Source organism: Planococcus sp. YIM B11945, from assembly GCF_050864155.1.
In the GTDB taxonomy this organism is placed as follows: domain Bacteria; phylum Bacillota; class Bacilli; order Bacillales_A; family Planococcaceae; genus Planococcus.
In genome coordinates, this window is record NZ_JBOZWR010000002.1 from 56,281 (window position 1) to 170,496 (window position 114,216).

Below are 114,216 nucleotides of genomic sequence, written 5' to 3' on the forward strand. Positions count from 1 at the left end.
TCGAAAAAGCCCCTTCAATCCAATATGTCCGCAAGCACCCCGTAACAGGAGAACGAAGTGAAATGGATATTTTTTATTGGTCCCCAAATACCGAATCCGACGAGTGGGTAATGGAAAAAATGAAAGAAGCATACAAAGAAGTACATGCGTTTAGAGGGCAGGACTTGTACGGCAATCCACCTCAAACTGCAGACGAAGTACTGCAGCTGGTGCAAGAGCAGCAGGCAAGCCGAGCAGAATAGCAAAAGCCCGTAAGAAACCTGCTGGTCTCTTTCGGGCTTTTCATACGTTTTAGAATTAGCGAATTAAAATTCCTCTGTGGTCCAGACTCTGGCGGCTTGCCCCTCGAGTCGCTTCGGTCTCAGCTTCCATGGAAAAAGCGCCATGGCTGCCGAGTCCTCCAGCGCTTGTCGGGGCTGAACAGCCGCCTACGCTTTTCTATACTATTTTTCAATCGTTCCCATTTTTGTTTAATTCCTGGCCTAAAAATTGCAGTTGGGAGCCGACAGTACATTGGCTGATGCAAAAACGATGAGCTGCTGTTTTCCCTTGTTCTTTGCGTATGGTCTGTTTCACAAAACAACCATCGCAATAAGTCGTCAACATTTCATCAATTTCATTAATAATGGATGTTTTATTCACGCGGTCACTCCTTAAAAAATGCCATTCTTGTATTTTACTACGCATTTGTGTTTTATTCCAACAATAGATATACTATCAGAGGACATTTTAAAGAATGCCAGCGGTTCGTGAACTCCCGCTTTATCAAAACTAAGGAGGAATTTTTTTGTTTAACGAGTTTTTTGGCCTGGGCTTTGTTCTGGCTAATTTTTTGATGCTTTTGGTGATGTACAAGTTTTTCGGCAAAGCGGGTTTGTTCGCATGGGTGGCCATTTCGACCATTTTGGCGAATATTCAAGTAACGAAAACAATTGAAATCATTGGGTTGACTGCCACTTTGGGCAATAGTTTGTATGCCTCTACTTTCCTGGCAACGGATATTCTCAATGAGAAATACGGCAAAAAAGATGCGCAAAAGGCGGTCTGGCTTGGATTTTTCTCATTGCTGATCATGATCATTGCTATGCAATTCGGCATGAACTTTATTCCAGCGGAAAGCGACTTTGCCGACCCATCGCTTCATACCATTTTCGGCTTGGTACCGCAAATTGCGATTGCAAGCATGGTGGCCTATTTAACGAGCCAGCATTTAGACGTGTTTATTTTTACGGCGCTGCGCAAAGTTTTTCCGACAGACGGCCAATTTTGGATCCGCAATAACGGATCCACATTGATTAGCCAATTACTGGATACGCTCATTTTTACGAGCATTGCGTTTTACGGCGTTTATCCATTTGATGTCTGGATTCAAATCTTCCTTTCCACGTATATTTTGAAATTTATCGTTTCGGTTCTCGATACTCCGTTTGGCTATATGGCAAAAGCCATTACGCCAGCAGACGAAAAGTAGGTGGATGCATGCTTGAAGTTTTTATAGATGCGGCTACGGCCGGTACGCCTAAAGTTAGTGCGGTTGGCGTATTTATTAGAGGCGAAGGGCATCAAGTCAGGTGGAGTGAGTACGTCGGGGAAATGGACAATCATATGGCAGAGTTCACAGCTCTCGTCAAAGGTTTGCAATTGGCGAAAGATTTATCATCCGGCATGGTTTCCATTAAATCCGATTCACAAGTTACGGTTGACGCTTTCGACCGGGGCTTTACGAAAAACCCGAATTTCAAGCCACTTTTGGAAGAAGCACTCAGCCTCGCAAAAGAATTCGATTTTTGTTTTATCAAATGGATTCCGGATTCCCAAAACAAAGCTGCAGACGATTTGGCGCGCAAAGAACTGCGCGCCCATAAATGAACAATCAAACGGCCGCTCTCCTTCTTGGATGGCGGCCGTTTTGCTATTTGCGAAAGACGCCGCTGCCGAAGTCTGGTAAGATGGAGGAAGATGAACGTATTGGAGGATTTTTATGAGAACTAAATTTGGAACGGCATTGGATATTTTTATTTTAATTATTGGTCCGTGGATCATTTACACGCGCGTGCTGGAAGTTTTGAATAATGGCATGTCAGTCTATCCCGCGATTTCCATCGTCATTGTTACGTTAGCAGTTGTTTTATCCATTTATAATTTGTATACGCTTGTCGCATCACGAAAATCCAATAAATAAAATAATGCGCATGAAAAGGTGATGTAGATGAAATTTGTTTTGTTTTATTTTATACCGCTCGTTGTATACATAGTTTTAAATAATGCCATCGACCAAATGTCTTGGCCCTATTTCATTCTTGTGATGGCTTCGTTTTTACTGTTTCAAATGACCCGCCTTCGTTTTCCGAAAGACGCGCCGCTTCCGTTTACCACGAAATTGGCCAATTGGGGGTTCTACGCCTTGACCGTCGCTTTCGTGTTCCGCGACCAATTTTTAAACCCTTTGATTGTCAATGTGGGGATCGGCATCACTGTTGGACTTGTCATCATCGATTTGTTTCAAACGAAAAAAGAGCTTTCTTCGTGAAAGCTCTTTTTCATTTGGTGAAATACCACACCGCGAACAAAATAAGGGCGGCCACAATCCAAGTGATTAGACGAATGCGGTTGCGTTTTTTGCGGACTTCTTCCTTTTCTTTTGCTTCTTTCATGAAAGCCATCGTAACACCTCCCAAAAAACAGTTTGCATTCTTTCCTCCTTCCCTTATCATGAAAAAAAGGAGGTTTTAGCGTTGAAAAAATTTCTTGTAATGCCGCTTTCATTGCTGCTGCTTGCCGCTTGCGCATCTCAAGAAACAACAGAAGAACCGAACGAATCAGATGCGCCAACCCAAGAGACGCCGGCTCCAGATGAACCGGAAGAAAATGCCGAGGAACCGGGTGATGCGAAAGAAGATCCTCCAGAAAACGCGTTTGAACCTGTCGACTCGCCGGCAGAAATCGCTTCCGGTCTCAACGTTCCGTGGTCCATCAACAAAGTCGGGAACGAATTTTACATTTCGGAACGGTCGGGAACGGTCGCCTACGTTGATGCGGACGGCAAAGTGACGCGCCAAGAAGTCGAATTTTCGGATCCTCTTGCCAATGTGCCGGAAGCCGGTTTTCTCGGATTTGTCTTAAAAGAAGATTTTGCAGAGTCGAAGGAAGCTTACGGCTATTACGTCTATGAACAAAATGGCGAACCGCTTAACAAAATTGCAGAATTTGCGCTCGAAGGCAATGTGTGGCAGGAAACAAATGTCCTGCTTGATGATATCCAAACAGGCAGCGTCCATCACGGCGGCCGCTTGGAACTGGATAGCGACGGCACACTGTTTGCAACAGTAGGCGATGCTTCTCAGCCTGAACTGGCTCAAGACTCGGACTCCAATAACGGCAAAATTTTAAGGCTCGGCGATAACAATGAATTCTCCGTCTACTCCTACGGCCACCGAAATCCGCAAGGCATTGCTTGGCGGGATAGCGAGATGTATGCTGCCGAACACGGCCAATCGGCCAATGACGAAATCAATCGAATTGAAGAAGGACATAATTATGGATGGCCGATCATCGAAGGAAACCAAACCGGCGAAGGCATGGAAACGCCTTTTGTGACAACCGGTTCGAATGAAACATGGGCGCCGAGCGGCATTGCCATCAAAGGCAATTCACTGTATGTTGCCGCCCTTCGCGGAACCGCATTGAAAGTAATCGATTTGAACACCGGCGAACTCCAAGACTCATTTGACGACTTTGGCCGAGTCCGCGATGTACTGGTTGACGGAGACAACGTATTTTTCATCTCAAACAACACAGATGGGCGCGGCAACCCTTCTGATGATGACGACAAATTGTATTATATGACCGCTCCTTAACCACTAGCTAGAAAACAAATACCCTAAACGATAACCTTCATTTTTCATGAAGTTTTCAATTAGGGTGTTTTTACTGCTTGAAGAAAGTCAAAAAAAGCGTTCTTCTTCCAATCCCAAAGCAGCTTGATTAAAAGTTTGCTCCCGCAACAGTTATTAAAGAAATTTTACCATCAAATCTTCGTCAATGTAGTTTTCAGGCGTTTTCATCGCTTTTACATCAACGCCGTAAGTTTCGAAACCGAATCGCCGATACAGATTTTTAGCGTTTTCATTGTGCGACGAAACCGTCAAATGCAGCTGCTCAAGTCCGTTCCACTTTTTGGCATGTTCAATGAGGGCAGACAATAATAAACCCGCAATCCCTTTACCCCGCTCAGTCGGTGTGACGTAGACCGCAACAATCATGGCCCGGTGGTTCATGCGAGGCGTAAGTTCACGCGACAGCGACATGTTTCCGACTAACTTGCCGGAAATAAACGCGCCAAAGGTAACAGCGGATTCAGAAGACAGCCTTTCTTTAGTGGCTTCTACCGGTTTTTTCAACGCATCTTCTAATCGGGTGGCAAAGGCATCGGGATTGTTTTTCAATGCTTCAATCCGCAATTTGTAAACTGTTTCCGCATCAGCCGGCTTCAGCTGTCTGATTTCCATGGCGATTTCCTCCTTTTATATGAACGTTTGCACAACCTTCCCTTTCCCTTCATGGACAGTAATGTCTGCGAATGTCCCATTAACGAACGTAAGTTGTGGCGGCATATGCCCGCAATCAATGTCGTAGGCGATCGGAAGGGACAACTCTTGAGCCAACTCTTTATAGGCCAATTCTGCCGTATAGCCATCGACCGCTTGATTGGCCGCACTTCTTCCGAATAAAATACCGCTGCAATTTTCAAACCAGCCCGCGTATTTCATTTGCACCAAGGACCGCCTTAAGTCGGTTATGTTCAATTCGCAGTTCTCCAAGTACCAAACAAGCGGCTCTCCCGGAATGTGCTGTTCCCGAAACTGCCGGACATTACCGAAAGGAGTTCCGATTAAGTGGCGGATGATGTCGATGCACCCGCCGAGCAAACGGCCGGAAAATTGTTCTCGGTGACCTGAAACCGTCTTCCAAACAGTCGGTTCGGTTAAATGAAATACCACCGGTGTTGTATGGTCATGGTCCCACTTTTTTTGATAGAGCAAAGAGGAAATTTGAGTTGCCGACTCGCCTTCTTTGGTTGTCAACACATCCATCCAACGCGCCGTCGTTGCATCCATCTCTTCCCCTCTAAGATCGATGAAATTGGTGCCATGGGCAGTTGCGATCCCCGTTTGCAGCGTAATGGCCAGCAGCAACCCGCTGATGTCCGAGTAGCCCAACAGCCATTTCGGCTCGATGCGGGCGAAATCCAGGTGCTCCAAAACCTCAACCATCAATTCCCCGCCCCACGGCGGCACGATGAAATCGATGGATGCGTTTTCGAACATAGCCATCAATTCCGCTGCCCGCTTATCCGCCGGAGCTGATTTGGCAAATTGCTGCGTCCAGACGGTATCTCCCAGTTTCACTTTAAAGCCTCTTCGTTTCAGTCGGTTTTCGGCTTCCAAGAGCAATCCGTGCAGTTCTTTCGATAGACCGGACGAAGGGGCCGTAATCCCTATTGTTTCGAGCGGCCGCGAAGGATAAAGAATCACCCAAAAGTCCCCTTTCGATTCGTTTTAATTTTATTTTTGCTTATGTATAAGACACGACGGCGTAAAGAATGCCACAAAGAATGACGCCTCCAAGGATAAAAAGAAAACTTTGCATTAAAAAATCCGTGAATTTATTAGGCTGTGAATCGTAATTTTTGCTGGATTCGTGCATGACGCCGTAAGATAAGCCTGAATGGTTTGCCGCATTTCCGAAATTTCCTTGTTTCCTATTTTTTCTAGGTTCCATATTCCTCTTCCTCCTCAACAGTTCAAATATATGCTTCTGGTAATCCTTATTATACTGAATTTAGTTTGTTATTAAAGTCCTATTTCAAACTATTTCGATTTGTTGTCAAAGGGATTTTCCAGTTTTCGCTTAAAGACAGAAGCGAAGGGTATAGAAAAAGTAGGATATCCTGACAAAAGAAAGGTGATGACCATGAAAGTATTAGTCGTCGGAGCAAATGGCCAAGTCGGACGGGAGTTTGTCAAATTGTTAAGCGAAGATCCGAAACACCAGGCAATCGCCATGATTCGCAGCGAAGAACAAATCAGTTATTTCAACAGCTTAAACGTTGAGACAGTGCTGCTCAGTTTGGAAGAAAGCGTCCAAGAAATTGCCGCTGCGATGGAAGGCTGCGACGCAGTGGTGTTTACTGCGGGAAGCGGCGGATCCACAGGCGCAGACAAAACCTTGCTCATTGATTTGGACGGTGCCGCAAAAACAATTGAAGCGGCCCAGCAAACAGGAACCGACCGTTTTCTTATGGTCAGCGCCATTTACGCAGACCGAAGAGAAAATTGGAGCGAAGACATGGCACCTTACTATGTAGCGAAGCACCATGCGGACAATATTTTGCGGTCAAGCGGCCTGGCTTATACAATTGTACGGCCTGGCGGTTTGACCAATGACCAAGCAACCGGAAAAATTCGCCTCGGTGAAAATTTGGATACCGGCACCATTCCGCGGGAAGATGTGGCGCGCGTCCTCTTTGAAGCTCTGTCCCGAGAAAATTTAGTCGGGAAAACGTTCGAAATTACTTCAGGAGATGAAGATATTTCCGATGCGCTGAACCAAGTGTAATAAAAAAAGATGGCTCCTATGAGGAAGCCATCTTTTTTCCGTTATTCAAAAGAAATTCAAACAATTAGGATTGGTTTTTAAAATAGTTCAAAGCTATATAAGGTGAACTACAGAAGCATCCTTTTAAACACCGCTTCGGTCGCTCTGGAAAGAGCGGCGGACTTTATCGCAAAGTATCGGCCAAATGCCGTCCGGCCACTATTTGCCTGTATGATTCGAAGCGGTTTTGCAAAATATCAGTTTCCAATTAATATTTAGTTCATCTTATATAGACCGTTTATGCCCCTACTTGTTCTTTCGTTATAAAATTTTTGATACCGATCACCAATTGGAACAAAAACGCTAGCGAACAAAAGGCAATCGCTATATAGCCCATTGTGCTAATCGGTTGCATGATCATTGTTTGAATGACGATCAGCAGCATCAAAGCAGCGAGGGCAAAATTGACGATATACGGTTTGTCGTAAAACTTTTTCGAAGCGACGCCGACAAAAATTGCTGTCGCGATTATCAGAAGCGGTAAAATAAGTGCCATGGGGATTCCTCATCCTTTAAAGAGTTTTTTTAAGTTTATCATATTTTCAAAACATTCGATACAGGATTTCGGATTATGTCAGTTTTTTGTAAGCCAAACGGCTGATAACTTCTTCGTGCTGCGGAAAATCAGCGAGCAAGTCATTTTGGCTGAACAATTTAAAGTCCGCAAACTCAAAACCCGGCGACACCATGCAGCCGACAAGCGAATAAGCCTCTTTTTCGTCAACAGTCGAACCGAATATACTTCCTTTTTTTACACAGACTTGCGGCTTTTCTCCGTTTTGAATGTTTAATCCCAGTTTTTCTTGCCGATAGTTTCCAGACTCGTCAATAATGTGGATGGTCAATGAACTGCCGGCATGAAAATACCAGACTTCATCCGACAATAGTTGATGGAAATGGGATACATCCTCTGACTGCAGCAAAAAATAAATGCTGGTGTAGAGGCTTCTTTCATCTGGATGGGTTGCTGGCGAAAAGATATGATCCGACTTCAGCGATTGCTTGAAATAACCTCCTTCCGGATGAGCTTCCATTTCGAGTTGTTTGATCCAATGTTTGGCGTTCATTCGGTTTCCTTCTTTCTTCTTTAATCGACAAATTTGATTTCATTTTTCAAAGGCTTTCCACTGGTCCCATTTTTAGAACCGATTAATTTAGTTGATTGCGAAACTTTCACGCCCTATCACCCGTATTCATTATAGAATAAGCAATTAAATCTGAGGAGGACAACAAAATGAATAACCATGAAATTGATTTTAAACTGCATGGCGATGATTTGCAGTTTGTTGAAGTGGAGCTCGATCCAAACGAAACCGTCATCGCAGAAGCGGGTGCACTCATGATGATGGAAGACGGGATTAAAATGGAAACAATTTTTGGTGACGGATCCGGTCCATCTGGCGGCAGCGGCTTGATGGGAAAACTGATGGGTGCCGGAAAACGGCTGATCACAGGTGAAAGCCTCTTTATGACAACGTTCACCAATACCGGTTCAGGCAAACGCCATGTTTCCTTCGCTTCGCCTTATCCTGGGAAAATCATTCCGCTGGATTTGAGTACGCTTGGCGGGAAAGTCATCTGCCAAAAAGACGCATTTCTGGCTGCAGCAAAAGGTGTTTCCATCGGCATTGAATTCCAGCGGAAACTCGGAACCGGCTTTTTCGGCGGCGAAGGGTTTATTATGCAAAAACTCGAAGGCGACGGCCTCGCTTTTGTCCATGCAGGCGGGACGCTTTACCGCAAAAATCTCCAAAAAGGCGAAGTGCTCCGGGTCGATACCGGCTGTTTGGTCGCCATGACGGCTGATGTCGACTACAACATCGAGATGGTGCCGGGAATTAAAACGGCTTTGTTCGGCGGCGAAGGCTTGTTTTTTGCAACGTTAAAAGGCCCGGGAAGTGTGTGGGTGCAGTCGTTGCCATTCAGTCGATTGGCTAGCCGTGTCTTTGCAGCTGCTCCTCAAAATCCGGCCGGCCGGTCTCAAGGCGAGGGCAGCATTGCCGGCGGCTTGTTCGACATACTTGGCGGCGGAAAATAAAAGACGAAAAAAAGACTGTTCTTTTACGAATCGCCTTTTTGGCTACGGGCAAATTTCGCTGTGCCAACTGCTTATAATAAAGTTGTACGTTTTATTTAAAAGACAGAGAAGTTGCTAATTTAAAGCAACTCCCTGTCTTTTCATTTTCTTTTATTTGCGATTCAATATTCCGCAAATCAATTGCGTAAGTTTTTTGTCATGCCCGGATCCATTTCCAGATTTCACCCGGAGTCGCGTTCTTGCCGTACATCAGAATGCCGATTTTGAAGATTTTTCCGGCAAGTTTCATAAAGACTAAAACGCTGACAGCAAGAATGGCGATGGCGGCTATGATCTCCCCCCATGGCCATGCTTCAAGGAGCGACAGTCTCAAGATTAAAACACCGGGCGATGTAAACGGAATATAGCTTCCTAGCTGAGACCAGAATCCACTCGGGTTGCTGAAGACAGGCCCAATGAATAGGAACGGGCTAAAGGGAAGCATCATGACCAGGCCCTGGAAGTTCCCGGCTGTCGAAATATCGGCCATCGTCGCGCCGATTCCAACGAACAGTGCCGCATACAGCAAGTAGCCGAGAATCGAAATAAGCAACAGCACGAGCAGTTCCGGCACCAAGAGATACTCAATGACCGGAAAATCGATTTTCCAAAGAAGCACTGGCAGCGCGATCACAATAAAAACGACGACCTGAATGAGGCCGAGAACAAAATAGCCGATGATTTTGCCTTGCATCAGTTCCGCTGGTGTCAGGGACGAAAGGATGATCTCCGCAATCTTGTCTTTCTTCTCCTGAGAAGCGCTTTGGAAAATCGCCATTCCGGTGAAAACGATCGACAGCATCACAACAGCAGCGAATGCGCCTGGGATTATACGTTGCAACAGCTTTTCACTGAATAGTCCGCTTTCTTCTGTTTCCACGGAAGCGTCTTTAAAGACGACGCCTTGCGAGACTACTTCCGCCTCCTCCAGCGTTAACCCGAGCTGTTCGAACTGCACCACCTGCAGCGGCCCGCCTAGAACTTGGACTTCATCCATAAAAGAGGAGCTGGTGTTTTCGTTTGTGTAAACAGCAACGGTGCCGGTTTCGACCGACCGTTCGTCGATGAAGACATACGCTGCATCTTCTGCACCTTCAATCACTGAAGCGGCTTCCTCTTTTGCAGCGTCCGTTTGTTCCATGTGCCATTCCGTATTCGATGCGGCCGCTTCCAATTGTTCGTATACGCCGAGCTGGTCATTTACATAGACCGTGGTTGTAGCCGCTTCATCATCCGATCCGAAAAGGTCCGGCAGCAGGAAAAATGCCAGGAAAATGACCGGCGTCAGAATCAGGCCAATGATGAACGACTTGCTTTTCATATTGCGCTTGATCTCCCACTTGGCGACTTTCATGGTGTTACGCATGCACTTCACCCGCTTCCTTCAATAAATTCTTGTCGGTGGCGATATCAATGAAAATCTCATGAAGTGAGATCCGATCAATAGAAAGCTCCTGGATATCGAGTTCCTCCGGAAGGCCTTTCAGCCATACAGCAGGCTGGACATGTTTCGATAAATACAGCACAGCTATTTCGCCGCTCTGCTCCACCCGTTCAACTTCCGGAAGGTTTTCCAGCAACATGCGGCTGTTGCCTCCGTGGATGGTGCATTTGAAATTGGCGTATTCTTTTTTCACGTCTTTCAATGTTCCGTAAATCACTTTTCTCCCGCGATGGATCAAAAACAGGCGGTCCGCCATTTCCTCAACAAGATTCATCTGATGCGAAGACAGCAGAATCGCTGTTCCTTTCTCGGCCAGAGAACGGATTTCATCTTTGAACAGTTCCTGGCTGACAGGATCGAGCCCTGAAAAAGGTTCGTCCAGAATCAACAGTTCCGGTTCATGAAGTACAGAAGCGATAAACTGAACTTTCTGGCCCATTCCTTTTGACAGCTCCTCGACCGAAACTTTTTCTTTGCCTTCCAAACCGAATTTTTTCAAGTACTCAAGCGCGCGTTCTTTGGCGCGGTTCAGCGGGTAATCTTTCAGCTCCGCAAGATACAGCAGGATATCCATCACTTTGACGTTTTTATAAAGGCCGCGTTCTTCCGGCAAATAACCAATTTTATTGCGTGGGATTTCTTTGGTGGTGCTGTTTCGGAAAGTGATGGTTCCTTCATCGGGATACATGATGCCCATAATGTTGCGAATCGTCGTCGATTTTCCTGCCCCGTTCGGCCCCAGCAGTGCCATGATCTCCCCTTTTTTTACTTCAAATGAAATATTCGATACGATTTTCTTGCCTTTGAATGATTTTCCCAAATCTTCTACAGCGAGCATCGTTTCCATTTCACTCATCCTTTCTAGTTTTTTATTTCAGCAGCAGACTGAGGATTTCTTCCATTTCCAGCGCCTTTTCGTCAATGATGCTGCTATCTTGTTCAATAAAGTACAGTTCCGTTGCTTCAGGATTTTCGGATATCAGCTGTTTTTCCGACCGGAAAAGTTCTCCCGGCACGGGTCCAGCTGGCATTTCCTCTAGCCAGTAGCGACGGAAACCTGCAGCAAGCATGTCCTTCTCGTAATAGCCGGCAGCCTTGCCATCCCTCATCAGGAAGAGGTAATCGGCTAATTTGCGAAGGTCTTCCGGCTGATGGGTCGTCAAAAGGATTGAACGTTCTGCTTTCTCCATCCAGTCGACAATCAGATCCATGAATTGTTTTTTTGACGGTATATCCAGCGACGCCGTCGGTTCATCCAGGATAAGAAGAGCAGTATTCCTCGGCAATGCAAGCGACAAGCTCATCTTTTTCTGCATGCCCGGCGACATTTTGCCGAAACGTTTATCGAGCGGAATGTTGAATAATTCTACCATGTGTTCAAAAAGCGCTTCATCCCAGTTTCCATATAAAGGAGCAATCAGCCTTTTCAAATCCCTTCCTGTATAGGCGTTCCAACCGACTGCGTTTTGCGGCTGAAATGTGATATGCCTTTTCCAACTTTCATCTTTTCCATCAACTGGTTTGCCAAAGACCTGAATTCCGCCTCCATCCAAGTTTGCCAGATTCATGATAAGTTTCAGCAAGGTGCTTTTGCCCGAACCGTTGTTGCCGACAAGTGCCGTTATGGTTCCCGGTTCAATTGCCAGAGTGATTGGACCTAGTTGGAAGTCATCCATTTTTTTACTCGCATCTTTTATTTCAATCCATGCAGGCATCGGTCATTCCCCTTTCTCCAATTTGCTCAAAGTTTCCGTAAAAACCGATTTGATTTCCTCGGAAGTATAGTCATAATCCATCGCATTCCGAATAGCCCGTTCGAATTCCTCTTTAACCGAAGCAGTCATCACTTTTTGCTTCATCGAGTTTTGTATTTTCGCCACAAAAGTTCCTTTGCCATGCACCGTTTCGATGAAGTCTTGTGATTCCAGATCCTGATAGGCTCGGCGTATCGTAATGATGCTGATCTCCAGGTCTTTCGATAGCGCCCGGATCGAAGGAAGCGGTGTCCCTGCCGGCAAATGCCCTCCTGCGATCAATGCTTTCAGCTGCTTTTCAACTTGGTGGTAAATGGGTTCACGAGAATCTTTGGATATACGTATCGGCAGCACAAGCAGGACCTCCTCTCACAAGTAATCTGTTTTCTTTATCGTTTTTCTCATATCTGCCTGCCAATAGTTCCATCCGGCCACGCATAAGACGATAGCCGCAATGACTGACAGCAGCGTCCAATCTGCAGCAATGAACATAGTCCAATGGACGAAGCCCTTATCCGACAGCAGCGGGAACAAGATGTAAAATGCGGCGACGCCGATCAAGAGGCACACAAGTGACAGTATGATGGTTTTCGTTTTGAAATTCCCGCCTGCCTCACTCGCTGCCATGATAAAGCCAATGGAAACCGATAGACTCAGCCAAATCAGCACAAAGGCAATATAAGCGGCTGGCGTCATCATATTCCGGAAATTTTCCGACAGCAGCGGCATCGCGATGAACAAGATTAACTGGAACGGAAATGAGCAAAACGCATGGATGATGAAGCGGCTTTTGACGATGATATCTTTCAAAATCGGCAGCTGTTGCAACATGATAATCGATGGAGATGTCCATAAATCCCCATCCATCTTCTGCATCTGAAACTCCTTGCTTTTCATCCAAGCTGGGAAAATGAAGAAAATCAGCAAAAACAATAAATCAAAAAATGCAAATTCGCCTTCCAGGTATACATCGAACGACAACATGAAAATCAGGCTCATGGCAGTATAGAAGGCCAATATCAGCAAAAAGTTTTTCACCGAAGCTTTCATTTCATAAGCTGCCAGCCGGTAAGCTTGTTTCCATTTATTCATACCCAACACTCCTTTTTAACTGTTATACTGTTTATACTCATATACACAGTAACAAACCACTTGCAGAGTTGTCAAACAATTTTATGAATTTGAAGAAAATATGGATCCGATAATTTTATCAATTAACCCTGTGCAAAATTTCATCTTTCCGAACGCCTCAAAAAGAGTTGAAAACGACAAAAAAACGTTCTTAAAGTGCTTTGGCACATTTACGAACGTTCTCTTATTCCGACTATTTTTTTAATGAACAAGTTTATAACTTTATCTAAAACACAAGATTTTCAATGACTGATACGACTTATTAGTTCCTTCATGATTTCTTATTCTGCATTTCTTCGACAAGGCTTCGGTATTTATCAAAATCAAATTCCACGCTGTTTGGCTTATAGAAAAACAAAATCGCTTCTTTTTCGCCTTGTGCGAGCATGTGGGACACTACCGCTTTCGGACTCGCCAAATCGACGCCTGCTTGATCGGCTTGCGCCAATTTCTCCTTGATTTCTTCCCTTGTAACGTTCATTCGGTTATGTTCCTTTCTTGTGGCATACTCGGCAAATTTCGCAAATCCAAAATGGTTGGTAGCGTCCGGAAATCTCGCCGTTCCATCATTTCGATTAAATGGAAAGCTGTGGCTTTTGCAGAACTAAGCTTGCCGGAGTCTTTATAGTCCTGGAACCGCTCAAGCAGCGGAAAATCACTTTCACTGCTTGAGCGGATCCGGCTTTGCATGTCGGTGTCGATGATACCGGGTGCGACGGAAACGACTTTTACTTGGTCATTTTCCTCGTCCAAACAGGCGCTGAAATGGTCCAGCCCTGCTTTTCCCGCACAATAGGCGCTCCAGCCTTTATAGGTATGGCGCCCGGCTCCAGAGGAGATATTGACAATCGATTTCACTGCATCGTTTCCCTTGAATGCTTGCAAAAAAGCCGAACAGAGCAACATCGGAGCCGTTAAGTTCAAGGAAATGCTCGCTGCAATCGCCTCAAGCTCATTATTTTCAGCAAATCCGATCGGCTCGATTGTTCCTGCGTTGTTGATCAATGTAAGGGCGCTGATTTCTGCTGGCAGCGCTTGGGAAACGGCAGCCATTAATTCTGCAATGTTGTCCGTTTTTGTTAAGTCAAACGGAAAAAAAACAGTTCCTGGCCAGTTTTCTTCTGCAGTCCGGGCGATTCCGATGACGAATGCCCCTTTACCGGCCAACTGGCGACAGAGTTCCAAGCCAATGCCTTTTGAAGCGCCTGTGATGATAAATGCTTCCATCATACCGTTTCACTTACTTTCTGGTACATGATTTCGCCCGCAACCACCGTCATTTCCACTTGCGCTTCAAGAATTTGTTCTTCTTTTCCTTCAAACAAATCACGGTCAAAAATGGTGAAATCAGCATCAAAACCGGCTAGAATTTTGCCGCGTTCATGCTCTCGGCAAATCGCCGCAGCACTGCCGCTGGTATACAATTGAATCGCTTCAAAACGCGTGAATTTTTCTTCCGGCAAAAAGCCTTCTGACTGTGTATAAGGATTTTTTCTAGCAACCGCCGCGTAAATGCCGAGGCGTGGATCCACTTCTTCAATCGGCGCATCGGAACCGCCTGCCAAAATCAAACCGCTTTCCAATAATTTTTTCCAGGCATACGACCATTCCATGCGTTCTTCACCGAGTCGTTCGACAACCCATGGAAAGTCTGAAGTAACAAAGCTAGGCTGCAAATCCAGAATGCAGTCGATTTTTTGCATGCGTTCGACTAAGTCTTGGCGTACGACAACAGTGTGGATCAAACGGTCACGTTTGCCTGATGGAACTGGGTGCTTTTCAATCGCATCCAGTGCTTTTTCCAATCCGAGGTCGCCAATTACGTGAATCGCAATCGCTTCTCCGTGCTTCCGGGCAGTGGCCACAAGCTCTGCCAGTTCTTCATCACTGTGGATAGCCACTCCGCTCGTAGACGGATCGTCGTTGTAAGGCTTGCTGAGTAAAGCGGTTCTGCCGCCAAGTGCGCCATCCGCAAATATTTTCATGGCGCCCGGTTCCACAAACGGTTCTGCGTATTCGGCACTTTCCATCATTTTTTCAAACTGGCTGTGCGCCCGCAGCAGATTCGCGCGGAATTTCACTTTTCCGTTGATGACATTCTTAAACGCCTGCAACGGGCGGGAATAATCGCCGTAATAGCCCATGTCTTCAGTATGGCCGCCCGTCAAACCGAGCGCCAGCAAATTTTCGACGGACAAATGCAACGCACGGGTCAAGTAATCGACGCTTACTTCCGGCACTTGTGCAGTGACGATATCTTGCGCCGCATCCAGCAAATAGCCTGTCGGTTCGCCGTCCGCATCGCGGACAATCACACCGCCTTCTGGGTCCGGTGTGTTTTTAGTAATTCCTGCTAAAGCTAGCGCGCTGGAGTTAGCTAATACCGCATGCCGGCAAATCCGCTTTAAGATCATTGGCGACTCTGTAATTTCATCCAATTCGTTGCGGTGGAAAATTTTCCGATCCGGAAAATTGTTTTCATTCCAGCCTTCTCCAATAAACCAATCGTTTTTCACAATGCCCGCTGTTGCTGCCACCAAGCGTTCTTTCATTTCTTCGGCCGATGTGATTTTCGATAAGTCGACGCGAAGCAATCTTTCACCGTGGCCAATCATGTGCAAATGGCTGTCAACCAATCCCGGATAAACCACTTTTCCTTGCAAATCGATTTCTTGATCTGCTTCGTTTTTTAGTTCTTCATATGTACCAAGCTTGGCTATCTTATCGCCGGCAACTAAAACCGCTTCCACTGTTTCGCCTTCTGCCGCCATCGTATAAATTTTGCCCCCGTGCCATAACACGTTCATGTGACCACTCCTTTTCTCTTTCATTATCATAATTCCATTTTCGGTTGCAGACAATATAATTGATTTGAAAAAGTCAAAAAAGTTCTTTATGATATGCAGTAATTCCAAACTTATCAAAAGAAAAAGGCGAATTAATATGGTATACTAATTTTTATCTATAGAAAGCAGAGGTGAACCCTTCAAGCCGAAGGGACGAATTGGACAGTATACTTATTTTGAATTTGTTTTTAGTCGTTTTGCTTATTGCGCTTACTGCGCTATTTGTCGGTTCGGAATTCTCCATCATCAAAGTGAGAATGTCCCGTATTGAACAATTGATATCAGAAGGCAATAAAGGAGCGCAGCGAACAAAAAAAATCATCGATAATTTGGATTACTATCTTTCTGCTTGCCAGCTCGGCATTACCGTTACAGCGCTTGGACTCGGCTGGCTTGGTGAACCGACAGTGGAAAGAATTTTGCATCCGGTTTTTGATAATTTTGCGATAGGGGAAACGACATCGTCCATTCTTTCAATCGCGATTGCTTTTACAGTTATTACGTACGTGCACGTGGTCATCGGTGAATTGGCGCCGAAAACGCTAGCCATTCAATACGCAGAAAGTATGGCGTTGTTTTTCTCTCGGCCTTTGATTCTTTTTGGGACCATCATGGGACCGTTCATCTGGCTGATGAACGGCTCTGCCCGATTGTTTTTGCGCATGTTCGGCATTGAACCTGCTGGGCACGAACAAGCACATTCAGAGGAAGAACTGAAAATCATCATGACGCAAAGCTATCAAAGCGGGGAAATCAATCAAACTGAACTATCGTACATGCAAAATATTTTTTCGTTTGATGAACGGATGGCCAAGGACATTATGCTGCCGAGAACTCAAATGGAAACGATTTCCCTCGAAATGAATCATAATGATTTGATGGATATTGTTCGGGACAATCAGTACACCCGATATCCGGTCACTGAAAATGGGGATAAAGACGACATCATCGGCTTTATCAACATGAAAGAAATGCTGACAAATTACACGTTTAAACAGGACTTGAAAGAAAGTGCCGTTGTGCACGATATTCCGTTTGTCCATGAAATGGCGCCGATTCAAGATGTCTTGCGAAAAATGCAGAAAGAACGCGTCCACATGGCCATCGTGATCGACGAATACGGCGGTACGGCCGGCGTTATTACAATGGAAGATATTTTAGAAGAAATTGTCGGAGAAATCCGAGATGAGTTTGATGAAGATGAACAAGAAGACATTAAAGCAATTGATGCCAATAACTATTTATTGAATGGCCGTGTGCTGCTGTCTGACTTGGAAGACCGATTCGCCCTTGTCTTTGACGACAGCGAAGACGTCGACACCATCGGCGGCTGGATTCAATTGAAGAACACCGATATTCATGAAGGCGGCTCAGTCACTATGCCGAATTTTTCGGTGACGGTGAAAGAAATGGAAAACCACCAAATCATCAGCGTCTTATTGACCATCCATACCGATACAAACGATTCAGCGAAAGAATTAGCCGATTTAAACATAGAATGAAAAAATCCCCACCGCCTTTTCAGGCGGTGGGGATTTTTTTGTTAGCGGGTTATTTCTTTTCAATCTGAGATTTTTCGTATTCGAATTTTTTCATGAGCATTTCACCCGAATAGCCTTCTTTGATGAGTCTCGCTAAAATGACTTTCGTTTCACTATCTGCTGCTTCGGGGTAGTCCTCGCGGTCAAATTCAACAACGTTTTCTTCATCTATAATCCAATCAGAAAAACTGCCCGTGTATAAGCGAATGTGGCCATGGCCTTTTTCGGCGAGCATGGCATAAAGGGCAGCCGCAGTGACTCCGCTGCCGCAATAAACGATTGCTGGCTCGTGCTGTTGGACAACATCTGAAAAATCGACATCCACTTGGAATTCGTTTCGGCTAACCAGCTGCTCCCAATCAAAATTGCGTGCTCCTGGAATTCGCCCCGCCACCTTGTCAATTGGTTCTTCCAAGCCCATATAACGTTCTGGTGAACGGGCATCCACGAGAACACCGAGCTCTTTGCCGTCAATGACGTTTTTCACATAAGAGCGGTCCGCATACAGCTGATCTTGGAATTTCGGTTCAACAGAAGTGGGTGTAAATTCCGGCACTTCGCTGCTGGTGGTGATTCCTTGTGCTTTCAACGCCTCAAAACCTTTTTTGCTGATGAGCACTTGTTCAAATCCCGCGTATTTTAACAGCCACCACGCACGCGCTGCATATGGCGAACCGCCTTGGTCATAAACGACAACCGCATCGTTCGTCGACAATCCACTGGTGCGGATCAAGCGAACCAAATGGTCTTTTGATGGCATTGGATGGCGTCCAGCGCCGGACGCCATATCCGATAGATCCGTCTCAAGGTCCCAAAAAATCGCTCCTGCTACATGCTCCTCGTTATACCAGCTTCTGCCCGTTTCTGAATTCCCTAAATCAAATCTTGTGTCGATCCATCGGTAATTGGTAGTATCAGTCGTTTCGATAAATACGTTCATCGTTACACCCTTTCTTCCGTCAAATTTGAAAACCGCTGTTTCCATTGCGCCAACTGTTCTTGTTCTTGCAACAATGTGCGTTCGGAATCGAGCTGATCGACCGCTTGGCGCAATATATGCTGCCGTAAGCCTTCCGCTTCTTGTTCGATCCAAAACTCCGCCCATTCAGCAAGCTTGCCTTTTTCAGCAGTTAAATACGATTGGGCATCCGGTTCCATTAACCCCTGCAACGCATCACGCAGTTTTTCTTTTTCATTTTTCTCGAAAAAGTTTTTATTGTTTTTATAGTACGATTTGACAGACGAATAATCCGCTGTTTCAAACGGCTTGTCTATCGTCAACATGGCGGCGTCTTCTGTTTCATACGGCGTAAATGAAAATGCCGAATTCAGCTCTTTTAGCTTTTGGGCATCGTCTTTAAAACGAGCGGCCAACTTTTTCTCGATAAATTGCGCCAAACGGAAATTCGTGACACGCAATTCTTGTTCAAAATCAAAGCCTATCATATTGGCGATTTCTTTCAATGCCGAATCAAGCGCTTGCTGCGGTGGTTTATTATTAAAAACTGCTGGGTTGAACGCTTCTTTGAAAAAATCGTTAAAGCGGTAAAAAACCCGCTGATTGACGTAATACAGAAGTTCCCCCAATTCCTGGTTGGCTTCTTTTGTTAACAATTTTGCGATTGATGCGCTGAACATGATGCGCAGTTGTTGCTCCAAGCGCTTCAGTTCTTCCAAACGCTCGTCTTTGCGCAAGAGATTCTGTTCCGTATGTTCGATCAAATCATGCAGCCGTTCGACTGTTTTTTGAATTTCTTCCCCCAGTGCTTGGACAGCCATGCCTTTCAATTCTTCATCCAAGAACGTCTGGAACGCCGCTTCGAACTCGTTCATGCCAGACGTTTCTTTATCGGACAACGCCAGCAAGCTGGAGACGCCATAAAGCCGAGGGAATCGGATCCCAAAACGCTGCAGCTCATTTTGGACATAGCTGACAACTGCGTCTTTTTCTTCTTTGTTATTGGCCAAGTCGATGGCGTTGACAATAAAGAACATTTTATCCATTTCAAATGCATCTTTGACCCGTCCAAGCTGAATCAAAAACTCCCGGTCGGCACGTGCAAACGCGTGATTGTAGTACGTGATGAACAAAATGGCGTCGGCATTGCGGATGTATTCGAATGCCACGTTTGTGTGGCGGGCATTGATCGAATCGGCTCCCGGCGTGTCCACGATGGTCACTCCATTCCGCGTCAATTCGCAATCAAAATAAAAATCGATTTCGTCGACGAAACAGCTTTTTTCTTCTTGTGCCACATACTGTCCAAATTCTTCCCGGTTTGCACGCAGCGTTTCACCTAAACGGTTTTTAAAAAGCGGGTAGCCTTTTTGGAAAGCTGAAACAAAGGATTTGTGGACTTGCTGTTCGGTTGCGGCATTTTCCGGAACCGATGAAGCTTTTGCATACGCATCGTCCAATGTAGTAATTTTAATGCCTAGAGCTTGGAATGAAATGCGGACATCATCGGTCAATTGCGCCGCGGTTTTCAAGCGGACATCTGCCGTTTCATGCGGATGGTTTTCTGTTACTGGGCGGATTCGATTGATGGTGGCCGTTGTCGGGTTTGGCGATACCGGCAAAACCTTTTCGCCGAGCAGCGCATTGGAAAATGACGATTTGCCGGCGCTGAATGCACCAAATAATGCAATCGTGAATTCTTGCCCTTCCAGCCTTGCCGCCTTCCGCTTTAAGTAGTTGGCGGTTTCGGCAAATCCTTTGATCGGCGCTACCGCTTCCGCCGTTTTCAAAGCCCGGGCAATCACATTTTGTTCATCAAACGCAGCAGCGCCCGTTCCTTGTTCTATTTGTTCACGTTCGTCAACGAGATCCGTTTCTGCTTTTAGCATCGAAGGGTCAAACTGCAGCATGTCTTCGATGGAAACTTGGAAATCCTGTTGCCATTTGCGTATGGTTGTTTCAGCTGCAGCTTGTTGAGATGGCAGCATGGCAGAAAACGCGCGTTTGACTTTGCCGATTTGTTCATCCATTTCTTCTAAAGTCTGGATAGCCAGCATTTTTCGGTTTAATTGGCCGGCCTTCATGTCGATTTCCGTGCTAGCGTCATCTGACAAACCTTCAAATTTTTCTTTTTGTGCTTTTTTCCAGCTATCGGTTTCTTTAATAAACCATTTCTGGACGGCAGCCGAGATATTGTTGGCAAAATTCAGCACCGCATCTCCTGATAAAGTGGCGCCTTTCGGGATTTGATCTTCCACAACTGAAAACGGCACAGGGAACGCCATTTCATCAATTGTCAGCGATTCTTCATCGGTCAGCAAGTTCGCGTCTTTCAAAGACCATTTCATCAATTTTTTTAAATGAGTCGAGATTTGGGATTCGGCTATTGTCGCCAACCGCTCTTCCACTTCGTTTTTGCGGAAGTCGCGCTCTTCTTGCGTCTTTTTGCCGCTGAACAACATGCCAACTTTAAAATTCGGCTGCACGGATTCCAAATACGCAGTCAACGCGTTGCGCAATTCGTATGGCATAATGTTCGCATTTTCTACAAGTGCTTTCCGGTCTTTTTCAAAGTTTGATTGCCAATCGCCAAAATCTAGAACGGATATCCGGCGTGATACTTGCGCCATTTCTTGTTTTACATCGTCCCGCATTTGCCATTCTTCTTCGGACAAAAACGAAGAAAACGCCTGAAGCCGCTCCATCTTTTCTTCTTCTAAAAACTGCAGGTGTTCGTCTTTTAGCTGCTGCAGCGCTTGCTGCGCCGCAGCGTCTGCGTTGCCTTTCCAGCCTTCCATGGCAGAAGACACCAGGCTTTTCACATTGTCGAAATCGTTGCCAGGAAACGCATGGTCTTTCAAAGAAGTGAAAAAGATGCCTTTTGGAGCAACGCCCCAAGCTGCAAACGAATCGTATACCGATTTCTGGAAGTCGGAAAAACTCAATTCTTTCGCTTGGTGTTTATCAATTTGGTTGACGATCAAGTAGACGTCCGTGTATTTTTGCAATTCTCTCGTGAAATTGAAATTGAGTTCCGACTGGACATGGTTATAGTCCATGACGTAAAACACCATATCGGCTACGTGAAGCGCCGATTCGGTCGACATTCGGTGCGCATCGTCCGTGGAGTCGACGCCTGGCGTGTCCATAACGGTGATGCCTTCCGGCAAGACTGATTCTTTATGGCCGATTTCAATTTGTGTCACGTCGCCGCTTTTGCAGAACGCTTTAACCGCTTCAAAATCATAGTTTTCAGGAAAATAAACCGGTGTTTCGTTTTTCCGGTTGACGATGGCGAAATCCGCTTCCGCTTTTTGCACATTGACGATATTCGCACTCGTCGGAATCGGGCTTGATGGCAATAAGGTTTCCCCTGTCAACGCGTTAATCATCGACGATTTCCCTGAAGAAAAATGCCCGGCAAAGCCAATGATAAAATTGTTTTTCAGCACTTTTTTGGCAAATAGCTCTGCTTTTGCCGCTCGTTCACTGTCTTCGTTTTCTTCAAAAATATGATAAAGCCGAGCTGTTTCGATTAATTCTTTTTGGTGGTCTAAAGCTGTCATTTGGTATCTCCTTCTACACATACTGTTCCTATCATAGCATTTTTTCCCGGCGAACGAAAAAAATCCCTTCCAAAAAGGAAGGGATTTCTCTTTGGTCAAGAAAAACCGTGAATGCTCATTCCGCCGTCAACGAATAATGTTTGGCCAGTTATGTAGCTTGCCGCATCCGATGCCAAAAATACGACGGGCGATGCCACTTCAGGAAGTTCCCCAACACGTTTCATCGGCGTAACAGCCAAGATTGAATTCAAGTAGTCTTCATCATTCAATAATTTCTCGGTCAGTGGAGTTCTGAAATACCACGGGCCGATTGCGTTGACCCGGATGTTCGCCGGCCCCCATTCCATCGCCATCACTTTGGTCATTTGAATAATCGCCGCTTTGGAAGCCGCATAGACAATACCTGTTTTCAGCGCGCGTTCCCCGCCGACTGAACTAATGTTGACGATGGATCCGCCGGCTGCCATTTTTTTCGCTGCTTCCTGTGAAAACATAAAAACGCTTTGTGCGTTCGTATCCATGATTTTATGCCATTCTTCATCTGTGGCGTTCGCCAAACTGGATCTGATGTTCATGCCGGCATTGTTAACAAGCACATCCACCGCCCCAAACTGTTCAATGGTTTTGTCAACTGCTTGCCTGATTTGTTCCCGGCTTGTAATATCGGCTACGCAATAGCTGGTCCGCTCATTGTCGATTTCCGCTTGCACTTCTTTTAAATCCGACTCGGTCCGAGCAACTAGCATGACGTTTGCGCCCGCTTCCGCGACGGCTTGCGCAATAGCTTTTCCAATTCCTTTTCCTGCCCCTGTGACAATAGCGGTTTTTCCTTCTAAACTAATCGATTTCAACATAAAATCCCCTCCTTTTTTCATTATAATCAAAAACCAAAAATTTTGTTTCATTGACTCTTCGAACTCGGCTAAGGAAAAAAGCCTTGAAGCAATTAGCTTCAAGGCTTTTCCGTCAAATTATGTCAGCTGGTAAATTTTCGAGTATTTGTCTTCCAAGTACGCAGCCAAATGCCCGGCGTTCAAGCCTTCGCCTGTGGCGTCCTGCAAAATTTCCAGCGGTTTTTTCATCGCGCCGTGCTGGTGGATATGGGTCGTCAGCCATTCGCGGATTGGCGTAACGTTGCCGTCTGCCAACAGTTCATCATAATTCGGCAAATCTTTCAGCAAGGCGTTTTTAAACTGGGCGGCATAAATATAGCCGAGGGCATAAGACGGGAAATAGCCGAAGCTTGCGCCTGCCCAGTGGACATCTTGCAAAACGCCTTCTGCGTCGTTTGACGGGCGGACGCCCAAATATTCTTCGTATTTATCGTTCCATAGCTGCGGCAGATCCGCGACTTTCAAATCGCCGTTGAACAAGCCTTTTTCCAGTTCATAGCGAATCATGATATGCAGGGCATACGTCAGTTCATCGGCTTCGATCCGGATCAGCGATGGTTTTGATTCATTGATGGCGCGGTAGTAATCTTTTTGATCAATGCCCTCGAATTGCTTCGGCGCATACGATTTCAGCAAATCAAAGTTTTTGGTCCAAAAATTTTCGCTGCGTCCGATAAAGTTTTCAAAAAACAACGACTGCGATTCATGGATGCCCATCGAAGCGCCGTCTTCAACCGGCATACCGGTCAGTTGTTCGCTGAAGTTCTGCTCATACAAGGCATGTCCGCACTCGTGCATCGTCCCGAATACAGCTGTCCGGAAATCATTTTCATCGTATGCTGTAGTGATGCGGATATCGTAGCGGTTGATGTTGATCATAAACGGATGCACCGTTTCATCCAAGCGGCCTGCTTCAAAATCATAGCCAAGCTGGCGAAGGATGTTGTTGCTCAACTCGCGCTGTGCTTGTTCAGAAAAATAGTCGTACAAAAACTTCGTTTCCGGTTTGTTCGGCGACTCCTGAATTTTTTTGACGAGCGGCACAATGCGGTCACGCAATTGGCCAAACACTTGATCAAGCACTTCAGTCGTCATGCCGGGCTCGTATTGGTCGAGCAGCGTGTTGTAAGGACTGCCGTTTTTCTCGCCCCAATAGCCGATCATTTTTTTCGTGCCAGCAACCAATTGTTCCAAATAAGGCTCAAAAAGCGAAAAATCCGCTTGTTCTTTCGCATCTTCCCAGACGGATTCCGCTTTTGCTTGCAGCACAACGAATTTTCTGTATTCTTCAGGCGGGACTTTTTTGCTCAAATTATAATCTTTGCGGGCTTCTTCAACCGAGCGGCGCATGACCGGCTCGAGCTCTTCTTTTTTCGCTTCTAGACTGGCGATTAGGTCGCCAAATTCATCGGATGTGGACAAATTGAACACTTCCGACGATAAAATGCCAATCGTTTCCGAACGCAGATCGGCGCCTTTTTTTGGCGCCCCCGTACGGAAATCCCAATAGAGAAGCGAAACGGCTTCATTGAATCCATTCATTTTCTTAAGATGTTCGATAAATTGATTTTCCAGCGACAAAGCAATCCCTCCAATAAGTTCTCAAACTAATTGTAGCATAAGAAGAGAGACTATTTAGAAATTTTCGGCAGGCACCGGTAAAATTGTTTGCCACAAATGTTCAAGTGCCAGCTCTTCTTCATTCACCAATAAATGAATTTCTCCGTAATCTTTAGACGTGCGGATCAAGCGGCCAATTCCTTGCTGGATGCGCAATTGCATAAACGGCAAATCGATATCTTCGAGCGGGTTTTCACTGAACTTGCGTTTGGCGTCAAATACCGGATCATGAGGCGGGAATGGCAAGTCGACGATGATCACTTTCGTCAGCGCTGCTCCTGGAAGATCGAGGCCTTCCCATAAGTGATACGAACAAAGCACTTGGAATTTGCCTTCTTGGAATTCTTTGACGACAGTCGACAGTTCACGGTCTCCTTCAAATTCGATTTTGTAGGCATGATCAAGCGGCAACGACTGCTTGAAACGTTCCATATCCAGTTTCGATTTGAACAAGACTAAGGTCTGATCGCCGGTGCTGAACAAATCGTAAATGCGCTGAAGTTTGTCGGTTTGTTCTAACGGGTGCTTGAAAATTTTCATGACGTCTCCATAATCGAACGGGGACGGCACCGAAAACTTCTGGTAATCCATGATGCCGAGGCTGTCTGACAAATAGCTGAAATCTTTTTGAATAGACAGTGTGGCAGAAGAAAAGACAATCGGCACTTTGCCGTCAAACAGCTTCTCGTCCAGGATATCGGTCACTAGGCGCGGCATGATAACGAGCGTTTCCACTTCGTCTTTTACTTCGAGCCAGTTGATCGCGTCCCCTTCTTCAACAAACAAACGCATGGAGAACGTGTAGGCATCAAAATACTCTTCAGCCATTTTCAATTCGTATTCCGGAATGGTATACAATTCCCCTTCAAAGACAAATTCTTCCATCATTAAATCGATGTGTTGCACCAATTCGTTGCCAAGTGCGATCAATTCCGGTTTTTTGTGAATGCCTTTTCGGTCTTCTTCGCTTGGAATGAGACAGCTGCGAAGCGTTTTGAAAAATTCATTGTGCAAATCGATGCTTTTTTCGATCATGTTTAAGGTTTTCTCGCGAACGCCGTCGACCATGATGCTTTCGGTGATTTCCAGCAAGGTCCGTTCCTGGACTTCATAAGTCAAAGCCCGTTGTGCTGAAAATTCCAGTAAATGCCCTTCATCCAAAACGATCAACGAAGTTTCCGGCAAAAGCGGCGTTTGCCCTTCACGCGTACGTGTTTCTTTTGTCCAAATATGCTCCATTAAAAAGTCATGTGAACAAATGACCAAATCGGTCGCTTCCCGGTAGTGGTTGCGGTGAATGGTTTGGCCGCATTTATTGCGCATTTCGCAAGCTGCACAATTTTGGATGGGGTGGTAGTTGACTTGCTGCCATTCTTCATCGGTTACCTCCGGGAAACTCGAACGTTCGCCGTAAGGATACATGTTCTGCATGGAATAAGTTTTATTGACAAATTCAGGCAGGCTTTCTTGGATTTCGTCCAAAAAATCGGCACCGCTGCGTTTTTGCGCGCCTTCAAGACGCTGCAGGCATAAATACTGGTCGCGCGATTTCGCTAACCGGACATCGAGATTCAAGTCAAACAAGTCGTTTAAGCGGTCGATATCGCCGCCTTTTTTCACAAGCTGTTCGATCAAGGTTTCGTCTGCACAGGAAATCAAAGCAGGGCGCCCTTTGTAGCGGGCATAAGCGATGGCAGGAAGCAAATAAGCCAAAGTTTTACCCGTGCCGACGCCGGCTTCTGCAAACAGGACCGCTTTGTCTTTTAAAGCTTGCTCGATTTGAAACGCCATGAAGATTTGTTCGTCGCGTTCGTCATAGCCTTTTTCCGGAAGCACATCGTAAAATATATCGCCGATCCATTCGCTGAGCGATTCAAAAAAAGTTTTGTCTTTCGTTAACGGAAATGGTATAGGTTGTCTCATAGAAGCTCCTCACAGAGAAACGGAAGGGCCAGTGCCCTTCCGTTCTCTACTCTTTTATTTTTTTGGGCTTTCTCCCCAGAACTGAAACAAGTCCGTCCGGATGAAACCGTTAAATAATTTTCGTTTTTTTGTAGCTGGCTGGCCATACAATGTTTCAAATCTGCCCATCGAAGACAGCATGTACACCGACCACGTCGGGTGTTTCGAAAACACATGCCCCATGTCGCTGATCATTTCTTCAATCACTTCGATTTCGCCGATCCGCTCACCGTAAGGCGGGTTACCAATGACGACGCCGTTTTCTTCTTGAGTTGTGAAATCTTTTACTTGTCGCTGGTCGAATTTAATCAAATCCGCAAAGCCCGCTTCACGTGCGTTTTCTTCTGCGATTTTAACCATGCGGTGGTCAATGTCGGTCCCTAAAATATTCAGCGGCTGGTCGTAATTGGCCAGTTCTTCAGCTTCATTTCGGGCATCTTCCCACCATTGCGGTTTGATCCATGGCCACGACTCGCTGTCAAAATCGCGGTTAAATCCAGGAGCGATATTTTGTCCGATCATCGCCGCTTCAATAGCGATCGTACCAGAACCGCAGAACGGATCCACAAATGGACGGTCCGGAGTCCAACGCGATAATTTCACAAGAGCTGCAGCCAGTGTTTCTTTCAATGGCGCTTCGCCTTGGTCCAAACGGTAACCGCGTTTATGCAGCCCTGCTCCGCTTGTGTCAATCGACAACTGAACTTTGTCTTTTAAAATGGAGACTTCGATTTTAAAGCGCGGACCCGATTCATCAAGGAATGAGTTGCGCGCATACGCTTTTTTCATCCGTTCAACAATCGCTTTTTTGACAATCGACTGGCAATTTGGCACGCTATACAGTGTCGATTTGACGGATTTCCCGGAAACCGGGAATTCTGCATCGACGGGGAGAAATTTTTCCCATTCAATGGCTTTGGTCTTTTCAAACAATTCATCAAATGTATACGCGTTAAATTCACCGGCAATGACTTTTACCCGGTCAGCTGTCCGGAGCCACAAATTCGCTTTGATGATGGCTTTTTCGTCTCCTTCAAAAAAGACTTTGCCGTTTTCGGTTTGGGTTTCAAAGCCCAGTGCTTTCACTTCATCGGCAACGATGGATTCCAGGCCCATGGCCGCAGTCGCTAGTAATTTATAAGTCGTCATAACAACGCCCTTTCTTGGTGCAAGATATTAACTATATATAAGTTGAACTTAATTATTAATATATAAGTTGAACTAATGATTCTCACTTGTAGATATTCCGCAAAACAACTGTGCTTTCCGCGGGCTCGCGCCGAACTAACTCGGGCTTTTTGCCCGAGTGTCGTGCACTTCATCGCTACGCTGCTCCCTTAGGAGTCTCCGCTGTTTTGCTCCATATCTTTTAGCTAACTAGCAGTAATAGAAGAACCATCCATATGATTTCTTGGGTAGCTAGAAATTTTTAGCTTCGGCGAGTCCAAGGGCTAGGCGAAGCAATAAGACGAGTGGTCTTCTAGGCTTATTGCTGGAGCCATGCCCAAAGCGACCGAAGCGGGGTGTAAAAGAATACTTCTTTGGTTCAACTTATATAGGTTGTACTAAAAATATTTTTAAAAAGCAGAAGGTTTCTGCTTTAGCAATAATTCCATCAAACTGCACATCTATGCGCATTTATTTAAATAAGTAGAAAAGCTCCCCATCCGGAGAGCCTTTGATAAGCATTTTAAAGCCACAAGAAATTCTATAAGCCATGTTTTGTTTCCACGTACTCAAACAGCTTTCGCCTCGTACTAGTGGACGGCAACCATCTATCTGCAAGACTAAACTTGCCTCTTCCTCAGTTCAGTTCCTTCAGAAAAGTGCCCCTACCATAATTTGGGTTTCTCACTCGCGGGGTTTACCTCGTTCCACCTGCATAATTTCTTATGCAGCTCCGTCACTGTGGCACCTTCAGGGTATTTCGGCCATATCCGAAGACTTAGGCGTTCTACCCGCCGTCAACTGCAAAGCAGCTGCCCCAGCTTATTGTTTCGCTGGGCGCGATCACTACGGCCATCGCAGGTCCGTGTGAGCATGGACTTTCCTCTCCAAGTCAAAAACTTGGAGCGATTGCCAGAATTTCAAATGGCTTTACTAGTATAAGCTATTTCACGAAAGAAAACAACGAATTTACTCGTTGTTCAACTTGTTGCCGAATACGTGATTTTCCAAATGAGACAAACGGCGCAAAATATCGAAGTTTGTCGTTCCTGGAACCGGTGTCGCTTGCTTTCTCGGCATATCTTCTATTTCTGAGCGCAGCCGGCGGTTTTCATTTTGCAATTGCTCAATTTTCTTTGCAAACACTTCATAGTCTTGAATGATTTCATCCAAAAAATGATCGACTTCATCTTGGTTATAGCCGCGCATGCCGGTCTTGAAATCTTTTTCTAAAATATCTTTAGCTGTGAATTTAGTGTCCATTTTTATCGTCCTTCCATTAAGGTGAAACTTCACTAAGCAGGAATTCTTCACCTGCTGATTGTAAGTTGAACCATTCAAAATTAGTAAATTTTGAGCCCTAGCTCAGAATAAAACCTGTCTTACGCTAAGTATAGCATAAGGCAGGTTTTACATGTCTATAACTTCTCAGGTTCGGGACGTTTTTTTCTCTTCTTTTCTTCTAACCGCAACAAGCGTTTCTGGATATCTTGAACTAATGAGGGGCGGACCTTCGTGTGTTCGCTTGCTTCTTTCGCAAAACCGGCCATTATAATTGCTTGGTCTAAATTGCCCAGTTGGTGTTCATACAGTTTTGCTGCATGGACCCATGCCTCTACTTCAACAGTACCGCGCAAATGTGGCGCGGCTTCTTTAAAGAGCTTTACTGCTTCCTCAAAGTGGCCGCTCCGCTTTTTCTGGATTGCCAGAAAATACCTGGCGAGCGCCGATTGTGCCCCCCGCTCTTCCGTCACCAGTTCCAAGTAAACTGCGCTTTGGTCAAACTGCTTTAAATCCGCGTACCATTTTCCGATATTCGTATACGCTCCGCTCGTTTCCGACACAAAGTCTTCCATTAATAAATCCGAAGACAGCACATAAAGCGAAACGAGCGACAAAATATCGAGCTCATTATGATACAGTACTTTTTCCAGCGCTTCTGGAAAGCCGCTTTTGACAGCATCCAAATAAATGGCGGGAATCAAATAGCCCGGAACATCGCCTTCCCGCACAAACCCCAATTTTTCTTCTTCAATGGTGCTCAGCTTCATGCGCTCGAGCTCATTTTTCCAAATGCGCTTCGTTCCATGGAACAAATCGATTTGACGGGGAACCGGAAGCTTTGGCAATAAATGGCGGTGCATCGTCCATCGAGACGTGAGCTGCGGCCAGTCAAAACTTTTGCCGTTATACGAAAAAATGATTGGGTCTTCTTCCCGCCATAACCCTGTCTCATATAAAAAAGCCGCTTCGTTCGAAGGATCCGGCATGATGTATTGAATCATTTCAAAGTGATCCTCTTTTCGCGTTAGCAAACCGGCTAAAAAGATATACGCTCCTGTGCCGCTAAGTCCCGTCGTCTCAGTATCAAAAAAGACAATCGGATCAGCGGGGCTTAATTTAAACGGATGGTCGAACGCCACATTGCCCCAGGATTTTAGCACACGGTCCATTTCTTCAAGCTTCACTTTGCCATGCTGCGTATCTAGTGGATAGCGGATTTTTTTTTGGAAGACAAAGCCATATTTATTTTCGATGAGCTCAAGCCCGATTTTCTTCCATTCGGCTTCATGAACCGGCCGTTCAATGGCTTTCGGTTTTTGCTTTTTGCCCGGTTCTTTTTTTAATAAGCCTTTCATCTGGAGAAGCTTGCTCTCAAACGACATATGCGTTCACCTCTCTTTGCGCAGCTCGTCGAGCAAATGGATAACTTGGTCTTTCATGCTGATGGCTGCGTCTTGTGCACCGATGCACGACGGACAGCCGTCCATGCATGGACATTCCGAAACGTGCTGATGCGCTTTATCAAGCAGCGGCTGCCACAAATCGTATATCCGTTCAGAAATCCCAATGCCTCCCGGGTAAGAGTCGTGGATGAAAAACGATGGCATGTCATTGTGCGGCGATTTCACTTGCGGCACGACGTGGACGTCCCGGCGGTCGCTTTGCACAAAAATCGGTATAAATGATTCCAGTGCATACGCTGCCCCGGTCATCGTGTCCGAAAGCTCGGACTCGCTAAAGCCGTTGGGGCGTTCAAAACTGAGCCAAGTCGACGATGTGTGAAGTTCTTCTGCCGGCAACGAGATTGGCCCCGAACCGATGTTGTCATGGGAATCAAAACGAATTTTCTTGAAAATGGTCGGCATCGCCAATACCGCGATGTCGCCAAATTGAACATTGGAATCGTGCAATTTTTTCGTTTTGTCTTCGCTCATCACTTTCAGCTCGATTGCCAAATTGGCATCGGTGAAATAATCGACATCCACTTCTGTGACGTACGCCTTCTTTTCTTCCCAGTCGAGGATTTCCACTTGGAATTGCGTCCCTTGATGAAGATAGATCGCTTCTTCATGAAGCAGCGTCATGGCGCTAAAGCGGTCCATTTCCCCAATCACTTTCGTATCTGCTGGAACCGATTGGTCGATGATGACGACGTTTTCTTGCGACGCAGAACGCAGTGAAATGTCGTGCGCCGGAAAACGGTCGCTCATCCAATGCCACCGGTCCGAAGTCCGGACAAGAACCCCTTCATCCGCCAAGTACTCAAGAAGTTCCTGCACGTCAAATTCGCCGTACTGGTCATCAATTGCGAAAGGAAGTTCAAACGAAGCACATTTCAAATGATCCATTAAGATAATGATGTTTTCCGGATGGATGCGCGCTTCTTCCGGCGATTGGTCAAGCAAATATTCCGGGTGGTTGATGATATACTGATCTAATGCCGTCGATTGGGCAACATAGACGACGAGCGATTCGTCCTGCCGTCTGCCGGCTCGACCCGCCTGCTGCCATGCACTGGCAATATTGCCGGGATAGCCGGTCATGATGCAAGCCTGAAGCTGGCCAATATCGACGCCAAGCTCCAATGCATTGGTCGAAACGACACACTGGATCGTGCCATCTCTCAAGCCTTTTTCAATCGCCCGGCGTTCCGTCGGCAAATAGCCGCCGCGGTAGCCCTTGATCGATTCGTCCTGCAGTTTCATTTTCGTGATCGCCTGCAAATAGGTCACTAGCATTTCGACTCGGACACGGCTTTTTGCAAAGACGATCGTTTGAATTCCTTGTTTGATCAAATGGGTCGCAAGGTCGCGCACCTCGAGTATGGCGCTTCTTCGTACGCCAAATGTTGGATGGATGATTGGCGGGTTGTAAAAGACGATGTGTTTTTTGCCGCTCGGCGCTCCGTTCTGATCAATAAGCATGTGATCCGTATTTGTCAGCTTTTCCGCCAATTCTTTCGGATTGGCAATCGTTGCCGATGTGCAAATAAAGATCGGATTACTGCCGTAAAATTCACAGATCCGCTTGAGACGGCGAATCACGTGGCTGACATGCGTTCCAAATACCCCTTTATAAGTGTGCAATTCGTCGATGACTATATAATGAAGATTTTCGAAAAGCGAGACCCACTTCGTATGATGCGGCAATATGGCAGAATGCAGCATGTCAGGGTTGGTCATAACGATTTGTCCGGCTTTTCTCACTTTAGTGCGAATGGCCGGAGACGTGTCGCCATCATACGTATACGACAAGATATCTTTTTCCGTTTTTTCGATCAAGTCGTGAAGATCGCTTTTTTGATCTTGTGCCAGCGCTTTTGTCGGGAACAAATACAAAGCTCTAGCGTTAGGATCATTGAATATTTTTTGCAGCACCGGCAAGTGATAGCAATACGATTTGCCGGATGCAGTCGGCGTCACGGCCGTGAATGATTTATTTTCTTTCGCCAAATCAAATGCTTGGCGCTGGTGCGTGTATAATTTGTCAACGCCTTTTTTCCGCAGCGCCGCTTTTAAGCTGTCGTGCATTTCCGGTGGGAATTCCGCGTACTTGGCCGGTTTTTCTTTCATCGTGTGCCAGTGGACAATCCGCTCCATCATATCCGGTTCGGTTTTCCATTCGTTCATTAACTCCGGCAGGGATTTGCGTTTGATCATGGCATCTCGCTCTTTTCATCAATAGCATGGATAAACGTCTGAAGCGTATATTGCGCCGCTTGGATCGTTTGGATAAATCGTTTTTTGCTCGTTTCTTTATAAAAGCTTTGCACAAAAAATTGCGCCATGCCTTCTGCCGCGTTATCAATTTGCGGTTTGTGTACATGTTTGGGCCGCTCTTTCTGAATATATAAAAGTGACTGCTTTTGCCACTCGTTTATTTGTTCGTGCCAGTAATCGGCATATGGTTTTACATCTTGATAAAAATCCGGAACCGCGTCGCGCTCACGCATCTCATAAAAACGGTCCAGGCATTTTCCGCATTCATCGTATAACACGGAAGAGAGTTCTCGTACTGTCATTATTAACCCCTCCATTGCCCTAAGTTTATCATATTCGCATATCGGAGACGAACTTAATCGAACAGACATTCTTTTCATTTGGAAATAATCGCGTCTTCCGCTATCATTAGTCTAGAGTTTTTGAAACTTTTGACACACGGACATCGTCTAAATGCGTATGATATGATTGAATAAGCGAGGTGTATCGCCATGACGATCAATTATCCGAACGGGAAAAAATTCATCCCGTCAGCCATTCAGCCTTCCTCAAAAAAGAAAAAGGATTTTTCTTTCAGCAATCGGGGTAAAACATTAGAGGATGAGTTGAATGAAACCAATGAGTATTATTTGCAGCGGGGCCTTGCCGTAGTCCATAAAAAACCTGTCCCTCTGCAAATTGTCAAAGTCGAATACCCTTCTCGCAGCGCAGCGGTGATTCGCGAAGCTTATTTCAGAAGCCCTTCCACTACGGACTATAACGGCGTATGGAATGGAAAATACATTGATTTTGAAGCGAAAGAAACGGAAAACAAAACGTCCTTTCCTTTGAAAAATATTCACGAACACCAAATCCATCATATGTCGCAAGTTGTAAAGCAAAACGGCATGGCGTTTCTGATCATTCGTTTCTCGTCTTTACAGCGCTATTTTGTCATGCGCTTTGAATCTTTGGAATTTTTTTGGGACCGAATGCTTGCCGGAGAGCGAAAATCGATTACGCTGCAGGAAATCGAAGAAAACGCGTTTGAAATTAAATCCGGAGCTTTCCCGCCCATTGACTATCTCTCCATCCTGCAACAGCTTTAACCGAGTCATATTTATGAAAGTGAGGAACCGATTGTGAGCGAGAAACCGATGTCGCGCGAACAGCGCAGAAAAGCAATCGAACAACAAAAGAAAACAGGCAAGAAAAAACAGAAGAAATCTTCAGGGGGATCATGGATTAAACGCATTTTCCTGACCCTGGTATTGATAGGAGTCATAGGATTTGTTTTCGGTGCAGGATTGTTCGCTTATTACGCTAGCAGTTCTCCCGATTTGGATGAAGAATTGCTGAGGGATCCGATCAGCCCTACGATTTTAGCAGCTGATGGCAAAACCGAGATTCCTTATATGACTTCCGAAAAACGGGAATATACAAACTACGAGGACATTCCAAAAAATATGGAAAATGCTATTTTGGCAACCGAAGACAATCGGTTCTACCAGCATTCGGGCATTGACTTGATCCGTTTAGGCGGAGCAGTCATTGCGAATGTCACAGGCGGCTTCGGATCTCAAGGTGCCAGTACAATCACACAGCAAGTCATCAAAAACTCATTTCTTTCCAACGACAAGACCTTAAAGCGAAAAGCACAGGAAGCTTACCTTGCCTACCAGCTTGAACAGGAATATACAAAAGAAGAAATTTTTGAAATGTATTTCAACAAAGTCTTGATGTCAGGAAGCATTTACGGATTTGGCACGGCTGCCGAACATTTTTATGGCAAGCCTCTTGGCGAATTGGAATTGCATGAAGCGGCTTTATTGGCAGGAATGCCTCAAAGCCCGAACAATTACAATCCATTTAAACATCCCGAAGCGGCAGAAAAGCGGCGCAACATCGTGTTAAGTTTAATGGAGCAGCACGGAAAAATTACAACTGCCCAAAAAGAAGAAGCGCAGGCGGCTTCCGCAACAGACGGGCTGTTGAAAGAAGAAGAACGCCCGAAAACGGCGAACGGCGAATACACGGCCTTCATGGAAATGATGGAAGATGAACTTCAATCCCTTGACGGCAATTATGCCCTTGACGAAGGCTTAACCATTTACACCACTTTGGATCCTGGTGTTCAAAAAGCTGTCAACGAAGCCATGTCTTCTGATTTGTTCTTTGATGATGAAGTGGAATCGGCTATGACGGTCGTGGACACAAAAACTGGCGGCATCCGAGCAATTGGCGCTGCCCGCGACTATAGCGGCGATGTCCGAGTCAATTATGCGACGTCACGCGATCGGGTTGTCGGCTCTACAATCAAGCCGATCTTGGATTACGGTCCTGCGATCGAAAATTTAAACTGGTCGACCGGTCAAACACTGGTAGATGAACCATATTCTTATGAAGATGGGCAAGAAGTGCGAAATGTCGACGGCAGGTTCATGGGTGCTCTTACAATGCGCGAAGCGCTATATCGTTCACGCAACATCCCTGCTGTTAAAGCTTTGCAAGAAGTCGGCACGGAAGCGGCTTCTGATTTTACACAGAAATTAGGTTTGGACTTAGGCGACATTTACGAGTCTGCCGCACTCGGAACTCCCGAGAAAAATATGACGACAGTCGAAATGGCAGGCGCTTATGCCGCATTCGGCAATGAAGGTGTCTTTACGAAACCACATACCATCACGAAAATTGTGTTCCGCGACGGTTCTACTGAACAAGTCGTAAAACCGGAACCGGTCCAAGCGATGAAAGACAGCACAGCTTATATGATTACGGATATCTTGCGCGACGTAGTGGATCCTTCGATTGCAGGTGGGTCTGGGAAAGCAGCAAATGTCAGCGGATTGGATTTGGCAGGCAAAACCGGAACATCCAACTATTCATCAAAAGATTTAAATGCTTTCGGTTTAGATTCTTCCTCCGCACCTGATGTTTGGTTTGCGGGATACACGACTGAATTTTCAATTTCTGTGTGGAGCGGCTACCCTAGCGTCAAAACAGGAATTGATACGGCTTCAGACGAACGGTTATTGTCACAGCGTTTATTCAACAACGTCATGACCGAAATTTCGGCTGGCGTTGAAAACGAAGGCTTCACACAACCGGATTCAGTAGTTGAGCGGACAGTTGAAGTTGGGTCCTCCCCTCTTAAACTGGCGAGCGATTTTACGCCGTCCAGTTTGAAACGGACTGAGTTGTTTGTGCGTGGTGCAGAACCGACGAAGATCTCAGAAAAATTTGTCCAAGAAGACTTGAACTCCCCTTCAGGATTACGGGCAAAAGTTGAAGGGCAAGCAGCCTCTTTGACTTGGTCTTATAATGGAGACCAAGACGGCGTCGCTTTTGAAGTCGCAGTCAATGGCAATGCAGTGACGACGACAAGCGACACCGGCTATACGTTCAATGGCCTAGAAGAAGGAGAAACGTATAGATTTACGGTCACAGCCGTTACAGACGACCAACGGAGCGATCCGGCGTCGGTTACTGTAGAGCTTGCTGTAAGCGAAGAACCGGTTGTTCCTGAAGAACCGGTTGTAGAGCCAGAAGAGCCAGATACCACTGAAGAAGAAACACCTCCACCAGCTGATGAGGGCGAAGGCACTGGAAACGATGATGGAAACAACAACGGTGAAGGTGAAGGCAACGACCAAGGCAATGAAGACGGTCAAGGCCAAGGCAACGGAAATGGCCAAGGCAATGGAAATGGCCAAGGCAATGGAAACGGCCAAGGAAACGGTAATGGAAACGGTAACGGTAACGGTAATGGAAACAGCGGAGATAATGGCGGAGAAAACGAAGATGAGCCGGATGAAGACGAAGCTGATGAAAATGAACCGGATGAAAATGAAGGCGGCGAAAACGGCGGAGGAGGCAATTAAAAAGGGACATTACGTCCCTCTCTTCTTTTTTGTGCCAGCAAAAAACCCCTTTAGAGCGGAATTCCGCTCTAAAGGGGTTTTTCTATGTTAATCCAGCCGTTTCAGCTGAACGCGTTTCGCTGCAATGATTTTTTTCATTTCGGAAAACAATTCGTTGAGCTGACGGTATGCTGCAAAGTTGCCAGCACGAGAAACGATGAACGCAAAGCGTTCCTCTCCATTGAGCGGCATGAGTTTCTTGCCCTGTAAAACATCTGTGCATTGCAGCAGCAATTTCTGGTAAAGAAGAATCCCGTCCTTCATCCGTTCAGTTACTCGTTTGTCTTTTCGCTTATGCATGTCTGAAATTTCTTCAGATAGCATCTGCCATTCAAGAAAAAATGGGTCGACGTGTTCTTTAGTTAACTTCTGTGACAATTTCACGATGGACAAGTCCTTTTTTGTCGCGTTTTTTCCCTTCTCTGCACCGATCAAAAAGCGGACAGATATGGCAAGCGGGATTTTGTGATTTGCAATGATAACGCCCAAAGAAAATGATTTGATGATGGGTTTTTGACCAGTCTTCTGCCGGTGTTTTTTTCATAATCGTTTCTTCTACTTGGAGAGGCACGTCTTTCCAGCGATTTAAACCTAGCCGTTTTGCGACCCGTTCTACATGCGTATCAACTGCAAGTGCTGGAATGCCGAACGCGACCGATACAACCACATTCGCCGTTTTTCGCCCAACTCCTGGCAGCGTCATCAACAAATCCCGATCTGCAGGCACCTGGCTCTCATAATCAGTAATCAAAATGTGGCTGAGCGCTTGAATATTTTTGGCTTTATTGCGAAATAAGCCAATCGATCGAATGTCTTGTTCCAGTTCTTCTAGCGGCACAGAGATGTAATCTTCCGGCGTCATGTATTTTTGAAACAGTGTTGCAGTTACCCGATTGACCAATTTATCCGTACATTGTGCAGATAACAATGTCGCAATCAACAAATCAAATGGATTGCGGTGGACAAGTTCACAATGGGCATCCGGAAACATTAGGTTCATTTCATCAAGGCACTCATGCCATTCTTTTTTGCTCATCAAAGCTATCACCTTCTAATTGCGGTCTTCCAGCCAATTGTAAAACTGAACTTTTTTCGCTGAATTTCCAGCAGGCTGAATCCGGATATTTTTCTCACGAAACGAAGTCGCATGTTTAGACACTTCGTTTTTTGTTTTGATGTTTTTCTTCTTCCATTCAAACAAAATGCGATCCACGTAGCGCAAACTGATTTTTTGGGAAATAACCGCTTCTTTAAGCGCCATGCGAATGATTGCGGGCGTATGGCCATCTTGGTCCATCCACATGGATATGGTTTCTATTTCCATCGGCGATAAAAAGCGACCGAATTCTTGTTCAAACAACTGAAAAATTTCTCCTTCCAGCTGCTTTTGGACATTTTCTTTTGCTGAGTGCTGTTCTTTGTAAACGCAGTCCAACAACCGATCCCATAAAGGTTGAAGTGAAATGCGTTCGATCAATACATCTTTTTCGCTTTCCTGGTCAATGGCAATATAGCCTTGCTGCATCAATTTTTGCAGCATGGTCGTCACTGCCATTTGTGAAGTTGACATGCGGGAACCAATTTCGTCAGGTGTAGGAAAGTGGTTTCCTTGTTGCTGAAAAGCGAGCACGTGCATTAGCAGCATCGCTTCTTCGTCTGTGATTTTCAGTTCCTTGTAAAACTGAAAAAAAAGCTGGGAAATGTTCACATTTCCCTGCTCGATCCAAGTTTGCAGTCGATTCGGCTGTTGCATATCCCAACCACCTTTCTATTCTTTTATCTTAGAGAAACCTGTTTCTCCGGTGTATAAATTAAACTCTACATCATTGGTTAAATAGCGGGAAAGACTTCCGCTTGCTATCCGCGGAACTCCTTCCCTTTTATTGCTCAAAATTAAACTAAGATTAAGGGTATAACCGGTTTAATAAACGCGGGAATGGAATAGATTCGCGTACATGCTCTGCACCGCTGATCCAAGCCACTGTCCGTTCCAAGCCAAGTCCAAATCCAGAATGAGGGACTGCGCCGTATTTGCTGAGTTCCAAATACCAAGCGTAGGCATTTTCATCCAAATTGTGCTCGTTGATACGTTGTTTCATCAAGTCGTAATCGTAAATCCGTTCTGAACCGCCAATGATTTCTCCATACCCTTCAGGTGCAATCAAATCAGCGCACAAGACAACGTCATCGCGCTCTGGATGCGGCTGCATGTAGAACGGTTTGATGCCGATCGGGTAATTAACGATAAAAACAGGCATGTCATGGTTTTCAGCAATCGCCGTTTCATGTGGAGCTCCGAAATCATCGCCCCATTTGATGTCGTCAAAGCCGTTATCGTTCAACCATTTGATCGCTTCATCGTATGTGATGCGCGGGAAAGGCGCTTTTATTTTTTCAAGTTTCGATACATCGCGGCCTAAGCGTTCCAAATCCAATTTGCAGTTTTTCAAGACCGATTGCACGATATGAGAAACGAATTGTTCTTGGACTTCCAGGCTTTCTTCATGTTCAGTGAAGGCCATTTCCGGCTCGATCATCCAAAATTCGATCAAGTGGCGGCGCGTTTTTGATTTTTCGGCACGGAATGTCGGTCCGAATGAAAACACTTTTCCAAGAGCCATCGCAGCCGCTTCCATGTAAAGCTGGCCGGATTGGGAAAGAAATGCATCTTCATCAAAGTATTTTGTCGCAAACAATTCGGATGTTCCTTCAGGAGCAGAACCTGTCAAAATCGGCGGATCCACTTTGACAAATCCATTTTCATTGAAAAACTCATAAGTCGAGCGAATGATTTCGTTGCGGACTTTCATAATGGCGTGCTGTTTGCGTGAACGCAGCCACAAGTGGCGGTTGTCCATCAAAAATTCTGTGCCATGCTCTTTCGGCGTAATGGGAAAATCTACTGCTTCGTGCAGCACTTCAATGCCAGTTACTGCAAGTTCGTAGCCGAACGTTGAGCGTGAATCTTCTTTGACTTCTCCCGTTACGTAAAGCGATGTTTCTTGTGTCAGCCCTTTTGCCGTTGCAAACAGTTCTTCCCCTACTTCCGCTTTCACTACGACGCCTTGCACAAAACCTGTGCCGTCCCGCAATTGCAGAAATGCGATTTTTCCGCTTGAGCGTTTATTCGCAACCCAAGCGCCTAATTTAATTGTTTGTCCGTTGTATTTAGCCATTTCGGCAATTGTGATTTTCTTCATACTAGCCTCCAAGAAATTTTCTCTCTTTATTCTTTCCATTTAGAAATAACAAATTGATCAATGCGTGTTACTGCTTCCGTCAACGCTTCTTGAGAAGTCGCATACGATAAGCGAATCGTTGCAGGCGACCCGAAACCAGAACCCGGAATCACTGCTACATTCGCTTCCGTCAATAACGCCGTCGCAAAATCATCCACTGAAGCAAAACCTGTTTTTTCAGCCGCTTCTGTTACGTCCGGCAACAAGTAAAAAGCCCCTTGCGGACGAATCACTTTAAAACCTGGAATCGCTGCAACTTTTGGGAAAATTGCTTCCAAACGGCTTTCAAACGCTTGGCGCATTTCTTCTACAGCGTCTTGCGGCCCATTGTATGCTTCAATTGCGGCATATTGGGAAGTGGTTGTTGGATTGGATGTGGAATGGCTTGCTAAATCGGTCATGGCCTTGATAATCTCGGCGTTGCCCGCGGCATAGCCGATTCGCCAGCCGGTCATCGAATGGGATTTAGAAACGCCGTTGATGACAATGGTCCGGTTTTTCGCATCATCCGATAATTCGGCAATTGAAACGTGCTTGGATTCACCGTAAATCAGTTTTTCATAAATTTCGTCAGAAACGATCAAAATGTCGGATTCCCGGCAAACTTCCGCCAATTCCTGAAGTTCTTCTTTTGAATAAAGCATGCCCGTCGGATTGCTCGGAGAATTGATGATGACCGCTTTAGTCCGGTCAGTAATAGCTGATTTTAATTGTTCAGCGGTGATTTTATACTGTTGGCTAGCTGTCGCTTCTATGTATACCGGCACCCCTTGCGCTAACTTGACTTGCTCCGGATAGCTGACCCAGTATGGAATCGGGATGATGACTTCATCGCCTTCATTCAGCAGTACTTGGAAAAGCGTATACAATACATGTTTAGCGCCAATGCCGACCATGATTTCTTTTGGTTCGTATGCCAAATGTTGGTCCCGCTGCAATTTATCGATAATCGCTTTTTTCAAAGCAGGCAATCCGCCAGAAGGCGTGTATTTCGTCTTGCCTTCTTGCATCGACCGATAAGCTGCCGCTAAGATATTTTCAGGTGTATTGTAATCCGGCTCGCCTGCACCCAATCCAATAACATCAACTCCTGAAGCTTTCAATTCGTTCGCTTTGGCCGTAATTGCCAAAGTTGTAGAAGGTGTCAATGTCTGTACACGTTGTGCTAAATTCATCAATTATTCAACCCTTTCACAAATTCAAGATGCGCTTCCACCACTTGCCGTCTTCGGCCATTACATACACATAGTTCAATCGGTCTTCTTTGTTGACGAAAGCCACTTCCCAAACCGGCCCTTCACTTTCCAACCCAAGTTTTGTATGAAGAATTTCCTTTACGTCCATTTCTTCAAGCGCGATTTGGCGTGCTTCTTTTGCAGTCACTTTGCCCTCAAGGTTCAAAACTTCCATTTCGCCTTTGCCCGCAGGCACAAATACGGCTTTCAGCTTGCCTTTGCTGTCGCTTCCGATGATCGTTACTGACGTCGTTTCGTTCATATAAACATAAGCCCGGTCAACTTCTTCCAGCAGCTTTTCGCTTTCTACTCGTTTGATTGCTTGTTTTTCTGTGTCCGAATAGGGTTTATTGCCAAAAATAATGGTAATCAACAGCAAACTGACAAACAGAAAAGAAAGAAATCCCACAATAAATGTAATCCATTGTTTCATCTTATCACCTAAGTCTTATAAATTGTGAAGATCGCCTTGGTCGGATCTTCTTTATCGAGCGCCAAGCCGAACATCAAATTATTGTGTTTTAATGTGCGGTTCAACGCGTCCACCACTTTATATAAATCCGTTTGATACGTGACGTTTACGGTTGTGAGCACTTCAATTTTGGATTCCATTTGTGCGACCTTCCTTTCAGCTTTTCCACTTCCATGGCATTTCGGCTTGCGTTAATCCGAATAGATTTTTGTCCTATTGCCTGTTTCATTTTCATTGCTTATTATACCAATGTTCAATATCGGTTACCATCTTTTCCAAAGACACTTTTGAGACTTTCACTTTCGGCAAGGCATTGATAAATTCTTGTCCGTACGATTTGGTTTCAATTCTCCGGTCCAGCACAATAAATAACCCTTTGTCTTGTTTCGAACGGATCAAGCGCCCAAAGCCTTGGCGCAGGCGCAGCACAGCTTCCGGCAGTGCGTAGTGCAGAAACGGATTGGTCCCGCCCCTTGAAATGACTTCTGAGCGCGCTTTAAAGATCGGCTCATCAGGCGAAGTAAATGGCAGCCGGACCACAACGACGGCGCGCAGGGCATCTCCTGGGACGTCTACGCCTTCCCAAAAGCTATTGGTGCCAAACAGCACGGATTTTTGAAAACGCTGGAACGATTTCAATAGTTTCATGCGGCTGCCGGAAGAAACGCCTTGGGCGAACAGCATATAATCTTCCAGTAAACCAGTGTCCTGAATCAAATCCACCGTTTTCCGGAGCATGTCTTGCGACGTGAATAGTACAAAACAGCGGCCTTCTGTAACGAGGACCGTTTGAACAACTGCATCTGCGACCGATTCAATGTAATCGCTTTGGGAAACTTGCTGGATATCCGGCATGTCGTCCACGATAAAGACGCGGGCTCCTTGGTAAAAATCTTGCGGCGGCTCGAATTTCGAAATTGCCACATTACTCGGAATGCCGAGCTGATTGACGATAAATCGTTCATTCGTCGGCACACTCATCGTTCCCGACAACCAAATGATTGCTTTGTTGCCGCGCGCTTGCCCGACTACATTTTCAACCAGCGAAGTGACTTCAAACGGTCGTTTGTAAAGAGACAAGCTGTTCGGCAGACTTCGTAAATCGCCTTCGATCCAACTCACTTCGTCCGCCAGCGGGAAAACGAAGATTTCGCTGAATTCCACCGATTTCAGCATCAACTCTTCCGTCCAATAGCGCCAATCCGCAATGACGATCCGTTCTTGAACGGATATTTCGGTCAGCCGCTCCGCTTTTTGCAAAACCAGCTGCGACAAATCGATCCATTCGTTTAAATAACGGAGCAATTCAAGAAAACGGTCTTTCTCAATGTCCAGCTCATTTAATAGCGACGAACATTTCTGGTAGCGGCTTTTCCGGAACTTCCCAATAAAACTGGCTGCCAAGACGGCGCTTGCTTCATCAAACAAGCGAGTGAACTTTTCGAACAATGCTTCAAGTTTGAGCAAGTCCGGGATGCTGGCAAACCCTGTGCGGTCCGCCGCTTCATAAAATTGTGCAAAAAGCTGTTGGTCGTCATACATGCCCAGTTGGCCGAAAATGTATTTCCACTGTGTATAGACAAACGTTTTTTCATGCTGCGAAACGGCAGCTTGCACCACTTGATGGGCTTCGTCCCAAATATAGGCTCCGACATTCGCCAACACTGAATGCGTAGCAGCCCGCTGATTCAACAAAAACGAATGGTTCGTCACAATGACATGAGCGTGTTTTGCTTGTTCAAGCGCCTGCTCATAATAATCAAAGCGTTTTTCTTCCCGTGTCAGCCTTCTTAAATGCGAACGGCGGATTTTATCGAGAATAAACTGCCCGCCGCTCGACGCGTTCAATTCGTTTAAATCTCCGGTTTCCGTGTTCGTGAGCCACACCAGCACCTGCATCAGTGTAAACGTTTCATCATAGGATTCGTCTTCGCCCTGCAGCAATTCTACAAACCGCGTCAAATCGATGTAATGGGCGAGCCCTTTGATTAACGCGATGCGCACTGGTGCGCCGATGACCCGCTCCGCGATTTTGCCTTCATTCAAAACCAATTGATCCTGCAAATGGGTCGTATACGTACTGATCGCCACTTGTTTTCCCGATTGAAACGCAAATTCGACTGCCGGCAATAAATACGCAATCGTCTTGCCCATCCCGGTGGATGCTTCAATCACCAATTCTTCATTATCAGTCAGGGCTTTTTGGATGGATTCCATCATGTCCAGTTGGCTTTGGCGGCGTTCAAAATTCGGAAAAGCCTGCACGAGCCGGTCTTCCCAATTGCCCGACAGAGTTTCCTCAGCTTCGCTTGGTGGTTCGGCTTTCCTGATTTTCAGTGGAACGCCGTTAAATCGATCAAACCGATCCGGTTGGGCATTCCGTTTTTTTTGCATTGCTTCAAACAGCAAGCGAGACAAATCGGATTTTAATTGAAAAGAGCGCCTATGGAGAAGCGCCAGCGTTTCGTAAGGAAGTTTCTCCATGTCTTCTTGGGCCAGTAAAAACAAATGGGCCGTCGCAAGTGCATCATCGTCTGCGCGATGTGCGCTGTTTAATGCAATGCCAAGCTCCGATGTAATGTCCTGAAGCTTGTAGCTGTACGAAGTCGGATACATCAAGCGTGCCAATTCCACCGTATCCATAGTCAAGCCCCGCCATTTTTGCATGCCGCTTCGCGTCAACTCTGACTGTAGAAACGGCAAATCGAAATTGGTGTTGTGCGCCACAAAAATGGCATCCTGCAATTTTTCAAAAATGGTTTCGGCATATGCCCCAAACGGCAATGCATGTTCCACGTCTGCATCCGTAATATTCGTCAAGTCCTGGATAAACATAGGAATTTTGCGTCCAGGATTTATAAATTGAGTGTATGTATCGACAATAACGCCATTTTCAATCGTCACTAATGCAAGTTGAATAATACGGTCAACTTTTGCAGGGGAGTGGCCCGTTGTTTCAATATCGACAACAACATATTTTTGCATATTCATCACAGTCCCTCTTTCTCAGGTGATTCTCTCTAGAAAATTGTAACATATTCAACCCCATTCCGCTTTTCCTGTCCGTGTCTAAAAACTAAAACTTCGTTTAGCTCATTCTGCAAATAAAACCTGGAATTCTGCAAACAAAGTTCGTTTTTCCGCAAATAAAACCTGAATTCCGCAAACAAACTGGCGTTTCCTGCAAATAAAACGCCAAATAAAAACAGCCTCCACTAATGGAGGCTGTCGGCTTACATAACTGTTGCTTCGGGTTCGTAGTTGATGATTTCGCGAACGCTGTTATCTTCGTTCATGATGGCCACTGTCGGTTTATGGCTACGTGCGTTTTCATTCATGACGTACGCGTAAGACAAAATGATCACAATATCGCCGCGCTGCACAAGGCGAGCTGCAGCGCCATTTACACAGATGACGCCGCTTCCGCGTTCCCCGGCAATAATATACGTCTCAAACCGAGCGCCGTTATTGTTGTTGACGATGTGCACTTTTTCATTCGGCAGCATGCCAACCGCATCCAGCAAATCTTCGTCGATTGTAATGCTTCCCACATAATTCAAATCAGCTTCGGTTACGGTCGCGCGGTGGATTTTCGAATTCAGCATCATTCTAAGCATTGGTCAGTTCCCCTTTTAAGTTAATAATGACGTTATCGATCAAACGTGCTTTTTCAAATTGAACAGCGAGCGCCAAAATGGCTTCGTTTTTGATGTCGGTTGTCAGCGACGGATAATCAAGCATCTCAACATAATCGATTTTGCCTGATGTGTGTTCGTTGATATAATCCACCATTAACGTGATCGGCTCTTTTCCAGCCAGAACAGCTTGCTTGCCCAGCTGCAGCGCTTTGTTCAAGTACGGCGCTTCTTGCCGTTCGGTGTCGCTCAAATACACATTGCGTGAGCTTTTCGCAAGGCCGTCCGCTTCCCGCACTGTTTCGCCTCGGCGAATCTCCAATGGGAAATTGTAATCTTCCACAAGCGACTCAATAATCGCCAATTGCTGGGCATCTTTTTGCCCGAAATACGCAAGGTCTGCTTGAGACAAGTGGAACAATTTCGTGACCACTTTCAACACTCCGTTAAAATGCCCGGGACGGGTGGCGCCGCAGAGGACATCCGCTTGAGCTCCGACCGTAAAAGCAATTTGCGATTCGCGCGGATACATTTCTTCCACAGAAGGGGCAAAAATGATGTCCGTTCCCGCTTCTTCTGCCAATTGCTGATCACGCTCCAAATTTCTTGGGTAGCGGTCAAAATCTTCATTCGGGCCAAACTGGGCAGGGTTAACGAAAATGCTCATTACAACTTTGTCATTTTCCTGTTTGGCTTTTTTGACCAAGGACAAATGCCCTTCGTGCAAAAAACCCATCGTCGGCACTAAACCGATCGTTTGCCCGGATTTTTTCATTTCTTCCACCCAGTCGTTCAGCTCTTGCACTGTTTCAATCGTTCGCATTCATTATTCTCTCCTTTTTGGGAGTAACCATATAAAAGCCCCTCCGCCGCAAAAAATTGGACAGAAGGACAGAAAAGTCGAATTTGGTTTCCTCCGTCCCTGTCATTGAAATGATCAAGGCAGACTTTTAGTTTGTAATTAATGGCTGAAAAATACATGGTGCAGTTCGCTCGCGATACTGCCCGCTAAAAACACTATACCAGAACGTTAAGAAAAAAACCAAACATCAATTCCGCATTTCAATATCAGCGGAATAAATGCCGTGAAGCTTGCCATCAGGCGTCCGCAGCTGAAGCACGCCATCTTCTGTGATGCCTTCCGCGATGCCTTCGAGCGTTTCTTTGGCCATGCGCGCCCGAACCGGACGGCCAATCGTGGAAGAATAGCTTTCCCACATCAGCTTTAACATGCCGAAGCCTTGTTCAACATACAAATTCGTATATTGTTCCAAATGAAACAAAATCGCCGCCGTCAGTTGCTGCCGATCTACTTTTTTGCCGCTTGCCATTTTCAGCGATGTGGCTATTTCTTGGATTTCCGGGCTGAATTCTTCTTTATCGTGGTTGACGTTCATGCCGATGCCGATAATCAAGGCTTGGATGCCATCCGCATCTGATTGCAATTCGGTTAAAATGCCGGTGCATTTGTTGCCGTTCAATAAAATATCGTTCGGCCATTTGATTTCCGGCTTGACCCCCGCCACTTCTTCAATGGCCCGGACAACTGCGACAGCTGCCACCAGCGTAAACTGCGGCGCTTTTTGCGGAACCACGTTCGGCCGCAAGATGACGCTCATCCAAATGCCTTTTTTGGGTGCCGAATCCCATTTGCGAGCCAACCTTCCCCGTCCCGCTGTCTGCGCTTCTGTCAGGACCACCGTCCCGGCAGCTGTTCCTTCTTGTGCCAATTGATGGGCTATGATTTGCGTCGACTGACACGATTCAACAAATTCCATCACACGGCCGATTTCTGCCGTCTTCAACAAGGATTGAATGGCCAGCGGTTCTAATGTATCCGGCATCTGCTTTAAGCTATATCCCCGTTTTTTCACGGATTCAATTTCATAGCCTTGTTCTTCAAGTTCTTTAATGTGCTTCCAAATTGCGGTGCGTGAAACGCCGAATTCTTCCGCCAGCTGCTGGCCGGAAATAGCGGTGCCTTGTGCTTCTATTAAGCGCTTCGCCAGTTTATGCGTGACGGTAATATTCATTGATAAACCAATCCTTTATCTTTTCTTTATCATTCTGCAACAAACCATAGACAATTTGCCGCTCCATTTTTTCAATCCACTCTTTTAGCCACGGCCCTTGTTTTGTTCCGCTCCATTGCATTAAATCATTGCCGCTTGCTGCCATGTCGGTTTTTGAACGAATTGGCAGCCGGCGTTTTTGCTCAGCAATCGCCATTTCCTTTTTTAGCAGCGCCGCAGCCATCGTTAATTCTTTTTCGGAATACGAGTAAATTGTCCACTCATCCCACTGCTCTCTACGTGCTGCAGCAAGCGTGTTTTTCAAGATGCGCTTTTCTTCATTTGAAAATTTATAAAGCGACACCTCTGCTGCTGTTTTTTCTTGCCAATACAGAAGATAGGCCCAACCGTACAAAGCATCTGCTTGCGGAGAAAATTCCGTCCAATCGATCTTAAACAAATTGCCCGCAGGCAAATGTTCAGTCAACAAGGAACTTGCCAAATAATCCATGCTCCGCTTAGCGTGAGCCGTTAAAAAAATTTTATCGATTTCGTTTTTGATTCGTTCAACTGCAATGGTTCGGATCAGTTTGGCTTGTCTTTTAATTGAAGCTAGTGTGCCCGCTTCAATGCTAAAGTCAAGCTGGCTCGAAAACCGGACTGCTCGCAGCATCCGCAAAGCGTCTTCTTGGAACCGCTGATCAGGGTTTCCAACTGCTCGGATCACCCGACTCTCCAAGTCCTCTTTGCCGCCGAACGGATCAATGATGCGAAAATCTTCGGCCATCGCCATGGCATTGATGGTAAAATCGCGCCTTTTCAAATCTTCTTCCAGCGAGTGGACAAATTCGACCGAATCCGGACGGCGATTGTCTGTATACGTTCCATCGGTCCGGAACGTCGTCACTTCAATGCCTTCGCCGTTCAATCGGACCAGCACTGTTCCATGTGCTATGCCCGTATCGATCGTTTTCGAAAAAACTTGTTTTACTTCAACCGGTGAAGCATTTGTTGCCACATCAAAATCATCCGGCGCCTTCCCAAGCAAAAGATCGCGCACCGCTCCGCCGACCATATACGCTTCAAAGCCGGCGTTTTCCAATGCGCGAATCACTTCTACTGCAGTCTTCATTTTGCTTCGCCCCTATCGAGCAAAGATTCGTAGATGGCTTCATATTGCTCGAGGATCATCGTTGAATGAAAACGATTTTTCACAGTCGCCAACGATTCTTTTTTCATTTCTTCATGCAGGTTTTCATTTGATAAGATTTCGAATGCATAGGCTGCAGCTTGCTCAGTATCGCCTAGTTCCACCAAAAATCCGTTTTTCCCAGGTTCGATAATTTCCGGCATGCCGCCGATATTCGCGCCGATGCATGGAACCCCGCACGCCATCGCTTCTAAAAGAACAAGGCCAAAAGCTTCTTTTTCCGATAACAGCAATTTAAGATCGCTCATATTGTAAAGTTCCGATAAATTATCGCGTTTGCCGAGAAACAGCACGTTGTCTTCAATCCCCAATTCTCTCACTTTTTGGATGACGCTGTTCATCTCTGGGCCATCGCCGATCAAGAGCAGTTTGGCGGCTAGCTCTTGCTGAATCCGATAAAACGTATCAACTACATCAGCTACTCGTTTGACTTTCCGGAAATTCGAAACGTGGATAACGACTTTATCATCTTCTGAGATGCCAAATTCCTTTTTCAGACGGCTGGCGTCTTTTACGGTATATTCCCGTTCGTCAACAAAATTATAAACCGTTTGTATTTCTTTATCAGGAGCAATCAGTTCATGCGTTTGCTGTTTTAACGAATCTGAAACAGCGGTCACCACATCTGATTTTTCAATGCCATAACGGATAGCCTCTCTTAAAGAAGAGTCAGAGCCGAGCACCGTAATATCGGTGCCATGCAGCGTTGTAACGATGCCGATATTCGATCCTGCCATATCGCGGCCAAGAATCGCACAGACTGCGTGTGGAATCGCATAATGGACATGCATCAAATCCAATTTTTCATTTTTGATGACTTCTGCAATTTTTGTCGCAAGCGCAATGTCGTAAGGCGCATATTGAAACACCGAGTAGCTGTTGACGTCCACTTGGTGGCTAAATACATTCGGATAAATCCGGTTCAAGCGAAAAGGCGTGCTAGACGTTATAAAATGTACTTCATGCCCTTTTTCTGCGAGCATTTTACCGAGCTCGGTCGCGATGACTCCAGACCCGCCCACTGTGGGGTAGCACGTGATGCCAATTTTCATTTTTCGCAAATCTGCCCCTCCTATTCTCTTCGTTCACGAATCAAACGCCAATCGACAAATCCTTCTTCCAATCCTTTTAACAGCACTTCAGCTGTTCCCATGTTTGTTGCGAGCGGTATGTTGTAGACGTCGCAAAGCCGAATCAAAGCCGTAACATCGGGTTCATGCGGCTGGGCCGTCAATGGATCGCGGAAAAAAATAACCATGTCCATCTGGTCTTGTGCGATCATCGAGCCAATTTGCTGATCGCCTCCAAGCGGACCGGAACGGAAAAGCGTTACAGGCAGGCCAGCTTCATCAATCACACGTTTTCCGGTTGTGCCGGTCGCGAAAAGCGCATGTCCGGTCAAAATCGGTTTAAATGCAACCACAAACTGGACCAAATCATCTTTTTTACGGTCATGGGCAATCAATGCGATTTTCATTTCATCTTCTCCCTTATCCAATAATATGTTCAAGTCCGTACACGAGTTCTTCCAAAGTCATGACGGTTTTTATTGATAAAACTACTCCAGACATAAAAGATCCCCGGTTAAAGGAGTCGTGTCGTATGGTTAAGAGTTGCCCCTCGCCTCCAAGCAGCACTTGCTGATGGGCCACCAACCCCGGCAGCCGCACACTGTGGATGCGCATGCCATCGTAATCAGCGCCTCTTGCGCCTTTGATCGTTTCTTTTTCTCGCGGATGCCCTTGTTCATGAACCGGGCGCTGCTGTGAAATTAAATGCGCCGTCTTCATAGCGGTGCCGCTTGGCGCATCCAGTTTTTGGTCGTGATGCATTTCAATGATTTCCACATCTGGCAAATACTTTGCCGCCTGTTCCGCGAACTTCATCATTAATACTGCCCCAACGGCAAAGTTCGGCGCAATAATGCAGCCGATTTTCTTTTCTTTCGCAAAACGCGTTAATTCGCTTAATTCTTCATCTGAAAACCCGGTCGTTCCGACGACTGGACGGATGCCGAGTTCAAGCGCCTGTTTTGTATGCTGATAAACCGATTCCGGAGAAGTTAAATCCACCAGAACATCCGGTTTGGTTTTGGCATGAAGATCTTTTAAATTGGTGAAAACCGGTGCTGTATAAGATGGCGGAAAAAGGTTGGTCGCTTCGAGCGTATCGCCAATTTCCTTATAGTCCAAAACAGAAACAAGCTGCATTTCGGAATTTTTCATTACGGTATGTACAGCTTCTTGCCCCATTCTTCCTCGTGCACCAGCAATAGCGACTCGAATTGCCATTATTCCTCATCCTTTCTGGTCCAGCGGTCTTTATCACGCGTATTAAATTTATGCATCACCCGATCATGGGCTGTTTCCAAATCAATGTTCAACGAATTAGCCATGCAAATCAAGACAAACAGCATATCGCCCATTTCGTCTTCGATGCTGTTTTCGGCCTCTGTTTCTTTCTTTTTCTTCGGCCCGTAATTATGCAGCACTTCTCGCGCCAATTCCCCCAGCTCTTCAGTCAAGCGGCCTAACAATTCCATCGGTTCAAAATAGCCTTCTTTGAATTGCCCAATATAATTATCTACTTCTTGCTGTAGTTCGTTCATTGTCTTATGCCCCGTCATTTCATCACACTCCTGATTTTATCGTAAAGAAAAGGAATGATGTTGTCAAAATCATTATTATAGAAGATAATACAGAAGTTGAAGTTTTGCATGGGAGGCGTTCGGCTTGTTTAAAGGGCTACAAATTAAAAATATCATTTTCATCGTATTAGGAGCAGCCATCTTTAGCTTTGGATTTGTTCATTTCAATATCCAAAACGAATTGGGAGAAGGCGGCTTTGCAGGCATCACTTTAATTTTGTTTTTCTTATTTAAATGGGATCCTGCTTTAATGAACTTATTATTAAATATACCTTTGTTTTTTATTGGTTGGAAATTATTAGGGAAAAAAGTTTTCTATTATACAATCATTGGAACTGTATCGGTTTCGGTCTTTTTAAAAATTTTCTTGGCATATGAAATTCAAATCAATTTGCACCAAGATTTGTTTTTGGCCACTCTTTTTGCCGGCGTATTCGTCGGACTTGGACTCGGCATCATTTTCCGGTATGGCGGTACTACGGGCGGCGTAGACATAATAGCGCGCCTCGTTCAAAAATATTCAGGCTGGAGCATGGGCAAAACGATGTTCTTGTTTGATGCCTGCGTCATTGTTCTGTCCCGCTTAACATTTTTGGACAACCGGACAATGATGTATACACTGGTTGCGGTTTTTGTGGGCGCCCGCGTAATCGATTTTGTGCAAGAAGGCGCTTATTCAGGACGTGGTGCGATGATCATTTCCAATCACCAAGAAGAAATTGCCAGCCGCATTTCGAGTGAAATGGACCGCGGCATTACGATTCTACGAGGCTATGGCCATTTTACAAAAGAAGAACGTGAAGTTTTGTATTGCGTCGTAGCGAAAAACGAAATTGTCCGTTTGAAAAGCATTATCAATACCGTGGACCCCCATGCTTTTGTTACGCTCATGGAAGTCCACGACGTCATGGGCGAAGGTTTCACGCTTGATGACCAAAAACAGCCAATCGGATGATTGGCTGTTTTTCATTTCCAGAAGTTTGGAAGCTTGTTGGAAAGTTTGTGCAAGTTGTTCCTTGTGAAATACGCACTCTCAGATCAATATCCTAATGCAAAAAAAACCGGTCCGATAATTCGGACCGGTTTTACTTATGAACGGTTCATGTTGGTGTAGATCAAAACTAAACGAGCAAGTTCCAGCACAGCTACTGCTGTTGCGGCAACATAAGTCATAGCGGCAGCGCTTAACACTTTTTTCGCATGGCGCTCTTCTTCATTGCGGATAATGTTATGCGACAGCAACTGATCCATTGCGCGGCTAGAAGCGTTAAACTCGACTGGCAGCGTAATGAGTTGGAACAAGACACCCGCAGCCAACAATACGATTCCGACTAACAAGGCACCGCTCCAAGCTGAGAACAAGCCAATCATGATGAAAATCCAAGAAGCGTTTGACGACAAGTTGACAACCGGCACTAGGCGATGGCGCAATCGAAGAAACGAATACGCTTCAGCGTCTTGAATCGCATGGCCCACTTCGTGTGCAGCTACAGCTGTTCCTGCAATAGAAGCTTCGTGGAAGTTGTGTGAACTTAAGGCAACGATTTTAGTTAGCGGGTTGTAATGATCACTTAACATGCCGCGGCTTTCGACAACTTGCACGTCATGCAAGCCGTTTTGGTCCAAAATGATCCGAGCCACTTGTGCACCGGTTTTGCCAGAAGTCGAGCGAACTTTTGAATATTTGCTATACGTTCTTTTTAATTTAAATTGAGCCCATAACGGAATAATTAGCAGCAGAACAAAGTAAAGAAGAAATCCCATATCGTATTTCCACACCTCTTTCTAGCTATTTCTTACTCTTATTTTACCGGCTATAGTCAACTTTGGTCAACTGAAACGCTGTGCCGCTTATTGGCATTTACCACAAAACACGCAAACGCAATGCAGAAAATCGACAGCCAAAAAGTGAAATAGCCGATTTGGCTGCTGTAGGCATTCAAGCTGCTGTAAATGGGCATTTGGCCGAATACGTAATCGATGACATCGTTATGCAGCGTCCATACCGACGTGATTGCTACTGCCCACCATCCAAAGCGGTAATGTTCAATATACAAAACCGCTTGCATGGCCATAGCAAAATGGGAGATGACCAGCATCCACCCCAACGCGCCAATCGACCCGACTTGCCATAGCGTCAGCAAGTTCATGACCACAGCCCATAATCCGTATTTGATGAGCGTAATAAATGCCAAAGCTTCAAACAAAGAACTGCGCTTGCCGAAAATCCATAAGCCAAGCACCACCGTGAAAAACAAACTGGCGGTCGGGCTGTCCGGAACAAAAATTAAAAATTTCGGCTCCGTAATTTCCAACTGCCAGCCGTACCAGATATAGCCGTAAATCGTTCCAAGCAAATTGACGATAAATAAAAGAATAAGAAAAGGCCGATACATCAGCCACATTGAAAGACTGCGCATAAAAGAAAGCATTGGTTTCTTCCTTTCAGAGTAGTAAAAAAGAGCCGGTTTCCCGACTCTCTAGTTACGTTTATTATTCAGATAATCCATCGATGAATTCAGCTAAAGTTTTTAGATCTTCGTCTGAACCTTCCCATGATGGCGGCATTTTTTGTTGTCCGTCTTCTTCGATACCATTCTGAGCGATTTCAGCGATTTCTTCTGCTGTGTGCTCAGTTTGAGTAAGAGCCGGTCCAACTGCGCCTTCTAGGTTTTCTCCGTGGCAGTTGATACATGCAGAACCTGAATAAATTTCATATCCTGGATCGCTCGTATCAATTTCCACTTCCTCAACGATTTGTCCTTGAGCTTCAGCAGCTTCCCAGTCATGGTTCACTACAGATTCCCAAGTCAAAAAACAAATAGCGGCTACAGCCAAAAGTCCAAATGCCACTGGCAATGGGCGTTTTGAAATGCGGCGTTCTGGACCTGGATCCAAGAATGGCGCCAAAGCTAATGCTCCAAAAGCAATGCCTGGAATAATCATAGCTCCAACAATGTTAAACGGACCAGATGCGAATTGATATTTAAGTAGTTGGTATAAGAATAAGAAATACCAGTCTGGCAAAGGAATATAGCCCGTATCTGTTGGATCGGCTTGGCCTTCAAGCGGCGAAGGATGCGCAACAGTCAGAAGCAAGTAACCAATCAAGAAGACAGCACCAATCATCCATTCTTTCAAAAGGAAGTTGGGCCAGAAAGCTTCTGTTTTACCAGGGTATTCGGAATAATCTTTAGGGATATTCGGCTTACGGTGTTGTAAACCAGGCACACGAGAATCCCCTACAAATTTCATCCCTTTTCCGCGATGCATAGTGTCCCCTCCTTTATAAATGCTCAGTTCCGTCTAGCTTATAGCGGCCCTGAAATACCTTGTCTTCTGATCATGATAAAATGCGCGCCCATCAACCCAAGTAATGCGGCAGGCAAGAAGAATACATGAATCGCGAAGAAGCGTGTTAATGTTTGTGCACCAAGGATTGTTGCATCCCCAGCAAGAAGGACTTTGATCATTCCACCGATTACTGGAACCGATGCGGCAATCTCAATACCTACTTTAGTTGCGAATAAAGCTTTCATATCCCATGGAAGCAAGTAGCCTGTGAAGCTGAGCCCTAGGATTACAGCGAAAAGCAAAACGCCGACGATCCAGTTCAACTCACGAGGTTTTTTGTAAGCACCTGTAAAGAACACACGCAATGTGTGTAGGAAAATCATTACAACTACTAGAGAAGATCCCCAGTGATGCATCCCGCGCACGATTTCTCCAAAAGCAACTTCATTTTGAAGATAATAAACCGACTGCCAAGCATTTTCAATATCTGGCACATAATACATTGTTAAGAACATACCGGATAAGATCTGGATTACTGTGATGAAGAATGTTAGTCCTCCGAAGCAGTAAACGAATGCTGAGAAGTGGTGTGCGGGGTTTACGTGTTCCGGTACTTCATGGTCAGCAATATCACGCCAAATCGGCGTAATGTCTAAACGCTCATCTACCCAATCATATAACTTGTTTAGCACTGGTGTCGTACCCCCTAACTATTAAATTAAACTGTTTGCTTTTACTGCGCCGATAGCAAGAAAACCATCGCGGTCTTCTACTGTAAATTCATCAAGCGGTCCAAGCGGTGGTGTTCCCGGAATGTTTTTACCATTTTTTTCATAACGACCCGCGTGACACGGGCAGAAAAATTGTTCCGGGTGATCTGGGCTAGCGTTCCAGTTGACTGTGCAACCCAAATGCTTGCAGACTGGCGAAAGCGCGATAATTTTGTCGCCTTCTTTATACACCCATGCAGAGCTTGTTACTTCAGAGGTATACCATGCATCTACTTGCTCATATGCGAAGTCGACACGTACTGGCTCTTCTGTTAAATCAGCTACTGCTTGGTCAGTCAATACGAAATCCCCAGCTGCATTCTCTTGGAGAACTGGGTCTACCGCAAAACGAATCATCGGCATTAGCATTCCTGCTGCCATGAAACCGCCAACGCCTGTTAACGTATAGCCTAAAAATTGACGTCTTGATACACGATTGTTACTCATCCTTTTCCCCCCTCTAACATTCAAGGTCAGTCCAATGGACATACTCATTCAAATATAATTACTAGGACAACCTAATGATATATCAATAGAAAGTGCAGGTCAATATTGCAATCAATCTATTATGCGAGATTGTGAACATTTCATGAAAGCTTTGTCCACTCTTTTGTAAACAGCGGCAGCACTTGGCGCAACTGGTCTTCCATCACTGTATTTTTAAATTTCTGGTCCATGTGTTCGATTGGTATTGCGGGCAGCCACAAGACATTTTCCAAGCTTTCAATATTTCGCCAAGCGGCGTCAGCCGTCAAATAAAATACATGCTTAAAATCAGCGCCTTGCAATTCTGCCGCAAGCTCTGCCGCCAATCGTTCCCGATCGGCTTTTTTGGCATAAGAAACAGGCGGAAGCAAAAGAATCCGCCCTTTAAATTGTTTTTCTAATAAAGCAGTTAAGGTCTGCAAATACTCGGACGCCCCTGCCGTTCGCTTGGCGCCTTCTGCACTTAAATCAATTTCAACCAATGGCACAATTGCCGTATCCACGTATTCTTTTTGACCCAAATATTGATCCATGTCTTTCGCAGTAAAATACATAAGCTTTAGTCACTCTCCGTTTTCTTTAGGGATTGAATTGATTGAAGCAATGCCGAGAGCCGGAAAAATTCTTCACGGTCATTGGCATCAAGCGCTTCATCAATTTGCAGTAAAATGGCTTCCTCTTGGAACACCGACATGCTTTCCTCTAACATTTTCTCTGCTAGCAGGCGGTCTTGGTCGCTGATTCCGGCATTTTTTGGCATATACGGATTTTCTTCCAACACACCTAAATAAAGCGCGGAAGGGGGCCGATTTGGAAAGTTCAACTGCACATACAAATCGTCTTCCGGATTGAGCCGCAAATCATGAAACGATTTTTCGGCATCAGCCGTCATCAAATTGCCTTTGTAAAAACGAAACGGAATGTCTGCCGATTCAGTTGAGGACATGACCATCGCACGAGGGCAATAATGTGCTTCTTCCACAAAATGCGTTTTTTCAAGCAACTCTTCGTTGCTTAGCATATAATTTAAAATCCAAATGCATTCACGTCTTTTCATTTTATGCGATTGCAATAACCAACGGACAAATTGTTTTTTCTCCCCCACTGAAACCGAAGCGGTCATGTGTGTTCCTCCCTTCATTCAACAGACTGCAGCCAATCAACCCAGTCGGGATTTTCCGGCTCTAAGTGCTGTAATTCTTTTATAAGTTCGATGGCGCGTTCTCGATTTCCTTCTTCCAGCAAAAAGCGCGCATATTTTTCCAGGAACGCCGAATCGTCGCTGAACGCCGGGTAAGCTTTATCAAAATATGCGGCCGCTTTGCTGAATTGCTCGGTCCGCTCATACGACTCTGCAATCATCGGATAAAGGCCTGTCCAGTCGTCTTCATTGGCAACAACCGTCTCAGCCAGCTCCAATACATCTTCATCTTTTTCTTCTGCATGGAAAAACGATACAAGGGTGTAGATTGCCTCCATATATTCCGGATCCAGGGCAATGGCTTGGCGCAAATAGTCAACGCCAGCTTCTTGGTCACCGAGTTTCAGCGCCAATTTCCCAGCAAACAAATACAGCTCTTTATCAAATTCGTTTCGCGCGATGCCTTCTTGGATCGCCGCGTAGGCCCCTTTATAGTCTTCTGACATATTCAAGCTTTGGGCGCGTAAAAAATAAGCGGAAAAATAATCCGGGTCTATTTCGATCAATTCATCGAGCCAACGAACCGCCATTTCGTATTGTCGTGTTTGGAACGCTGCGAATGCCGCTCCGAACACGACATCCGGCTGCTTTACATCTTTAAGCGCTTCGTTGTAATGAGGCAGCGCTTCTTCATAAGCCGCCCCGGCACTGTACACTTCCGCCAGACGTTCCGACAAGTTGACACCTTCTAGTTCGATGCGTTGATCTTTCAAGTCCTGGTAAATTTTCGCAGATTCTAAATACCGGCCCGAATCCAGCAAGAGTTCCGCTTTTGCCTGCATCAATAACGGTTCGTCCGGCAACAGCTCAATTGCTTCGTTTAAGCGGTTTTCAGCCGCTTCCAAAAGCCCTTGCAGCTGGAACAAATCAGCTAGAGTCACAAGCGCCTGTGGATACATTTCGTCGTCTTTTGAAATTTCCATCAACGCGTTCAACGCTTCATCTTCCCGGTCCACTTCGATCAGCCGATTGGCCCGGTCGATTGATAACTGCCCTTCATCCGGAAAAATAAATTGCAAATGCTCCAATACTTTTATCGATTCTTCGATAAAACCGATTTCTGCCAGCCATTCCGATAACTCATATTGTTCATCCGGATCTCCGCTTAATAAATATTGGTCCAACAAAGTATGGACGGATTCCATATTGCCTTGTTCGACCGCTTTTTGAATATCTTCTATGTTTGCCATGCAATCACCTATTCTTTTTCATTTTCCTATACATATCCTACACGAAAGCCTCTTGTAAGCATAATAAAAACTCCCCTTCCGGAGAGTTTCGAGCACCGCTGAAAAGAGCTGGCAATTTGTAATTATAGGATTAATTGATTCATGTGATCGATAAAGTTCGGATAAGACACCGAAATGCAATCCGGATCGTCAATTTCAATGGTTCCTGAAGCGGCAAGCGCCGCTACAGCTGCCATCATGCCAAGACGGTGGTCGCCGTAAGAAGCCATTTGTGCACCGTGTAAAGGCGTTGGGCCATGGATAATCATGCCATCAGCAGTCGCTTCGATAGACGCGCCGATTTTTGACAGTTCTTCGACCACCGCTGCAATGCGATCGGTTTCTTTTACCCGAAGTTCTTCCGCATCTTTGATAACAGTCGTGCCTTTTGCCTGAGTGGCAATGAGCGCAATCAGCGGCAGTTCATCAATCAGGCGAGGAATGAGAGTTCCTGATATTTCAACAGCCGACAATTCGGAAGATCGAATGGTTAGATCCGCAGAACGTTCCCCGTCTGTCGCCAGTTCTTCAACTTCAAAATCGGCGCCCATTTGCTGAATGACATCCAAGATGCCGGTCCGGGTCGGATTAATGCCGACATTTGTTAAGCGGACTTCGCTGCCTTTTGTAATTAACGCCGCACCAATGAGAAAAGCCGCAGAAGAAATGTCGCCCGGCACTTTGACATGCGCCGCCGTCAATTTCTGGCCGCCTTCAAGCTCGATTTTCCCTTTTTCACGGGTGAGGGCCGCTCCAAAATGCTCCAGCATAATTTCGGTATGGTCCCGGCTGGCAATCGGTTCTCTGACAACCGTTCTTCCATCGGCTTTTAATGCCGCCAGCAAAATGGCGGATTTGACTTGTGCACTGGCAACAGGCAGCGTGTAATCAATTGCGGAAAGGCCAGTGCCTTGAACGGCTAACGGTGTATACTGCCCGTCTCGGCGGCCGCGGATATCTGCTCCCATCAAACGAAGCGGATCGATAATGCGTTTCATCGGCCGTTTGGCAATTGACTGGTCTCCTGCTAGGACCGAATGGAAGCCGGTTCCCGCCAGCAGCCCGAGCATCAGCCGGGTCGTTGTTCCGGAATTTCCGGTATCCAGTATTTCTGAAGGTTCTTGCCACGCATCTTCTCCGCCGCTTTCTATAGTCACCTTGTCTCCTGCCAATTCAATGTTGACACCCAGTTTTCGAAAACAATGAATAGTGCTGAGGCAATCATCTCCTAATAGAAACCCTTCCACCGTTGTGGTTCCTGTGGCCATTGAACCGAACATGATTGAACGATGGGAAATGGATTTATCCCCAGGTACTTGTACGCTTCCTTTCAACGAAGGATCTAAATAAGTTAACGTTAATGCCATTTCAATCTTCCTTTCAGGAAATATACGAATCATAAGCAGTTCGCTGATCCATGCATTTTTTAGCCCGTTCCCGGTCTTCGGCTGTTTGAAAACTGATGACCAATATGCCGAACACATCTTCACGCGTTTCCAAAATCCGCAAATTGACAATGCTGATGTTTTCTTTCGCGAGAAATCCGGTTACTTCGGAAATAATCCCCGGAACGTCCGGAACATCAATGTGTAAATCGTAGACCGAATACATCGCGCCGCTTACAGCAATCGGCAAATCGTCTCTCACTTGTTTGGCGCGCGAAAAATACTGTTCGATCAATTCGGGTTCATTCGTTTCGAGCAGTTGTTTGAGCCGTTCCATTTCTTCAAGCCACTGATCCAGCTGACGGACGATCATACCGCTGTTTTGAATGGTGATATCGCGCCACATTTCTGGATTCGAAGAGGCGATCCGCGTCGTATCCCGAAACCCGCCAGCGGCAAGCTGGCGGGCAAACGGATTTTCTTTTTCTTCTTTGTCCAATTGATGGACGAGAGAAGCCGCTATCAAATGGGGAAAATGGCTAACGATTGCTGTTAAATGATCGTGGTTTTCTGCAGGCAGCACTTCCACTTTGGCTTTTGTTACAGCTAATAGCGTTTTCAGTTTTTCAATGTGGCCTCCATCGGCTTGAGGAGATGGCGTCAAAATATAAAAGGCGTTTTCGAACAACATGTCTTTTGCTGCTTCAACTCCGCTTTTATGGGAACCGGCCATCGGATGCCCGCCAATAAAAGGCCGGTTTAACTTGTTTGCCGCAGCCATAATCTGTGTTTTGGTGCTGCCGGTATCCGTCAAAATTACTTCTTTTTTCAGATCCCAGAACTTGCTTTGCTCCATCAGTTTTAATGTCGCGCCAACCGGAGTCGCAAAAATAATAATATCTGCGTCGCGCACTGCAACTTCTAATGTTGGCGGCGCACTATGTATAACCCCCATTTTGAAGGCTTTTCTCGAAGTTAATGGATCGGCGTCATAGCCGGCTATATGCACCTCGTTGTGCCTTTGAAGAGATTTTGCAAGCGATCCGCCGATCAATCCGAGGCCAACTACCAACACATGGGCCTTCATGAGAGGCTCACCTGGCTGTTATTGACGAGATCCGGACGCAATTTCATAGCTTCGTTCATAAAAATATGCTGAACTTCTTTTTGTGGCAGCGCGGTTTCGACATGCATCATGATGCGGATGCATAACGGCAAACTCCCTGGAACATTCATTTCATGCGTGCACATGACGGGGACATATGTCCAATTTTCCAATGTCCGCACAGCTTTTGCCGGAAAGGCAGAGGAAATATCGGGAGTCGTTGAAATAATGACAGATGCCACAAGTTCCGGATCGATTTTATTCGCTTTTACCATTTCCAACACGAGCTTTTTTGTTTCTAGCAAAATTTCCTCTGGCTGGTCCTTCATCACTGTAGTCGCGCCTCGTACTCCTCGAATCATCGAATTCCTCCTATTTTTTGGCAAAGTTCCTTGTAGGCGGCTTCCGCTCTTGCTTCGTCAATCGTTTCCACAGACGGGGCTCCTGTTTTTTCCAATAAAACAAAGCTGAGCACACCTTTTGCGGACTTTTTGTCTTTTTTCATAATCGGCAGCACATCTTGGAATGAAACTTCTGCTAATAAATTGAGCGGGTAGCCGTTTGTTCGGCACCAACTCAAGTAATCATCCACTAACGAATGTCTAGACATCCACAAAGCATATGCCATGCCTAGCGCTACCGCTTCGCCGTGGGTAATTTTTCCATAGCCCAAATGCGCTTCTAATGCATGCGCCAATGTGTGGCCAAAATTCAAGTATTTTCTCACGCCGCTTTCAAATTCGTCTTCTTCCACAATCGCCGCTTTGACCGCAATTCCTTTTTCTAAATGGCTGCTCAACTCGGCGTCCGACAACTGGCTAAAATCCGCAATCTGCAGCAATTCCTTAAGCCAGCCTTCATTTGAAATAAACGCATGCTTGACCACTTCTGCCATGCCAGACCGAATTTCTTTCACCGGAAGCGTACGCAGCAAATCGATATCAAACAACACTGCCTGCGGCTGATAAAACGTACCAATCATGTTTTTCCCCAATGCGTGGTTAATGGCTGTTTTGCCGCCTACCGCACTGTCGTGGGCCAGTATCGTCGTCGGAAGTTGGATATACGGAACACCTCTCATGAAGGTTGAAGCGACAAAACCGGCAACATCGCCCGTCGCGCCTCCACCAAATGCCAGAATCAGCGATTTCCGGGAACAGCCTTCAGCGAGCAAGAAACTGTGGCAGTCCATGAAGGTTTCGATCGACTTCGCCTGTTCTCCTGAGGGTATAGTCAACGTGCTGACATTATATTCGGTCAAATAAGAAGTTAAATAATCCAAATGCAATTGGGCAACCTGGCTGTCCGCTATGACGACAATCCGGTCCGCAGCCTCGAGCATTTCCCGAAAGGCCGCCTTGAACAAGCTGAACACTTGCTGCCCAATATAAACATTATACGGATGGTCGGCTTCAACTCGAAGTTGCTTCATGGATCAATACCCCTTTGAATAGTCTAAGTAGTTTTGCATGTTTTCTTTTAAACGCGGCAATTGGTCGGCATCAAACTGTTCCATCAGCGCATTGGCGGCTTCCCATGCTACGACGTGTTCCGCCACAACCGATGCTGCCGGAACGGCACAGCTGTCCGAGCGCTCAATGCTTGCCTGAAACGCTTCTTTCGTTTCAATGTCAACGCTTTGCAGCGGCTTGTAAAGCGTCGGTATCGGCTTCATAACGCCTCTCACGACGATTGGCATGCCTGTCGTCATCCCGCCTTCAAAACCGCCTAAATTATTCGTTCTGCGGGTATAGCCATTTGCCTCATCCCACAAAATTTCATCGTGCACGGCGCTGCCGGGTTTTCTTGCCATCTCAAAGCCAATTCCGAACTCGACCCCTTTAAACGCATTGATGCTCATTACCGCTCCCGCGATTTTCGCATCAAGCTTACGGTCGTAATGGACGTAGCTGCCAATTCCTGCAGGCATCCCTTCCACGATCACTTCCACCGTACCGCCGATTGAATCGCCGTTCTTTTTGGTCTCGTCAATCAAATCAGTCATTTGCTGGGTTACGGATGGATCCGCACAATACACGGCATCCACTTCTACAATCTCACGGATTTCGTCGGCTGTTTTTCCAGTGTAGCTTTCAGGATTGACTCGGATGCCGCCGATTTCCGTAACATGGGATACGATTTTCACGCCCAATTGCGCCAATAGCTGTTTCGCGACAGCGCCTACTGCAACGCGTACCGTCGTTTCGCGCGCCGAAGACCGCTCGAGCACATTGCGAAGGTCACGGTGGCCGTATTTAATGCCGCCATTCAAATCTGCATGTCCGGGGCGCGGACGGGAAATTTGGCGTTTGACTTCATCGGTTTCCTCTATCGGCTCTATGCCCATAATATTTGTCCAATGCTTCCAGTCATCGTTCTTCACCACTAACGCTACCGGTGAGCCAAGTGTTTTGCCATGTCTGACTCCAGAGACGATTTCTACTGTATCTTTTTCAATTTGCATTCTGCGCCCGCGGCCGTGGCCCCCTTGGCGCCTTTTCAATTCTTTGTTGATCATTTCTGCCGTTAGCGGCATTTGTGCCGGCAACCCCTCAATAATGGCGGTCAATTGCGGCCCATGTGATTCTCCTGCTGTCAAATAACGCATGCACACTTTCTCCCTTCAACGCACTAAAGTATTTATGTACCACTATAACATATATTATTTCTTCAATTCTATATGAAAAAATAGATTATACAAAACTGTCCAAAAAATCTCTTGGACAGTTTTGTTTTTTAAATTCAACTATTGCTTATAGAGAAGCTTAATGGGCTTTTAATTTCCAGTTAAATGGATATACTGTCCAAATAGAGGCAAATACTGTCCATTTCCACCAAAATACTGTCCAAACCGATGCATTTACTGTCCAACCCATTCCAAATACTGTCCGCAGAAAAGCAAAATAAAAAAGGCAGCCCAGAGGCTGCCTTTTGAACGGTAATTAGTTTACCCAGTTGTTAATTGTTTTTTCGTATGATACCAATTCTTCTTCTTTGAAGAACAAGCCGATTTCGCGTTCAGCGCTTTCAGCTGAATCCGAACCGTGGATCATGTTTTTGCCGACAGTGACTGCGAAGTCGCCGCGGATTGTTCCTGGAGCTGCATCTTTAGGGTTTGTAGCGCCCATCATTTGACGTGCAGTCAAAATAACGTTTTCGCCTTCCCATACCATTGCAAATACAGGTCCTGAAGTGATGAATTCAACCAATTCACCGAAGAATGGACGCTCTTTGTGCTCGCCGTAATGCTCTTCAGCCAATTCAGTTGGAATTTGCATTAATTTAGCGCCAACCAAGTGGTAGCCTTTTTTCTCAAAACGCGCTACGATTTCACCGATTACGTTGCGTTGTACGCCGTCTGGTTTCACCATTAAGAAAGTTTTTTCCATTATGAACACTCCTCTTTATAAAAGCTCGGGCATTTTGCCCACCCTAAAAAATACTAACATTGTGGCTCTATTTGTCAACTGTCGGCTAAAACTTTCTTTTGCCGATGAAAAATGCGATTTTGCGCATGGTTTTATTCGCTGAACTTTTTGGCAAATGCGCCAACTCTTCAAGCGCCTTTTGCAGATAGCGCTCGCTGATTGCTTTGGATTTCCCAATCGCTGGGCTGTCGCGAATCAATTGGACAATCTGCAGCCGCTCGTCATCCGTCAAGTCTTTGTACAAGCTGCTTTTCAACTGCGTGTAAATCGCCTTGTCTTCTCGGGCAAAAAGAACCGGAAGCGTGATATTCCCTTGAATAAAATCGCTGCCTGCTGGTTTGCCCAACTCTTCATCTGTGGACGTAAAGTCCAAAATATCGTCGATGATCTGGAACGACATGCCAATAAAATAGCCAAACCGCCGCAAATGGGCTGCCGTTTTCTCGTCCGTCCCCGATACCAATGCGCCAAGTTCACAGCTGGAAGAAATCAACAGTGCCGTTTTTCGCTTGATGCGGCGCAAGTAATCGCGCATATTTTGGTCCAGCTTGTATTTGTCTTCAATCTGAATGATTTCGCCTCTGCATACTTCGATCATCGTTTTGGACAAAATGTCATGAACATTAGGAATGTCCACTTCGGTGATATATTCCAATGCACGCGCTAATATAAAATCACCTGTGTACATGGCTACGCTATTGTTCCACTGCGCTTTAACCGTCGGCTGGCCCCTTCTCATTTCGGAATCGTCAATGACATCGTCATGCACTAGAGAAGCCATATGAATCAACTCAAGCGGCACCGCCACTTGCTTCATCACATCAATATTGTAGTTTCCAAATTTTCCTGCCAATAAAACAAAAACAGGCCGGATACGTTTCCCTCCGGCCTGAAGCAAATGAAGAGAAGCATCGTTTAATAGGTGAGAATTGGAATCCACTGCTTGTTCTAATTCTTTCTCGATCATTTCTAACTCCGGTTTAAGGTCGGAATAGAGCAATTTCAACTTCATCTTTTCCACTAAAAAACCTTCTCCCGCTATTTTACTTTTTTAATTCCTAAATGGAGCGCAGCGGCTCCCCCTGTATACGGTTTGTATTTCACTTTTTCAAAACCGACTTGAGTAAACATTTTTGCTAATTGCTTCATTCCGGGAAATGTTTTAGCCGATTCTTGAAGCCAAGAATATTCTTTATAGCTTTTAGCAAACAGCTTGCCGAAAACAGGCATGATGAAGCGGAAATAAACTCTGAAAAACGGTTTAAACAGTAAATTTTCAGGTTGGGATGTTTCCAAGCACGCAATCATGCCGCCTGGTTTTAACACGCGGTGCATTTCGGATAGCACTTGGTAATAATCCGGAACGTTGCGCAGGCCAAAACCGATTGTGGCAAAATCAAACGAATTGTCCGGGAAAGGCAGCGACATAGCATTGCCTTGAATCAATTTTACTTGCGGCAAATGCTTGGTTTTTTCAATTCCGACATTCAACATGTTTTGGCTGAAATCCAGCCCTACGACTTTACCGGACTCGCCTGTTGCTTCTGCTAAGGCAATCGTCCAATCGGCCGTGCCGCAGCAAACATCAATTGCAGCAGCGCCACGCGGCACTTGCATTTTATCCATCGTATCGCGCCGCCACTTATTGTGCTGCTGAAAGCTGATGACCGAATTCATCTGGTCATAGTTTTCGGATATATTTTCAAAAACTTCATGGACACGTTGTTCTTTTGTTTTTGGCATATCAGTCATCCTTCTCGGGTTAGCTGCTCAGCTTTATGCTGGGGCGGGGTTATTTGATGAAGCATAAAGTGTTTCAATTCATAGTCAAATGAATAGCCATTTACACATTTCTCCATTTGGATGTGCAAGTCGTCCAACTTATCCAAAAGCCATTCTTCTGTATGTAGTGGGTTCTGAAGCGATTGTTTCAACAAACGCAGCACATGGGTTTGGCCGTCTCGCTGCAGGCATTCTAATTCTTGTGCATAGCGGAGATAATTTAAAGCCATTTTGGCTAAAGGTGTGTATTCATCAAAGCCGTAAAAATCATAAAAAGTCGTCAGCAATTCACTTTCGATGACTTCAACCGCATCATCAATGCTTTTGAGTGTGTGGACAGAAGTTTCATAAAATGTCGCCTTTTTTTCACTCACATGGACAATAGCAGTAGCTAATTTTTGGATTAATGGAATGTTTTTTGAGTTGGTCAACATCTGATAATAAATACCGCTATAAAAATCGCCTGCCAATACAGTCAACTGCTGTTTTTTCGTGACAGGTGCATCTTCTTTGACCTGATCATGGGCATGCAAAGCAGCATAAACAATGGAAACTGTTTTTGCAGACGCTTCGATTTTGCCAGACCATTGTTTTCCATCGAAAAAAGGCAATAACAAAAAAAACAAACGCGCCTGTTCGACAGATGGGCCTGCTGTATATTGTTCGAGTGTCCGCTGCTGAACCGCTTTCAAGACGTCGATTTCCATGGAAGTTATTTTTGAATGTATTTGTTGTAAATTCATACTGCTTGCTCCATTCATGATTTCGACATACCACTTCAGTATATCACAGGCTGTGCGTCGCCTTCATTCAATTCAGCCTATTTTTTCGCTTCGCTTTCCACTACTCCATGAGCAGAATGGATTTCCGCTTTGCCTCGTATTTTCATTGCCGACGTATGCTCAGTAAACTGGGCGATCATCACTTCGCCTTTATCCAGCTTTTCTGTATGATGGAATTTCGTGTCGTTTCCGCGCGTTAACCCGATAACGTTCACTCCGTCTTCTTCCGCACGGATAATGATGTATTCTGTCTGTGCCATTTTTTCACCCGCTTTTATAAGTTTAATTCATTTTAATATAAGAAATGATTTCTGAACGTTTGACAGCGTCTTGTTCAAATATTCCGCGTGAAACCGCAGTCACGGTTTTCGCACCTGGTTTCTTAATACCGCGCATTGTCATGCACATGTGCTCAGCCTCTACCATGACATAAACGCCGTGCGGATTGAGAGTATCAACCAAAGAGTCCGCTATGGTGGACGTTATTCTTTCCTGAAGCTGCGGACGTTTTGCGACGGTTTCAACTGCGCGCGCCAATTTGCTTAAGCCGGTGACAACTCCATCACGCGGGATATATGCGACATGCGCTTTTCCAAAAAACGGAACAAGATGATGTTCACACATTGAGTAAAACGGAATGTCTTTCACAAGCACCAGTTCTTCGTGGCCTTCATGGAAAACCGTTTTAAAAAATTCTTTCGGATCTTCCTTTAAACCGGAAAATACTTCCGCGTACATTTTTGCGACGCGTTTCGGGGTTTCCAACAAGCCTTCGCGATCTGTATCTTCCCCAACTGCTTCTAAGATCATGGAGACGGCTTTTTCTATTTTTTCCAAATCAACTTTCTGCAACTCTATGTCAGTCACTCTGTTTCCCCCTGTTAAAGACAAATCGTTTTTATTTCGTGAAGTTATCTGTTAATTCTATTCAGGCGCTTCCGCTTTTCTCACATGAATCGTAGCATACGGGTTGAGGATTCGCAAAAATGAACGCTTAACAAAAGAATGGCCTTTGCGGGACTCAGTCTCGCAAAGGCCATTCTATGTACGTCACTGAAGATTATTTCACTGCATCTTTAAGTGCTTTACCTGGTTTAAATGCAGGAATTTTGCTTGCAGCGATCTCGATTTCAGCACCAGTTTGCGGGTTGCGTCCTTTACGGGCTGCACGTTCGCGTACTTCAAAGTTACCAAATCCGATCAATTGTACTTTGTCACCTTGAGTTAGAGCGTTTTGAATCGCCTCAAATGCAGCGTCAACTGCTTTTGCAGCGTCTTTACGAGAAAGTTCAGCTGCTTCAGCAACAGAGTTCACTAATTCTGTCTTGTTCATGCCATTCACCTCCTCTCAAAGGGGATGCAATCCATCAATCCTGTAAAAAGAGTATCATAACGAAAATTGCATAGCAACCACTAATACCAAGCATAGTCGATAAAAACACTAAAATATTACAAATTATACCAAATGTCGCGTATTTTCACTAAGAACCTCAAAAAACCGCGCAGTTACTCGGTCTTGAAAATTGGTTCGCGATCTTTGTTGATTGTATACGGAAGTGAGTATGCAGGTACAATCGGACTGTCTTCGTACAGCAAAAAACGAATATCGTCTCCTTCTTTCAGCTCTCCTTCGTATTTTTGGATGGCTGAATAAAGATCAATGGAATAATCGATGTAGATCTCGCCGCTTCCTGTAATGACCATCGGAAGGTTTGTACCACTGTAAGGACTCACGACAACCGGTTCTTCATTGATTCCCATTGCCTTGTAGTTAAATTTGTAAACGTTGTCAGCAAGAGTCTCGGCAATTGGCACTTGTCCGCCGTTCGCGCTTTTTCGGATATTGACGGAACGAATAGCTTCAGCAATACGCAGGTCTACCAGTTTAACCGTCGGATTTTCTTCAACGTCCATCAAGACATACTGAAAAATCCCGCCGGTTTCAAACGCGTTGTCTGGAACTTCCGCCATGTGAGCTGGCACGATTTTCGCAAAATCAATCGGGTATTTGATAAATTGATCCACTTCCATATCCCGCGTTTTGATCGGCAATAAGCCGTTTGTCGCCCCACGGTATTGATTGACCGCATTTTGGACAGAAATCAAACTTTCTTCGTAAGGCGTTTCGTTTTTTGCCCGTTCACTTTCCGGATACATACAGCCGGACAATACAGCTAAACAAGCCAAAAATACAAAAGCCATCATTAGTTTTTTCATTGGTTTCACCTCAAGCGCCGCCAGTCGGTCCGCTGAATACTGTGAACGCCGTAATAATAAATCCAAGAACCAGCAGGATATACGCAACTAGGGCGAAAATAAATTTCAATATGCCATTCGTCAATTTATATCGGCTAACATAAATCAAACCCATAGCGAGCAGTAAAAAAGCAATCCCTGCAAATGATACCCACATTTTGTCTAAAGCACTCATAATCGGCCGCCTTTCGTTCGGTTTCAGTCCATAGTATAGCACAAAAAAAGAAGGGGCTAAGGCTGTCCTCCCCTTCTTTTGTGACAATTATAGCAAGTTAATCAAATCTTCAAGCTCGTTTTTCTTGTTGCGGCCCATTAGGTTATTTACCGCTTCTTCAGTAGTGACGCCATCGAATAAAACCGAATGCAATGCAGCCGTAATCGGCATCGGCACGTCGTAAGCTTCGGCTAATTGATGAGCTGCTTTTGTTGTACGGATGCCTTCAACGACCATGCCCATTTCTTCAAGCACTTCTTCGATCGATTTTCCTTGCCCCAAGAGATTTCCTGCACGCCAGTTGCGTGAATGCACGCTCGTGCACGTTACAATCAAATCACCGACCCCGGTAAGCCCGGAGAACGTTAAAGGAGACGCCCCCATTTTCACTCCGAGGCGGGCGATTTCAGCTAATCCGCGCGTCATTAAGGCGGCTTTGGCATTATCTCCATATCCAAGGCCATGGGTGATGCCGACTGCGAGCGCAATGATGTTTTTCAATGCACCTCCCAGTTCAACGCCGATGACATCGGTATTCGTATAAACCCGGAAATACTGATTCATAAATAAATCTTGGACATGTTCAGCCGATCTTGTGTTTTCACACGCAGCACTGACAGTTGTTGGCTGCTCCAATACCACTTCTTCAGCGTGGCTTGGGCCGGACAACACAACCACATCTTCAATCCATTGCTCAGGAATTTCCTCGCGGATCATTTCGCTGATCCGCTTTAAGGAATCCGGTTCAATTCCTTTGGAAACGTGGACAAACAACACTTTTTTCGTGAGATTTTCTTTAATTTTTTCGCATACTTCGCGTATTCCTTTAGTTGGAATAGCCAGAACAAACACATCTGCATGGTTGACCGCTTTCGGCAAATCAGACGTTGCAATCAAATTATCCGGCAAGCGGATATTTTTTAAATACTTCTGGTTTGTGTGGCCGTTGATTTCTTCTGCTTGCTCGGATCTGTGCGTCCACAGCAGTAAATCATGGCCATTTTGAGCCAACACAAATGCTAGTGCCGTCCCCCAGCTACCCGCTCCAAAAATCGAAACTTTTTCCATGATTTTATACCACCTTTACACTATTAAGTACGGGCTCTTGTAATAAGTCGGAGCGGAGTCCCTTCAAAATCGAAGCTTTCACGTATCCGATTTTGTAAAAATCGTTCATAGCTAAAGTGCATAAGTTCCGGTTCATTGACGAAAACGACAAATGTCGGTGGTTGAATGGCCACTTGCGTCGCATAATAAAGGCGCAGTCTTCTTCCTTTATCAGTTGGCGCTGGGTTCATTGCTACCGCATCTTCAATAACTTCGTTCAAAATACTCGATTGAATGCGTCTAGAATGATTTTCATTTACTTTATTGATTATTTCAAGAACACTATGAACACGTTTCCCGCTTAGCGCAGAAACAAACATAATCGGAGCATAATCCAAGAACAAGAAATGTTCACGAATTTTGCGGGTCATGACGTTCATCGTTTTTTCATCTTTTTCAATGGCATCCCATTTGTTCACGAGAATGATGACCGCTTTACCGGCTTCGTGCGCGTATCCGGCAATTTTCTTGTCCTGCTCTTGAATGCCTTCTTCTGCATTTAAAACCACCAAAACAACGTCCGAACGTTCGATTGCCCGAAGCGCCCGAAGCACACTGTATTTTTCGGTTGACTCATACACTTTCCCTTTTTTGCGCATGCCGGCAGTATCAATGATGACATATGGCTGCTCTTCGTATTCGTACTGAGTATCGATGGCATCGCGAGTGGTTCCGGCTACTTCACTGACAATTACTCGCTCTTCGCCTAAAAATGAATTGACAAGTGAAGATTTCCCTACGTTTGGACGGCCGATCAATGAGAACTTGATCACGTCATCCGGGTATTCCTCTTCGTCGTCTTTCGGGAAGTTTTTCGCCACTTCATCCAGCAAATCGCCAAGGCCAAGGCCGTGGGATCCTGAAATCGGGAACGGTTCGCCCATGCCCAACGTATAGAAATCGTAAATCATGTGGCGCATATCCGGGTTGTCGATTTTATTGACCGCTAAAATGACCGGTTTTTTGGTCCGGTATAAAATTTTCGCTACTTGTTCGTCTTGAGCGGTGACACCGTCACGGCCGTTGACTAGGAAAATGATGACATCCGCCTCGTCCATGGCAATTTCAGCCTGCTGGCGGATTTGTTCTAAAAACGGCTCGTCCCGCAGATCGATGCCGCCTGTGTCTATAATATTAAATTCGTGTGTCAGCCAATCCGCTGAACTGTAGATACGGTCACGAGTAACTCCTGGAATATCTTCCACGATGGAAACCCGTTCCCCGACCACGCGATTAAAAATCGTGGACTTCCCTACGTTCGGCCGGCCAACGATTGCTACTACCGGTTTTGACATAATTAATTCATCCTTCCACTTCATATATTGCTATTATACACGAAAAAGGCGATGGCATCGTCAAAATGTCCATCGCCCATAAAGGTGCAATATTCAGTTTTTCGAACGGATTGCAAAAGAAGCCGGATCATAGCCGCGAACCGTCAAATAATGGAACAAATCTCCCGAAATAATGGCCGGGCAATTCACCAGATCCGGCAAGTTTTTGGCGCCGAGTGCCGTCATCATCATGCCCACATCTTCATGCAAAGCGTGGATTTCTGAAATCAGCTCGGCTTCCCCTTTTTCCATCGCAATTTTCAAAAATGAGCCGGCCAATCCAACCGCGTTTGCCCCAAGCAAAAAAGCTTTTACGATATCTTTGGCATCGCGTATTCCGCCGGACGCCAAAACCGTTTTATTAAAGACGCTTTTGACTTCAACAATCGCAGCAGCCGTCGGAATTCCCCAATCCTGAAAATACGTAAGCTTTCGCTTGCGCCGTTCATTCTCAATAGCCGCAAAGTTAGTGCCGCCGTAGCCGCTGACATCAATCGCAGCAATATTTGCAGCAGCAAGCTTAGCAGCCGTTTCCCGAGAGATGCCGAAACCGGTTTCTTTAACAATCACCGGCACCGCGAGACGATCAGCAATTGCCTCGATGCGTTCAATTGCACCGGAGAAATCGCGGTCGCCTTCGGGCATCGTCAACTCCTGGACGGTATTCAAATGAATTTGCAGCGCATTCGCTCGAATCATTTCCACGGCATCTTTGGCTTGCTGAATGGTCGCTTCGCTTCCCAGGTTGGCAAATAAAATGCCCTCAGGATTTTCTTTTCGGACGACTTCGTACGACCTGCGTTCCACGGGATCTTTCAAGGCGGCCATTTGGGAGCCGACTGCCATCGCAATTCCCGTTTCTTTCGCTGCCCTTGCTAAAAGGCTATTTAGTTTTTCCGTCTCCAAGCCGCCTCCGCCTGTCATTGCATTAATAAAAACAGGTGATTTTAAATTCAAATCACCTGTTTCCGGATTTAGACGGATATCAGTTACGCCAATTCCTGAAAGCGCTTGATGGACAAAACGAATGTCATCAAACAATGTGCCCATTTCCGAATTGGTGGATAATGCATAATGAATATGGTCCATCTTCCGTTCAGCCCTGGACATTTATTCGGATTTAAATCCTTTTAATTTGTCGCCGATCACGTCTCGGATAGAGAATCCAGATGATTCTTCAGGCGCTTCGTAATCAGAGTAATCCGGCTCGGCTTCTTTTTCCTGAAGCTCTTTAATGCTGAGGGACAGGCGCTTGTCTTCTTTGTTGACATCAATTACTTTTACTTGCACTTCCTGGCCCTCAGTCAGCACTTCGTGAGGATTCGCGATGTGCTTATGGGCGATTTGTGAAATGTGCACGAGGCCTTCCACTCCTGGCAAAACTTCAACGAATGCTCCGTACGTAACGAGGCGTTTAACAGTCCCCGCATGCACTGAACCTTTTGGCGCTTTGTCTTCAATTGCATCCCATGGACCCGGCAAAGTATCTTTTATCGATAAGGAAATGCGTTCTGCATCCCGATCGACTGACAAGACTTTCACTGTCACTTCTTGCCCTTCTGTCACCACATCTGACACTTTGTCGACGTGTTCATGCGACAATTGGGAAATGTGGACAAGGCCATCCACTCCACCGATATCGACAAACGCTCCGAAAGAAGCAATGCGCTGGACTTTCCCGTTTAATACGTCGCCTGCATGAATCGTCTCCATTACATGGACTTTTTGCGTTTCTTTTTCTTTTTCCACTACGGCACGGTGCGAGAGAATCAAACGGTTGTTTTCTTTTTCCATCTCCACAATTTTAAATCCGAGTGTTTTGCCTTTGTAATCTTCAAACGATTCCACAAAGTAATCTAATCTTCAACAAGAGATGCCGGCACAAAGCCACGGACGCCTAAATCGACGACCAATCCGCCTTTTACCACATCTTTTACTTCAGCTTCAATGATTTCACCGGATTGGAACTTCCCTTCCAATTCATCCCAAGCTTGTTCAGCATCCACTTTGCGTTTGGATAATACATAGTTTTCTTCTTCAACTTTCGTAATAACTAAATCCAGTTCGTCTCCGACTTTCACCGAGTCTGATGCTTTTTCGATATGGAGGCTTGATAACTCGCTGATCGGAATAATGCCATCAAATGGTGCTCCATTTATTGTTACGGTTACTGCTTTTTCTTCGATCTTATCAACGATACCTTTTACGCGATCTCCGACTTGGAAGTCACTGTTTTCCATCATATTCATTTCCTCAGACATAAGTAGCCCTCCTTCACAAACTATCCACTTCTATTTTATGCGAATTCTCTAATAAAAACAAAAATTATCACTTATTTTGTTTGTATTCGTCAAGAATGTTTTGGATATGGCTCATGATGACTTCGGTCACTTCATCTGCAGAGGCTTTTCGTTCACGGTAAGGCGCCATGGAAATCGGTTCACCGTAAACAACTTTTACTTTTCGAAACGTTTTGTATGGGCCAATTATGGCACACGGCACAACATCTGCCTCGCCGCGCAGCGCAAAAAATCCTGCACCGCTCAGTCCTTTTTTCAATACCCCGTCGGTAGAACGAGTTCCTTCCGGAAACAGCCCCATCACTTCTCCGCCTTTAAGAATTTTTAAGGCGCTTCGAAGCGCTTCACGGTCACTCATTCCCCGTTTTACCGGAAAAGCATTCACTTTCGGTAAAATCGGTCCAAGTATGGGCACTTTGAACAATTCTTCCTTAGCCATAAAGTGCACCGTTCTTGGAGCAGTCATGCCAACCACTGGTGGATCCAGTGCATGGATGTGGTTCGCGCAAAGAAGAACGCCACCTTCTTTAGGAAAATGTTCCGTTCCAATCACTTCAAAACGGTAAAGAGGAGTTAATGCCGTTTTTACAAGCGCTTTTCCAAATGTATAAAGATTCACATTAACTCAACCTCTCTTTCGCCAACTTCAAAATTTCATCGGCTGCTTCCCGGATGGTCAATTCTGTCGTGTCGATAAAAATCGCATCATCCGCTTTTCTCAATGGCGAAGCTTCCCGCTCGCTGTCCATTTTATCGCGCAAAGCAATTTCTTCTTGCAATTCTTCAATCGGAACATGGATTCCTCTGTTCGCATTGTCGTCGAATCTGCGGCGCGCGCGTTCTTCGACACTTGCTGACATGAAAATTTTCAAGGCAGCCTCCGGCAAGACGTGCGTTCCGATATCCCGGCCATCCATAACCACGCCTCTGCTTTCGGCAAACTGTTTCTGCAATTCCACCATGCGCTCTCGTACTTGGGCGTGCGCCGCCATTTCCGAAACTGCTTTAGTTACATGCTGCGAGCGAATCGCTTCCGTCACATTTTTCTTATCTAAAAAGACCAGTTGGCCGTTATCAGAAGGCTGAAGATCGATTTCTGTATCCATTAGAAGCGCTCCCGCCTGTTCATTGCTTGCCATATTAATTTCTTCGTTTAATGCTTTTAACGTAATCGCACGGTACATGGCGCCCGTGTCGATGTAAACATAGCCCAATTGTTCTGCCACAATTTTCGCTATCGTGCTTTTTCCGGCGGCCGCAGGGCCATCAATTGCTATCTGTATCGGTTTCGTCAAAACAGTCACCTCATCATATGTATTCAAGTTATTTTATCACAGAAAAGCTCAGGCGGTCATGTAGATTCGATGGGCATAAGACAAACTGGCGAAGCGGCGTTCTTTGCCGCACAGCCAGGATGGCTTATGGCCCCGAGAATCTGGCCGCCGGTGTCTGGACAATCAGGAAAAGCGCAGGCGCCTATCCAGCTCTGACAAGCACTGGAGGGATTGTGTGTAATGGCGCTTTTTGCCATTGCACGCAATACAGACCGCGACTCTAGGAGCTAGGCGCCGGTGTCTGGACAATCAGAAAAGCGCAGGCGCCTATCCAGCCCTTTAACAGTTTGGAGTACCGGATTGAAGGAAAAATACTGCCTACACGTTGAAGTTTACAACTCCACAATTTTTAAATACTATAAAACAACTATCTTAAACGCTACTCCATAATTAAAACGCCGCAACAACTTATCCGCAATTCCTTTTAAAAGGCAATTAAAAAAAGCCTTAGGCTCAAGGCTTTTCGAAATGATTAATGCTTCGGATGGAAAGTGGATTGATCGTGGTAATGCGCCAAGGATAATTGATGCGCTTGTTTTACTTTTCTCAAGCCGAACCACCAGAGAAACAGCATGAAAGGAATAATGCCGTAGAGCCAGTCGGCCCGAAAATACAAAAAGGAGTTGTAGGCGATATGCAAGACCATAGAAGTCGTCAGCGCCCACACGAGCCATTTCCGCCCTGTTCCAGAAGAAAATTTCGCCCGGCCAAAATAATAGCCCATTACCACTCCAAAAAGCGCATGGCTTGATACCGGCAAGAACGCACGGATAAAAGCCGTTTCCAATCCGAATTCCAGCAAGTAAAGAATGTTTTCAACTGTTGCAAACCCCAAGGAGACACTGGCACCGTAGAGAATTCCATCAAAAGGATCTTCGAAATCCACATGCCGATAAATGGCAATCAGCAAGACCAGCCATTTGAAAAATTCTTCAACAATGCTGGAAAACAGCACCGATTGAGAAAAAACGTTGCTAAATACACCTTCAGCATCGAAAACGTATTGGATAAACAAAATAGGAAACGTTAGTATCGCTCCGTATATAAAACAGTGAAAGATTAATTTAGAAGGTTCCTTTGAAAATTGATCCCTTAAATAAAAGTAGCTGAACAAAGCCAAACTCGGAGCAATAGCAACTGTCAATAAAATAATCATATGCATGCTCCTTTGCTTGAAGTAATTCCATTATATCACGATTATTTGGGAAATTTTAGAGTAATCTTCTACATTGACTTGTTAATTTACAAATGTATTGATGTCAACTTCTTTATCGGCTGATAAGACAACCGCCAATTTAATGCGCGCTTTTTTGCTGTCGTAATCGCTGCCGAGCAAGACGCCATTAAGCATAAGGTCATGCGCACTGCCAGGATAGCCGTAGCTTGGATAGGCATTTCCTTCTTCTGCACTGGTCGTTAGCACAACATGGATTCCTTTTTTAACGGCTGCCGCAATTGCCTCAACCATATGTGGAGAAACTTGCCCTCTTCCCGCTGCTTCCAAAATAATTCCTTTCGTATCACCTGAAGCCAAAGCCTCAATGATAAATCCGTCTTGCCCCGTATAGCATTTGACGATTTCGACGCGCGGCATGCGAGCAGTCACTTCATGCACTTCTCGATTAACTGGCCGTTGGTAAACGCTGACTTTGTCATTATCGATAATGCCCAAATAGCCATGGCCAAACGAATCAAACCCTTGCAGATTGCTAGAATGCACTTTTTTCACATACTTTGCTGTATAAATCCGTTCATTAAAGACGACGACCGTTCCAACGCCTCTCAATTTTTCTTCAACAGAAACATAAATGGAATTGCGCAAATTCGAATAAACGTCTGTTCCGACTTCTTCCGGTGCTCGCTGGGAGCCCGTAACGACGACACCGCGTTCATCCGCAATCGTCAAGTCCAGGAAATAAGCCGTTTCCTCCAGCGTGTCCGTGCCATGAGTTACTACAACGCCATCAACCGATTCATCTTCTAATTCCTGCAAAATCACTTTTCTTAATTCCAGCATTTCATCAAAGCCGATATGCATGCTCGGCAATTGAAATACGTCGATTACGGTCACTTCAATTTCATCCGGCAATTGGCACAGAGCCGCTAACTCTTTTCCAGAAATGGCCCCTGATTTCAATAAGCCTTTTGAAATTTCTCTACTGGCGATCGTTCCGCCTGTGGTAATTAAAGAAACTCTTTTTTTCACTTGCTTCACCTCTTCCTTTTCCATTTTACACTACTCCAACAAAAATAAATCACTGATTTTTTTCATAAAAAAAGCACACTCAATGTGTGCTTTCTTTTGCTTCTATCGCTTTTGCGATCAACTCGCCATGAAACCTGCCGTTCTCGATGAAAATTTCATTGGCGTTGTTGCCTGCAGCAATGACGCCAGCGATATAAAGCCCCTCGACCCCAGTTTCCATCGTTTCCTCATCAAACTCTGGACGGCCAGAAATGGAATCGATGGCGATTCCCATGTTCTTTAAAAAAGCATGGTCGGGATGGTAGCCGATCATCGCAAAAACAAAATCATTGGGAATGGTTTCTTTCGTGTCGTTGACCGTCAATTCCACCGAGGAGTCTGTTATTTTATCGACGATGGAATCGAACAACATGGTGATTTCCCCTTTACGCACCAGTCCTTCGAATTCCGGAAGAATCCACGGTTTTATGCTTTTTGAATAACTTGTGCCATGGTAGGAAACCGTTACCCGGCTACCTGCCTTATGCAATTCAAGAGCCGCATCAACAGCGGAATTTTTGCCGCCGATGACTAGCACATCTTGATCAAAATACGGATGGCCTTCTTTGAAATAATGTCGGACTTTCGGCAAATCGGCCCCTTCTGCCATAAGCGTATTCGGCTGATCGTAATAGCCGGTTGCCGCTACCACATAATTGGCTTCGTAAGTCGTTTTAGATGTCTTAACCCGAAACACTTCTTTTTTCTCAACCTTTTCAACGGTTTCAAAAGACCGCACTTCGATCCCTGTCCGCTTTACGACTTCACGGTAATAGACCAATGCTTGATTGCGCTTTGGCTTCCGGTCTTCAGTAATGAACGGAATGCCGCCTATCGATAAATTATCGCTCGAACTAAAAAACGTTTGATGCGTCGGGTATTGGTAGATCGCATTTACAATATTGCCTTTTTCAATAACAATCGGATAAAGGCCCATTTTTTTAATTTCCATCGCTGCGGATAATCCGCAAGGGCCGCCGCCAATAATAATCACATCTGCCTTTTCCATTTATCTCGCTCCTAAAAAGAATCACTAAAACAAGCATAGAAGATTTTTCGTATTCATGGCAACACTTACGCTTATCTTTTGCGATCCGGGCGTATGGAAAGCAAATGAAATTCCGCTTTTGTTCCGAGGCGCAGCGGCACTTTGGTTGTGCCATAGCCATTTGTTACAAGCTGCAGCGTTCCATTTTTTCGAATAAGTGTTCCTTTTTTATAAATCCCGAATCTGCCAAAGCGAATTTGGCCGCCATGTGTATGCCCGGCTAGCAAAAAATCCGCTCGATACTCTTTTTTGACCCGCTTGAACACAAAAGGCGTATGGGATACGAAAATGACCGCATCTTCTTTGCCCACATTTTTAAACGCTTTGTCAAAGTCAACTTCTTCTGTCGGGAAAAAATCGACTCCCACCAGCTTCAAATGCGAGTTGCCAAACAAGGGTACGCCTTTATTGTCCAGCACCGTCACGCCATATTTCGCCAAAAGCTTGCGAAGCTTGCTTTCACTTACTTCACGGTCGTTATTGCCCCAGACGAAAAAGACCGGCCCGATTTTTGCCAAGTTCTTCAGATTGGCTTCGATCCGCTTAAACGGCACGCCTTTTTCTGCAAAATCGCCTCCAATTAGCACCGCATCCACGGCTAGAGGCAAGGCGAATTCAGGAATCATTCTTCGATGGACATCCGCAATAAACAATAATTCAAACGGCTCGAACGGATGGGCGGTTTGGATTTTTATCGTTTGTCGCTTCATCGTATGCCCAGAAGCATTTTTCACCATAAAAAGAAGCAGCGCGAGTGCTGCTGCCATTAGCTTCACCAACATTTTCATAAAAAAATCCTCTCAATCAATAAAAGGCATAAGAAAGATCCTTATGCCTTTTACTCTCATTATTAATCTTCGGAAACATCCAATACACGGAAACCAGATTTCTCCAACTCTTTTACAAAACGCTCGATATTGTCTTTTTTCTGGATTTTTAAAACAATCCGCCGAACAATCTTATCCGTTTCATCAAAAGTAACCAATGATACAACCGATTCTTTGTATTTTTCGATAATTTCACCAAGGCGGCCAATGCGCCCTTCGGATTCAACTGAAGTAAAAGTAATGCGGTAGCCCGGTTTATGTATACCGAATGCACTTTGCAACTGATTCACTACATCAAAGCGTGTAACAATTCCTAGAAATTCTCCATCTTCGACAACCGCGATGATGGGAAAATCGCTTAACTCCACTAGCGCTTTTTCGTAAACGTCGTTAATGCCCAAAAAGACATCCTGGTTGACAACAACATCGCTTATTTTCGTTGAACTCACAAACTCTTCTTTGCTTTTACCCGAGTGGAAAAATGCACGGTATGCGTGATACCAAGTGAAAATCCCTTTGTATTCAGTACCGTCAGCTACCGGCAAGGCATCTAACGTATGTTTTTCGAGCAAATCCAATCCAACTTGTACCGAATCATCCATTTTGACAATATAACATTTTTCTTTTTTGACCATCGCGCTTTTAACAAACATCGGCTCACCTCTATTTTTTCTGATTCTCTAGCTGTATTCGACTTTATGAATAGAAAATCCTTCTTGTTAAGGCAAAATTAATGTTTGCCCGACACTTATTTCATTGGAAGCTAAACCGTTTGCTTGTTTAATTTTTTCTACAGCGGCAGCAGCTTGTGAAGCTCCATAATTATTCACGGCAATGCGGTATAAGGTTTCATTTGATTTGACTACCACTGATTTTTGCGCTGGTGCTCCAGTTTCTGGTTTTGTTTCTTCTTTAGGCTGTTTTTTAGGTTCGGTTGGTTTTGCTTTAGCTGCTGCTTTTTGCTTTTCAGCTGCAGCCTTTTCAGCCGCCGCTTTTTCGGCTGCTGCTTGTTGATCTTGTTGCACTTTTGCTGCATCTTGCTCTTCTTTCGCTTTTGCAGCTTCTTCTTTCGCTTTTGCAGCTTCTTCTTTCGCTTTATCCGCCTCAGCTTTTTCAGCTGCAACTTTTTTGGCTGCTGCTTTTTCAGCTTCCTTTTTTTCTTGCTCTTCCGTATCTACTGGAACAAGTGGACTTTCAGGCTGTGGATTCGTTTCAAAGCTTACTTCGTTTTCTACGGCATTAGTTGTCAAAGTATCATCAGGTTCGAAGAAAAAGGCTACGTACACAAGAACCATCACAGGCAATAAAATGAAAATGAAAAACAATGAAGGCAACAACACATTTTTCTTCTTTTTAGGTTTATGGGTTGCCCCTTTGCGCTGTGTTCTTCTTGAAAGAGACTCACTGCCAGGAACGGCAATTTCTTGTCGATCTTTTTCGATGGATTCTCTGTAATTTTGATTTGCCATATTCGACTTCTCCTCTATTCCAAACTATTAATTTCATTATGACGAAAATTTTGGCATTTGTAAATGACTCCTACTTAATAACCTTGTAAAGAAAATAGTGCATTTAACCTATCCCGCCAATTGACCGGATCTTGTTTTTTCAGCGTGCGGGTACGGCTTTGAAAAACGGAATAGTCAATTCCGTCATTGACGCAGCAATTTTCCGGCTTTTCAAGCAGCTGCTGTTCAAAACATTGGCTTATATACTGACGGATGCATCCGTCAATAGTTACCAGTTTCCGGATTTTAGCTGCCTGTTTAATTTTTTCTTCTTGAAGCTGCCTAATTTGCTTAATGGTTCCTTCCAGCGGCAATTGGCTTTGCCAATAAGAAATAATCCGCAAAGCCGTTTCGCGCACGATGCCTTGAGCCACTAAACGTTCAGGATCAGTTTTGCACGCATACACTTCTTCAATTTCTCGAGTGGTCGGCAATTCATCCATCACCAAGCTCTCCAGCAGTCCCTCATCGCCTTCTGCATACATTAAAGTAGCTAAAGCTGGTCCTCCATCCCGGCCGGCTCTGCCGACTTCCTGAACATAACCTTCAACTGACGTCGGCAGTTGAAAATGGATCACATGGCGGATGTTCGGAATGTGGACACCCATGCCAAACGCATTGGTTGAACACACCCAATCCAGCTCGCCATTTTGAAATTGCTGCTGAACAAATATCCGGTCTTCATAATCCATGCCACCGTGGTAATGGGAAGATGAGATGTGAAGGTTTGACAGGTGCGTGGATAGCTGCTGGGCTTTTTTCCGGGTTCCCGCATAGATGATGCCCGGCCCTTCGCATTGCTGAACGAAACTTGTCAGCCAATCCAGCTTCTCCCTCTGGCCATCAAACTTCTTAATATCGTATACAAGGTTTTTTCGGTCCATCGGGTGGGTGTATACGAACGGATCTTGGATTTTCAAATACTGTTTGATTTCTTCGGTCACTTTCGCCGTAGCGGTCGCCGTCAATGCCAAAATTCTTGGGTGGTTGAGCAATGGCAGGATTTCTGCGATCCGCAAATAATCCGGGCGAAAATCAAATCCCCATTGCGAAATGCAGTGAGCTTCATCGGCTACGAGAAGTGAAATGTGAATGCGCTGCAGCTGCTTTTTGACAAATGGCTGCACGAGCATTTCAGGAGAAATAAAAATAAAGCGGTAAGTGCCTAAAGAATTCCATATTTTCTCTTTATCTTCCGGTTTCATGAAGGAATTGATCGCAACGACTGATTTTTCGCCCATTTTTTTTAGTTGGGCCACTTGGTCCTGCATTAGCGACAACAAAGGCGAAACAATCAAAACACTTCCCGGCAGCACATGCGCTGGCAATTGGTAGCACATCGATTTGCCCATGCCGGTTGGCAGCAACGCGATAACATCATTTCCTTCTAACACTTTGGCAATTACTTCCCGCTGTCCGGGTCGGAACGCTTCAAATCCATATGTACGCCGAAGCAAGTTCTCTAAGTCCACTTGTTCTCTTCCTTTCCTTTTCGCCTTTTACCGGCCGTTTACTGCTTCACAGCTAAAGCGAGGCGTATTTGAAAATAAGTAGCGTCCGGCACTTTTTCTTTAATGTCCCGAAGCCTTTTCGTTTGGTTTTCTTTGCTGATGGCAATTATTTTTTGGTACATTTCTTTTTTAATAAAGGCTATGTAGTTGAAATAAGGATCATTCATGGCAAGTTCGACAAAATGATCTTCGATAGTGCTGGTTTTTAATTGCCGCAATGAGGCAATTTGCTCCAGAGAAAACCCTTGTTCGAAGAGCTTTTCCGTTCGTCTTGCTGATTCAGTCAACGAAGACAGTTGAATCACGCCTTCCATCAACCCCGCAAGCAGCGGAAAGTCGTTTTGTTCCAGGACATCAAGCCAGCTATGCACCGTTTCAACGCTTTTCAGTTGGGCATCGATTGCCTTGATGCGGCGGGTGGCAGCAATTTGTTCCCATGTCAACCCGCTCAAACCATATCCGGACAAGCGCTGCAAAACAATCATTTTCGAGTCCTCGGCAACCGGCACATTTTCCAAGCTTTCGAACAGTTCATTTTTGAATGCCATCACCACTTCCGGATTGCGGAAATTGATTTTCTTCAAATAAGTTTTTACCCACAATTGAATGTCTTCGGTGTTGACTACTGGGTCGAACCGATTGACTTGCTGGCTAATATGGGAAAAAGTTTGAACAATTAGTGACAGCCGGTTCATGAACAAAGTTTCTCTCCCTCGATATTTCCAACCGTTCAAAAGGGTTTGGGGCTTTTCTGCTTGAAGCGCTTCGGCGCTCAATTCGATCACTTCGTTATTTGGTTTGAGCAAGCCGCGGGCAAACAGGTGAGCCACCGCTTCATCGTAAATTAGCTTATCAAGGCGCGGCAGCACTGCAAAATAAGGGTATAGCTGATAATAGCCGATATCTTGGATGGTCTGCCCAGACTTTTTCCCTTTGATCAAGTGAAAAGGAGACGAGACGGTCCGTTCCTTATTTACCGCTTTCATAATGTCGAGAATAAGTTCTTCGAATAACAAAGCCTGGCCCCCTAGCGTTTTTGGTTGAAAAACTGATGAAACACCTTTAGAATGAATCTGATAGTATAACTGAACTTGTTCGGAGATGAAGGAGAGGAAGAATATGGCAAAGTATACCATTGTCGATAAGGATACTTGTATCGCTTGCGGAGCTTGCGGCGCTGCTGCACCCGATGTATATGATTATGACGATGAAGGCATCGCGTTTGTTATCTTAGATAATAACACGGGGACGGAGCAAGTTCCAGATGAACTAGAAGAAGACATGGAAGATGCGTTCGAAGGCTGCCCAACCGATTCAATCAAAGTAGCGGATGCTCCATTTGATGGCGACCCCCTTAAATATGAAGACTGAACCAAATTAAAAACAGGCGTTATGAAAGCAAAATTGCTTTCATAACGCCTGTTTGTTTTTTAATCTTATTGGTAATAAGCCCGTTGTTTTTCCAGCCAAGATTGCATGCTGCTGAACATTAGCAGCACCACTGCAGTTAGCAGTAAGCCTTTGATTATATTAAATGGCAAAATTCCGAGCACGATGCTTTTGAACAATGCATCGCCGGTTTCCGCCGGGAAGTTTAAGAAATACGTGTACATTGGCAAAAAGACCAAATAATTTAAAATGCTCATGCCAATTGCCATCGTTGCAGTCCCCATGCCAAGCCCCACCATGATTCCTTTTTTCGTAGAGATTTTGCGGTAAATCAAGTAAACCGGCATGATAAACAAAATGCTGGTAACGAAGTTGGCCAAGTGGCCGACTGGCACGCCTGTTTGGCTTCCCGAAAAAATCCAATCCAAGACGTTCTTGAAAAGGGCTACGAGAACGCCAGCAACCGGCCCCATCGTAATGGCGGCGATCAACGCTGGCACATCGCTAAAATCTACTTTTAAAAACGGCGGCAATGCCGGCAGCGGAAAATTGAAAAGCATCAAAATAAAGGAAATGCTGCTCAACATGCCGATTGCGATCATTGCTTGTAACTTTTTGTTCTTCATGTTCCTCTCTCCTTAAGTGATTCACCAGAAGAAAAGTTCGGACACATGCCTTCTCATATAAAAGCCCTTAAGCGAATAAACACTTAAGGGAGAAAAGGCACACTCAAATAGCGCATTCTGTTTATAGTAAACGGCATGCGTCCGCACCTTCACCTTCTCCCATCCAGACTATACTGTCGGCTTTGGAATCGCACCAAATCCTGCGTTTTACGGCTCGCGGGCTTATGAACTTAAGTTCAATTACCGCCGGTAGGGAATTACACCCTGCCCCGAAGATGAATCGATATTTTGTTATATGCTAATTTTAGTAGAAAAGAGGCGTAATGTAAACAACATTGCTCACATTACGCCTATTTTTTATTCGAGCGGCCATTCCAGCCGATTGGGTTCAGCGGGTGCAGGGATTGGTTGGGTAAAATCAAAACCGTTCCATTGCTCCTGTACTGTATTTTTCAATTGCACTTGCTTGCCAAAGGATTGAGCAGTTAACGCTATGCTTTCCACCATTCGGGTTGCCTCAGCCAAATCCTGAGATTCAAAATCGAATGGCTCGGAAAAAGCGAGTTCCAAGACGGCATCTGTTTCCGTTACTGCAAATCCAGTTCCTTCGGCAATGGTTGCGTGATGAAAGTCGCTTGGTGAAGTTGTTAGCGCCTCGATAGCCTCTTTCGCAGTCTCATATGGCATTCCGTAGCTCGGAACCAAATAAGTCGCTCCAGAGGAAGCTGTATAGGCAAAATATGCCACCTTTGCCATGTCCGTTTTGATTGGCTCCATCGGCCCAATTTGATCAAACTCAGCTTGCGAGCCGTCTTCATTTAAAACGGCAACTTCTTCTGCGTCTTGAAACGTTTCTTGAATGGACGATTCATATACACTGATGCTTGCTGACGCTTGATCATATGGATGATCATCCGGCAAACGATGGGCTACCGCATCGTTTTCGCGTGCAATGGTCCCTGCATATGGATGATAATCGTCAAAACCTAGCGCCTGCTCATCTAATTTACCCGCATAGTGATTGTACAACGCAACCGAATCCGGAACGTCTTTGCCGAAATCTCGCGCGATTTGTTCGCTTGGCACGAGAAACGATACCGGCACCACAAATGCATTTTCAGTCAAACCGATGGAAAAAACAGTTGCGCCGTTTAAATCTTCCTTATATAAAGCTGTCCGCATTTGTTCAGGGCCAGCCATAGCAGAAAAACTATCGGAACTACTATTTTCGGAGCCTGCGGATTTATCCGCTTCGCCGCTTTCTTCTTTTGGAACAATCACCGATTCTGCTGATTTATCGGCAGAGCTCTGTTCTTCTTGAACAGCGCTATTAATGCCGTTTTGGCTGACAATTGAAGCGACTAGAATGCCGACGGTAATAAACGCGAGTGCCGCCACTAAAAGCGGAAGCCAATTTTTCGGCCGCTTTTTAACCGGCGCCTTTTTAGCCAAGCGGCTATAAACTTCTTCTTTCGAACGCTCATCTTTAATCGACGGGAAGTCCCCTAATAATTGTTCGATGTACTCCTCGTCCCACTTATTATTTGACATCCGCTTCTCCTCCTTCCATAGAGGATAATTTATCGCGCAGCGACTTGATGGCGCGGTGCTGTGTAGTTTTAACTTTTCCTTCAGTCCAGCCAAGGGCGTCTGCAGTTTCAGCTATCGAAAGATCTTGGAAGAAGCGCATGATGATCACCATTTTTTGGTCTCCTGTACACAAATCCAGCATTTTATATAACTTGATTTTGTCTTCATTCAAAATCGAGACTTCTTCTGGAATTCGATCAGCAGACACCAATTGCTGCGTTTCCCAGTCAAAATACTCCATCGAATGTTTTTTTCGCACCGCCGCTTTTCGAAAATGGTCAATAGCCACATTTTTTGCAATCGAAAAAAGCCAAGTTTTCTCTGAACTTTTCCCTTCAAAACGGTCATACGCGCGAAAAACGCGGATATAAACTTCATGCATCAAGTCTTCAGCCAACAGACGATCTTTCACTAAATAAATTAGAAACTGGAAAACATCCTGATGGTATTGATCGTATAACCGATGGAAAACGGAGTCATTCATATACTCCCCCCGTTCTTAAGATTAGTCGCTTTTAAGCAAAGAAAGTTACAATTTTTTTAATGGCAGCAAAAAGACGAACGAAGTTCCAATGCCGAATTCGCTTTTAGCGTAAATATCTCCGCCATGCGCTTTGATAATGTTGCTGGCGATAGCAAGGCCAAGGCCCGTTCCGCCTTTGCCAAGCGTTCTCGCTTTATCTGCTTTGTAAAAGCGTTCAAAAACAAATTCCAAATCTTTCTCCGAGATGCCGACTCCTGTATCGTTTACCGACACTTTCGCAAATCCCTGCTCTTTCTCCACTTTCACGATGACGTTGCCGGATTCGGGAGTATGGCGCATGGCATTGTCGATTAAATTGGTCATGACTTGTTCAATTCTGTCTTCGTCCAATTCAGCAGCTGCCCAATCGTCAAGCGTCGTCTCAAACGCTAAACGGATACCTTTTTCTTTTGCTGCTTGTGTAAATTTCAGTGTCATCCGTTCGATCACACTATTTAATTGAACCATTTCTTTATAAAGGCGCATATGCCCTGATTCTAAGCGAGCTAAATTTAGCAGGTCCGTTACCAGCCGACCCATTCGCTGTGATTCTTCGTAAATGATTTTGGTCATTTCACGCCGTTCGTCCTCTGATGCCCCTACGTCATCGAGCAGCGCTTCGCTATAGCCTTGAAGCATGGCGATCGGCGTGCGAAGTTCATGCGATACATTGGCAATAAAATCTTCTCTTAATTTTTCCAATCGGTGCTGTTCGGTCATATTGTGCAGCACTGCAACAGCTCCGCGAATCGATTCGCCGCTGTATAGCGGGCTGATAGTGATGGCATAATAAGCACCATCCATTTCCAACTCTTCTTCAATTTCTTCCTCAAAAGTTAACACGTGGTCAAGCATATGGTTCATTTCCGGAGGCAAAGGCTCATTCTGGCCATCGCTGTTTTTGATCAGCCATTTCTGGAGCAATTTCTCAGCCTGCGGATTGCTCAATAAAATAGTCCGGTCTTGATTGAATGTGATAACGGCATCCGCCATTGAGGTCAAGATGCTGGAAAGCTGTTCTTTTTCTTGATTGATAACTTCCAAATGGTGTTTTAACTGGCGGCCCATTTGGTTAAACGCGGTTGCAAGCTGTCCGATTTCATCGCTTGAAGTGGCTCGAACTTTTGTATCAAAATTCCCTTTTGCCAGTTCAAAGGCGCCTTCGCGCATTTTCCGCAGAGGCAACGTAATGCGGGTCGATAAAAAGAATGCAAAAAAAGTAGTCAATAAGAACGCAATAAAGGCAGATAAAAACACAATGTTTGTCGTTCTTCCAGCAGTGCGATCCATCACTTCAAGTGATTGGTAGATAAATACAGTGCCATGGACATCTTCTCCGGTTTGGATTGGGCTGGCCAAAACAATATACGATTCCATCCGGTCTTCTTCAGACAAGGACGGAAGCAGCATTTCTTTCATGACCGTCTGATCGGATTCGAAGACTTTTTGAAAATCCGGTTCGTTTAAAATAATTTTTCTTAGTTCAGCGCCATTGATGCCTTCATGGATAAAGTAAGTAGCTTCATGAGGTGCTTCAGCTATAACGGCATTCGTATCCGGTCCTAAAATGTCTTCAATAATTGATAAAGAATTGTCTACTTCCCCGTAATCATTAAAAATTCGTGCGATGGTTGCAGCTTCCTGGTTTAATGTATCCTCTACCTCTTCGCTGTGATAGTTGCCTAAAAACTCCAAAAGCAACACGGTCACAATAAACAGGACAAAGGAAACGAGAAGCAATATGGTGATCCATAGCTTCCCGACAACACTATTCCATATTCTATTCATTGCCAACCTCGAATTTATAACCGACGCCCCAAACGGTAACAATCATTTTAGCAGCTGATTCCGATACGCGGTTCAGCTTTTCTCGCAACCGTTTTACATGGGTATCCACTGTGCGCAGATCGCCGAAAAAGTCGTAATGCCAAACTTCTTTCAGCAAATGTTCCCGGTCGAACACTTTGTCCGGCGATTTCGCCAAAAAGTACAACAGCTCATATTCTTTTGGCGTTAAGTTCACTTCCACATTATCGGCAGTTACCCGGTGTGCATCGTGGTCGATCGTTAAATGTGGAAACACTACCAAATCTTTTGATATGGTTGAATTGGTGACCGGCGAATAGGCAGACGAACGGCGTAAAATGGCTTTGACGCGCAGCACCACTTCCCTCGGACTAAACGGTTTGACGATATAGTCATCCGCTCCAGACTCAAATCCCTCGACCCGGTTAGCTTCCTCGCCTTTGGCCGTCAACATGATAATCGGCGTCATTTTTTGTTCGCGCAATTCCGTGCTGACTTCAATGCCGTCTTTTTCCGGCATCATAAGATCGAGCAGGATGCAATGGTAATCTTTTTCAAGGGCCATTTCTAAAGCTTGGACCCCATTTTCCGCTTCTTCGACCATATATCCTTCGCGCTCTAAATACATTTTTAGCAGGCGGCGGATTCTTTCTTCGTCGTCGACAACCAATACAGTGATTTCTTCGGACATCTTAATCCCTCCAACTTTGTCTCATGAATTTATTGTACCGATGATTTCTGTTTGTGACAAACATATCCTGTTCCCTATAGGCTTTCTGATGCTTTCATTTGTTAACATGTGACAAATTGCTGAAAACCGCCTCATATCCAGCGATTTCCGTGTGATAAAATAAAACCTATATAAGTTGAACTAAGTATTCGGCTTGTCGATCTTCCACAAAACAGCTGCGAGGATAGTGGCCAAAGGAAGTTTGGCCACTATCTTTGCGACGAGCTTGCGCAGGAGCAATATTCTTTGCCCTTCTCAACGCGACCGAAGCGGTGTATGAAATGACAATTCTTAAGTCCAACTTATATAAAAGGTTATTCAACTATGAATAGAACGGAGTGAATCTTATCGAATCCAAATTGATCATCTTCCGCGGAAATTCCGGCAGCGGAAAATCAACGATTGCCGAACAGCTTCAGCAGCATTTCGGAGACGGCACTTTGCTCGTTTCCCAAGATACTGTCCGCCGCGACATGTTAAAAGTCCGGGACCGCGACGGTAATCTATCGATCGATTTGATTCGCCAAATCGCAGAGTACGGCAAAAACCGATGTGCATATGTAATTGTAGAAGGCATTTTAATGAAGAAACTTTATGGAAACATGCTCAAAAATTTGATCGATTTTTATGATGGCAAGGCGCGAGTTTTTTATTTTGATTTGTCATTTGATGAAACCGTCAAACGCCACCGGTCTCGTCCGAAAGCGGCAAACTTCGGCGAAGAAATGTTGCGGTCTTGGTGGCTTCCGAATGACTTTCTGCATTTGGATCAGGAATCCTTGTTGACCGCCGATTTGGGAGAAGAAAAAGTGTTCGAAACTATTTTGAGCCGCATCCATAACTAAGTTTTTAAAAGAAACAGCAAAAACTCAGGGACTTTATTCTTTCTTTCTATAAAAAAAGACTTTCCCAAACGGGAAAGTCTTTTTTTATGCATATGAGTGCAAACCGGCAATGATTAAGTTCACAGCTACAAGGTTGAAGAGGATAATGGTAAATCCGATAACTCCAAGCCACGCCGATTTTTCGCCTTGCCAGCCTTTTCCAAGACGCAAATGAAGATACGCGGCATAGAACAGCCAAGTAATAAGCGCCCACACTTCTTTAGGATCCCAACCCCAGAAACGGGACCAAGCAATTTGTGCCCAAATCATTGCAAATACGAGAGCTCCGAGCGAGAAAACCGGGAATCCGATAATGACGGCGCGATAGCCAATTTCGTCCATTAAATTCAAGTTGACGTTTTTCACAAACGGCTTGATAATAGCAGCTATCCGCTTTCTTGCAATCAATCGGATGGCCCAGTAAAGAATCGTTCCAAAAACCAGTGACCAGATTACTGTAGTCAATTTGGAGGCATTGATAACGGCCGGCGTTTCAACCAGCGGCGTCATCGTGCCGTCTGTCAAGGATTCGTATTCATTCATGCCGAATACTGGAGGCATTTTATACGTAATCTCATCTTGCACGCCATCTTTATCCACATACGTAAAGTTTGCTTCGTAATCTGTTAGCGTAAAATACGTGCTGGCAACGACAAATCCTAACACCAAAACAAGAGAATACATAATGGCTTCCAGCCAGAAGCGCTGTTTTGATTTTTTTGTTAAATCGACTACTTTGAGCAGATAGATAAGCCCAGCAGCCGCACTGATCGCTAATATTCCTTCTGCGATAACTACAGTGCTTACGTGAATTGCGAGCCAGTTTGACTGAAGTGCCGGAATCAGCGGGCTGACTTCGCTTGGGAACATGCTGGCAAAAGCAATGATCAACAATGCAACCGGCAGCACGATCATTCCAAGCACCGGCGTTTTATAAAGGAAATAAAGAACAAGGAATCCGCCGACAAGCGTCATTCCGAAAGCTGTCGTAAATTCAAACATATTGCTGAGTGGGGCATGTCCTGTCGCTCCCCATCTGGTAAAGAAATATGCCAAGTTAGCGGCAAAACCGATGATGGTGATGATAAAGGCCACTTTCCCCCAACGGCTTTCCGATTTGAAGGTACCTTCTTTATTGCCCTTTACGGCTCCGCCAAACACAAATGTCGCAATTAGGTAGGCGATAAAAGCCACGTATAAAAAATTTGAACTCATATCTGCTAATGTCATAGCGCTTCTTCACCTTCCTTTTTTGCTTGCTTCTCGATTTCTTCCTGTTGGTCCGTATAGGCAGGAAGCGACGCATACGCTGAAACCTGATCCAGCTCTTTTTTCAATGCAAACCAGTTTTTATTGGTGTGCCCAGCTAAAATAACCTCGCCGTTCGCTTTTTGCTGAATCCAGAAGCGGCGGTGGTTAAAGTACATTCCTTGGGCAACCCCAATCATAAAAATCAGTCCTCCAAGGCCAAGAATCGGCAAGGTACTGTCTTTGCGAATTGTTAATCCAGATACATCGCGCGTTTCGACACTTTGGAATTCCAACTTAAATTGGTTTTCACCAAAAGGCTCAATCGTTTGTTTGATGAGGATAAAACTGACTTCCCCTTCAGGCGTTTCAGGTGTCGTCAATTCAACCAAGAAACCGGGATTGTTCGGAAGCGGTGAAGCGGTCTGCGGTTCTCCAGTATCATCAAATCCAGAAAAATCAGGGTAGTAGCCTTTCAAGTTAACCATTGCTCCGTTGTCGAGTTCATATTGTTTTTCGGGATTGATCAAATCAATTGTCAATTCTCCCAATGACTCTCCGGATTCTTTGTTTGTCAACGCAAAATTCATAGCTTTTAATTCGTTTTGCTTAAAATCCATTTGGTAAACAGCATAACCATCGAATTTCAAAGGCTGATTGACTCGAATTGGGTATTCTTCTACGACTTCCATTTCGTTTGTCGCGCCCGGAAGACTATCTTCCGGTTCTTTGTACAAGACAACATCGGTTTGGTAATTTTTAACGACGCTTCCTACACGGTCAACCGCTTCGCTAAAAGCACCGTCTTTTTCATCGCCGCTGTATGTTTCCACTTCAAAGTTTTTGCTTTCAAGCGAATAGCCCGGCGCTTCTGGAATGGCACGTGTTTCCCCTTCGCGGATCCACAGCATTTCGTCCACATAAAAGCCCGGCATCATCCGCAGCATGACCCCGAACAAGAAAATGATCAACCCGATGTGGTTAACGTAAGGGCCCCAACGGGAAAAACGGCCTTTTTCGGCAAGCAGCCCGTTTTTATCGCGTGAAACCTTGTATTTCAGTTCTTTTAATTTGGTTTCTGCTTTATCCAGCACGTCTTCTTGGTTCAATCCTTTACCGTAAATGCGCTGCTTGTCCATGAAACTTTCGTGGCGGAGAACCCGCTGGTTTTTCAGCGAACGGTATAGCGGCACGAAACGATCAAGACTGGCAATAATCAAAGAAATAGCAAGCATTCCAACTAAAATAATAAACCAAAACGAGCTGTATAAATCATGGAACCCTAAAAAATGATAAATCTTGCCGATTTCGCCGTACACATCTGCGTAATAGGCGCGAATCGTCTCTTCATTGCGATTGGCGACGTTGATGTATTCTTCTTGAGGCAAAATGGTTCCGATAGCAGCAGCCACTAAAATGGCCACAATAATGCTTACTCCCACTTTTACACTCGAAAAGAAATTCCAAATTTTATCGATAATCGATTTGTTGTACGTCTGCGATCTTCTGGCTGAACCTTCGTACCGCATGTCCACTAGCTGGCTTTTTTGTTCCTTTTCAGTCAAAGACCGCCCGCACGATTCACATAGAACAGTTCCGGGCGGATTCACATGACCGCATTGACATTGCATTTTTTCCATCCGAAAAAACTCCTTATTCGGGCTTTATCTCTTCCATAAACCCTTGAATATCTTGCTCAGTCATTTCTCCGGTAATGATCCGTTCAATTTCGCCTTCGGGATTCACCAAAACCGTTGTCGGCAACGGGATGATGTTGTAGGCAGTCAATACACTTTTCGTTTTGTCGATAACAACGGGAAATGACAACTCATATTGATCGGCAAATGACTGTACTTCGAAATCCGATTGGGCAATGTTGACGGCCAACACTTGAACGCCTTGGTCTTTAAAAGCCTCGTACTGGCGATCCATTGCTGGCATTTCTTTTGCACAGGGTTTGCACCACGTGCCCCAGAAATTCAGGAAAACGCCCTGGCCTTTATAGTCGGACAGCTGGTGGCTTTCACCATCAAGGTCAGCAAGTTTAAAATCGGGCGCTTTATCCCCGACTTTTAAAACACTGACGTCTTCGGCAGTCGCGTTGTTATAAAGGGTATATCCGATGGCCGCTACCAATACAAACAAAATGATCGACCGCATAATGACGCGGTTTTTCTTTTTGTTTTTCTTCTTGATTTGTTTCTCGGTCAATTTATTTACCTCCTTCGAGGGTTGAATGCAAGTCCAATTATAGCAAAGTTTCTTCTATCGATTGGCCGGAGTTTTGAATGGTTTGTGAACGTTAAGTGCGTTTGCCGGTTTCAGCCATAACACGCAGCAATTTCACTTCATGGGCGCTTAATTCTCTTGATTCTCCCGCATTTAATCCGGTGAGTGTTAAAAAAGCAAACTGCTCGCGGCTTAATTTTTGGACCGGGAAGCCGATTGCATCAAACATTCTCCGTACTTGGCGGTTTCGCCCTTCATGAATCGTAATTTGGACAATGGCTTTTCCGGTTTTCGGGTCCCCTGATAATAGCTTCACTTTTGCCGGCGCCGTCATGCCGTCTTCTAGCTTGATGCCTTTTTCCAGCTTTCTTAAATCGTCTTTTGACGGAATGCCTTTTAAGCGCGCCACATAGGTTTTGTCGATTTCAAATTTCGGGTGCGTCAGCAAGTTCGCAAACTCCCCATCATTTGTCATGATCAACAAGCCTGAAGTGTCGTAATCCAAGCGCCCGACAGGATAAATGCGTTTTTCTACTGTATCAAAAAAGTCTGTTACGACTTTCCGGTTTTTATCGTCACTGACGGCTGAAATCACGCCGCGCGGTTTGTACAATAAATAATACACTTTTTGTTCTTTTTCCAGCTGCACGCCTTCTACTTCGATTTTGTCGGATTGCGACACTTTAACGCCTAGTTCTTTGATGACTGTGCCGTTGACTCTGACCTTGCCGTCTAATATCAATTGTTCTGACTTTCTTCTTGATGCGATGCCGGCATGTGCCAACACTTTTTGTAATCTCTCCATAAGTTCACCTCATTGATTTTTTTCCGTTCGTTCCTCTCGGAATTATGTCACATTTAACCGAAAAGCGAAAGGGCAACGCTCATTTCTCGTCTAATATTGATTGAACTGAAATGTTTGATTTTTTTAGCCGCTTCGGCCGCTTTGGGCAGGGCAAAGAATAGTGCTCCTGCGCAAGCTCGTCGCCTAACCCGTGGACGCGACAAAGCTAAGAGATTTCTTAATAGATAGATGATATTTTCAGCCAAAAGCAAAGGAAGACTGGCCATTGTCCGCAGTCTCCCTTCGCCCATCACGCTTTAACTTCTTCTTTAAACGCTTCTTGGAATTTGGTCATAAACAAATCGGTTTCTTCTTCGGTCTCATTTGCTTCATCCGGCAGCGGGGGAAGCTCATCCAAATTCTTAAGCCCAAAATAATTCAAAAACTCATTGGTCGTTCCATACAAAATCGCGCGCCCGGTGCGTTCAGCACGTCCGGTTTCCTGGATCAAGCCTTTGGCAGCCAGCGTTTGCAACGGCTTTTCGCTTTTCACGCCGCGCAAATCTTCAACTTCTACCCGCGTAATTGGCTGCTTGTAGGCAACAATCGCCAACACTTCCAAAGATGCTTGGGAAAGGGCTTGGGATGTCGGATTTTCCACCAATTTTTGAATGGTTTCAGCAACTTCTTGCTTGGTCACTAATTGAAAAATACCTGAAAACTCTTTGATCATGATGCCGCTTTCCGGCTCTGCATATCGCTCTGACATTAGGTTTAAGTTTTCTCGAATTTCCTCTTCGCTTGCTTCAGTCAAAAACTCCAGCTGAGCCATGGTCAACCCGTCATCTCCAACGACAAAAAGCAATGCTTCAATTTTATTCGAAAGATTCATCTTCATATTTCCACGTTTCCTTTCTGAGTTCCACCATTAAATCCGTGAAGTTCTTTTCCTGCTCCACCGCGATTACTTGGCGTTTCATCAGTTCAAGCACAGATAAAAAAGAAACCACCAAAACCGATTTATCATCCGAAGGAAATAAATTCGTAAATGACGTCCGGCCTTTCGCTGTTTTCAAGCGGCTGACAATGGAAGTCATTTGGTCTTTTATCGAAAGTTCCTGCCGCGCAATTCGGGCGGACAATGGGGCTTTTAATTGTTTCCGGCGCAGCATTTTCTGGAATGCCGCCAGCATATCATACGTATTCACTTCCAAGTCGATGTTTTCTGACCCAGTTGCCAGCTGAAATTCCGACAAATCTTTCGGCGCTTTTGTAAACAAGAAAGACCGGTGTGTCTCCATTTCCTTCATCTTCAAAGACGCATCTTTGAATTTCCGGTACTCCACCAGCCGCGAAACCAGTTCGTCCCGTGGATCTTGTTCGTCCAGTTCGTATTCCACATCATCAAATTCGCCTTCATGGACCGGAAGCAGCGTCTTGCTCTTGATCGCAAGCAGCGTGGCAGCCATAACCAAGTATTCACTGGCTTCATTTAGCTCAAGCACTTGCATGGCACGAATATGTTCCATATACTGTGAAGTGATCTGTGAAACCGGAATATCGTAAATATCAATTTCCAAACGGTGTATTAAGTGCAATAATAAATCAAGAGGCCCTTCAAAAGCCTCTACTTTTACTTCATATGACATGGCCCTCCACCTGACTGTTAAAGATACTTATTATATTATAGTAGAAAGGGGATTAAAATGCACCCACTCCACCACCCGCTCTTTATTCAATTCATCATAAATTTTAATACGGAACAGGATTATTTCGAATGCCATGAAGTCGGCGAAGAGTATTGGAAATCTTTGGCGCCTAAAAACAAAACACATCCCCTGACAGGATGGATCCAAATGGCGGTGGGCATGTATCATTGGAGAAGAAGCAATTATCCGGGCGCACTGCGTTCGTTTATCCGTGCGAAAGCCAAGTTGGCTGATGCGGGAATTTGGACTGAGGCCTTTGACAGGGACGAACTGATTCGGCTACTGACCGTCTCGATCGATGCCGTTACAGACCGGAAACCTTTTTTCTCGTACACCATTCCGATTACTTCACAAGAGATGACCGAGGTTGTCCACGCTTACGAAGCGTCACACCCTGCTTCTCCACAAGATCCTTATTATTTGATGCACAAACACCGATTGCGTGACCGTTCTTCAATCATCAGTTTGCGCGAACAAAAAAAAAGACGGAACCTTTAATGGAGGTCCGCCTTTTTTTGTGGGCATTTTCCAAGAAACGCGCGGGTTTCATCCGTTGCCCGCATTTCCCGGTCTTGCATCAGCTGCTGAATTTTTTCAATCATGGCATGGCCGATACCTTCTCCTCTATAAGAAGGGTTTACCGAAACATGATGGACGGTAAACGAATCATCGGCAACTTCCACGCCCAACAACCCAACAAAATCATCGCCTTTTTTCCACAAAAACAATTGCCAATCTGGATTTTCTTCGTATTTGTGCATCGCTTGCTGCAATATTTTTAAATCTCGCTCTCGTGGCATGAACGACATCAAGCCCATCGCGATTTTTTCGAATGATTTTTTGTATCTGAGTAACATAACCGATCCCTCTTTTTCATCTTAACGCAGCTTTGTCCATCCTACTATAAACTTGCTGATAACTCAAGCTGAGGAATGGCTAGCCTGTGATGACCTTTTCCGCAAAAAACAGCCAGTAAACGATGCCCCAGCCGATTGCCGCAACTACTAATAAAATCAATAATACGAGGTTGGCTTTTTTCATTCGCGGTACGCTTTCTGCTGGTAAGTCAAATCGTGTTTAATCAAATCTTCATGGGTTTCACGTTTGACGACGAGTTGATGTTCCCCGTTTTCCGCAAATACTACTGCAGGACGGCCGATGCGGTTGTAATTGCTGGCCATTGAATAGCCGTATGCGCCGGTGCAGAAGACACTTAAAATATCCCCGGTTTCGGCTATAGGCAAATGAGCTTGTTCAATCAGTTTGTCGCCGGATTCGCACAATTTCCCGGCGATTGTGTATTGTTCTTTTATTGCTTCGTTTGCTTTGTTGGCAAGGAGCGAACTGTATTTGGCGCCGTAAAGAGCAGGGCGGATGTTGTCGGACATGCCGCCATCAACTGCAGCGTATTTGCGCATTCCCGGCACTTCTTTCATTGAACCAATCGTGTACAAAGTCGTCCCGGCATCGCCCACAAGTGAGCGGCCCGGCTCAATCCAAATTTCCGGCAAAGAGAAATCGGCAGCTTCCGATACTTTTTTGGCAGTGCGGATCATTTCACGCACGTAAGTTGCGGGCTCTAGTGGCTCGTCTTCTTCCGTATACCGAATGCCAAAGCCGCCGCCAAGATTTAATACCGGGCAATAAAAGCCGAAGTCTTTTTCCCAGGCGGCCATTTTCTCTACCAATTTTTCCGCAGCCAATTGGAAACCGGCCGTCTCAAAAATTTGGGAGCCGATGTGGCAATGGAGGCCCATCAATTTGATAAACGGCTCGTTAAAAGTGCGTTTGAACGCTTCGTCTGCCTGTCCATTGTTTAAATCAAAACCGAATTTCGAGTCTTCCTGGCCAGTCGTGATGTAATCATGGGTATGGGCTTCAACGCCCGGCGTTACGCGAAGCAAGATGTTCATCGGCTGCTGCAATTCTACCGATAATTTCTTTAACAGCTCGATTTCCAAAAAATTATCGACGACGATGCAGCCGATTTTTTCCTCAAATGCCATGCGCAGTTCCGCTTCGCTTTTGTTGTTGCCATGGAAATGGATTTTTTCTGTCGGGAACCCGGCTTGCACCGCCGTATACAATTCGCCGCCTGACACCACATCAAGCGACAGCTTTTCTTCGGCCGCCACTTGGTAAATGGCAATGCTCGAAAACGCTTTGCTGGCATAAGCCACCTGATAGCCAATGCCTTCTTCTTCAAACGTCTTTTGGAACGCTTTGGCGCGTTCCCGGAAAAGCTGGATATCGTAAACGAAAAGCGGCGTGCCGTATTCTTTTGCAAGTTCGACCGTATCTGTTCCGCCAATCGTTAAATGGCCTTGTTCGTTGATTGTTTGCGTGCCGTATAATTGCATAGGATCCTCCCCCTGTTGTCGCGAATGGTTATTAAAAAAACTTGCTGAGAATAAACTCAGCAAGTTTTTTTACTCGGTGATCAACGCTGAAATCAGCGGTGTTTTTTCAACCGGTTCGCTTGAATATTCTATGCTATTATACAACATTTCCATGCATTCCGCGACATCTTCTGTGTTGGAATAGATGGTGGCGATGGCTTCGCCTTCTTTTACAAAATCGCCCACTTTTTTGTGGAGCACAAGGCCGACTGCCAAATCGATTTCCGATTCTTTTGTCGCTCTGCCTGCCCCTAAAAGCATTGCAGCGGTACCGATATCATCAGCCACCATGTTTGAAATATAGCCTTCTGATTTAGAAGCGACCGCTTTCGTGAATGCTGCTTGCGGCAGCAAAGAAACGTCATCCACTACTGCCGGGTTGCCGCCTTGGCTTTCGATGAACTGCTTGAATATTTTCAGCGCTTCGCCGTTGGCAATGACATTTTCGAGCATCGCCCGCGCTTCTTCAAGCGTCGATGCTTTGCCGCCGACAACAACCATTTGGCTGCCTAGCACCATGCAAAGTTCCGTTAAATCTTCGGGTCCGTTGCCTTGCAGCGTTTCAATGGCTTCTTTCACTTCCAGCGCGTTGCCGATCGCGAATCCAAGAGGCTGGCCCATGTCTGAAATGATGGCCATTGTTTTGCGGCCCGTTGCGTTGCCGATTCCCACCATGGCATGTGCAAGTTCTTTTGCGTCTTCTGCAGTTTTCATGAACGCGCCTTCGCCTGTTTTTACATCCAAAACGATGGCATCTGCACCCGCTGCAATTTTTTTGCTCATGATCGAGCTCGCAATCAACGGAATGCTGTTGACAGTCGCCGTTACATCGCGCAATGCATATAATTTCTTGTCAGCCGGCGTCAAGTTGCCGCTTTGGCCGATAACAGCCACTTTGATGTCATTTACTTGTTTAATAAATTCTTCTGTCGACAACTCAACGTGGAAGCCTTCAATCGCTTCCAGTTTGTCGATGGTTCCGCCCGTGTGCCCAAGGCCGCGGCCGCTCATTTTCGCAACCGGTACGCCGCATGCTGCAACGAGTGGTCCAAGAACCAGCGTCGTTGTGTCGCCGACGCCGCCAGTCGAGTGCTTATCGACTTTAATGCCTTCGATAGCGGACAAATCGATTTGATCGCCAGATCCTGCCATTGCCATAGTCAAATCCGCACGTTCACGGTCTGTCATGTTTTGGAAATAAACCGCCATTAAAAATGCGCTCATTTGGTAATCGGCAATTTCGCCGTTTGTGTAATTTGTTACGATATATTGGATTTCTTCAGTCGACAGTTCAAAACCGTCGCGTTTTTTTTCAATTAAGTCAACCATTCTCATGAATCATTACCGCCTTTGTTAGTTTAATTTCGATAAGAAGCTTGTTCCGAATTTCGGCATTGGAGCCGAGAAGTTTTCCGCAATCGTTGCGCCAATATCTGCGAACGTGTTGCCGAGGTCTAATTGTTTACCGCTTTCAAATCGCGTTGAATAAACAAGAAGAGGCACATATTCACGGGTATGGTCTGTCCCAGGGAACGTCGGGTCATTGCCGTGGTCCGCTGTAATGATGATCAAATCTTCATCCGTCAATTTCTCCATCACTTCCGGCAACCGCGCATCAAATGCTTCAAGTGCTGCCGCGTAGCCTTCTGGGTCTCTCCGGTGTCCGTAAAGAGCATCAAAATCAACTAAATTCAAGAAGCTTAAGCCATTGAACGGTTCTCCGACCACTTGGACCAATTTGTCCATGCCGTCCATATTGTCTTTTGTGCGAAGCGCTTTCGTCACGCCTTCACCGTTATAAATATCGTTGATCTTGCCGATTGCGATGACATCTTTCCCGATGTCTTTCAATTCGTTCATTACCGTGCGGCCAAATGGCTTGAGCGCATAGTCATGGCGGTTCGAAGTGCGTTTAAAGGCACCTGGCTCGCCAAGGAATGGGCGGGCAATGATGCGGCCAACCAAATATTCTGGCTCAAGCGTCAATTCGCGGGCAATTTCGCAGATTTTGTAAAGTTCATCAAGCGGCACAATTTCTTCGTGGGCCGCAATTTGAAGAACCGGATCCGCAGATGTATACACAATAATTGCGCCAGTTTCCATATGTTCTTGCCCAAGTTCATCAAGAATTTCTGTTCCGCTTGCCGGTTTGTTGCCAATCACTTTGCGCCCCGTTTTTTCTTCCAAGGCTTTGATCAATTCTTCCGGGAATCCTTCGGGATAAACTTTAAAAGGCGTATCGATGTTAAGGCCCATGATTTCCCAGTGCCCGGTCATCGTGTCTTTGCCGACAGATGCCTCTTGCAACTTTCCGTAAAATGCTCCAGGAGCTTCAGCAATAGCCAGCCCTTGAATCGGCTCTATATTGCTTAGTCCGAGCATTTCCATATTCGGCATTTTTAAACCGCCTACCGAATCTGCAATGTGGCCAAGTGTATCAGAACCAACATCGCCAAAAGCTTCAGCGTCTGGCGCTTCGCCAATTCCCACTGAATCCAACACGATCAAATGAATGCGTTCAAAAGGTTTATTCGTCATTTTTCTTCCTCCTTATATACAGTTCTATCCTACCACAAAGACCATCCTCGTCGGAAGTCAGACCTTTCAATTAAGCCCGTGGATGGAATTGTGAATAGACATCTTTTAATCTCGTTTTGCTGACGTGCGTATAAATTTGCGTAGTTGAAATATCGGCATGCCCCAGCATTTCCTGAACCGCACGCAAATCGGCGCCGTTTTCAATCAAATGTGTCGCAAACGAATGACGCAAAGTGTGCGGCGTCAATTCTTTCTGGATGCCGGCTTTTTGTGCATGCTGCTTGAGCAATTTCCAAAAGCCTTGGCGCGTCAGCCGTTTGCCTCGCTGGTTGATGAAAAGCGCTTCGCTTTTTTCGCTGCTTTTCACCAATTCACCCCGTGCATTTTCCAAATAAAGCCGGCAAGAATTAAGCGCTGATTTCCCAAGCGGAATGATGCGTTCTTTGCCGCCTTTGCCAAAACAGCGCACAAAGCCCATCGTTAAATTCACGTCTTCAATATCCAAATTGATGCATTCCGAAACGCGCATGCCGCTGCCATACAGCAATTCAAGCATCGCCTGGTCGCGCATGCCGTTCGGTTTTCCAGTTTCCGGCGCTTGTATTAAAGCATCCACTTCTTCAATGGATAAAATATTTGGCAACTTTTTATCCATTTGAGGCATTTCCAAATGCACGGTCGGGTCGTTGTCGACGACGCGTTCACGGATCAAAAATTGATGGAACGAGCGGATCGACGAAATATGGCGAGCCACCGTACGCGACGTTTTGGTTGTTTCTTTTAAATGGCGAAGGTGATTGAGGATATGTACACGCTCGACTTTGCGCAGCGAATCGAGTTGTTCCACTTCTTTTAAGTATTGAATATAGCTTTTCAAATCGCGTTCATACGAAACGAGCGTATTGGCGGCAAGTTGCCGCTCCACCCGCAAAAAATGAAGGTAATCGTCTAATGCGTCTTTTGCGTATTTCATAAGGATCCTCCTTTGTTCGTTGATAGCTTAGTTAGTAAGCCCATTGATTTTCGTTCCAGGCGGACGCTTTCCGCGGGGCGTTGCCTAAGCCTCCTCAGTCGCTTGCGCTCCCTGTGGGGTCTCAGGACTCACGCCTTTCCCGCAGGAGTCGCCGCCTTCCACTGCAATCAATTTTCTAAGTTGCTTTATTGGTAGTTTAACTTAGTGACATGAAGCAAAACAGCTGAGACTCCCAAGGAAGCGGTGTAGCGATGCAGAAGCACATGAGTTTAAAATGCCGTTTTGCTCCATATCTTCTAGCCTGCTAGCAGTAAAGCATCAATTCTATAACTAGTCTCTCATTAGTCGTAAGAACTTTCTTAGCTTGGGCGCGTCCACGGGCTAGGCGAAGCAATAAGACGAGTGGTCTTCTCGGCTTATTGTGGGAGCCAAGGAGAGACCCCAAAAACTTGGGGCACCTCCTTTGCGACGAAGCAGCGCAGCGATGCTGGAGCAATCGTCTTTGCCCTTCCCAAAGCGACCGAAGCGACTTACAAAATCCACTTTAATTAATGCATAAACATAAAAAAGAAGGACGACCTTATATGGCCGTCCTTCCTTTTCTCACCTCTTATTGCGATGGATCCTGTGAGCTGCGGTCATGGCAACGCCAGCAAATGCCATGAAACGTAAGACGGTGGTCTTTAATTTGAAAGTTCCAGCGCTTTTCAACGACGCTTTCTACATCTTCCAATAAGTCTTCCTGTATTTCATCTACAGCTCCGCATTCTAAACATACTAAATGATGATGGAAATGGGCAGCGCCTTCTTGGCGCAAATCATAGCGGGAAACTCCATCACCGAAATTTATTTTATCGACAATTTTTAATTCTGTTAATAGTTCCAGCGTCCGGTAAACTGTCGCCAGTCCGATTTCCGGTGCAATGTCTTTTACCAAAAGGTAAACATCTTCTGCACTTAAGTGGTCTTCTTCATGGTCTAGCAAAACCCGGACTGTCGCTTCACGCTGTGGCGTCAATTTATAACTCGCAGCATGCAACTGTTTTTTGATACGATCGATCCTGGTTTCCATGCGACGCCCTCCTTAAACTGTTTCCATTATATCAAAAGAGCGTTCTCATTTACAAGATATTATCATTCTTACTTTAGAATTATTCTTAATAAGAAATGCTTTTAATTTTCAATTGAGAATCGTTGTTTTGCCCACATGACCGCAAAAGCCGTTTTGGCATCGTAAATGCGGTTTTCTTTCATCATCTGTTCCGCTTCTTCAATGGAAACTTCCATCAATTCCACAAATTCGTCTTCATCCAAAACCGCTTCGCTCGTTGATTTGCGCAAGCCGTCTGCATAAAACAAATGGATCACTTCATCCGCAAATCCGGGAGACGTTGAGAAGGCCTGGATCAATTCCAGTTTATCGGCCGTGTAGCCGGTTTCTTCTTCCAATTCGCGCATCGCCGTGTATTCGGGCGCTTCGCCTTTTTCCAATTTGCCAGCTGGAATCTCAATGATTGAGCGTTCCAATGCTTTTCGGTATTGCTCAACCATGATAATTTTATTTTCCGGAGTAAAGGCGATAATTGCGACTGCCCCTGGGTGTTCGACCAATTCGCGCTTGGATGTTTTGCCGTTCGGCAAAGAAACTTCATCCACTTTCAAGTTAATGATTTTGCCTTCATAGATACGTTCCGAATGAATGGTTTTTTCTTCAAACTTTTTCATGATATTCCTCTTTTCATTTGTGATTTCTCTACCGCAAAGTATACCATAAGAAAAACGTCATACTAAATGAGGTGAGGTTGTGAAAAGGAAAAATCTTGGATCGAGCGGAATCAGCGTCAGTGAAATCGGCTTCGGCTGCATGTCTTTGCCAACGGAAACCGACAAAGCATCTGTTATTGTGGAAGAAGCCATTGCACACGGCATCAATTATTTTGATACGGCCGACCTTTACAACAAAGGCGTCAACGAAGAACTGGTCGGCAAAGCATTGAAGAAGCACCGCCAGGACATCGTCATTGCGACCAAAGTCGGCAACCAGTGGAGCCTAGATTCCGATGAAGTGAAATGGAATGCGACTAAACCGTATATTCTCGAACAAGTCCACAACAGCTTAAAGCGCCTGCAAACCGACTATATCGATTTATACCAGCTGCACGGCGGCATGATTACGGACGATGCGGACGAAACGATCGATGCGTTCGAATCATTGAAAAAAGAAGGATTGATCCGCGAATACGGCATTTCTTCCATCCGGCCGAACGTCATCAAACGTTTTTTAGAAAAAAGTGACCTCGTTTCAATCATGATGCAATACAGTTTGTTTGACCGCCGGCCAGAAGAATATTTGGCGGAAATCGGCAAAGCCGGAAAGTCTGTCGTGACCCGCGGCACATTGGCCAAAGGTCTTCTCACGAACGAAGGATTGGAACGCGCACGCAAAATGGGCGGATATTTGACCTATCGTGCGGATGAATTGGAAACAATCGTTACGCAGCTGATGGACGTCCACGAGAATCTTCACGCGTTGTCCCTGCACAGCGTGCTGCACAACGATACGATCGCTTCGGTGGTTGCTGGCGCAAGCTCGCCTAAGCAAATCAAAGATACAATCACCGCCTATGAAACGAGCGTTTCTTCCGAACAAATTGAACAAGCCAAGAAATTGACAAAAAAAGGACGCTATGAAGAACATCGGGACTAAGGGAAAGGCCAAATATATTTGCGTGCATATAGGGTATGACTTGCAAGCGGAAGGCAAAGATTTGTTCGCTGACCTTCGCACAATCAAAAGCATCGTAAAAAATTCTAAAGTGGCGATTGCCGACGGCATCAAATTGGAAACTTTGCCAGAAGTGATCCAAGAACAACCGGGTTTGATCGTTGTTGGCGGCATCACAAGCAAAGACGACAAAAAAACAGCAGCTGAGCAAATTTACCAGTTGATCCAGTAAGGTGTGGCTCTTTAATATGCAAACAGTTGGGTATACAAAAGAAATTCTTGCAGAGCTTGATCGGGTCTTGTCGTCCATAATTACTGAGCACGCAGAGCAACTCGCAGAAGCGATTCTTTCTTCCAAGAAAATATTTGCTGCAGGCGGCGGCCGTTCCGGTTTTATGGCGAAGTCGTTTGTCATGCGGCTCATGCACATTGGCCTTAATCCTTACATTGTCGGAGAAACGGTTACGCCTAATTTAGAACCGGACGACCTTTTCATTGTCGGATCCGGTTCCGGCGAGACGCAAAGCCTTGTCCACAGGAGGGAAAAACCAAGAAAATCGGTGCTGTTGTTGCAGCGGTTACGATCAATCCCCATTCTTCGATCGGTAAATTGGCAGACATCGTCATCGAACTGCCTGTGCAAGCAAAAGCGGAAGGCACGAGCGGCAAATCGATTCAACCGATAGGTTTGCTATTCGAACAATCGCTGCTGCTGTTTTTTGATGCCATCGTCTTGCAGGTGATGGAAAGAAAAGGATTAACTTCCGATAAGATGTACGGCAGACATGCCAATCTCGAATAACAAGAGTTCAATAAAAAGGCAGGACAGCCGGCTTCTACTCAGCCGCTGCTCTGCCTTTTCGCTTTTATTTATTCTTCGATCGGCCCTTCTAGCACAATTTTCCCAATCGTCTTGCCTGTCATCAACTGGCCATAGGCTTTTTCTAAATTGGCGGCATTGATAGGCGCATTGCGTTCGGTCATAGTCGTCCGGATCTTCCCTTTGTCAATCCAATCCGCCAATTGATCCAAAATATGGTGCTGCTCGACCATGTCTTCTGTTTGGAACATTGAACGGGTATACATCAATTCGTAGGCAAAGGTGACGGATTTTGAAAACAGCGCAATATCGAGCGGTTTTTGCGACGGCAATATCGAACAAATCTTGCCTTGCGCCTTAATGACTTTCGCCATTCCCGCCATATGGTCATCAACATTGGTTAAGCAAAAAATATAATGCACACCATTTATGCCGAGTTTGTTTAATTGCGGTTCAAACGGTTCGCGGTGGTTGATTGTGTAATCCGAGCCGTGTTTTTTCGTCCATTCGACCGTTTCCTCGCGCGAAGCAGTACCGATGACGATAAGGCCTGCAAGCTTTGCAATTTGCGTGGCAACCGATCCAACGCCGCCCGCTGCCCCAATAATCAATATGGTTTTTCCTTCATTGTCTTCAGGGCGGCGAGAAATGCCCATCCGGTCAAACATCGCTTCCCAAGCCGTAATGCTCGTCAGCGGCATGGCTGCCGCTTCCGCAAAATTCAGCGTCTTCGGCTTTTTGCCGACAAGCCGTTCATCTACCAAATGCACTTCGCTATGCCCGCCTTGTGCAACAGATGTGCCGGCATAATACACTTCGTCTCCCACCTGAAACAACGTGCAGCCTTCTCCTGCTTCAACCACGACACCTGCTACATCGCGTCCGACAATTGTCAACGAATCATCGTTTTCGTCTTTGGCGTCTCGCGTCCGGAAATCGGTCGGGTTGACGGAAATCGCGCGCACTTCCACTAATAAATTCCGTCCAGCCGGCACGGGCCGCTCGACATCCACATATTCGAATGTTGGCGGTTGTGATTTCGGCCCCGGTTTATAGAAACCAAGCGCCTTCATTGTTTTTGAACTCATCTGGCAACGCCTCTCTTTTCTGAAACTAGCAATTTTAACTACGTAACGGATATACCCGTTTTTTCTTTTTTTTAGCCTTCAATCCAGCAAATTGCTGCAAGAGAAAAACCTTTGAATTCTTCGCAGCCGCTGCTGCGCAAATTCAAAGGTTTATTTATCCAATCATTTCTAAGGAAACGACTGGCAGCTTTTCTGCTTGTACTTCTCTTGGCGTGAGGCGCATCAATTTCATCGATCCTTCGATGCCTTTTAAGTTCGCTTCAAACGGCAGCACATCCATTTTGCTGTTTTCTATGATTTCTTTCAATCCGTCTTGGTCCATATACTCTTGGCTGAAGACAATGTCCCGGCCCGTTCCTTGCGCCTCAATCCGCGCTGCGATGTTTACCGTTCTTCCGAAGTAATCCAATAAATCATTGGAATTTACGGCGATGGCCGGCCCGCTGTACAACCCAATTTTCAATTCAATATCTTCCGTTGCTTCCTGATTGAACGTTTCAAGGCTTTGCTGAATTTGAATGGCAGCGTTCAAGCCATCCTCAGGCAAATGAAAAACGGCCATGACCGCATCCCCGATCGTTTTAACAACACTGCCCGAATTTTTGGCAATCCATTTTTCCAGAAATTCAAAATGCCTTTTCACTTGGCTATAGGCGTTGGCATCACCTACCGTTTCATATAAAACGGTTGAATTTTTCAAATCTGTAAACAATATGGTCACATGGCCAACGCCAATTTTTTGGCCGGGCGCCAATACTTCAGAACTGAACAATTCCCGGAACTCTGGCATCGCCGTCACTTTTGCCGCCGTCACCGTTTCCGTGTTCCATGTTGATTGCTCTACAACGAGCACAATATCAGTTGAACTCGAATTGGCAATGCGGATTTCCCCGGCTTCGCCAATAGTTTCAGACGACCATCCTTCATCGCTATACTCAAGTGCAGCTTTTGCGGCTTTACCGCTAAGCTTTGGATCGATGGAAACAATTGCGTTTTTTTGCAGCACCCGCAATCTTAGCGAGTCGGCAGAAAGCGGCATATTCAACACGATCGTTTCTCCTTTTGCCATCACTTTTTGTACTTTAACATGCGGCGTGATTTGCGGTGCGCCGACGCAATATTCTTCAGCGTAAGCTTTTCGGACAGACGGGTGCACCGAAAACAGAAGTTCGACATATTGGTCAAAATTCGCATCGTAATTGATGCCGCACAAATCGCAATGAAATTGCGGAGTTAATTGGGCAAGGCTTTTGTATTCCGTTTTAGACACTCGGCAGTTTGGGCAAATCAAATTCCAGCTCAAATCCAAAATACCAGTTTTCGTTGCATACAGCAATACACGCAGCACTTCGTCCGGATCCGCTTTCCATTGCCTAGCCAGTTGCACCGGTTTGATATGCGCCACATCATGATCTCTTTTTTCAATCAAATAGGCATGAAGCAACTCTACATACTGCTCTTCGACTGGCCAGTTTTTCAACGAACGCTCCAATCTTTCCAGTTCGGGTGCTTTCACTTTATATTCCTTTTGCTTATCGGGAATTCTCGCCAAATCTGCCCCAGTTTTTACAAACTTTTCAACATAGGCTAGCGTATTTTTCAATGATTGAACGCCGATCAATGAAATCGCTCCGTATCCCAGCACATTGCGCGGAATAAATTCAGCGAAGGCGCGGATGATGGTTTTATTGTCATCCCCGTCTGGATTGTCGAGAAGTTCCACTCCCCATGTGTAGGACTTCAATGGCCCGTCGTAATAGCGGCGTTCCACCACGTATTTTTTGTTTTCTTCCCATTGAAACGGATATTCCTGCCAACGAAGCGGAATAATTCCTGCCACTTTGGCACTGGCTTCCCTAAAAAAAACACCCTCGTCTTCTATTTTTGCTCCGCTGAATTTCACGGGAAACAAACCAATGTTTTGATTCATCCGATCGTTGTCACTGACCAATTTCCAAGCCGCTTCCCGGGAAATCAAAAACTCCTTTTCAAAGGAATACTTTTTCGCTGCTAATTCCATCTTCACCCCTCCTAAGAAATTCCGATGGCTATAGCCAACAGAATAATATGGAATATTTGATCCGCTACTATGGAAAGCCACGTGTGTTCTGGCCCTTTAGCCGTTTGAATATGGCGTACCCACCACGCAATGAATGTCTTGCGGTCCAATAGGACATGCCCGATAAAGATGATGCTGATGCTGGCAACCGATAAGCCGCCAGATAAAAAACCGGCAATTCCAATGACAAGCGTGTAGACGGAAACATGGGTGAGCAAAGGAACCCATTTTGTGGCTTTGTATTTTGCCATCCATCCTGTTTGGAGCAGGAAATCGCCTATAAAGTGTGCTATTAATAAAACATCAAATTGATTCATGCATAATCTCTCTTCCAGTTTCACCATCGTATTTGTCTATTTCATAATTGCATTCAACTAGAATCGCCAGGAAAGCGTCTACTATTCTTTCATCAAATAAAGTTTGTTTGCATCTTTCCAATTCCTTTGCTCCTTCTTCCAGTGACAGCCCTTGGCTATAGGAGCGGGCAGTGGTCATGGCATCAAACGCATCAGCAACGCCAACAATGCGGGCAAACAACGGAATGGATTCGCCTTTCAACGCGTCCGGATAACCGGTTCCATCCATCCGTTCATGGTGTGAACGTGCCGTTTGAATAGCATCCATCATGGACGATTTAGGTTCCATGTTCGACAGAATGTCCGCCCCAATGATCGTGTGCTGCTGGATATAGCCGAATTCCACTGCCGTCAACCTTCCTGGTTTCCGGAGAATGTCATCTGGAATTCCGATTTTCCCGATGTCGTGCAGCAAGGCTGCTTTGTACAACTCCTCACTCGACGTTGCATCCATTCCCAACTTTTTCGCAATCCACAGCGAATACTTGGCAACCCGTTCCGAATGCCCCGCCGTATATGGATCTCGGGCATCCAACACTTTTGCCAATGTCCGGATCATGCTTAAAAACATGCGGTATAATTCGTCATACATTTGGCTATTGTGCAGAGCTAGTGCGGATTGATTAGCTAAAGCGACAGCCAGTGCAATATCTTGTTCCGAGAAAAAAGCCGTTTCTTTTTTGTTGAGAAGCTGCAAAGCACCAAGTACCGTTTCTTTTACTTTTAGCGGAACGGTAATCATTGATTTTGTAATAAACCCGCTGGATCGGTCGACCCGATTTGCCCAGTCCAAATTGTCCGCCACATTCTCGATCAACTGTTCGTTTCCTGACATAATGGCTTTGCCGACAATGCCTTCTTCTTTTTTCATTTTGATATTTAGAATCGCCTCTGATGAGGGTCCGTAAGCTGCAACGGCTTCAATCTTCTCATCATCTTTGTTCAACACCCAAAGCGTGCCTGCTTCTGCCCCGACAACTTGCACCATCTGCAAAAGGATATTTTGAAAAACATCGTCCATCTCTATGTTTGAATTCAAGTGTTTAAATGCTTCTAATAAGCTTAAAAGCTCTTGAACTTTTAATTCAAGCTTCTTTATGCTTGTCATTAGGTTCCTCCAGAATTTAATAAGACTGCGCTTAAGTTGATTTTTTTAAAAAGATTTTTTGTACGTAAGAATTAGATTTTATGAAATATTTTCCATTTTAATTGCTCTTTTTTCCTTTTCTCTCATCATGGCTTTTTTTCTTAGTAAAAACAAGTAAATAATGCCATTTCCCCTAAAATAATGATAATTTTTGTAGAATCCCCGCCATCAAATAAAAAAGCAGAAAGCTTAAACGCTTTCTGCCCTGATATGTATGTCCCTTTTATAACCTCTTCTTGTTTTAAACCATGAATTAAACCAGCAATCCCGCCGTTGCATCATCAATGACTAGCACATCTAAATAACCGCTCGCTAATGCCGCTTTTACGCTCGCTGCTTTATGTGGCCCTTCGACAATTCCAATGACTTCCGGAATGTTTTTAAATTCGTTTAGGTCCAGTCCGATCACTAAATCATTTAACGGATGCTTGATTTGATTCCCCGCCGCATCAAAGAAACGTGAACCAATATCCCCTATGGCCCCCGCTTCCTTCAAAGAGTCAAGATCTTCCGCTGTCAAATAATTCATAGCCGACATGGTCGAACCTTCATATGGATTTCCAATGCCTACTACAGCCATCTGAACATTGCGCCCTTCTTCTAAAACCATCGCAATATCTTCCGATTCGATTAACCGCTGTTTCAACTCTTGGGATTCAACCATTGCCGGTGCATAAAGATATGTGCAATTCGATTGCATTTTCTGCGCCAGCTGATAAGCCAGCAAATTGGAATGGATGTCGACAAACTTCCTTCCCATCCCTCCAACTAATGGAACCACCTTCAACCCTTGGTGTTTTTCAAACGGGTATTCCTGGACGAATTTAGCGAGTGTACTGCCCCAGGAAATGCCAAGCGACTTGATGCCTTCCAAATTTTTTGAAACGTAAAACGAAGCCGCTTTGCCCAACGCGTGTTTGACCATATCCGACGGCAAATTCCCAGCCGGAATGACAATCGCTTCCTTTAACTGATATTTTGTTTCAAGTTGGTGTTCGAGCTCTACGGTATGGGCGTTTTCATCTTTAATGTAAATCTCTACAATCCCGATTTCTCTTGCTTTGTTTAATAACTTGGAAATGACAGGCCGGGAAACCCCCATTTTTTTGGCAATTTCGGCCTGCGTCTGGCCATTAAAATAATACAGTTTTGCTACCTTTACAAGGTGCCTTCGTTCTTCCCAATTTAGCATCATTACACCTTCTCATCTTGATCAAAGCCCATTTGTTATGAATGGTGCACGCCTTTCCCCAACCAGGAAGCGGCGGCTTCGTATAAGCTTTCATTCACGGTAGGATGCGCATGAATCAGGGTAGCCAGTTCATCGACCGTCCCTTCCAAATGGATAAAAGCGGACGGTTCAGCAATCATTTCCGTTACATGCGGGCCGACCATTGTAACGCCAAGAATCTCCCCATGCTCTGTATCTGCAAGCAATTTCGTGAAACCTTCTTTATCACCGTACGCCAGCGCTCTCCCGTTGCCTGCATGATCCACTTTAACGACTTTGTATGAAATTCTTTTTTGCTTTGCTTCTTCTTCCGTCATCCCGACGCTGGCAATTTCCGGGTTTGTATAAACGCAGCGCGGCACAATCTTGTAATTGATGGTTTCCTGCCCTCCGCAAGCATTCGCTGCGGCTACAAGCCCTTCTGCACTGGCTACGTGGGCGAGCTGCCATCCACCGATCAAATCACCCACTGCATAAACTCCGGATTGGTTAGTGGCCATTCTTTGATCGACTTTCACGAAAGGCCCTGCCATTTCCAATTGGAGCTGGGTGAAGGAAGAGACATTCGGCGATCTGCCGACCGATAAGAGCAGCGCCTCTGTTTCCAGCGTGTCTTTCTTGCCGTTTACCGTTTCGATGTGGACTAGCTGATGTTCTTGCCGCTTTTCTATTTTTGTCACTTTCGTACTTGTTAATAAAGCCACATTTTTCTTTTTCAACGTTTTTGAAAGCGCCTTGGCCGCTTCCCAGTCTTCATTCGGAAGGATTTGTTCGGCCATTTCCACAATTGTGACCGGAACTCGGAGACTGGAGAAAATGCATGCCAGTTCTACCCCAATAATCCCCCCTCCTACAATAATGATGGAATCCGGGATTTTAGTAATATTAAAGATTGTATCACTTGTATAATAACCAGCTTGTTCAATGCCGGGGATAGGAGGGATGATGGGCTTAGAACCGGTTGCCAAAATAATTTGGTCTCCAAAAACCGTTTCTTCTTTTCCTTCCCTTTGAATTGCGATGGTTCGATCGGCGTTCACTTGTCCATACCCATTATATACATCTATTTTATTTTGTTTCATTAAAAATGTTATGCCCTTTCTTAACTGATTGATCACTTCGTCTTTACGTGCAAGCATCATGGCAAGCGAAAACGTGAGCGTTCCCGTTTCAATTCCCCAACTTTTTGCCTTTTCAATCGATTCAATGATGTCAGCGTGCCGCAATAAGGTTTTCGAAGGAATGCAGCCTCGGTTCAAGCACGTTCCGCCAAGCTGCAACGCTTCGATTAACGCCACTTTCTTCCCTAATTTAGCCGCTCGAATGGCTGCTACATAGCCGCCTGGCCCCCCGCCAATTACCGCCACATCATAGGTTTTCAATAGGATCGACCCCTTACATTAATAATTCGAACGGGTGCTCAAGCACTTTTTTGAAATCGGTCAGGAAAGCTGCAGCCGGCGCGCCGTCTATGACTCTATGGTCGAATGATAAACTGACAGCCATCATGGGCCGTAGTTCGATTGAACCACCTACGCCCACTGGCTTTTCAATAATCCGGCCAATTCCTAAAATGGCGGATTCCGGCTGATTGATGACGGGCGTAAAAGCATCAATGGCATACATGCCTAAATTGCTGACTGTGAAGGTGCCCCCAGCCATTTGGTCCGGTTTCAACTTGTTTGCTCTTGCCGCTTTGCCGGCTTCTTTGCATGCTGCCGTTATGGAAGCAAGCCCTTTTTGATCGGCATTTTTGATTACTGGAACGAACAATCCGTTTTCCGCTGCTACCGCTAAGCCAATGTTGATTTCGTCGTGGTAGACAATCTCGTTGCCTTCAAGGGATACGTTCATATTCAGATGGCGTTTTAATGTTGCAGCTGCCGCTTTTACGATGATTTCCGTATAGGAAATGCGGTAGCCTGTTTGGTCTTCTACCGGGCTTAAAAGCTGTTTACGCATATCGACAACAGCGAGCATATCAATGTCGCTTATCAGCGTCACGTGCGGGGCCGTCGTTTTGCTACGGAGCATGCGCTCGGCAACCACTTTGCGGATGCCTTCCATTTTGACGCGTTTTCCTGCAATAGCAGGTTCGGCTGTACGTTTTTGGGCCTTCTCCACATCTTCCCGGTAGATTTTGCCACGTGCGCCGGTTCCCTCCACGTCCTGTAAGTCAACTCCTTTTGCTTCAGCTACTTTTTTAGCCAATGGAGTGGCAGAAGATGCTTTCGAAGTAATAAACGCCTGTACATCGTATTGCTGAATCCGCCCTTTTGGCCCCGTTCCGGCAACTTCAGCAAGCGGAATTTCCTTTTCTCTTGCAGCTCTCCTTGCTGCCGGCGTTGCCCGTGGCTTTTCCGGTGCGGGATTTGCAGACGGTTCCACTTGAATGCTTTCTGTGAGCTGCGGCGGAACTTCTTTTTCTATTTTTCCAGTTCCTGCCTCACCTGGAGCAGTAGCCGGCACTTGTTCATTTGGTTCACCGATATAACCGACAACGTGGTTAATGGGCACTTCATCATCTTCCTGGTAATATTGCTTTAACAAAATGCCTTCTTCGTAGGCTTCTACTTCGATGTTGATTTTATCGGTCATGATCTCAAATAACGGATCTCCAACCGCTACCGGGTCGCCTTCTTTTTTAAACCATTGAAGCAACGTGCCTACTTGCATCGTACTGCTCAGTTTCGGCATGAAAATTTCTTTGGCCATCTTTTGCCTCCTCCTTCCTACAGGCGGTTTACCGTTTCTTTTGCAGCCGCAACAATATCCGCCACTCCCGGAATAGCCGCTTTTTCAAGTTCCGGGTTGTAAGGAATCGGAACTGGTTTGCCGCCGAGCCGCTTAATAGGAGCATCCAAATAATCAAATGCCTCGCTTTCCGCGATCATACTGGCTATTTCGCCTCCAAACCCGCCGCGTTTGACCGCTTCGTGTACTACGAGCAAACGGCCAGTTTTTCTGACCGACTTGATAATGGTTTCTTCGTCTAACGGCACTAGGGTTCTTGGGTCAATCACTTCGACACTGATGCCGTCTTTTTCAAGTTCTTCCGCTGCCTCTAGCGCTTTATGCACCATAATAGCCGTGGCAACGATCGTCACGTCCGTCCCTTCTCGCTTTACGTCTGCTTTCCCAAGCGGAATAGAATACGGCTCTTCCGGAACTTCCGACTTTGTCCGGTAACAAAGTTTATGTTCATAAAAGATGACCGGATTATCGTCATCAATAGCCGCTTTCAATAG

The 114,216-nt window shown here is 45.4% G+C and carries 119 protein-coding genes, 1 other RNA gene, 3 pseudogenes and 1 riboswitch (2 of these 124 cut by a window edge); of the genes and pseudogenes, 18 read left to right on the forward strand and 105 right to left on the reverse strand.

What is annotated here, in order from left to right:
* Positions 1–242, forward strand: partial view of a GNAT family N-acetyltransferase gene (locus ACRRQV_RS03855; protein WP_432527867.1) — the final stretch only. The gene continues 328 nt to the left of window position 1, outside the view; the window shows 242 of its 570 coding nt (coding positions 329–570); its start codon lies beyond the left edge, outside the window; it ends in the stop codon at positions 240–242.
* 208 nt (positions 243–450) lie between these two features.
* Here ACRRQV_RS03855 and ACRRQV_RS03860 read toward each other — a convergent pair whose 3' ends face one another.
* Positions 451–642: a zinc-finger domain-containing protein gene (locus ACRRQV_RS03860; RefSeq protein ID WP_432527868.1), complete on the reverse strand. Its 192-nt coding sequence runs from the start codon at positions 640–642 to the stop codon at positions 451–453.
* 145 nt (positions 643–787) lie between these two features.
* Here ACRRQV_RS03860 and ACRRQV_RS03865 point away from each other — a divergent pair, with 145 nt between their 5' ends.
* The 4 genes from ACRRQV_RS03865 (at position 788) to ACRRQV_RS03880 (ending at position 2,530) form a co-directional block, all read left to right on the forward strand.
* Entirely contained in the window at positions 788–1,471 is a 684-nt protein-coding gene (locus ACRRQV_RS03865; protein ID WP_432527870.1) for a queuosine precursor transporter, read from the forward strand.
* An 8-nt stretch (positions 1,472–1,479) separates the two neighbouring features.
* Entirely contained in the window at positions 1,480–1,869 is a 390-nt protein-coding gene (locus ACRRQV_RS03870; RefSeq protein WP_432527872.1) for a ribonuclease HI family protein, read from the forward strand.
* Between the two features lie 112 nt (positions 1,870–1,981).
* Positions 1,982–2,182 (forward strand): hypothetical protein, encoded by a 201-nt coding sequence (locus tag ACRRQV_RS03875; protein ID WP_432527874.1) that lies wholly within the window; start codon positions 1,982–1,984, stop codon positions 2,180–2,182.
* 27 nt (positions 2,183–2,209) lie between these two features.
* Positions 2,210–2,530 (forward strand): hypothetical protein, encoded by a 321-nt coding sequence (locus tag ACRRQV_RS03880; protein ID WP_432527876.1) that lies wholly within the window; start codon positions 2,210–2,212, stop codon positions 2,528–2,530.
* A gap of 10 nt (positions 2,531–2,540) precedes the next feature.
* On the opposite strand, the gene ACRRQV_RS03885 is transcribed toward ACRRQV_RS03880, so the two are convergent.
* Positions 2,541–2,663 (reverse strand): hypothetical protein, encoded by a 123-nt coding sequence (locus ACRRQV_RS03885; protein ID WP_432527878.1) that lies wholly within the window; start codon positions 2,661–2,663, stop codon positions 2,541–2,543.
* Between the two features lie 72 nt (positions 2,664–2,735).
* On the opposite strand from ACRRQV_RS03885, the gene ACRRQV_RS03890 reads away from it, so the two are divergent.
* On the forward strand, positions 2,736–3,857 hold the full coding sequence (locus ACRRQV_RS03890; RefSeq protein WP_432527880.1) for a PQQ-dependent sugar dehydrogenase: 1,122 nt from the start codon (positions 2,736–2,738) through the stop codon (positions 3,855–3,857).
* A 153-nt stretch (positions 3,858–4,010) separates the two neighbouring features.
* Here ACRRQV_RS03890 and ACRRQV_RS03895 read toward each other — a convergent pair whose 3' ends face one another.
* The 3 genes from ACRRQV_RS03895 to ACRRQV_RS03905 are packed head-to-tail and all read right to left on the reverse strand — an operon-like array spanning position 4,011 to position 5,781.
* Positions 4,011–4,508, reverse strand: a complete 498-nt coding sequence (locus ACRRQV_RS03895) for a GNAT family N-acetyltransferase (RefSeq protein WP_432527882.1) — start codon at positions 4,506–4,508, stop codon at positions 4,011–4,013.
* 15 nt (positions 4,509–4,523) lie between these two features.
* Positions 4,524–5,534, reverse strand: a complete 1,011-nt coding sequence (locus ACRRQV_RS03900) for a S66 family peptidase (RefSeq protein WP_432527884.1) — start codon at positions 5,532–5,534, stop codon at positions 4,524–4,526.
* Positions 5,535–5,574: 40 nt separating this feature from the next.
* Positions 5,575–5,781, reverse strand: a complete 207-nt coding sequence (locus ACRRQV_RS03905) for a hypothetical protein (protein ID WP_432527886.1) — start codon at positions 5,779–5,781, stop codon at positions 5,575–5,577.
* Between the two features lie 192 nt (positions 5,782–5,973).
* Here ACRRQV_RS03905 and ACRRQV_RS03910 point away from each other — a divergent pair, with 192 nt between their 5' ends.
* The gene (locus ACRRQV_RS03910; protein WP_432527888.1) at positions 5,974–6,618 is read left to right on the forward strand and encodes an SDR family oxidoreductase; all 645 of its coding nucleotides are present in this window, start codon (positions 5,974–5,976) and stop codon (positions 6,616–6,618) included.
* Positions 6,619–6,895: 277 nt separating this feature from the next.
* Here the strand turns inward: ACRRQV_RS03910 and ACRRQV_RS03915 are convergent, their stop codons facing one another.
* Entirely contained in the window at positions 6,896–7,153 is a 258-nt protein-coding gene (locus tag ACRRQV_RS03915; protein WP_432527890.1) for a hypothetical protein, read from the reverse strand.
* 73 nt (positions 7,154–7,226) lie between these two features.
* Complete coding sequence (locus ACRRQV_RS03920; protein WP_432527892.1) at positions 7,227–7,724, reverse strand: cupin domain-containing protein; 498 nt, start codon at positions 7,722–7,724, stop codon at positions 7,227–7,229.
* Positions 7,725–7,891: 167 nt separating this feature from the next.
* On the opposite strand from ACRRQV_RS03920, the gene ACRRQV_RS03925 reads away from it, so the two are divergent.
* Positions 7,892–8,695 carry a TIGR00266 family protein gene (locus ACRRQV_RS03925; RefSeq protein WP_432527894.1) on the forward strand — a complete coding sequence of 268 codons (804 nt, stop codon included), beginning with the start codon at positions 7,892–7,894 and terminating at the stop codon, positions 8,693–8,695.
* Between the two features lie 196 nt (positions 8,696–8,891).
* Here ACRRQV_RS03925 and ACRRQV_RS03930 read toward each other — a convergent pair whose 3' ends face one another.
* The 8 genes from ACRRQV_RS03930 to ACRRQV_RS03965 form a co-directional block, all read right to left on the reverse strand.
* Positions 8,892–10,100, reverse strand: coding sequence for an ABC transporter permease (locus tag ACRRQV_RS03930; RefSeq protein WP_432527896.1), 1,209 nt, complete (start codon positions 10,098–10,100; stop codon positions 8,892–8,894).
* On the reverse strand, positions 10,093–11,025 hold the full coding sequence (locus ACRRQV_RS03935; RefSeq protein ID WP_432527898.1) for an ABC transporter ATP-binding protein: 933 nt from the start codon (positions 11,023–11,025) through the stop codon (positions 10,093–10,095). Before ACRRQV_RS03935 ends, ACRRQV_RS03930 begins: the two co-directional genes overlap by 8 nt.
* Positions 11,026–11,047: 22 nt before the next feature.
* Complete coding sequence (locus ACRRQV_RS03940; RefSeq protein ID WP_432527900.1) at positions 11,048–11,893, reverse strand: ABC transporter ATP-binding protein; 846 nt, start codon at positions 11,891–11,893, stop codon at positions 11,048–11,050.
* Between the two features lie 3 nt (positions 11,894–11,896).
* On the reverse strand, positions 11,897–12,286 hold the full coding sequence (locus ACRRQV_RS03945; RefSeq protein ID WP_432527902.1) for a GntR family transcriptional regulator: 390 nt from the start codon (positions 12,284–12,286) through the stop codon (positions 11,897–11,899).
* Positions 12,287–12,301: 15 nt separating this feature from the next.
* Complete coding sequence (locus tag ACRRQV_RS03950) at positions 12,302–13,024, reverse strand: hypothetical protein (RefSeq protein WP_432527904.1); 723 nt, start codon at positions 13,022–13,024, stop codon at positions 12,302–12,304.
* A 310-nt stretch (positions 13,025–13,334) separates the two neighbouring features.
* Positions 13,335–13,544, reverse strand: a complete 210-nt coding sequence (locus ACRRQV_RS03955; protein ID WP_432527906.1) for a hypothetical protein — start codon at positions 13,542–13,544, stop codon at positions 13,335–13,337.
* On the reverse strand, positions 13,541–14,293 hold the full coding sequence (locus ACRRQV_RS03960; RefSeq protein ID WP_432527907.1) for an SDR family NAD(P)-dependent oxidoreductase: 753 nt from the start codon (positions 14,291–14,293) through the stop codon (positions 13,541–13,543). Before ACRRQV_RS03960 ends, ACRRQV_RS03955 begins: the two co-directional genes overlap by 4 nt.
* A complete protein-coding gene (locus ACRRQV_RS03965) occupies positions 14,290–15,870 on the reverse strand; it encodes an amidohydrolase (protein WP_432527909.1) in 1,581 nt (526 codons plus the stop codon). Before ACRRQV_RS03965 ends, ACRRQV_RS03960 begins: the two co-directional genes overlap by 4 nt.
* Before the next feature lie 197 nt (positions 15,871–16,067).
* On the opposite strand from ACRRQV_RS03965, the gene ACRRQV_RS03970 reads away from it, so the two are divergent.
* On the forward strand, positions 16,068–17,411 hold the full coding sequence (locus ACRRQV_RS03970; RefSeq protein WP_432527911.1) for a hemolysin family protein: 1,344 nt from the start codon (positions 16,068–16,070) through the stop codon (positions 17,409–17,411).
* A 49-nt stretch (positions 17,412–17,460) separates the two neighbouring features.
* Here ACRRQV_RS03970 and ACRRQV_RS03975 read toward each other — a convergent pair whose 3' ends face one another.
* From ACRRQV_RS03975 to ACRRQV_RS04025, 11 genes are all read right to left on the reverse strand, one after another.
* Complete coding sequence (locus ACRRQV_RS03975) at positions 17,461–18,390, reverse strand: sulfurtransferase (RefSeq protein ID WP_432527913.1); 930 nt, start codon at positions 18,388–18,390, stop codon at positions 17,461–17,463.
* Positions 18,391–18,392: 2 nt separating this feature from the next.
* Positions 18,393–21,974: a dynamin family protein gene (locus ACRRQV_RS03980; protein ID WP_432527915.1), complete on the reverse strand. Its 3,582-nt coding sequence runs from the start codon at positions 21,972–21,974 to the stop codon at positions 18,393–18,395.
* Between the two features lie 95 nt (positions 21,975–22,069).
* A complete protein-coding gene (locus ACRRQV_RS03985) occupies positions 22,070–22,828 on the reverse strand; it encodes an SDR family NAD(P)-dependent oxidoreductase (RefSeq protein ID WP_432527917.1) in 759 nt (252 codons plus the stop codon).
* 117 nt (positions 22,829–22,945) lie between these two features.
* Complete coding sequence (locus ACRRQV_RS03990) at positions 22,946–24,448, reverse strand: carboxypeptidase M32 (protein ID WP_432527919.1); 1,503 nt, start codon at positions 24,446–24,448, stop codon at positions 22,946–22,948.
* 54 nt (positions 24,449–24,502) lie between these two features.
* Positions 24,503–26,410, reverse strand: coding sequence for an ATP-dependent DNA helicase (locus tag ACRRQV_RS03995; protein ID WP_432527921.1), 1,908 nt, complete (start codon positions 26,408–26,410; stop codon positions 24,503–24,505).
* A gap of 54 nt (positions 26,411–26,464) precedes the next feature.
* The gene (locus ACRRQV_RS04000) at positions 26,465–27,598 is read right to left on the reverse strand and encodes a THUMP domain-containing class I SAM-dependent RNA methyltransferase (protein WP_432527923.1); all 1,134 of its coding nucleotides are present in this window, start codon (positions 27,596–27,598) and stop codon (positions 26,465–26,467) included.
* A gap of 557 nt (positions 27,599–28,155) precedes the next feature.
* Positions 28,156–28,537: RNase P RNA component class B (rnpB, locus tag ACRRQV_RS04005), an RNA gene on the reverse strand.
* A 48-nt stretch (positions 28,538–28,585) separates the two neighbouring features.
* Positions 28,586–28,879 (reverse strand): cell division regulator GpsB, encoded by a 294-nt coding sequence (gpsB, locus tag ACRRQV_RS04010; RefSeq protein ID WP_432527925.1) that lies wholly within the window; start codon positions 28,877–28,879, stop codon positions 28,586–28,588.
* A gap of 155 nt (positions 28,880–29,034) precedes the next feature.
* Positions 29,035–30,255, reverse strand: coding sequence for a ribonuclease H-like domain-containing protein (locus ACRRQV_RS04015; RefSeq protein ID WP_432527927.1), 1,221 nt, complete (start codon positions 30,253–30,255; stop codon positions 29,035–29,037).
* Between the two features lie 33 nt (positions 30,256–30,288).
* The gene (locus ACRRQV_RS04020) at positions 30,289–32,559 is read right to left on the reverse strand and encodes a DEAD/DEAH box helicase (protein WP_432527929.1); all 2,271 of its coding nucleotides are present in this window, start codon (positions 32,557–32,559) and stop codon (positions 30,289–30,291) included.
* Positions 32,556–32,921, reverse strand: coding sequence for a YppE family protein (locus tag ACRRQV_RS04025; protein ID WP_432527931.1), 366 nt, complete (start codon positions 32,919–32,921; stop codon positions 32,556–32,558). Before ACRRQV_RS04025 ends, ACRRQV_RS04020 begins: the two co-directional genes overlap by 4 nt.
* 189 nt (positions 32,922–33,110) lie before the next feature.
* On the opposite strand from ACRRQV_RS04025, the gene recU reads away from it, so the two are divergent.
* Positions 33,111–33,707 (forward strand): Holliday junction resolvase RecU, encoded by a 597-nt coding sequence (gene recU, locus ACRRQV_RS04030; RefSeq protein WP_432527933.1) that lies wholly within the window; start codon positions 33,111–33,113, stop codon positions 33,705–33,707.
* Between the two features lie 33 nt (positions 33,708–33,740).
* The gene (locus ACRRQV_RS04035) at positions 33,741–36,479 is read left to right on the forward strand and encodes a PBP1A family penicillin-binding protein (protein WP_432527935.1); all 2,739 of its coding nucleotides are present in this window, start codon (positions 33,741–33,743) and stop codon (positions 36,477–36,479) included.
* An 87-nt stretch (positions 36,480–36,566) separates the two neighbouring features.
* On the opposite strand, the gene ACRRQV_RS04040 is transcribed toward ACRRQV_RS04035, so the two are convergent.
* From ACRRQV_RS04040 to ACRRQV_RS04115, 16 genes are all read right to left on the reverse strand, one after another.
* Positions 36,567–36,902: a YpoC family protein gene (locus tag ACRRQV_RS04040; RefSeq protein ID WP_432527937.1), complete on the reverse strand. Its 336-nt coding sequence runs from the start codon at positions 36,900–36,902 to the stop codon at positions 36,567–36,569.
* Positions 36,877–37,557 carry an endonuclease III gene (gene nth, locus ACRRQV_RS04045; RefSeq protein WP_432527939.1) on the reverse strand — a complete coding sequence of 227 codons (681 nt, stop codon included), beginning with the start codon at positions 37,555–37,557 and terminating at the stop codon, positions 36,877–36,879. The genes ACRRQV_RS04040 and nth overlap by 26 nt, the downstream gene beginning before the upstream one ends.
* Positions 37,558–37,569: 12 nt before the next feature.
* On the reverse strand, positions 37,570–38,271 hold the full coding sequence (locus tag ACRRQV_RS04050; protein WP_432527941.1) for a DnaD domain-containing protein: 702 nt from the start codon (positions 38,269–38,271) through the stop codon (positions 37,570–37,572).
* Positions 38,272–38,422: 151 nt separating this feature from the next.
* On the reverse strand, positions 38,423–39,718 hold the full coding sequence (asnS, locus tag ACRRQV_RS04055) for an asparagine--tRNA ligase (RefSeq protein WP_432527943.1): 1,296 nt from the start codon (positions 39,716–39,718) through the stop codon (positions 38,423–38,425).
* Between the two features lie 26 nt (positions 39,719–39,744).
* Positions 39,745–40,932, reverse strand: coding sequence for a pyridoxal phosphate-dependent aminotransferase (locus ACRRQV_RS04060; RefSeq protein ID WP_432527945.1), 1,188 nt, complete (start codon positions 40,930–40,932; stop codon positions 39,745–39,747).
* A gap of 16 nt (positions 40,933–40,948) precedes the next feature.
* Positions 40,949–41,425 carry a DUF5590 domain-containing protein gene (locus ACRRQV_RS04065; protein WP_432527947.1) on the reverse strand — a complete coding sequence of 159 codons (477 nt, stop codon included), beginning with the start codon at positions 41,423–41,425 and terminating at the stop codon, positions 40,949–40,951.
* A gap of 8 nt (positions 41,426–41,433) precedes the next feature.
* Positions 41,434–41,604, reverse strand: a complete 171-nt coding sequence (locus ACRRQV_RS04070; protein ID WP_432527949.1) for a YpmA family protein — start codon at positions 41,602–41,604, stop codon at positions 41,434–41,436.
* Positions 41,605–41,695: 91 nt separating this feature from the next.
* Positions 41,696–44,455 carry an ATP-dependent DNA helicase DinG gene (gene dinG / locus ACRRQV_RS04075; RefSeq protein ID WP_432527951.1) on the reverse strand — a complete coding sequence of 920 codons (2,760 nt, stop codon included), beginning with the start codon at positions 44,453–44,455 and terminating at the stop codon, positions 41,696–41,698.
* A gap of 242 nt (positions 44,456–44,697) precedes the next feature.
* The gene (gene panD, locus ACRRQV_RS04080; RefSeq protein WP_432527953.1) at positions 44,698–45,081 is read right to left on the reverse strand and encodes an aspartate 1-decarboxylase; all 384 of its coding nucleotides are present in this window, start codon (positions 45,079–45,081) and stop codon (positions 44,698–44,700) included.
* Positions 45,074–45,922, reverse strand: a complete 849-nt coding sequence (gene panC / locus ACRRQV_RS04085; protein WP_432527955.1) for a pantoate--beta-alanine ligase — start codon at positions 45,920–45,922, stop codon at positions 45,074–45,076. Before panC ends, panD begins: the two co-directional genes overlap by 8 nt.
* Positions 45,923–46,148: 226 nt before the next feature.
* Positions 46,149–47,132, reverse strand: a complete 984-nt coding sequence (locus ACRRQV_RS04090) for a biotin--[acetyl-CoA-carboxylase] ligase (RefSeq protein WP_432527957.1) — start codon at positions 47,130–47,132, stop codon at positions 46,149–46,151.
* On the reverse strand, positions 47,110–48,243 hold the full coding sequence (locus tag ACRRQV_RS04095) for a CCA tRNA nucleotidyltransferase (RefSeq protein ID WP_432527959.1): 1,134 nt from the start codon (positions 48,241–48,243) through the stop codon (positions 47,110–47,112). The genes ACRRQV_RS04090 and ACRRQV_RS04095 overlap by 23 nt, the downstream gene beginning before the upstream one ends.
* Positions 48,240–49,382, reverse strand: a complete 1,143-nt coding sequence (gene bshA / locus ACRRQV_RS04100; protein WP_432527961.1) for an N-acetyl-alpha-D-glucosaminyl L-malate synthase BshA — start codon at positions 49,380–49,382, stop codon at positions 48,240–48,242. Before bshA ends, ACRRQV_RS04095 begins: the two co-directional genes overlap by 4 nt.
* Before the next feature lie 11 nt (positions 49,383–49,393).
* Positions 49,394–49,798: a methylglyoxal synthase gene (mgsA, locus tag ACRRQV_RS04105; RefSeq protein ID WP_432527963.1), complete on the reverse strand. Its 405-nt coding sequence runs from the start codon at positions 49,796–49,798 to the stop codon at positions 49,394–49,396.
* A 13-nt stretch (positions 49,799–49,811) separates the two neighbouring features.
* Entirely contained in the window at positions 49,812–50,612 is an 801-nt protein-coding gene (dapB, locus tag ACRRQV_RS04110; RefSeq protein WP_432527965.1) for a 4-hydroxy-tetrahydrodipicolinate reductase, read from the reverse strand.
* Positions 50,612–50,947, reverse strand: a complete 336-nt coding sequence (locus ACRRQV_RS04115) for a nucleotide pyrophosphohydrolase (RefSeq protein ID WP_432527967.1) — start codon at positions 50,945–50,947, stop codon at positions 50,612–50,614. The genes dapB and ACRRQV_RS04115 overlap by 1 nt, the downstream gene beginning before the upstream one ends.
* 106 nt (positions 50,948–51,053) lie before the next feature.
* On the opposite strand from ACRRQV_RS04115, the gene ACRRQV_RS04120 reads away from it, so the two are divergent.
* Positions 51,054–51,923: a YitT family protein gene (locus ACRRQV_RS04120; RefSeq protein WP_432527969.1), complete on the forward strand. Its 870-nt coding sequence runs from the start codon at positions 51,054–51,056 to the stop codon at positions 51,921–51,923.
* A gap of 134 nt (positions 51,924–52,057) precedes the next feature.
* Here ACRRQV_RS04120 and ACRRQV_RS04125 read toward each other — a convergent pair whose 3' ends face one another.
* From ACRRQV_RS04125 to ACRRQV_RS04300, 36 genes and pseudogenes are all read right to left on the reverse strand, one after another.
* On the reverse strand, positions 52,058–52,732 hold the full coding sequence (locus tag ACRRQV_RS04125) for a zinc metallopeptidase (RefSeq protein ID WP_432528177.1): 675 nt from the start codon (positions 52,730–52,732) through the stop codon (positions 52,058–52,060).
* A gap of 56 nt (positions 52,733–52,788) precedes the next feature.
* Positions 52,789–53,400, reverse strand: a complete 612-nt coding sequence (locus ACRRQV_RS04130; RefSeq protein ID WP_432527971.1) for a DUF1405 domain-containing protein — start codon at positions 53,398–53,400, stop codon at positions 52,789–52,791.
* Positions 53,401–53,461: 61 nt separating this feature from the next.
* A complete protein-coding gene (locus ACRRQV_RS04135; protein ID WP_432527973.1) occupies positions 53,462–54,241 on the reverse strand; it encodes a c-type cytochrome in 780 nt (259 codons plus the stop codon).
* 38 nt (positions 54,242–54,279) lie between these two features.
* Positions 54,280–54,954, reverse strand: a complete 675-nt coding sequence (qcrB, locus tag ACRRQV_RS04140) for a menaquinol-cytochrome c reductase cytochrome b subunit (RefSeq protein ID WP_432527975.1) — start codon at positions 54,952–54,954, stop codon at positions 54,280–54,282.
* 21 nt (positions 54,955–54,975) lie between these two features.
* A complete protein-coding gene (locus tag ACRRQV_RS04145) occupies positions 54,976–55,479 on the reverse strand; it encodes a ubiquinol-cytochrome c reductase iron-sulfur subunit (RefSeq protein ID WP_432527977.1) in 504 nt (167 codons plus the stop codon).
* 140 nt (positions 55,480–55,619) lie between these two features.
* The gene (locus tag ACRRQV_RS04150) at positions 55,620–56,072 is read right to left on the reverse strand and encodes a YpiF family protein (protein ID WP_432527979.1); all 453 of its coding nucleotides are present in this window, start codon (positions 56,070–56,072) and stop codon (positions 55,620–55,622) included.
* A gap of 5 nt (positions 56,073–56,077) precedes the next feature.
* A complete protein-coding gene (locus ACRRQV_RS04155) occupies positions 56,078–56,641 on the reverse strand; it encodes a ReoY family proteolytic degradation factor (protein ID WP_432527981.1) in 564 nt (187 codons plus the stop codon).
* Between the two features lie 14 nt (positions 56,642–56,655).
* Positions 56,656–57,909, reverse strand: coding sequence for a tetratricopeptide repeat protein (locus ACRRQV_RS04160; protein ID WP_432527983.1), 1,254 nt, complete (start codon positions 57,907–57,909; stop codon positions 56,656–56,658).
* Between the two features lie 122 nt (positions 57,910–58,031).
* On the reverse strand, positions 58,032–59,315 hold the full coding sequence (gene aroA, locus ACRRQV_RS04165) for a 3-phosphoshikimate 1-carboxyvinyltransferase (protein ID WP_432527985.1): 1,284 nt from the start codon (positions 59,313–59,315) through the stop codon (positions 58,032–58,034).
* A gap of 13 nt (positions 59,316–59,328) precedes the next feature.
* Positions 59,329–60,420: a prephenate dehydrogenase gene (locus ACRRQV_RS04170; protein ID WP_432527987.1), complete on the reverse strand. Its 1,092-nt coding sequence runs from the start codon at positions 60,418–60,420 to the stop codon at positions 59,329–59,331.
* Positions 60,417–60,800 carry a chorismate mutase gene (gene aroH / locus ACRRQV_RS04175; protein ID WP_432527989.1) on the reverse strand — a complete coding sequence of 128 codons (384 nt, stop codon included), beginning with the start codon at positions 60,798–60,800 and terminating at the stop codon, positions 60,417–60,419. Before aroH ends, ACRRQV_RS04170 begins: the two co-directional genes overlap by 4 nt.
* Positions 60,797–61,870, reverse strand: a complete 1,074-nt coding sequence (gene aroB / locus ACRRQV_RS04180) for a 3-dehydroquinate synthase (RefSeq protein WP_432527991.1) — start codon at positions 61,868–61,870, stop codon at positions 60,797–60,799. The genes aroH and aroB overlap by 4 nt, the downstream gene beginning before the upstream one ends.
* 3 nt (positions 61,871–61,873) lie before the next feature.
* On the reverse strand, positions 61,874–63,046 hold the full coding sequence (gene aroC / locus ACRRQV_RS04185; RefSeq protein ID WP_432527993.1) for a chorismate synthase: 1,173 nt from the start codon (positions 63,044–63,046) through the stop codon (positions 61,874–61,876).
* Between the two features lie 334 nt (positions 63,047–63,380).
* Positions 63,381–63,827, reverse strand: a complete 447-nt coding sequence (ndk, locus tag ACRRQV_RS04190; RefSeq protein WP_432527995.1) for a nucleoside-diphosphate kinase — start codon at positions 63,825–63,827, stop codon at positions 63,381–63,383.
* An 85-nt stretch (positions 63,828–63,912) separates the two neighbouring features.
* Positions 63,913–64,887 (reverse strand): heptaprenyl diphosphate synthase component II, encoded by a 975-nt coding sequence (gene hepT / locus ACRRQV_RS04195; protein ID WP_432527997.1) that lies wholly within the window; start codon positions 64,885–64,887, stop codon positions 63,913–63,915.
* Positions 64,888–64,904: 17 nt separating this feature from the next.
* Positions 64,905–65,609: a demethylmenaquinone methyltransferase gene (locus tag ACRRQV_RS04200; RefSeq protein WP_432527999.1), complete on the reverse strand. Its 705-nt coding sequence runs from the start codon at positions 65,607–65,609 to the stop codon at positions 64,905–64,907.
* A 5-nt stretch (positions 65,610–65,614) separates the two neighbouring features.
* Positions 65,615–66,391 carry a heptaprenyl diphosphate synthase component 1 gene (locus tag ACRRQV_RS04205; RefSeq protein ID WP_432528001.1) on the reverse strand — a complete coding sequence of 259 codons (777 nt, stop codon included), beginning with the start codon at positions 66,389–66,391 and terminating at the stop codon, positions 65,615–65,617.
* Positions 66,392–66,468: 77 nt separating this feature from the next.
* On the reverse strand, positions 66,469–66,690 hold the full coding sequence (gene mtrB / locus ACRRQV_RS04210; RefSeq protein ID WP_432528003.1) for a trp RNA-binding attenuation protein MtrB: 222 nt from the start codon (positions 66,688–66,690) through the stop codon (positions 66,469–66,471).
* Between the two features lie 22 nt (positions 66,691–66,712).
* Positions 66,713–67,282, reverse strand: a complete 570-nt coding sequence (gene folE / locus ACRRQV_RS04215; protein ID WP_432528179.1) for a GTP cyclohydrolase I FolE — start codon at positions 67,280–67,282, stop codon at positions 66,713–66,715.
* Between the two features lie 208 nt (positions 67,283–67,490).
* The gene (locus ACRRQV_RS04220; protein ID WP_146499444.1) at positions 67,491–67,763 is read right to left on the reverse strand and encodes an HU family DNA-binding protein; all 273 of its coding nucleotides are present in this window, start codon (positions 67,761–67,763) and stop codon (positions 67,491–67,493) included.
* Positions 67,764–67,936: 173 nt separating this feature from the next.
* Positions 67,937–68,647: a hypothetical protein gene (locus ACRRQV_RS04225; RefSeq protein WP_432528181.1), complete on the reverse strand. Its 711-nt coding sequence runs from the start codon at positions 68,645–68,647 to the stop codon at positions 67,937–67,939.
* A gap of 10 nt (positions 68,648–68,657) precedes the next feature.
* Positions 68,658–68,861, reverse strand: a complete 204-nt coding sequence (locus ACRRQV_RS04230; protein WP_432528005.1) for a DUF2768 domain-containing protein — start codon at positions 68,859–68,861, stop codon at positions 68,658–68,660.
* A gap of 87 nt (positions 68,862–68,948) precedes the next feature.
* Positions 68,949–69,968, reverse strand: coding sequence for an NAD(P)H-dependent glycerol-3-phosphate dehydrogenase (locus ACRRQV_RS04235; protein WP_432528007.1), 1,020 nt, complete (start codon positions 69,966–69,968; stop codon positions 68,949–68,951).
* A 23-nt stretch (positions 69,969–69,991) separates the two neighbouring features.
* A complete protein-coding gene (der, locus tag ACRRQV_RS04240; RefSeq protein ID WP_432528009.1) occupies positions 69,992–71,302 on the reverse strand; it encodes a ribosome biogenesis GTPase Der in 1,311 nt (436 codons plus the stop codon).
* A gap of 93 nt (positions 71,303–71,395) precedes the next feature.
* Positions 71,396–72,430, reverse strand: coding sequence for a type 2 isopentenyl-diphosphate Delta-isomerase (gene fni, locus ACRRQV_RS04245; RefSeq protein ID WP_432528011.1), 1,035 nt, complete (start codon positions 72,428–72,430; stop codon positions 71,396–71,398).
* A gap of 21 nt (positions 72,431–72,451) precedes the next feature.
* Positions 72,452–73,602, reverse strand: a pseudogene (rpsA, locus tag ACRRQV_RS04250) (30S ribosomal protein S1).
* A 67-nt stretch (positions 73,603–73,669) separates the two neighbouring features.
* Positions 73,670–74,260: a lysophospholipid acyltransferase family protein gene (locus ACRRQV_RS04255; RefSeq protein WP_432528013.1), complete on the reverse strand. Its 591-nt coding sequence runs from the start codon at positions 74,258–74,260 to the stop codon at positions 73,670–73,672.
* Position 74,261: 1 nt separating this feature from the next.
* A complete protein-coding gene (gene cmk, locus ACRRQV_RS04260) occupies positions 74,262–74,936 on the reverse strand; it encodes a (d)CMP kinase (RefSeq protein ID WP_432528015.1) in 675 nt (224 codons plus the stop codon).
* A 511-nt stretch (positions 74,937–75,447) separates the two neighbouring features.
* On the reverse strand, positions 75,448–76,131 hold the full coding sequence (gene prsW, locus ACRRQV_RS04265) for a glutamic-type intramembrane protease PrsW (RefSeq protein ID WP_432528017.1): 684 nt from the start codon (positions 76,129–76,131) through the stop codon (positions 75,448–75,450).
* An 81-nt stretch (positions 76,132–76,212) separates the two neighbouring features.
* On the reverse strand, positions 76,213–77,181 hold the full coding sequence (locus tag ACRRQV_RS04270; protein ID WP_432528183.1) for an asparaginase: 969 nt from the start codon (positions 77,179–77,181) through the stop codon (positions 76,213–76,215).
* A 79-nt stretch (positions 77,182–77,260) separates the two neighbouring features.
* The gene (locus ACRRQV_RS04275; protein WP_432528019.1) at positions 77,261–78,229 is read right to left on the reverse strand and encodes a YpdA family putative bacillithiol disulfide reductase; all 969 of its coding nucleotides are present in this window, start codon (positions 78,227–78,229) and stop codon (positions 77,261–77,263) included.
* A 71-nt stretch (positions 78,230–78,300) separates the two neighbouring features.
* Entirely contained in the window at positions 78,301–79,056 is a 756-nt protein-coding gene (locus ACRRQV_RS04280; RefSeq protein WP_432528021.1) for a metallophosphoesterase, read from the reverse strand.
* A 62-nt stretch (positions 79,057–79,118) separates the two neighbouring features.
* On the reverse strand, positions 79,119–79,748 hold the full coding sequence (locus tag ACRRQV_RS04285; RefSeq protein ID WP_432528023.1) for a CBS domain-containing protein: 630 nt from the start codon (positions 79,746–79,748) through the stop codon (positions 79,119–79,121).
* A gap of 66 nt (positions 79,749–79,814) precedes the next feature.
* The gene (locus ACRRQV_RS04290) at positions 79,815–80,564 is read right to left on the reverse strand and encodes a LysM peptidoglycan-binding domain-containing protein (protein ID WP_432528025.1); all 750 of its coding nucleotides are present in this window, start codon (positions 80,562–80,564) and stop codon (positions 79,815–79,817) included.
* 74 nt (positions 80,565–80,638) lie between these two features.
* Positions 80,639–82,075 carry a RecQ family ATP-dependent DNA helicase gene (locus ACRRQV_RS04295; RefSeq protein ID WP_432528027.1) on the reverse strand — a complete coding sequence of 479 codons (1,437 nt, stop codon included), beginning with the start codon at positions 82,073–82,075 and terminating at the stop codon, positions 80,639–80,641.
* A 38-nt stretch (positions 82,076–82,113) separates the two neighbouring features.
* Positions 82,114–83,130 carry a helix-turn-helix domain-containing protein gene (locus ACRRQV_RS04300; protein ID WP_432528029.1) on the reverse strand — a complete coding sequence of 339 codons (1,017 nt, stop codon included), beginning with the start codon at positions 83,128–83,130 and terminating at the stop codon, positions 82,114–82,116.
* 103 nt (positions 83,131–83,233) lie between these two features.
* Here ACRRQV_RS04300 and ACRRQV_RS04305 point away from each other — a divergent pair, with 103 nt between their 5' ends.
* Positions 83,234–83,485: a ferredoxin gene (locus tag ACRRQV_RS04305; RefSeq protein WP_224076812.1), complete on the forward strand. Its 252-nt coding sequence runs from the start codon at positions 83,234–83,236 to the stop codon at positions 83,483–83,485.
* 65 nt (positions 83,486–83,550) lie between these two features.
* On the opposite strand, the gene ACRRQV_RS04310 is transcribed toward ACRRQV_RS04305, so the two are convergent.
* The 5 genes from ACRRQV_RS04310 to ACRRQV_RS04330 all read right to left on the reverse strand — a co-directional run bounded on the left by ACRRQV_RS04310 (position 83,551) and on the right by ACRRQV_RS04330 (position 88,739).
* Entirely contained in the window at positions 83,551–84,129 is a 579-nt protein-coding gene (locus ACRRQV_RS04310; protein ID WP_432528032.1) for an ECF transporter S component, read from the reverse strand.
* Between the two features lie 147 nt (positions 84,130–84,276).
* Positions 84,277–84,410: riboswitch (FMN riboswitch) on the reverse strand.
* A gap of 76 nt (positions 84,411–84,486) precedes the next feature.
* Complete coding sequence (locus tag ACRRQV_RS04315; RefSeq protein ID WP_432528034.1) at positions 84,487–85,680, reverse strand: GerMN domain-containing protein; 1,194 nt, start codon at positions 85,678–85,680, stop codon at positions 84,487–84,489.
* A complete protein-coding gene (gene sigX, locus ACRRQV_RS04320; RefSeq protein WP_432528036.1) occupies positions 85,670–86,203 on the reverse strand; it encodes an RNA polymerase sigma factor SigX in 534 nt (177 codons plus the stop codon). Before sigX ends, ACRRQV_RS04315 begins: the two co-directional genes overlap by 11 nt.
* Positions 86,204–86,248: 45 nt before the next feature.
* Positions 86,249–88,030, reverse strand: a complete 1,782-nt coding sequence (locus ACRRQV_RS04325; protein WP_432528038.1) for an ATP-binding protein — start codon at positions 88,028–88,030, stop codon at positions 86,249–86,251.
* A complete protein-coding gene (locus ACRRQV_RS04330; RefSeq protein ID WP_432528040.1) occupies positions 88,023–88,739 on the reverse strand; it encodes a response regulator transcription factor in 717 nt (238 codons plus the stop codon). The genes ACRRQV_RS04325 and ACRRQV_RS04330 overlap by 8 nt, the downstream gene beginning before the upstream one ends.
* A 386-nt stretch (positions 88,740–89,125) precedes the next feature.
* Here ACRRQV_RS04330 and ACRRQV_RS04335 point away from each other — a divergent pair, with 386 nt between their 5' ends.
* Complete coding sequence (locus ACRRQV_RS04335) at positions 89,126–89,623, forward strand: kinase (RefSeq protein ID WP_432528185.1); 498 nt, start codon at positions 89,126–89,128, stop codon at positions 89,621–89,623.
* A gap of 84 nt (positions 89,624–89,707) precedes the next feature.
* On the opposite strand, the gene ccsB is transcribed toward ACRRQV_RS04335, so the two are convergent.
* The 7 genes from ccsB to ACRRQV_RS04370 form a co-directional block, all read right to left on the reverse strand.
* Positions 89,708–90,892: a c-type cytochrome biogenesis protein CcsB gene (gene ccsB, locus ACRRQV_RS04340; RefSeq protein ID WP_432528042.1), complete on the reverse strand. Its 1,185-nt coding sequence runs from the start codon at positions 90,890–90,892 to the stop codon at positions 89,708–89,710.
* Complete coding sequence (locus ACRRQV_RS04345) at positions 90,889–92,550, reverse strand: cytochrome c biogenesis protein ResB (protein WP_432528044.1); 1,662 nt, start codon at positions 92,548–92,550, stop codon at positions 90,889–90,891. Before ACRRQV_RS04345 ends, ccsB begins: the two co-directional genes overlap by 4 nt.
* A 13-nt stretch (positions 92,551–92,563) precedes the next feature.
* Entirely contained in the window at positions 92,564–93,121 is a 558-nt protein-coding gene (resA, locus tag ACRRQV_RS04350) for a thiol-disulfide oxidoreductase ResA (RefSeq protein WP_432528046.1), read from the reverse strand.
* Between the two features lie 91 nt (positions 93,122–93,212).
* Positions 93,213–93,944, reverse strand: a complete 732-nt coding sequence (locus ACRRQV_RS04355) for a pseudouridine synthase (RefSeq protein WP_432528048.1) — start codon at positions 93,942–93,944, stop codon at positions 93,213–93,215.
* 53 nt (positions 93,945–93,997) lie between these two features.
* Positions 93,998–94,210: a hypothetical protein gene (locus ACRRQV_RS04360; protein ID WP_432528050.1), complete on the reverse strand. Its 213-nt coding sequence runs from the start codon at positions 94,208–94,210 to the stop codon at positions 93,998–94,000.
* 23 nt (positions 94,211–94,233) lie between these two features.
* Positions 94,234–94,821, reverse strand: a complete 588-nt coding sequence (gene scpB, locus ACRRQV_RS04365; RefSeq protein WP_432528052.1) for an SMC-Scp complex subunit ScpB — start codon at positions 94,819–94,821, stop codon at positions 94,234–94,236.
* Positions 94,799–95,572 carry a segregation/condensation protein A gene (locus ACRRQV_RS04370; protein WP_432528054.1) on the reverse strand — a complete coding sequence of 258 codons (774 nt, stop codon included), beginning with the start codon at positions 95,570–95,572 and terminating at the stop codon, positions 94,799–94,801. The genes scpB and ACRRQV_RS04370 overlap by 23 nt, the downstream gene beginning before the upstream one ends.
* 57 nt (positions 95,573–95,629) lie before the next feature.
* Here ACRRQV_RS04370 and ACRRQV_RS04375 point away from each other — a divergent pair, with 57 nt between their 5' ends.
* Positions 95,630–96,130 (forward strand): DUF309 domain-containing protein, encoded by a 501-nt coding sequence (locus ACRRQV_RS04375; RefSeq protein WP_432528056.1) that lies wholly within the window; start codon positions 95,630–95,632, stop codon positions 96,128–96,130.
* On the opposite strand, the gene ACRRQV_RS04380 is transcribed toward ACRRQV_RS04375, so the two are convergent.
* From ACRRQV_RS04380 to ACRRQV_RS04410, 7 genes are all read right to left on the reverse strand, one after another.
* Positions 96,127–96,489 (reverse strand): GNAT family N-acetyltransferase, encoded by a 363-nt coding sequence (locus ACRRQV_RS04380; protein ID WP_432528058.1) that lies wholly within the window; start codon positions 96,487–96,489, stop codon positions 96,127–96,129. The two genes, ACRRQV_RS04375 and ACRRQV_RS04380, sit on opposite strands and share 4 nt — an antisense overlap.
* A gap of 180 nt (positions 96,490–96,669) precedes the next feature.
* Entirely contained in the window at positions 96,670–97,992 is a 1,323-nt protein-coding gene (gene lysA, locus ACRRQV_RS04385; protein WP_432528060.1) for a diaminopimelate decarboxylase, read from the reverse strand.
* Positions 97,993–98,061: 69 nt separating this feature from the next.
* Positions 98,062–99,366 carry a pyrimidine-nucleoside phosphorylase gene (locus ACRRQV_RS04390; protein WP_432528062.1) on the reverse strand — a complete coding sequence of 435 codons (1,305 nt, stop codon included), beginning with the start codon at positions 99,364–99,366 and terminating at the stop codon, positions 98,062–98,064.
* A gap of 18 nt (positions 99,367–99,384) precedes the next feature.
* Positions 99,385–100,569, reverse strand: a complete 1,185-nt coding sequence (deoB, locus tag ACRRQV_RS04395) for a phosphopentomutase (protein WP_432528064.1) — start codon at positions 100,567–100,569, stop codon at positions 99,385–99,387.
* A 70-nt stretch (positions 100,570–100,639) separates the two neighbouring features.
* A complete protein-coding gene (gene xerD / locus ACRRQV_RS04400) occupies positions 100,640–101,542 on the reverse strand; it encodes a site-specific tyrosine recombinase XerD (RefSeq protein ID WP_432528066.1) in 903 nt (300 codons plus the stop codon).
* A gap of 610 nt (positions 101,543–102,152) precedes the next feature.
* Positions 102,153–102,614 (reverse strand): Fur family transcriptional regulator, encoded by a 462-nt coding sequence (locus ACRRQV_RS04405; protein ID WP_432528068.1) that lies wholly within the window; start codon positions 102,612–102,614, stop codon positions 102,153–102,155.
* 101 nt (positions 102,615–102,715) lie between these two features.
* Complete coding sequence (locus ACRRQV_RS04410) at positions 102,716–103,267, reverse strand: NUDIX hydrolase (RefSeq protein ID WP_432528070.1); 552 nt, start codon at positions 103,265–103,267, stop codon at positions 102,716–102,718.
* Between the two features lie 79 nt (positions 103,268–103,346).
* Here ACRRQV_RS04410 and ACRRQV_RS04415 point away from each other — a divergent pair, with 79 nt between their 5' ends.
* The 3 genes and pseudogenes from ACRRQV_RS04415 (at position 103,347) to hxlB (ending at position 105,069) form a co-directional block, all read left to right on the forward strand.
* A complete protein-coding gene (locus ACRRQV_RS04415; protein ID WP_432528072.1) occupies positions 103,347–104,249 on the forward strand; it encodes an aldo/keto reductase in 903 nt (300 codons plus the stop codon).
* Positions 104,227–104,499: pseudogene (locus ACRRQV_RS04420) on the forward strand (3-hexulose-6-phosphate synthase); the annotation flags it as partial. The gene ACRRQV_RS04415 and the pseudogene ACRRQV_RS04420, both read left to right, overlap by 23 nt.
* Before the next feature lie 16 nt (positions 104,500–104,515).
* Positions 104,516–105,069: pseudogene (gene hxlB, locus ACRRQV_RS04425) on the forward strand (6-phospho-3-hexuloisomerase).
* 68 nt (positions 105,070–105,137) lie between these two features.
* Here the strand turns inward: hxlB and ACRRQV_RS04430 are convergent.
* The 8 genes from ACRRQV_RS04430 to ACRRQV_RS04465 form a co-directional block, all read right to left on the reverse strand.
* On the reverse strand, positions 105,138–106,175 hold the full coding sequence (locus tag ACRRQV_RS04430) for a zinc-binding alcohol dehydrogenase family protein (RefSeq protein ID WP_432528074.1): 1,038 nt from the start codon (positions 106,173–106,175) through the stop codon (positions 105,138–105,140).
* 154 nt (positions 106,176–106,329) lie between these two features.
* Complete coding sequence (locus ACRRQV_RS04435; protein ID WP_432528076.1) at positions 106,330–108,195, reverse strand: adenylate/guanylate cyclase domain-containing protein; 1,866 nt, start codon at positions 108,193–108,195, stop codon at positions 106,330–106,332.
* 11 nt (positions 108,196–108,206) lie between these two features.
* Positions 108,207–108,551 (reverse strand): DUF3307 domain-containing protein, encoded by a 345-nt coding sequence (locus ACRRQV_RS04440; protein WP_432528078.1) that lies wholly within the window; start codon positions 108,549–108,551, stop codon positions 108,207–108,209.
* A complete protein-coding gene (locus ACRRQV_RS04445) occupies positions 108,538–109,698 on the reverse strand; it encodes an HD domain-containing phosphohydrolase (RefSeq protein ID WP_432528080.1) in 1,161 nt (386 codons plus the stop codon). The genes ACRRQV_RS04440 and ACRRQV_RS04445 overlap by 14 nt, the downstream gene beginning before the upstream one ends.
* 292 nt (positions 109,699–109,990) lie before the next feature.
* On the reverse strand, positions 109,991–110,929 hold the full coding sequence (locus ACRRQV_RS04450) for a sugar-binding transcriptional regulator (RefSeq protein WP_432528187.1): 939 nt from the start codon (positions 110,927–110,929) through the stop codon (positions 109,991–109,993).
* 35 nt (positions 110,930–110,964) lie between these two features.
* Positions 110,965–112,350 (reverse strand): dihydrolipoyl dehydrogenase, encoded by a 1,386-nt coding sequence (lpdA, locus tag ACRRQV_RS04455; protein ID WP_432528082.1) that lies wholly within the window; start codon positions 112,348–112,350, stop codon positions 110,965–110,967.
* Positions 112,351–112,363: 13 nt separating this feature from the next.
* Entirely contained in the window at positions 112,364–113,683 is a 1,320-nt protein-coding gene (locus ACRRQV_RS04460; protein ID WP_432528084.1) for a 2-oxo acid dehydrogenase subunit E2, read from the reverse strand.
* Positions 113,684–113,700: 17 nt separating this feature from the next.
* Positions 113,701–114,216, reverse strand: the 3' portion of a protein-coding gene (locus ACRRQV_RS04465; protein WP_432528086.1) for an alpha-ketoacid dehydrogenase subunit beta. It continues 468 nt past the right edge of the window; the window shows 516 of its 984 coding nt (coding positions 469–984); its start codon lies beyond the right edge, outside the window; it ends in the stop codon at positions 113,701–113,703.

What these genes read in the sequence shown, in the direction of transcription:
- ACRRQV_RS03870 (WP_432527872.1), top strand. Translation starts at nt 1,480, where the DNA reads ATGCTTGAAGTTTTTATAGATGCGGCTACGGCCGGTACGCCTAAAGTT.
- ACRRQV_RS03875 (WP_432527874.1), top strand. Translation starts at nt 1,982, where the DNA reads ATGAGAACTAAATTTGGAACGGCATTGGATATTTTTATTTTAATTATT.
- ACRRQV_RS03880 (WP_432527876.1), top strand. Translation starts at nt 2,210, where the DNA reads ATGAAATTTGTTTTGTTTTATTTTATACCGCTCGTTGTATACATAGTT.
- ACRRQV_RS03885 (WP_432527878.1), bottom strand. Translation starts at nt 2,663, where the DNA reads ATGGCTTTCATGAAAGAAGCAAAAGAAAAGGAAGAAGTCCGCAAAAAA.
- ACRRQV_RS03895 (WP_432527882.1), bottom strand. Translation starts at nt 4,508, where the DNA reads ATGGAAATCAGACAGCTGAAGCCGGCTGATGCGGAAACAGTTTACAAA.
- ACRRQV_RS03905 (WP_432527886.1), bottom strand. Translation starts at nt 5,781, where the DNA reads ATGGAACCTAGAAAAAATAGGAAACAAGGAAATTTCGGAAATGCGGCA.
- ACRRQV_RS03910 (WP_432527888.1), top strand. Translation starts at nt 5,974, where the DNA reads ATGAAAGTATTAGTCGTCGGAGCAAATGGCCAAGTCGGACGGGAGTTT.
- ACRRQV_RS03915 (WP_432527890.1), bottom strand. Translation starts at nt 7,153, where the DNA reads ATGGCACTTATTTTACCGCTTCTGATAATCGCGACAGCAATTTTTGTC.
- ACRRQV_RS03920 (WP_432527892.1), bottom strand. Translation starts at nt 7,724, where the DNA reads ATGAACGCCAAACATTGGATCAAACAACTCGAAATGGAAGCTCATCCG.
- ACRRQV_RS03925 (WP_432527894.1), top strand. Translation starts at nt 7,892, where the DNA reads ATGAATAACCATGAAATTGATTTTAAACTGCATGGCGATGATTTGCAG.
- ACRRQV_RS03930 (WP_432527896.1), bottom strand. Translation starts at nt 10,100, where the DNA reads ATGCGTAACACCATGAAAGTCGCCAAGTGGGAGATCAAGCGCAATATG.
- ACRRQV_RS03935 (WP_432527898.1), bottom strand. Translation starts at nt 11,025, where the DNA reads ATGGAAACGATGCTCGCTGTAGAAGATTTGGGAAAATCATTCAAAGGC.
- ACRRQV_RS03940 (WP_432527900.1), bottom strand. Translation starts at nt 11,893, where the DNA reads ATGCCTGCATGGATTGAAATAAAAGATGCGAGTAAAAAAATGGATGAC.
- ACRRQV_RS03950 (WP_432527904.1), bottom strand. Translation starts at nt 13,024, where the DNA reads ATGAATAAATGGAAACAAGCTTACCGGCTGGCAGCTTATGAAATGAAA.
- ACRRQV_RS03955 (WP_432527906.1), bottom strand. Translation starts at nt 13,544, where the DNA reads ATGAACGTTACAAGGGAAGAAATCAAGGAGAAATTGGCGCAAGCCGAT.
- ACRRQV_RS03960 (WP_432527907.1), bottom strand. Translation starts at nt 14,293, where the DNA reads ATGATGGAAGCATTTATCATCACAGGCGCTTCAAAAGGCATTGGCTTG.
- ACRRQV_RS03965 (WP_432527909.1), bottom strand. Translation starts at nt 15,870, where the DNA reads ATGAACGTGTTATGGCACGGGGGCAAAATTTATACGATGGCGGCAGAA.
- ACRRQV_RS03975 (WP_432527913.1), bottom strand. Translation starts at nt 18,390, where the DNA reads ATGAACGTATTTATCGAAACGACTGATACTACCAATTACCGATGGATC.
- ACRRQV_RS03980 (WP_432527915.1), bottom strand. Translation starts at nt 21,974, where the DNA reads ATGACAGCTTTAGACCACCAAAAAGAATTAATCGAAACAGCTCGGCTT.
- ACRRQV_RS03985 (WP_432527917.1), bottom strand. Translation starts at nt 22,828, where the DNA reads ATGTTGAAATCGATTAGTTTAGAAGGAAAAACCGCTATTGTCACAGGG.
- ACRRQV_RS03995 (WP_432527921.1), bottom strand. Translation starts at nt 26,410, where the DNA reads ATGAGACAACCTATACCATTTCCGTTAACGAAAGACAAAACTTTTTTT.
- ACRRQV_RS04000 (WP_432527923.1), bottom strand. Translation starts at nt 27,598, where the DNA reads ATGACGACTTATAAATTACTAGCGACTGCGGCCATGGGCCTGGAATCC.
- gpsB (WP_432527925.1), bottom strand. Translation starts at nt 28,879, where the DNA reads ATGGACACTAAATTCACAGCTAAAGATATTTTAGAAAAAGATTTCAAG.
- ACRRQV_RS04015 (WP_432527927.1), bottom strand. Translation starts at nt 30,255, where the DNA reads ATGAAAGGCTTATTAAAAAAAGAACCGGGCAAAAAGCAAAAACCGAAA.
- ACRRQV_RS04020 (WP_432527929.1), bottom strand. Translation starts at nt 32,559, where the DNA reads ATGATCAAACGCAAATCCCTGCCGGAGTTAATGAACGAATGGAAAACC.
- ACRRQV_RS04025 (WP_432527931.1), bottom strand. Translation starts at nt 32,921, where the DNA reads ATGACAGTACGAGAACTCTCTTCCGTGTTATACGATGAATGCGGAAAA.
- recU (WP_432527933.1), top strand. Translation starts at nt 33,111, where the DNA reads ATGACGATCAATTATCCGAACGGGAAAAAATTCATCCCGTCAGCCATT.
- ACRRQV_RS04050 (WP_432527941.1), bottom strand. Translation starts at nt 38,271, where the DNA reads ATGCAACAGCCGAATCGACTGCAAACTTGGATCGAGCAGGGAAATGTG.
- asnS (WP_432527943.1), bottom strand. Translation starts at nt 39,718, where the DNA reads ATGAAGAAAATCACAATTGCCGAAATGGCTAAATACAACGGACAAACA.
- ACRRQV_RS04060 (WP_432527945.1), bottom strand. Translation starts at nt 40,932, where the DNA reads ATGAATTTAGCACAACGTGTACAGACATTGACACCTTCTACAACTTTG.
- ACRRQV_RS04065 (WP_432527947.1), bottom strand. Translation starts at nt 41,425, where the DNA reads ATGAAACAATGGATTACATTTATTGTGGGATTTCTTTCTTTTCTGTTT.
- ACRRQV_RS04070 (WP_432527949.1), bottom strand. Translation starts at nt 41,604, where the DNA reads ATGGAATCCAAAATTGAAGTGCTCACAACCGTAAACGTCACGTATCAA.
- dinG (WP_432527951.1), bottom strand. Translation starts at nt 44,455, where the DNA reads ATGAATATGCAAAAATATGTTGTTGTCGATATTGAAACAACGGGCCAC.
- panD (WP_432527953.1), bottom strand. Translation starts at nt 45,081, where the DNA reads ATGCTTAGAATGATGCTGAATTCGAAAATCCACCGCGCGACCGTAACC.
- panC (WP_432527955.1), bottom strand. Translation starts at nt 45,922, where the DNA reads ATGCGAACGATTGAAACAGTGCAAGAGCTGAACGACTGGGTGGAAGAA.
- ACRRQV_RS04090 (WP_432527957.1), bottom strand. Translation starts at nt 47,132, where the DNA reads ATGAATATTACCGTCACGCATAAACTGGCGAAGCGCTTAATAGAAGCA.
- ACRRQV_RS04095 (WP_432527959.1), bottom strand. Translation starts at nt 48,243, where the DNA reads ATGAAGACTGCAGTAGAAGTGATTCGCGCATTGGAAAACGCCGGCTTT.
- mgsA (WP_432527963.1), bottom strand. Translation starts at nt 49,798, where the DNA reads ATGAAAATCGCATTGATTGCCCATGACCGTAAAAAAGATGATTTGGTC.
- dapB (WP_432527965.1), bottom strand. Translation starts at nt 50,612, where the DNA reads ATGGCAATTCGAGTCGCTATTGCTGGTGCACGAGGAAGAATGGGGCAA.
- ACRRQV_RS04115 (WP_432527967.1), bottom strand. Translation starts at nt 50,947, where the DNA reads ATGACGGGGCATAAGACAATGAACGAACTACAGCAAGAAGTAGATAAT.
- ACRRQV_RS04125 (WP_432528177.1), bottom strand. Translation starts at nt 52,732, where the DNA reads ATGGGATTTCTTCTTTACTTTGTTCTGCTGCTAATTATTCCGTTATGG.
- ACRRQV_RS04130 (WP_432527971.1), bottom strand. Translation starts at nt 53,400, where the DNA reads ATGCTTTCTTTTATGCGCAGTCTTTCAATGTGGCTGATGTATCGGCCT.
- ACRRQV_RS04135 (WP_432527973.1), bottom strand. Translation starts at nt 54,241, where the DNA reads ATGCATCGCGGAAAAGGGATGAAATTTGTAGGGGATTCTCGTGTGCCT.
- ACRRQV_RS04145 (WP_432527977.1), bottom strand. Translation starts at nt 55,479, where the DNA reads ATGAGTAACAATCGTGTATCAAGACGTCAATTTTTAGGCTATACGTTA.
- ACRRQV_RS04150 (WP_432527979.1), bottom strand. Translation starts at nt 56,072, where the DNA reads ATGTATTTTACTGCGAAAGACATGGATCAATATTTGGGTCAAAAAGAA.
- ACRRQV_RS04155 (WP_432527981.1), bottom strand. Translation starts at nt 56,641, where the DNA reads ATGACCGCTTCGGTTTCAGTGGGGGAGAAAAAACAATTTGTCCGTTGG.
- ACRRQV_RS04160 (WP_432527983.1), bottom strand. Translation starts at nt 57,909, where the DNA reads ATGGCAAACATAGAAGATATTCAAAAAGCGGTCGAACAAGGCAATATG.
- aroA (WP_432527985.1), bottom strand. Translation starts at nt 59,315, where the DNA reads ATGGCATTAACGTTAACTTATTTAGATCCTTCGTTGAAAGGAAGCGTA.
- ACRRQV_RS04170 (WP_432527987.1), bottom strand. Translation starts at nt 60,420, where the DNA reads ATGAAGGCCCATGTGTTGGTAGTTGGCCTCGGATTGATCGGCGGATCG.
- aroH (WP_432527989.1), bottom strand. Translation starts at nt 60,800, where the DNA reads ATGATTCGAGGAGTACGAGGCGCGACTACAGTGATGAAGGACCAGCCA.
- aroB (WP_432527991.1), bottom strand. Translation starts at nt 61,870, where the DNA reads ATGAAGCAACTTCGAGTTGAAGCCGACCATCCGTATAATGTTTATATT.
- aroC (WP_432527993.1), bottom strand. Translation starts at nt 63,046, where the DNA reads ATGCGTTATTTGACAGCAGGAGAATCACATGGGCCGCAATTGACCGCC.
- ndk (WP_432527995.1), bottom strand. Translation starts at nt 63,827, where the DNA reads ATGGAAAAAACTTTCTTAATGGTGAAACCAGACGGCGTACAACGCAAC.
- ACRRQV_RS04200 (WP_432527999.1), bottom strand. Translation starts at nt 65,609, where the DNA reads ATGCCAAAAACAAAAGAACAACGTGTCCATGAAGTTTTTGAAAATATA.
- ACRRQV_RS04205 (WP_432528001.1), bottom strand. Translation starts at nt 66,391, where the DNA reads ATGAATTTACAACAAATACATTCAAAAATAACTTCCATGGAAATCGAC.
- mtrB (WP_432528003.1), bottom strand. Translation starts at nt 66,690, where the DNA reads ATGGCACAGACAGAATACATCATTATCCGTGCGGAAGAAGACGGAGTG.
- ACRRQV_RS04220 (WP_146499444.1), bottom strand. Translation starts at nt 67,763, where the DNA reads ATGAACAAGACAGAATTAGTGAACTCTGTTGCTGAAGCAGCTGAACTT.
- ACRRQV_RS04225 (WP_432528181.1), bottom strand. Translation starts at nt 68,647, where the DNA reads ATGAAAAAACTAATGATGGCTTTTGTATTTTTGGCTTGTTTAGCTGTA.
- ACRRQV_RS04230 (WP_432528005.1), bottom strand. Translation starts at nt 68,861, where the DNA reads ATGAGTGCTTTAGACAAAATGTGGGTATCATTTGCAGGGATTGCTTTT.
- ACRRQV_RS04235 (WP_432528007.1), bottom strand. Translation starts at nt 69,968, where the DNA reads ATGGAAAAAGTTTCGATTTTTGGAGCGGGTAGCTGGGGGACGGCACTA.
- der (WP_432528009.1), bottom strand. Translation starts at nt 71,302, where the DNA reads ATGTCAAAACCGGTAGTAGCAATCGTTGGCCGGCCGAACGTAGGGAAG.
- fni (WP_432528011.1), bottom strand. Translation starts at nt 72,430, where the DNA reads ATGGACCATATTCATTATGCATTATCCACCAATTCGGAAATGGGCACA.
- prsW (WP_432528017.1), bottom strand. Translation starts at nt 76,131, where the DNA reads ATGATTATTTTATTGACAGTTGCTATTGCTCCGAGTTTGGCTTTGTTC.
- ACRRQV_RS04275 (WP_432528019.1), bottom strand. Translation starts at nt 78,229, where the DNA reads ATGGAAAAGGCAGATGTGATTATTATTGGCGGCGGCCCTTGCGGATTA.
- ACRRQV_RS04280 (WP_432528021.1), bottom strand. Translation starts at nt 79,056, where the DNA reads ATGAAAATGTTGGTGAAGCTAATGGCAGCAGCACTCGCGCTGCTTCTT.
- ACRRQV_RS04285 (WP_432528023.1), bottom strand. Translation starts at nt 79,748, where the DNA reads ATGTTTGTTAAAAGCGCGATGGTCAAAAAAGAAAAATGTTATATTGTC.
- ACRRQV_RS04290 (WP_432528025.1), bottom strand. Translation starts at nt 80,564, where the DNA reads ATGGCAAATCAAAATTACAGAGAATCCATCGAAAAAGATCGACAAGAA.
- ACRRQV_RS04305 (WP_224076812.1), top strand. Translation starts at nt 83,234, where the DNA reads ATGGCAAAGTATACCATTGTCGATAAGGATACTTGTATCGCTTGCGGA.
- ACRRQV_RS04310 (WP_432528032.1), bottom strand. Translation starts at nt 84,129, where the DNA reads ATGAAGAACAAAAAGTTACAAGCAATGATCGCAATCGGCATGTTGAGC.
- ACRRQV_RS04315 (WP_432528034.1), bottom strand. Translation starts at nt 85,680, where the DNA reads ATGTCAAATAATAAGTGGGACGAGGAGTACATCGAACAATTATTAGGG.
- sigX (WP_432528036.1), bottom strand. Translation starts at nt 86,203, where the DNA reads ATGAATGACTCCGTTTTCCATCGGTTATACGATCAATACCATCAGGAT.
- ACRRQV_RS04325 (WP_432528038.1), bottom strand. Translation starts at nt 88,030, where the DNA reads ATGAATAGAATATGGAATAGTGTTGTCGGGAAGCTATGGATCACCATA.
- ACRRQV_RS04330 (WP_432528040.1), bottom strand. Translation starts at nt 88,739, where the DNA reads ATGTCCGAAGAAATCACTGTATTGGTTGTCGACGACGAAGAAAGAATC.
- ccsB (WP_432528042.1), bottom strand. Translation starts at nt 90,892, where the DNA reads ATGACATTAGCAGATATGAGTTCAAATTTTTTATACGTGGCTTTTATC.
- ACRRQV_RS04345 (WP_432528044.1), bottom strand. Translation starts at nt 92,550, where the DNA reads ATGGAAAAAATGCAATGTCAATGCGGTCATGTGAATCCGCCCGGAACT.
- ACRRQV_RS04355 (WP_432528048.1), bottom strand. Translation starts at nt 93,944, where the DNA reads ATGGAGAGATTACAAAAAGTGTTGGCACATGCCGGCATCGCATCAAGA.
- ACRRQV_RS04360 (WP_432528050.1), bottom strand. Translation starts at nt 94,210, where the DNA reads ATGGCCAGTCTTCCTTTGCTTTTGGCTGAAAATATCATCTATCTATTA.
- scpB (WP_432528052.1), bottom strand. Translation starts at nt 94,821, where the DNA reads ATGAAGATGAATCTTTCGAATAAAATTGAAGCATTGCTTTTTGTCGTT.
- ACRRQV_RS04370 (WP_432528054.1), bottom strand. Translation starts at nt 95,572, where the DNA reads ATGTCATATGAAGTAAAAGTAGAGGCTTTTGAAGGGCCTCTTGATTTA.
- ACRRQV_RS04375 (WP_432528056.1), top strand. Translation starts at nt 95,630, where the DNA reads ATGCACCCACTCCACCACCCGCTCTTTATTCAATTCATCATAAATTTT.
- ACRRQV_RS04380 (WP_432528058.1), bottom strand. Translation starts at nt 96,489, where the DNA reads ATGTTACTCAGATACAAAAAATCATTCGAAAAAATCGCGATGGGCTTG.
- lysA (WP_432528060.1), bottom strand. Translation starts at nt 97,992, where the DNA reads ATGCAATTATACGGCACGCAAACAATCAACGAACAAGGCCATTTAACG.
- ACRRQV_RS04390 (WP_432528062.1), bottom strand. Translation starts at nt 99,366, where the DNA reads ATGAGAATGGTTGACTTAATTGAAAAAAAACGCGACGGTTTTGAACTG.
- deoB (WP_432528064.1), bottom strand. Translation starts at nt 100,569, where the DNA reads ATGACGAATAAACCTTTTGAACGCATTCATTTGATCGTGTTGGATTCA.
- xerD (WP_432528066.1), bottom strand. Translation starts at nt 101,542, where the DNA reads ATGAAATACGCAAAAGACGCATTAGACGATTACCTTCATTTTTTGCGG.
- ACRRQV_RS04405 (WP_432528068.1), bottom strand. Translation starts at nt 102,614, where the DNA reads ATGGAAACCAGGATCGATCGTATCAAAAAACAGTTGCATGCTGCGAGT.
- ACRRQV_RS04410 (WP_432528070.1), bottom strand. Translation starts at nt 103,267, where the DNA reads ATGAAAAAGTTTGAAGAAAAAACCATTCATTCGGAACGTATCTATGAA.
- ACRRQV_RS04430 (WP_432528074.1), bottom strand. Translation starts at nt 106,175, where the DNA reads ATGAGTTCAAAAACAATGAAGGCGCTTGGTTTCTATAAACCGGGGCCG.
- ACRRQV_RS04435 (WP_432528076.1), bottom strand. Translation starts at nt 108,195, where the DNA reads ATGGAATTAGCAGCGAAAAAGTATTCCTTTGAAAAGGAGTTTTTGATT.
- ACRRQV_RS04440 (WP_432528078.1), bottom strand. Translation starts at nt 108,551, where the DNA reads ATGAATCAATTTGATGTTTTATTAATAGCACACTTTATAGGCGATTTC.
- ACRRQV_RS04445 (WP_432528080.1), bottom strand. Translation starts at nt 109,698, where the DNA reads ATGACAAGCATAAAGAAGCTTGAATTAAAAGTTCAAGAGCTTTTAAGC.
- ACRRQV_RS04450 (WP_432528187.1), bottom strand. Translation starts at nt 110,929, where the DNA reads ATGCTAAATTGGGAAGAACGAAGGCACCTTGTAAAGGTAGCAAAACTG.
- ACRRQV_RS04460 (WP_432528084.1), bottom strand. Translation starts at nt 113,683, where the DNA reads ATGGCCAAAGAAATTTTCATGCCGAAACTGAGCAGTACGATGCAAGTA.